Genomic DNA, 106,224 nt, shown 5'->3' with positions numbered 1-106,224 from the left:
GCCCCTGGCCCTGGCCGGCGGTGACCCGGTAGGTAACCGCGACGTCGCGGGTCGGCACCATGACCGGGCGCTCCTGCGCCGCGGCGGGAAGCGCCGCGAGCAGCAGCAGCGCGGGAAGGCTGCGCCGCATCAATCCTCGTTCGTCCGCCGCGCCAGCACCTCGCGCTTGCCGACATGGTTGGCGGGGCCGACCACGCCTTCCTTCTCCATCTGCTCGATCAGCTTGGCGGCGCGGTTGTAGCCGATGTTGAGGTGGCGCTGGATGAAGGAGGTGCTGGCCTTGCCCTCCCGGCTCACCAGGTCCACCGCCTGGTCGAACAGCCCCTTCTCGCCGTCCGAGGCGCCGGCGATGCCGGACATGGACAGCCCGTCGCCCTCGCCCGGCTCGTCCTCGGTCTCGGTGACCTCCTCGATATAGGCGGGCTCGCCCTGCTCGCGCAGGAAGGCGACGACCTGCTCGACCTCGGCATCGGAGACGAAGGGGCCGTGCACGCGCGCCACGCGGCCGCCGCCGGCCATGTGCAGCATGTCGCCCTGGCCGAGCAGCTTGCTCGGCGCCCATTTCGCCGAGGATGGTGCGGCTATCGATCTTCGACGTCACCTGGAAGGAGATGCGGGTCGGGAAATTGGCCTTGATGGTGCCGGTGATGACATCCACCGACGGGCGCTGCGTCGCCATGATCACATGGATGCCGGCGGCGCGGGCCATCTGCGCGAGGCGCTGCACCGCGGCCTCGATCTCCTTGCCGGCGACGATCATCAGGTCGGCCATCTCGTCGATGACGACGACGATCATCGGCAGCGGCGCGGAGGGCGAGCGGCTGCTCCTCGAAGACCGGCTTGCCGGTTTCCGGGTCGAAGCCGGTCTGCACCTTGCGGGTCAGCACCTCGCCCTTCCGGCGGCTCTCCTGCACCTTCTCGTTGTAGCCGCCGATATTGCGGACGCCGAGCTGCGACATGGCGCGGTAGCGCTTCTCCATCTCGCGCACCGTCCACTTCAGCGCGCCGATCGCCTTCGGCGGCTCGGTCACCACCGGCGCCAGCAGGTGCGGGATGCGGTCATAGACCGACAGCTCCAGCATCTTCGGGTCGATCATGATGAAGCGGCATTCCTCCGGCCCGAAGCGGTAGAGCAGCGAGAGGATCATGGTGTTGATGGCGACCGACTTGCCCGAGCCGGTGGTGCCGGCGATCAGCAGATGCGGCATGCGGGCGAGGTCGGCGATCACCGGGTTGCCGCCGATGTCCTTCCCCAGCGCCAGCGGCAGCTTGCCGGGATGCCGGGTCCAGTCCTCGGAGCCCATCATCTCGCCGAAATAGACCGTCTCCCGCTTGGCGTTCGGCAGTTCGATGCCGATGACGTTGCGGCCGGGGACGGTGGCGATGCGGACCGCGGTGACGTGCATGTTGCGGGCGATGTCGTCGGCGAGGCCGATGACGCGGGCCGACTTGGTGCCCGGCGCCGGCTCGAGCTCGTAGAGCGTCACCACCGGGCCGGGGTTGATCGCGGCGATCCGGCCGCGCACGCCGTAATCGTCCAGCACCTGCTCGAGCAGCCGGGCATTGGCCTGCAGGGCTTCCTCGGACGGGCCGGTGCCGCGGCGGGGCGGGGCTTCCTGCAGCAGCGCCAGCGGCGGCAGCCGCCAGGGATCCTCGCCGAGCGGCAGGATCTCCTGCCGCAGCGGCTTGCCGGGCTTGGCCGGCGGGGCGGGCTGGGCGATGCGCGGCTTCTGGCCCGGCTTCTCCGGCTCCGGCGCCGCGGGGCCGGGCCGCTCGGCGGCCGGTCGCGCCGGCGCCACGCTCGGCTCGGCGCGGGGCGGCCGGCGCGGCCGCTCGGCCGCGGCATCGGCGGCGCGCAGCACGGCGGAGAGGTCGGCGCCCGGCACCACCGGGCGGTTGCGGCGGAAGCGGAACAGGCTGCGGAGCGGGGCGACGAGCCGGCCGAGCAGCCCGGCGGTGCCGCGCATCCCGGCGCCGCCGACGCGGGCCACGCCGACCGTGCCCTGCCGCACGCCGCGGCCGAGGCGCAGCCATTCGGTGGGCGAGAGGGCTAGCGCAGCGATGCCGAGCAGCAGCGCGGCCAGCACCAGCCCGACGGTGGCGAGCAGGCCGCCGAAGGGGCCGAGCACGGCCTCGGCGGTGTCGTGCAGGGCGCGGGCGGTGATGACGCCGCCGGCGCCGCCGGGCCCGGCGGCGCTCGGCAGGCCGGCGGGCAGCGGCGCCAGGGTCAGCGCCGCGCCGGCCACCGGCAGGGCAGCCAGCAGCGCCGCGACGCGGGCGGGGAACAGGCCGAGGCCGCGATGCGTCGCCATCCGCCAGGCCCAGGCGAGCAGCGCCACGCCCGGCAGCGCGCCGGCCCAGCCGAAGCCCTGCAGCAGCAGGTCGGCCAGCATGGCGCCGGCCGGGCCGACGAGGTTGGCGGCCCGCCGGGTGGTGGCGGTGGAGAGCGAGGGGTCGGCCGGGTCGTAGCTGGCCAGCGCGACCAGCAAGGCGAGCCCGGCCAGGCCGCAGGCGAGGCCGAGGAATTCGAAGAGCCGGCGGCGGATCGCCGCCTTCACCGCCGGGGAGGCGAAGCGGCGAACCCCGGCGAGCGGGGCGGAAGTGACTGAGGCGCGGGTCGCGGGCATGGGCGCGGCGGATGTCCGGCTGGGATGAGGCGCCAAGACTAGCCCGCAACGCGCTGAAAAAGCCAGGAGTCCGTCACGCCGCAGCCGCAACGGCCGCGGCGGCTCCCGGACAAGGAAAAGGCGCCGGCCCTGCGGCCGGCGCCCGGTCCTGCCGCCGGTCCGGCGGATCAGAAGATCTTGCTGAGGGTGAAGAGCACGCGGCCCTCGCAGATCCGCTGGCCGCCATCGGCGCGGCCGGCGACGGGGACGCATTCCTTCTTGTCGATGTTGGTGCCGTACCAGGCCAGCGTGCCGGTGAAGCCGGCATAGATCTCGCGCGAGACGCCGACCGAGTACCAGAGGTAGTCGGGCGTGCCGAAGCGCGGGTTGTTCTGGATCCACTGGTAGCCGAGGCGGCCCGAGCCGGTGACCTCGAAGGGCAGGGTGATGTCGACGCCGCCCTCCACGTAGTTGCCGGCGCCCGAGCGGCCGAAGAAGTTCGGCGAGTAGTTGTAGGCGGCCAGCAGCTTCACGATGTCGATCGTGTAGTTCGCCTTGATGGCGACCTCCTGGTACTCGTTCAGCTGGGTGCCGATCGCCTTGTCCTGGCCCGGATAGGTATAGGCGATGTAGCCGACGTCGAAGTTGATGTCGGCCAGGGTGAAGCGGTAGCCGGCCAGCAGGTCGAGTTCCTGCCGCGTGTCGTTCCAGGGGCCGCCGACGAATTTGGCGTTCGAGATGAAGGCGCCGACATAGACGCCGCTCTCATGCTGGACGTCGAGCGTGCCCTGGAAGGCCCAGTTGTTGCGGGTCTGGCTGATGCCGCGGAAGAGGTAGTCGTTCGAGACCGCCGGCGTGGTGGTGACGGTCAGGCCGAGGGATTCGATCGTCTGCTGCGCGGCGGCCGGCAGGACCGGCAGGAGCAGGGCGGCGGCGGCGAAGGCGGCGCCGCGGAGGAGGGCAGCGGGCCGCGCCAGCAGCCCGGAGAGGTCGGTCATCAACAAAAATCCCCTGCGGATAGAAACGAACCTTCGGTGGATAACCATCTGGTTCTGGATTGGTCAAAAAGGGGAGGAAGCGCCTGGCTTCCTCCCCTTCATCTGCCGGCTCAGGCCAGCCTTTCGCCGTGCTGGGTGACGTCGAGACCCTCGCGCTCCTCTTCCTCCGGCACGCGGAGGCCGACGATCACGTCGGTGATCTTCAGCAGGATGAAGGTGCCGATCGCGGTGTAGGCAAAGACCGCCGCGGTGGCTTCCACCTGGATGATGAACTGGTCGAAGGAGCCCGAATAGCCGTCCGGCACCGAGGCGGTGGCCGACAGCGCGCCATAGGCGAAGACGCCCGTGAGCAGCGAGCCGACGATGCCGCAGACGCCGTGCACGCCGAAGGCGTCCAGGCTGTCGTCATAGCCGCAGAGATGCTTGAGCGCGGTGGCGCCCCAGAAGCCCGCGAGGCCGGCGACGACGCCGATGATCAGGCCCGGCACCGGCAGGACGAAGCCGCTGGCCGGGGTGATGGCGACCAGGCCGGCGACCGCGCCGGAGATGGCGCCGAGGACGCTCGGCTTACCCTTCGTCGCCCATTCGGCGAACATCCAGGCCAGCGCCGCGGCACCCGCGGCCACCTGCGTTGCCAGCATGGCCATGCCGGCCCGCGCGCCGGCGCCGACCGCCGAGCCGGCGTTGAAGCCGAACCAGCCCACCCAGAGCAGCCCCGCGCCGATCACGGCCAGCGCCAGATTGTAGGGCGACATGTTGTCGTTGCCGTAGCCGACCCGCTTGCCGAGCACGAGGGCGCAGACCAGGCCGGCGACGCCGGCATTGACGTGGACCACCGTGCCGCCGGCGAAGTCGAGCGCACCGAGGGCGAAGATCCAGCCATTCGGATGCCACACCCAGTGTGCCACCGGGCTGTAGATCAGCACGGTCCAGAGGATGGTGAAGATCACCAGCGCGCTGAACTTCATCCGGTCGGCGAAGGCGCCGGTGATCAGCGCCGGGGTGATGATCGCGAAGGTCATCTGGAACATCAGGAAGACGGTCTCGGGGATGGTCGTCGCCACCGCCGCGTCGCCGCTGCCAAGCGTGAAGGGCTTGTCCCAGCTCTCGGCCAGGTTGGTCAGGAACAGCTTGGACAGGTCGCCGACATAGGCGTTGCCCTCGCCGAAGGCCAGGCTGTAGCCAATCACGGCCCAGGCCACCGTGACGATCGCGGTGATGGCGAAGCTCTGCATCATCGTGGCGAGCACGTTCTTCTTGCGGACCATGCCAGCGTAGAAGAGTGCAAGGCCCGGGATGGTCATCATCAGCACCAGTGCGGTGGAGGTGAGCATCCAGGCGGTGTCGCCGGTATCGATCTTCGGACCTTCGTCCTGCGCCATGGCGGGCATGGCGGCGAGCAGCGCCACGGCGGCTCCGGCCAGCGCGCGTGCGGGCATCCTCATCGTGTAATCCCCTGTTCGGTCTGATTCTGCGGCAGGCGCTTACAGCGCCGACACGTCGGTCTCACCGGTGCGGATGCGCAGCGCGCGCTCCACATCCAGCACGAAGATCTTGCCGTCGCCGATCTTGTCCGTGCGGGCCGCCTTGGCGACCGCCTCGACCACGGCATCGACCAGCTCGTCGGGAACGACAACCTCGATCTTGATCTTGGGCAGGAAGCTCACCTGGTACTCTGCGCCCCGGTAGATCTCCGTCTGCCCCTTCTGGCGACCAAAGCCTTTCACCTCGGTCACCGTGAGCCCTTGCACGCCGAGCGGAGTGAGCGCGTCGCGCACTTCGTCCAGCTTGAAGGGCTTGATGAATGCCATGACCAGCTTCATCTGCCCGCAGTCCTCCTGAAAATCCGGCAGGACAGGCCTTTCAAATCCCGTGCCACCCCCGCACCGGCCGCCCCGCGGCACCGGCGGGAGGGTGCATCGCGCGTAACGGGGCCGTGATACTGCGCCACCTGCCGCCGACCGGCCCGCGGGAAGGCCTTTTCGCGGCCCGTCTTCCGCAACTGCCTTGGTTCGCAATGGGTTGGCCTGCCGACAGCGATGACGAAATGCCCAAGGCTTGGGCAGGGGCAGGGCAGGAGTCGGGCGGTGACCCTGGGGCGGCCCCCCATGCTGCCCCCGGGCCTTGACCCTTGGACGAGAGGAATGTGAGGAAGCCGAGATGACCGACCCATCCGCCGTCACCGTCTGCATCCTCGGCGCCGGCCCGGTAGGCGCGACGCTCGCCGCCACCCTCGCCGCCGCCGGCCTGCCCACCGCGGTGGTCGACGCCCAGCCCCTGCCGCCCATGGAGCTGCAGGATTTCGACGGCCGGGCCTATGCCATCGCCCTCACCTCGAAGCGCCTGCTGGAGGCCGCGGGCATCTGGGACCGCCTGCCGGAAGCCCCCTGCCCGATCCACGGCATCCGCGTCGCCGACGGCCGCCCGGGCGAGCCGGCCTCCCCCTCGCCCTGCAATTCGACGCGGCCTCGGTCTCCGACGAGCCCTTCGGCTTCATGGTGGAGGCGCGCAACCTGCGGGTCGCGCTGAATGCCCGGCTGCCGGGGATGGCCAACCTGCAGGTCTTCGCCCCGGCCACCGCGACGGTCGAGCGCCGGGCGGCGGGGGCGACGGTGCGGCTCTCGACCGGCGAGGTGCTGGAGGCGCGGCTGGTCGTCGCCGCCGAGGGCCGCAACAGCCCGCTGCGGCGCCAGGCCGGCATCCGCACCACGGTGCTGGACTACCACCAGATCGGCATGGTCGGCGCGTTCGCGCATGAGAAGCCGCACCGCAACATCGCGCTCGAGCAATTCCTGCCGAACGGGCCCTTCGCGCAGCTGCCGCTGGGCGGGCCGGGCGGCTTCGGCACGGCGGACTACCCGCACGCCTCGGCCTTCGTCTGGGCCGACCGGACGGCGATCGCCAAGCGGATGCTGGCGCTAAACGATGCCGCCTTCGGGCGGGAGCTGGCCCGCCGGCTGGGCGACCATCTCGGCGCCATCCGGCCGATCGGCCGGCGCTGGTCCTATCCGCTGAGCGCGCTGCAGGTGGAGCGCTGGACCGACACGCGCCTGGCGCTGATCGGCGATGCCGCGCATGGCGTGCACCCGATCGCCGGGCAGGGCCTCAACCTCGGCTTCCGCGACGTCGCGGCCCTGGCCGAGGAGGTGATCGCCGCGGTGCATGCCGGCGCGGATCCCGGCGCGCCCGCGGTGCTGGCGCGCTACCAGGCCCGGCGGCGGCCGGACACCATGCTGATGCTGTCGGGCATGCATGCGCTGGAGCGGCTGTTCGGCAACGACATCCCGCCGGTCCGCTGGGCGCGGCGGCTGGGCATCGCCGCGGTGGACCGGATCCCGGCGATGAAGCGGGCCTTCGCCCGGCAGGCGATGGGCCTCGGACCGGGGGTGACCGGACTGCTGGCGGGGCAGAAGCTGCTGACGACAGCATCGCGGTAGCCCGGCACCGTCAAGCGACGGGCGCCAGGCCCACGGGACGGCAAGGTGGGGTTCGGGGAGGGATTGCCTTTCCCCGCCAGGCGTCCGGCAACCGTGCCGGCCGGACATCCGGCTACCGCAGCCCGCGCCCACCCGACCGGCCGCCGCCAGGGAAGTTGGGGTCGCTGCCGGTGTAGTAGTCGCGGTTGATCCCGCCCGGCCCGGCGCCGGACTGGCTCAGCGTCGGCCGGCCGGTGCTGGCATCGGTGCCGATCGGGGTGGAGCCGACGCTGCGGCTCGGCGGCTGGTCGCCGCAGGCGGCCAGCAGCAACAGCGCGATCATCGCAGGACGGAACATGCGCACCTCCGGCCCTCGAACCGCCGGGGCGACGCAGGGTTGCGTTTACGTCTTCCGTTTCGGCGGGTCGCGCACCAGCCCCTTGGCGGCAAGCGCCCGTTCGTACTCCGCCCAGCGATCCGCGTATTCCCGGCCGAGCTGGTGCAGATAGTCCCAGGAATAGATCCCGCTGTCATGCAGGTCGTCGAAGGCGATGCGGATGGCGTAGTGGCCGACCGGCTCGACCCGCAGGATCCCGACCTCCCGCCGCCCGGCGACCAGCACCTTCTGCCCCGGCCCGTGCCCCTGCACCTCGGCCGAGGGACCTCTCGACCCGCAGGTACTCGGCCGGCAGGGCGAAGCTGGTGCCGTCGTCGAAGGCGATGTCGAGCCGCTTCTCGGCCCGCTTCAGGCGGATCTCGGTCGGTGTCGGCATCAGCCGTCGAGCGACCGCGCCTCGTCCGGCAGCATGATCGGGATGCCGTCGCGGATCGGGTAGGCCAGGCGGGCCTGGTCGCTGACCAGCTCGCCGCGGGCGCGGTCGTAACGCAGCGGGCCCTTGGTCACCGGGCAGACCAGGATCTCCAGCAGGGCGGGATCGACCTCGCCGCCGGGCGGCGGGGTGGTGGCTTGGGTTTCGCTCATAACCATACCCTTTAGCTCGGCCTGCGGTCCGGCGACATATCCCCGGATCCGGGTGCGGGATGCGCGCCGATCCGCAGCAGGGCGACCAGCATCTCCGCCCGCTCCTCCGGCGTCGCCGCCACCAGCAGGGCCTGTTTCTCGCGCACATCGAAGGGGCAGACCATGGCCAGGGTCAGCACCAGCATCTCCTCCGAGGTCTGCTCGATCGCCTCCCAATTCGCCTCGATCCCGCGCGCCTGGAAGAAGGGCCTGAGCGCGCCGAGCAGCGTCGCGCGGTCCACCCCGACCGGCTTCTCCGCCAGGTCCAGGTCGGCCTCGAAGCCGGCATAGTCGGCCCGCACCCGGCGGTAGCCGCGCCGCATCGCCAGCTCCTCGGCCACCCGGAAGCGGATCACCCCGGTCAGGGTGATCAGCAGCCGGCCATCCTCCGTCTCGGCGAAGGAGGAGAGCCGGCCGAGGCAGCCGATACGGTAGAGGCCGGGGCCGGTCTCCCCGCGCGGCACCCCGGGCTCCGGCTGGATCATGCCGAACATCCGTCCCGCCGCCAGGCTGTCCTGGGTCATCGCCAGGTAGCGGGGCTCGAAGATGTTCAGCGGCAGGCGGCCACCGGGCAGCAGCAGCGCGCCGGACAGCGGGAAGACCGCGATCTCGGGCGGCAGCTGCTCGAAGCTGGGATGGAAGGCGGCCACCGTACGGGCGCTACCGGAACAGCAGCGAGGACAGCTTGCGCCGCCCCGCCAGGGTCGCCGGATCGTCGAAGCCCCAGGCCTCGAAGAATTTCAGCAGCTGCTTGCGCGCCGCCTCCTCGTTCCAGGCGCGGTCGCGCTTGATGGCGTCCAGCAGCGCCTCGACCGCGCCGGCGCGGTCCTCGTTGGCGTTGAGCGCGACGGCGAGGTCGATGCGCGCCGCATGGTCGTTCGGATCGGCCGCCAGGCGCTGCTCGAACTCGGCCAGCTTGGCGCGCGCCGCGCGGCCCTCGGCGGCGAGCTCGAGCGCGCTGCGGACCGAGGCGATCTCGGCATGGCCGGCGACCTTGGGCGGCACGCTGGCCAGCACCTGCAGCGCCTGCTCTTCCTCGCCCAGCGCCATCAGCGCGCGGGCGATGCCGGCGAAGGCCTCGGCATTCTCGGGCTCCTGCTGCACCAGCTCGCCGAAGATCTGCAGGGCGCCCTGGTGGTCGCCCTCCTCCGCCGCCAGCTTGGCCTCGGCCAGCAGGTCGGCGGTCGGCATCTGGCCGCCGGCCAGCTTCAGCAGGCCCTCGATGAATTTCTTCACCTCGCCCTCGGGCAGCGCGCCCTGGAAGAGGTCGGCGATCTGGCCCTGCCAGAAGGCGGCGACCGTCGGCACGGACTGCAAGGGCAGGCCGAGCTGGGTGAGCTGCTGGACCAGGGCGCGGTTCTTGTCGATGTCGATCTTGACCAGCTTCACCCGGCCGCCGGCGGCGCGGACCACCTTCTCGAGCGTCGGCGTCAGGGTCTTGCAGGGGCCGCACCAGGTCGCCCAGAAATCGACCAGGACGGGGGTCTGGCGGCTGGCCTCCACCACGTCCTGCATGAAGCTCTTCTGGTCGCCGTCCTTGATGGGATCGGCGCCGCCAGCCGCGGAGCCGGGTGCCGGGCTCTGGCGGTTCGGGTCGAAGATGACGTCCATGGCGGCTGTTCCTCGGTCTTGTGGTCTTAGATGCCCCTGCGGGACGGAAGGGCAATGGGGATCGGCCATCCGGCTCCCCTACGCGTGGCGAAGCGCCGGACGGAATGTCTGCCGCGGATTGCGTCCGGGCGTGAACGCGGCACCGCCGCAGCCCGGCGTCATCGAGGCAGGTCCGGGCATCCGTGCGCAGGCGCTCTCCCGCCCTCTGCTCTACCCCGGCGGCGGCGGTATTTCCAGCCGCGGCACTTCCAGCATTTCGGGCCGGTGGCCGAGGCTTTCCAGGAAGCGCAGCAGCCCGGCCGGGCGGATCGCCGTGGTCATGCTGTTGACCAGCGGATGGAAGTGAACCCAGGCATGGTCCCGCAGCAGGCCGGCGTCGAGCAGGATCCGCACCGCGCCGGGCGGCGCATGCACCATGCCGAAGGGCGTGACCGAGCCGGGCAGCACGCCGAGCAGGGCCTGCAGCTCGGCAGCCGGCGCCATCTCCACCCGCCCGGCGCCGGCGATGCGTGCCAAGGCATTGATCGAGACCTGCCGGTCTTCCTGCAGCACCACCAGAAGATGCGGCCCCGTGCCCTGCCTTGCCGGGCGCAGGAACAGGTTCTTGCTGTGCCCTCCCTGGCCACCCTCGGGCAAGCTGCCCCGCAGCGCCTGGCTTTCCGCCACGGTGAAGACCGGCGGATGCGTCGTGGTCCGCGCCTCGATGCCGAGCGCGCCGAGGCGGGCGAGAAGGGATTCCGGGGTTTCGGCCATGCCGCGATCCTGCCCTGACGGCCTCCTCTCTCGCCGCATGCCGGGCGCCGCGCAAGCCGCCGGTCCCGGTCCCGGTCCCCGCCACGCGCGGCGGCGCTGTGTCCCGCCACACAGCCGGCCCTGGGCGCGGCGCCTAGGCTCCGCCCGCCCGGCCCCGCCGCCGGGCGGCAGCAGGAGACGGCGATGCTCGACGCTCTGGGACCCTTCGGTACCCCGGTCTGGCGGATCACCGAGAGCCTCGTGAACAAGGCCCCTGAAGGCCTGTTCCGCCCGGCCGAGGCGGCCCGCAGCACGCGGGTGCTGATCTACAACCACAGCCGCTGGCCGCTGCATCTGCTCGGCGCCAGCTTCGAGAGCGGCGGCTTCGCCGCGTGCGCCCACCCGCCGGCGCTGATCGAGCCGAAGAGCGTCGGCGGCTATCGGGTCGAAGGCGCGGGCCCCGCCAGCGGCGTCACCGGGGCGGTGGTGCAGTACGGCTTCCGGCCGACCGACCAGTATCCCTGCCTCTGGCTGGTCACTTCCAACCCCTTCGGCGGCTGCAACAGCTGGAACGGCCAGGGCTATGACGGGCTCGCCGTGCGCTTCTCCGGCTCGGTCGGCCCGGCCAACCAGGTGGACTTCGACGTCTGGGACGCCGCCGTGGCCTGAGGTGTCCCCGGAAGAATTGAGGCAGGCGGCGCCGGCATGGGCCGCCGACCGCCTCGACGGAGGGCAGGGCCCGGCCTACACCGCGGTGCAACCGCGCCGGCCGCCTGGCCCGAGCCCGGACGAACCCCGCCACCCCGGACGCGCCGCATGGGGCAAGCACTGCCCGCCGCCGCGCCTTGCCGGGAGCCCTCCTGCCGGAGACCAGCCCATGCGCCGCCGCGCCCTCCTCGGCCTTGCCGCCGCCTCGCTTCCCGCCCCCGCATTTACCCATGCGGCCCTGGCGCAACCCGCCGGGCTGCCGGCCCAGCCGATCCGCATCGTGGTGCCCTTCGCCGCCGGCGGGCCGACCGACATCCCGGCCCGGCTGCTGGCCGAGGAGCTCGGCAAGGTGCTGCCGCAGCGCCCGGTGGTCGACAACCGCACCGGTGCCGGCGTGGTGGTCGGCACCGATGCGGTGGCCAAGTCGGCCAAGGATGGCGCGACGCTGCTCTACACCACCGTCGCCCATTCGGCGCTGCGGGCGATGTTCGCGCGGCTGCCCTTCGACCCGCTGGCCGACCTGCAGCCGGTCGCCCTGGTCGGCGTCATCCCCATGGTGCTGATGGCGAACAAGGACCTCGGCGCGAACAGCCTGGCCGAGCTGATCGCGCTCTACCGCGCCAGCCCCGGCAAGTACGACTACGGCAGCGCCGGCAACGGCTCCGCCCTGCACCTCGCGGCCGAGCTCTTCCTGCGCGAGGCCGGCAATCTGCGTGTCACCCACGTGCCCTATCGCGGCTCCGCGGCGGCGATGCCGGACCTGCTGAACGGCACCACCAGCATGATGCTCGACGTCGCCAACAACACCCTGCCCTATGTCCAGCGCGGCGAGGTGAAGGGGCTGGCGGTCAGTTCCGCCCGGCGCATCCCGCAGCTGCCCGAGGTGCCGACCTTCGCCGAGGCCGGCCTGCCGGGCTACGAGGCCTATACCTGGCACATGGTCATGGCCCCGCGCGGCACGCCGGAGGCGGTGGTGGCGGCGCTGAACCAGACCATCAACGGCGTGCTGGCGAAGCCCGATGTGCAGCAGCGGCTCGCCGACCTCGCCCTGCAGGTCCGCACCGACAGCACGCCGGCCAGCGCGGAGGCATGGCTGCGGGCCGAGACGGCGAAGTGGGAGCCGATCATCCGCGGCGCAGGCATCAAGCCGGACTGACCTCCCGGATGCCTGATCGCCGGTCCGGTTGAACCGGCAGCGGGCAGGGCCACCTGCGCGGCATGGCCCCGACGCCGCCCCTAGCGCCGCCTGCCGCCGTGGAGCATGACCGCGGGGCCTACGCCGCGGATGCCGCGGTGCACGCGCTGGGGCTGACGGCGGCGGCGCTGGCCTGCCTCGGACTGCTGCTGGCGGCGCCGGAGCCCGCGGGGCGGCGGCTCGGCGTGGCGCTCGGGCTCTATGCCGGCGGGCTGCTCGCCATGCTGGGCTGTTCGGCCGCCTACAACCTGGCGGGCGCGGGGCGCTGGAAGCGCCGGCTGCAGCGGCTGGACCATGCCGCCATCTTCCTGATGATCGCCGGCACCTACACCCCGATCACGCTGCTGGGGATCGGCGGCGGCTGGGGCTGGGGGCTGTTCGGCGTGGTCTGGGCCGGGGCGCTCTGCGGCGCGGCGCTGAAGCTATTGGCGCCGGCGCGGATCGAGCGGGCGGCCATCGTGCTCTACCTCCTGCTCGGCTGGACCGGCCTGGTGGCGACCGAGCCGCTGCTGCGGGCGCTTGACTGGCCGGACCTCGTGCTGCTGCTGCTGGGCGGGCTGTTCTACAGCCTCGGCGTGCGGCTGCACCTGGCTGAGTGGCTGCGCTTCCACACCGCGCTCTGGCATGGCTGCGTGCTGGCCGGCGCGGCCTGCCACTACGCCGTGGTGCTGCGGATCACCGCCGCCGCGGGCTGATGCCCACGGCCGGCCGCATCGATCGGATCATTGGAAACTGCGGTTGATTGGCCATGCCACGCATACCAACTTCAGGTACACGGCCCTCCTGGCCCGCCCAGCTTGTCGATCCGAGCAGCCAAGCCTTGGCGTCCAGCGCGGCAGGCTCGCCCAACGGCTTCGGCACCAGTCCTGGCACATGCGCGTGAGGACGGCCATCTGCCCCGAAGCGGCCGCTGCACGCCATGTTGTCGTCCGAATTCGGGGCTTCTTGGTGCGACGAAACGCAGCGCTGCGGAACGCCAGCGCAGACGGCAGGTTTTCGCGGCCTAGGAGAATATCGAACCATGAGAATCGCGCAGATCGCGCCACTGACCAGAATCCGTGCCGCCGCAGCTCTATGGTGGCACCGAGCGCGTCGTCTCCTTCCTGACCGAGGAACTGGTCGCGCAGGGACATGACGTCACGCTGTTCGCCAGCGGCGATTCCGTCACCCGCGCGACGCTTGCGCCGATGTGCCCGCGCGCGCTGCGGCTCGACAAGACCGTCGGCGACCCGATGGCGCCGGTCTTCATGATGCTCGAGACGGTGCTGCGCCGCGCCGATGAATTCGATGTGCTGCACTTCCACCTCGACTACATGCCCTTCTCGCTGTTCAGCCGGCAGTCGGTCCCGCATGTGACGACGCTGCACGGCCGGCTCGACCTGCCGGAGATCTGGCCGCACTACCGCACCCATACCGACGTGCCGCTGATCTCGATCTCCGACAGCCAGCGCCGGCCGATGGCCTGGGCGAACTGGGCGGCGACCATCCATCACGGCCTGCCGGAGAACCTGCTGCGGCCCGATCCTTCCGCGCAGCCCGGCTACCTCGCCTTCATCGGCCGCATCTCGCCCGAGAAGCGCGTCGACCGCGCGATCGAGATCGCCGGCCGCGCCGGCATGAAGCTGAGGATCGCCGCCAAGGTGGACCGCGCCGACCAGGACTATTTCGACGCGAAGATCCGCCCGCTGCTGGCCCAGCCGCATGTCGAGTTCATCGGCGAGATCGCGGATTCCGAGAAGGGCGCCTTCCTCGCCGGCGCGCAGGGCCTGCTCTTCCCGATCGACTGGCCGGAGCCCTTCGGCCTGGTGATGATCGAGGCCATGGCCTGCGGCGTGCCGGTCATCGCCTTCGACCACGGCTCTGTGCGGGAGGTGCTGGAGGACGGGCTGACCGGCTTCATCGTCCGCGACATGGATGCCGCGGTGCGCGCGGTCGGCCGGCTGCCGGAACTCTCCCGCCCCGCGGTGCGCCAGCGCTTCGAGCAGCGCTTCACCGCCCGCCGCATGGCGGAGGACCATGTCGCGCTCTACGAGCGGCTGGTCCGCGCCAAGCTGCCGCCGATGCGGGCGATCGCCGCGGAGTAGGCAAGGACGGGGAGACGGTACTCTCCCCGCCCCCCTCATCTGATGCCGTGCGTCGGCATCCGCGGCGCGACGGCAGCCGGACCCAAAAGAAGGCCGGGCGGAGGCCGGGGACGGAACATCCCTCCCCGGCCTTGCTCAGGCCAGCAGCACCGCGCTGATCTCGCCCCGCCGCGCGGGCACGCTCATCGCCACCGAGTCCCCTGCCGCGCGGCCGAGCTGCACGTCGACCCGCGCGCCGTTCAGCGACAACCCGCGCAGCAGCACGCGGTCGAGCCCCGCCGGCAGCACCGGCCGGTCGAGCCGCACCAGCTTCGCCGCCGGATCGAAGGACAGGCCGAGGCAGGCGCCGAGCAGCCCGATCGGCGCCGCTGCGGCCCAGGCCTGCGGCGCGCAGGCCACCGGATAGGCGGTCGGCCCCTGCCCGCCACGGCGCGGGAAGCCGCAGAACAGCTCCGGCAGCCGCCGCAGGTCGAGCTTGCTGGCCGCGGCCGTCAGCCCCTCCAGCAGCTTCGCCGCGGCCCCGCGGTGGCCGTAGCGGGCCAGGCCAAGCCCCACCAGCGCCGTGTCGTGCGGCCAGACCGAGCCGTTGTGGTAGCTCATCGGGTTGTAGCGGGCTTCCGTCGTCGCCAGGGTGCGGATGCCCCAGCCCGAATGGAAGCTGCCATCCATCAGCTGGCGCGCGACCGAGGCGGCGCGCTCGGGCGAGGCCAGCCCGCCCAGCAGCACATGCCCGGCATTCGAGGCGCGCACCTGGCAGGGCCGCTTCTCCCCGTCCAGCGCCAGCGCGTAGGTCCCGAGCTCGTCGCACCAGAACGTCGCCTCGAAGCGCTGCCGCAGCGCCTCGGCCTTCGCCTCCATCGCCGCGGCGCGGTCTTCCCCAGCCCAAGGGCGCGGCCGATGCGGGCGGCGGCGCGCCAGGCGGCGAAAACATAGGCCTGCACCTCGCAGAGTGCGATCGGCCCCTTGGCCAGCGTGCCATCGGCATGGGAGATCGAGATCCCAGCTGTCCTTCCAGCCCTGGTTCGCCAGCCCGGTTTCCTGCATCCGGCCGTATTCGACGAAGCCATCGCCGTCGCGGTCGCCATGGTGCTCGATCCAGCCGAGCGCCGCCTCGATATGCGGCCAGAGCGGGCGCAGCGTCTCGGTCTCCCCGGTGCGGTCCAGCCAGGCGCCGGCCAGCGCGACGAAGAGCGGCGTCGAATCGATGCTGCCATAGTAGCGCCGGAACGGGACCTCCCCCAGCTCGGCCATCTCGCCGTAGCGCACCTCGTGCAGGATCTTGCCGGGCTCGGCATCCGCCGCCGGATCGAAGCCGGTCGCCTGCATGGTCGCCAAGTGCCGCAGCACGCCGAGCGCCAAGGCGGGGTCGAGCCAGAGCGTCAGCCAGGCAGTGATGAGCAGATCCCGACCGAAGACGGTACTGAACCAGGGCACCCCGGCATAGGGGAAGGGGCCTTCCGGCGTCTGCGTGCTCAGCATGGTCAAGTCGGCGCGCGACCGGCCGATCATCTCGTCGAAGCCGCTGTCCGCCGTCCGCACCGAAGCGGAGCGCGCCTGCACCGCGCGCCGTGCGCGGCTGTCCTCCCACAGCGCGCGCAGGAAGGCGGCATCGGCCGGCTCGCGCGGCGCCTGGTCCGGGTTGCAGCGGGTCTCGACCAGCAAGGTGCAGCGCTGCCCGGGCACCAGCGCCAGGTCGAAGACCGCCTGCTGCGGCGTCAGCCGGTCCGGCGCCGGCTCGAAGCGCAGTTGCGTCTCCCGCCGCCGCTCGTCCAGCCCGGTATAGGCCAGGGTGATCCCGGCCGCCTCCGCCACCGGCGGGTGCAGCGTGCCGCGGCGGGCGCGGACCTCGCCGCGCACCTCGAAGAGGTCGGCGAAGTCGGCGGCGACCTGCAGCCCGACCTCGACCCGCAGCGGCTGCTCGCCATGGTTCCGCACCGTCAGCCGCTCGTAGCAGACCCCGTTGCGGAGGAAGGTGGAGCGGCGGAGATGCACCAGGTCCTTCTCGATCGCGCCGCGGCCGGGCCGGGCCGGCAGGTCCGGATTGGTCAGGTCGCAGGTCAGCATGGCGCCGTCGTCGGAGACGGCCGAGCTGAGCAGCAGCGGCTTGCGGCCAGACAGGGTCAGTTCCAGCCGCGACAGGTGGCGCGTGTCGCGGTGATAGAGCCCTTCCGGCCCGCCCGGGACGGCATGGGCATCGCCGCTATGGTTCAGCACCGCGAAGGTGTCGTCGCCCTTCAGCACCCGCGGCCGCATCTCCTGCAGCGAGATGCCGGCGGTGATGGAATGCGCATCCGCGCCGTCATCGGTCAGCGCGGCATCGGCCTGGGGGTGGGACATGGCGATTTCCTCGGGCCCGGTTGTGGGAGAGGAGGGCACAGCCAGGAGCGTCGGCCGCAACCCGCGACGATGCATGATGACGCATGCGTGACCCGCGTCAGGCCACTGCGAAGCCGAGCGCGGCGAGGCGGGTCCGGGTTCCGGGCGCCTGCAGCGCCGCGAGGAAGGCCTGCACGGCGGGCCGGGCGGCCCGCGCCTCGGGCAGGAAGAAGTCGTAATGCTCGTCGGCGAGCGGCAGGAAGCCGAGGCCGTACGACTCCGCCACCGTGGCGATGGCGACGCCCCAATCGGCCCGGCCCTGGGCTACCGCGGCGGCGACCGCGTTGTGCGACTTCGGCTGGTTGGCGTAGCCCGGAGGCCGCGTCCTGCCGAGCATGCCGTCCAGCAGGATGCGGGTGCCGCTGCCGGCGTTGCGGTTGACCAGCAGGCAGCCGGGATCGGCGGCGGCGCGGCGAATGGCCTCCGGGCCGGGCAGCCCCTCGAAGCGCGGATCGCCGCGGCGGTGCACCACGCCCTGCAGGCGGCGCCAGCCCGGCACCAGGCGCAGGTCGGGGACCAGGAAGGGGGCATTGTAGCTGCCGGTTGCGGGGTCCAGCAGATGCGCCCCGGCCAGGTCGCATTCGCCCCGCCTGGCCGCCGCCAGCCCGCCAAGGCTGCCGACCGCGAGCGTTCGCCCGCCGATGCCCTGTGCGGCCAGCACCTCCAGCACCGCATCCAGGCCGAGGCAGTGGCTGCCGATGATCGTCAGATCGGGCGGCCGGGCGGTGCCGATGCGGCGGACGCGCACCGGCGCCCCGGCCTCGGCGCCCTGATCGAGCGCCGGGATGGCGAAGAAGCCATCGGCCTGGGAGAAGGCGGTGACGCTGCCCGAGCCCTTGCCGAGCGGGAAGGCGCGCAAGCCGTTCTCCGCCTCGGCGAGGAGACCATGACGTATTCGGTGCGGCCCAGCTCGCTCGGCGTGCGGACCGCGAGCGTCGCGGCGACCTCCGCCTCCTGCCGCGGCGGAAGGCCGGCCAGCGCCCGGATGACCAGGACGACGAATTCCTGGAAGGTGAAGACCGCGCTGGTTGGAAAGCCCGGCAGGATCACCACGGGCGTGCGGCCGACCGCGGCGAGGCAAAGCGGCTTGCCCGGCTTCAGCGCTACGCCGTGCACCAGCACTCCCGGCGCGCCGAGCCGCGCCAGGATGCGGTGCGAGACATCGCCGGCGCCCTTGCTGGTGCCGCCCGACATCACGACGAGGTCGGCAACCTCCAGCGCCCGCCGCACCGCGGCTTCCAGCACGGCTTCGTCGTCGCGGAAGATGCCCATCGGCAGCGGCTCGCCGCCATGTTCCACGACGGCGGCGGCCAGGATGGCGGCATTGCTGTCGGTGATCCCGGCGGGCGGCAGCGGCACGCCGGGCGGCACCAGTTCGTCGCCGGTCGAGAGCACCGCGACGCGCGGCCGGCGCACCACCGGGACCTCCGCCAAGCCGGCGGCGGCCAGCATGCCGATCTCCCGGCTGGTCACCAGGGTGCCGGCGCGCAGCAGCGCCTCGCCGCGGGCGATGTCGCTGCCGGCGAAAGCGATGCCCTGGCCAGGCGCCGCGGCGCGGGACAGCAGCATGACCGGACCTTCGGGGCCTTCCTCCAGCGCCGTCTGCTCGATCATGACAACCGCATCGGCGCCGCGCGGCACGACGCCACCGGTGGCGATGGCGGTGGCGCTGCCGGGGGCAACCTCGATCGCCGGGGCGACGCCGCAGGCCAGCACCTCGGCGTTCAGGCGGAAGCGGCGCGGCGCGGCCTCCGAGGCCCCGGCGCTGTCGGCGGCGCGCAGGGCGAAGCCATCCACGGATGACCGGTCGAAGGGCGGCGCATCGGCCAGCGCGGCGACGCCGGTCGCCACCACCCGGCCGAGCGCGGCGGCGAGCGGCACCGTCTCGGCCGGCAGCGGCCGCAGGTCGAGCGCGGCCTGGAAGCGCCGCATCGCCTCCTCGGCGGGGACGATGTCGAGGAACTGCTCCTGCCGGGCGGCGCGGCGGATGCGGTCGAGGAGGTCGGCGGGATCAGGCATGCAGCCTCATAGCGGCTGAAGCTCCACCGCGTTGCCCGCCTCACTAGCCCTCGACGCCGGGCAGGACGAGGAGCAAGGCATCGGCCGCGGCCAGCAGCCCGGCCGGCAGGGCGCCGATCGCCAGCGGCTCGGCCAGACCGGGCTCGGGCAGGCGAACCGGCACGATCTCCAGCAGCCCGACGGCGGAGGCGACCTTCCGCGCCAGTCGGGCACGGATCGGCGGGGGCGGCGGCGCCGCGGCCAGGTGCCGCAGGGCGGGGCGGCCGAGCAGCACCCAGGCGGCCAGCGCCTCCTCCGCCCGGGCCGACAGCAAGAGGGCCGGGATGCCGCCGATCCGCCCGAGCCCGGCCGCCATGCCCGGCCGGGCGCCGATCCCATGCAGCAGCAGCGCGCCTCCCCGAGCGCCTCGGGGCCGCCGGCCAGCAGGATCAGCGCCGGGTCCTCCTCGGCGAGTTCCGCCCCCTCGGCCGCCACCAGCGCGGCGAAGAGCGGGCGGAGTGCCGCCTCGCCCGCCCAGCCGATGCGCGGCAGCCGCACCGCGACCTCCGCGATCCCGCAGGCGGCCAGCGCCGGCAGGTCGCGCGGCGCCAGCCGCTCCCCGGCGCGGCGCAGGGTGGTGCCGGCGGCGACCTCCTCGCCCGGCAGCCGCACCCCTGGCCCGGCGCCACCGGCTCGAGCACCTGGGCGAAGGGACCGTCCAGCGCCAGGGCGAAGGGCGGCAGCACGGCGTCGCTGCCGGGGGCAGCAGGTCGCCGGGCGCGACCCGGGCCGGCGCCGCCGCCAGCAGCACCGGCGCATAGGGACCGGCGCCGAGCGTCTCCGCCGCCGCCACCGCCCAGCCCGGCTGCAGCGCCACCGGCGCAGCCGGCACCGGGCCGGGCGCGGTGAGGTCGGCCGCCAGCACGCGCCCGAGCGCCGCCGCCACCGGCACCAGGCCGGGCGCGACCGGCCCCGGCAGCAGCGCCACCAGCCTCGCCAGAACCTCGCCAGGCGCGGTCAGCCGCAGCGGCAGGCCCATTCCGTGCTCCACGCGATCCACTCCCTTCCCTTGGCAGGCGCCATGGGGTGCACTCGCCGCTCCCGCCCCCATCTCCTACCCATATGACCCAGGCCCATATCAACCGCATCGCCACCGCCCTGCCGCGGCACGAGGTGCATGACGCCTTCCGGATCTTCGCCGGGCGGCAGATCACCGACCCCCGCACCCAGGGCGCCTTCGCCCGCCTGGCGGAGCGATCCCAGATCGCCAGCCGCTATTCGGTGCTGCAGCCGCGCGCGGATTGCCGCGGCACCACCGATGATTTCTACCGGCTGGAACGCTTCCCCAGCACCGGCGCCCGCATGGCCCGCTACGAGGCCGAGGCGCCGGCCCTGGCCGAGGCCGCCGGCCTGGCGCTGGGCCTCGAGGAGGAGGGGCCGGGCATCACCCATATCGTCCTTGCCACCTGCACCGGCTTCGCCGCGCCCGGGCTCGACCACTGGATCATCGACCGCTTCCGCCTGCCCGGCAGCGTCGAGCGCAGCGTGGTCGGCTTCATGGGCTGCCAGGCGGCGATCAATGCGCTGAAGCTGGCCCACCACATGGTGCGAAGCGACGCGCGCGCACGCGTGCTGGTGCTGAACCTCGAGCTGTGCAGCCTGCACCTGCAGCCCTCGACCGAGATCGAGCAGCTGCTCTGCTTCCTGCTCTTCGCCGATGGCTGCAGCGCCGCGCTGGTGACGGCGGATCCGCAGGGGCTGGCGCTGGAGGGCTTCCATGCCGCGCTGCTGCCGGAGGCGGCCGACCAGATCACCTGGCGGATCGGCGATGGCGGCTTCGACATGACGCTCTCGGGCTTCGTGCCGCTGACCCTGGCGCGCGCCCTGCCGGACCAGTCGGCGGCGATCCTGGCCGGGGCCGATGTTGCCGACTTCGACCTCTGGGCGGTGCACCCGGGCGGGCGCAGCGTGCTGGATGCGGTGATGCACGGCATGGGGCTGCCGGAGGATGCCTTGGATGTCAGCCGCGGCGTGCTGCGGGAGCATGGCAACATGTCCTCGGCCACCGTCATGTTCGTCCTGGCGCGCATGATGGCGGATGCGCAGCGGGGCCAGCGCGGCTGCGCCCTCGCCTTCGGCCCCGGGCTGTCGGCCGAGACCATGCGGTTCCGGGTTGCCTGAGATGCTCGCTGCCCGCAGCACCGAGGACGAGTGGATGGACGACGCGGCGGCCGGCGAGCCGGAATTCGCCGCCGCGCTGGAGGAAGCTCGGCCGCATCAACCGGCTGACCTTCGCCTTCCAGCCCGTGCTCTCCTGGCTCGACCGGCTGGTCGAACGCACCGGGGCGACGGAGCTCTCCATCCTCGATGTCGGCTGCGGCGGCGGGCAGATGCTGACGGCGATCGAGGCCTGGGCGGGCAAGCGCGGCGTGGCGGTGACGCTGGCCGGGCTCGACCACAGCCCCTGGGCGGCGCGCTATGCCGAGGCCCAGGGGTGAACGCGCGGATGATCACCGCCGACCTCTTCGAGCTCGACCCGAATGAGCATTTCGACGTCGTGCTCTGCAACCTCTTCACCCATCACCTGCGCGACCCTGACCTCGTGCGCTTCCTGCACTGGCTGGAAGCGCGGGCCACGCGCGGCTGGCTGATCTCCGACCTGCATCGCCACTGGCTGCCATGGGTCGTGGTCTGGGCCGGCTTCCGGCTGATGCGCTTCAGCCCGATGGTGATCCATGACAGCACCGTCTCGATCGCGCGAAGTTTCGTGCGCGCCGACTGGGAGCGCGTGCTGGCCGAGGCGGAGGTGCAGGCGGAGTTGCGCTGGGTGTTCCCCTTCCGCTGGAATGTCGGGGTGATCCGCGGGTGATCGCCGTCATCGGCGCCGGCCCGGCCGGCTGTGCCGCGGCGATCATGCTGGCCCGCGCCGGCCGGCCGGTGCTGCTGCTGGAACGCCAGGCGGCGGCGCGGGAGAGCGTCTGCGGCGAAGTCCTCGGCGCCGATGCCGCGGCGGCGCTGGCGCAACTGGGGCTGCAGCCGGCGGCGCTGGGCGGCGTGCCGCTGGCCCGCGCCCGGGTCGGCTGGGGGCGGCGGGAGGCCGGCTTCGCCCTGCCCTTCGCCGCCTGGGGCCTGCCGCGGCAGAGGCTGGACGGCGCACTGCGCGAAGCCGCGGTGGCGGCCGGCGCCACGCTGCGCGCCGGCACCGCGGTGCAGGGCGCCGAGCCCAGGCCGGGAGGCTGGCGCCTGCGCCTCCCGGGCGAAGTGATTGCAGCGCGGCAGGTCGTGCTCGCCACAGGCAAGCACGCCTTCCGCGGCTTTCCTCGCGCGGGAGCGCCGCCCGGCGCGCTCGGGCTGAAGCTGCACTTGGCGGGGGTCGATGCGGAGGATGCCGTGACGCTGCTGCCCTTTGCCGGCGGCTATGCCGGGCTGCAGCCGCTGCCGGGCGGCGGCGCCGATCTCTGTGCCGCACTGCATGGCGCGGCCGGCGCCGCAGCGCGGGACGCCAACGCCTTCGTCGCGCAGGTCGCCGAGGGCTCGGCGCTCGGCGCGCGGCTATTGGCGGGCGCGTGGCCGGGGTGGGACCGGCCGCTGGCAGTGGCCGGCGTGCCCTATGGCTTCCGCGCGGCGGCGGGCGGCCCGCCCGGCCTGTTCCGCATCGGCGACCAAGCGGCGGTGATCCCGAGCTTCACCGGGGAAGGCATCGCGCTGGCCTTGCATTCCGGCGTGGCAGCAGCGACCGCGATCCTTGCCGGCGAGCCCGCCGCCGCCTTCCAGGCGCGCTGGCGCCGCCGCAGCACTTGGCCGATGCGCTGGGCCGGGCTCGGCGCCTGGGTGCTGCGGCAGGCGCCGGGCGCCTTCACCGGAGCCGCCGCGATCGCGCCCGCGGCCCGGCTGCTGGCGCGCGGCACCCGCGTCAGTCGATGCTGAGGCCGAGCCGGGCCACCATCGCCTTCTCGTATTCCACCCGCTGCCTGGCGAAGGCCAGGTAATCGGCCGGGCCGAGATACTCCTTCGGCATGTCCCAGCGCTTGATGATCGCCTGGCTCGCCTCGTCCTCATAGGCCTTGCGGAAAGCGCGGTGCAGCGTGTCCACCAGTTCCGGGTCCATCCCCTTCGGCCCGGTGATCCCGTAGGGCGAGGTGACGACCATGTCGTAGCCGAGGTCGCGCAAGGTCGGCACGTCCGGGAAGGCCGCCAGCCGGTCCCGCGTCCAGACCGACAGCAGCCGCAGCTCGCCGCCCTCGACGTTCGGCCGCCAGGAGGAGCTGTCCGCCACCACGTCGATCTGCTTCCCCAGCAGCGCGGTGACGCCTTCCTGGCTGCCGCGGTAGGGGATGTGGGTCATCTCGACCTTCTCCCGCGCGCAGATCTCCTCCATCGCCAGGTGGTTGGTGGTGGCGATGCCGCTGGTCGAATAGGTCAGCTTGCCCGGCGATTTCCGCGCCGCCTCGATCAGGTCGCGAAGGTCCTGTATGGGCTGTCGGCCCGCACCGCGGTGCCGAAGAGGAAGCCGCTGACCTGCATGACGTAGCTGAAGTCGGCGATCGGGTCCCAGGTCTTCTGCTTCGTCAGGAAGGGGTGGCGCAGGATCGAGAGGTGGTGGTGCGCCAGGGTATAGCCGTCCGGCTGGGCCTGGTTGACCAGGAACAGCGCCGCCTGGGTGCCGCGGGCGCCGGGCTTGTTCTCGATCAGCACGGGCTGGCCGAGATCCTTGTTGACGATCTCGAACATCTGCCGGTGCAGCGCATCCAGGCTGCCGCCCGGCGGCCAGGGAATCAGGAAGCGGATGGGACGGTTGGGGAAGCGGCCCTGCGCCAGGGCGGGCGCGGCAAGCAGGCTGGCCGCGACGCCGAGCGCGCCGCGGCGGGTGATGGTGGTCATTCCTCGTCGTTCTCCCGGGTGGTCTTGCAGGGGGCGGCAGGCCGCTTCGGACCGTTGCCCGAGGCGGCGCTCCGGCCAGCCGGCCGTATCAATCGATCCGCAGGTTCAGCTTCTGCGCCATCGCCTGTTCGTATTCCGCCCGGCGGGCGATGAACTGCCGGTAGTCATCGGTACCGTAGTATTCCAGCGGCATGTCGAACTGCCCACGCACCGCGACATTCGCCGGGTCCATCAGCGCCGCCCTGAAGGCATCGTGCAGCCGCCGCACCACGCCAGCGTCCATCCCCTTCGGGCCGGAGATCCCATAGGGCGAGGTGACGACCATGTCGTAGCCCAGCTCCTTCAGCGTCGGCGCATCGGGGAAGCGCGGCGAGCGCTCCGCGGTCCAGACGCAGATCAGCCGCAGCTGCCCGCCTTCCACCAGCGGCGCCCAGGAGGACGCGTCGGCGACGCACATCACCTCGCCGGAGGCGACGGCGACCCGCGGATTCATTGGCGGCGCGGTAGGGGACATGCACCAGCTCGACCTTCTCGCGCGCCGCCAGCTCCTCCATCGCCAGGTGGTTGGTGGTGGCGATGCCGGAGGTCGCGTAGGTCAGCCGCCCCGGCTTGGCGCGCGCATAGGCGACGAAGTCGGCCCAGGAGGTGATCGGTCCGTCCGCCTTCACCGCAATGCCGAACATCCAGCCGCAGAGCCCGATGATATGGGTGAAGTCGGCCGTCACGTCCCAGGGCGGCGTGCGGACGATATAGGGGCGGCGCACGATCGACATGTGCATCTGCGCCAGGGTGTAACCGTCGGGCTTCGCCTGCGTCGTCAGGAACTGCGCGCCCAGAGTGCCGGAGGCGCCTGGCCGATCTCCACCAGCACCGGCTGGCCGAGCGTCTTCGCCGAAAGCTCCGCCAGCGAGCGGAGCTGCGCATCGGCCGAGCCGCCGGGCGGCCAGGGCACGATCAGCCGGATCGGCCGGTCGGGGAATTTGCCCTGGGCAAGGGCGGGCGCGGCGAGCGCCCCGCCGGCGAGGGCGAGCACGGCACGGCGACTGGTCCCGGCGGACGGCATGGATATTTCCTCCCCTTGGTTGCCGCCAATCTGGCCGTGAGCGCGGCGCAGGAAAAGGGGCCGCCCCGCAGTGGCATGGTCTTCCATCCGACAGGATCGTGCTTTCCGTCTGGCGCGGTACCCGGCCTAGTCTTCCGACCTCCCGAGGAGGTTATCCCGCATGCGCCGGACCGGTTTCCTGTTGCTGTCGGCCCTGCTGGCCGCCCCTGCCCTTGCCCAGCCGGCCGATACGCCGCTGCCGCGGGCGCTGTTCGACACCATGTCCGCCAGCCTGCCGCGCCCTTTCCCGGGCTACCGGATCAACCATGCCAAAGGCGCGCTCTACGAAGGCAGCTTCACCCCGGCGGCCGGCGCCGCCGCGCTGACCACCGCGCCGCACCTGCAATCCACGCCCTCCACCCTGCTGCTGCGCTATTCCGATGCCGGCGGCGTGCCGGACGTGGCCGATACCGCGCCCTCCTCGGCGGTGCGCGGGCTGGCCTTCACATTTCGCCTGCCGGACGGGACGGAAACCGACCTGATGTGCATCAACGTGCCTGTCTTCGTCACCAGGACGCCGCAGGACTTCCTGGGCCTGCTGCGGGCCGGCGCGGCGACCAAGCCGGGCATGCCGCAGCCGACGCCGATCGCCCAGTTCCTCGAGTCGCATCCCGAGACCAAGTACTTCGTCACCCTGCCGAAGCCGGTGCCGGACAGCTTCGCCACCGAACGCTTCTTCGCCCTGCACGCCTACAAGGTGACCAATGCGGCGGGCGAGGCGCGTTTCATCCGCTTCCCGCGTGGTGCCGGAGGCCGGCGCCGCCTATCGCAAGGCAGACACCACCGCCGGCCTGCCGCCCAACGTGCTGTTCGACGAGATTGCAGACCCGCGTCGCCATGGGCCCGGTGCGCTACCGGCTGATGGCGCAGGTCGCCGCGGCTGGCGACCCGACCGACGACCCGACCAAGGCCTGGCCGGAGGACCGGCCGCAGGTCGAGCTCGGCACCATCAGCGTGACCCGGCTGGTGCCGGACAGCGCGACGGCGGAGCGCAAGGTGGGCTTCCTGCCGAACCGCAAGCTGCCGGGCCTGGCGGTCTCGGACGATCCCTTCCTCGGGACCCGGGCGGATGTCTACGGCATCGCCTTCCCCGCGCGGCAGCAATGACCCCGCGGCCCTGATCCGGCCAGGGGGCGGCCCCATCCCGCCCCCGTGACGGCGCCGGCAGGGCTCCGCGCCACCCGGCCAGGCCCCCCGCGTTGCAGCGGCGGGAGGACCCGCCATGGACGCGCGCGCCAGCTTCGATGAGCCTGCCGACGAGGCCGCCGACCGGCGCCGCCGGATCCTCGCCATCATCGGCGGGTCCTCGGGCAACCTGGTCGAGTGGTACGATTTCTACGTCTATTCCTTCACCTCGCTCTACTTCGCCGCCGCCTTCTTCCCCTCCGGTGACCGCACCAGCCAGCTGCTGGCCGCGGCCGGGGTCTTCGCCGCGGGCTTCCTGGTGCGGCCGGTCGGCGGCTGGGTCTTCGGCCGGCTGGCGGACCGCCGCGGCCGGCGCTTCTCCATGATGGCCTCCGTCCTGCTGATGTGCTTCGGCAGCCTGATGATCGCGGCCCTGCCGACCCATGCCAGCATCGGCGTGCTCGCCCCCGTCCTGCTGACCGTGGCGCGGCTGGCCCAAGGCCTCTCGGTTGGCGGCGAGTACGGCACCAGCGCCACCTACATGAGCGAGGTCGCGGTGGCCGGCCGGCGCGGCTTCTATGCCAGCTTCCAGTACGTCACCCTGATCGGCGGCCAGCTGCTGGCGGTGCTGGTGATCGTGCTGCTGGAGGCGCTGCTGACGAATGAGCAGATGCGCGCCTGGGGCTGGCGCGTCCCCTTCGTCATCGGCGCCGCCGCCGCCGTGGTCGCGCTGTTCCTCCGCCGCGCGCTGCATGAGACGCAGAGTGCCGACAAGGCCGCGCGGAAGGAGGCCGGCTCGCTCGGCGCCCTGCTGCGCGACCATCCGAAGCCCCTGCTGCTGGTGCTCGGCCTGACCGCGGGGGGCAGCCTGTCCTTCTACGTCTTCACCACCTTCATGCAGAAATACCTGGTCAACACCGCCGGCCTGCCGACGCGGACGGTCAGCGCCACAATGGCGGTGGTGCTGTTCTGCTACATGGCGATGCAGCCGGTCTTCGGCGCGCTGTCGGACCGGGTGGGGCGGCGGGTGATGCTGCTGGCCTTCGGCGCGCTCGGCGCGCTGATGACGGTGCCCTTGCTGACGCTGCTCGGCCATGCCGGCTCGCCGGTCACCGCCGGGCTGCTGGTGCTCGCCGCCCTGGCCGTCATCTCCTGCTACACCTCGATCAGCGGGCTGGTGAAGGCGGAGCTCTTCCCCGGCGAGGTGCGGGCGCTCGGCGTCGGCCTGCCCTATGCGGTGGCGAATGCGCTGTTCGGCGGCACGGCGGAGTATGTCGGGCTCTGGTTCAAGTCGGCGGGGCTGGAATCCGGCTTCTTCTGGTATGTCACCGGCTTCTTCGTGCTGGCCTTCCTCACCGCCTGGGCGATGCCGGAGACGCGGAGCGGGAGCCATCTGGCCCGCGAATACGGCATGGCGGGGCGCCGGGCCGGCCGCGGGGTTGCGTGACGCCCCGGTTGGCGGCACTTTCCGCGCCAATTCCGCCTGATTTCATCGCCGCAAGGACCGGGACCCATCATGCCTGAGAGCTTCGACGTCATCGTCATCGGCGCCGGTCCCGGCGGCTATGTCTGCGCCATCCGGGCCGCGCAGCTCGGGCTGAAGGTCGCCTGCGTCGAGAAGCGGGCGACGCTCGGCGGCACCTGCCTCAATGTCGGCTGCATCCCCTCGAAGGCCCTGCTGCAGTCCAGCGAGCATTTCGAGGAAGCGCGGCACAAGCTGGCCGACCATGGCGTGCTGCTGGACGGCGTGAAGCTCGACCTCGCCAAGATGCAGGCCCGCAAGGGCGAGGTCGTCTCGGCGAACGTCAAGGGCGTCGAGTTCCTGTTCAAGAAGAACAAGGTCACCTGGCTGAAGGGCGCGGGCCGGATCGTCGCGCCGGGCAAGGTGGACGTCGCCGGCGAGACCTACGAGACGAAGAACATCGTCATCGCCACGGGGTCCGAGAGCACGCCGCTGCGGGGCGTCGAGGTCGACGAGAAGCAGGTCATGACCAGCACCGGCGCGCTGGAGCTGGAGAAGGTCCCCGGCCATCTCGTCGTCATCGGCGGCGGCGTCATCGGGCTCGAGCTCGGCTCCGTCTGGCGCCGCCTCGGCGCCGAGGTGACGGTGATCGAGTTCCTCGACCGCCTGGTCCCCGGCATGGACAACGAGGTGGCGAAGCAGCTCGAGCGCACGCTGACCAAGCAGGGGCTGAAGTTCAAGCTGAAGTCGAAGGTGACCGGCGCGGTGAAGTCGGCCGAGGGCGTGACACTCACGGTCGAGCCCGCCGCCGGCGGCGCGGCCGAGGAGGTCAAGGCCGATGTGGTCCTGCTCGCCATCGGCCGCCGCCCGCATACCGAGGGCCTCGGCCTGGCGGAAGCGGGCGTCGAGATGGACGAGCGCGGCCGGGTGAAGACCGACGCCCACTTCGCCACCAACGTCCGGGGCATTTGGGCGATCGGCGACGTCATCGCCGGCGCCATGCTGGCGCACAAGGCCGAGGACGAGGGCGTGGCGCTGGCCGAGATCCTCGCCGGGCAGAAGGGCCACGTGAACTACGCCGCGATCCCCGGGGTGATCTACACCTGGCCCGAGGTCGCCTCGGTCGGCGCGACGGAGGAGGAGCTGAAGGCTGCCGGCATCGCCTACAAGCCGCCAATGGCCGGGCGCGGGCCATGGGCGACCTCGACGGCTTCGTGAAGATCCTGGCCGACGCCAAGACCGACCGGGTGCTGGGCGCGCACATGCTCGGCCCCGATGTTGGCACGCTGATCGCCGAGATTTCCCTGGCGATCGAGTTCGGCGCCTCCTCGGAGGACGTGGCACGGACCTGCCATGCCCACCCGACACTGAACGAGGTGGTCAAGGAGGCCGCTCTCGCCGTGGACGGCCGCGCGCTGCACATCTGGACTCCGCCGCGCAACGGCAAGGGGCGCGCCAGCGGCGCCGATGATCAAGTACATCGGCAGCAAGCGCCTCCTCATCGCCCGGATCCTCGAGGCGGTGGGCGCCGCCGCCCCGGCGGGCGCGACGGTGCTGGACCTCTTCTCCGGCACCGCCCGGGTCGGCACGGCGCTCAAGGCCGCCGGCTACCGCACCATCGCCAACGACCACAATGCCTATGCCCATGCCATCGCCACCTGCTACGTGCAGGCCGACGCGGAGCGCTGGGCCGAGCCGGCGCGGCGCATCCTGGCCGACCTGCAGCGCCTGCCGCCCCGCGCCGGCTGGTTCACCGCCACCTATTGCGAGCAGGCCCGCTACCTGCACCCCGACAACGGCGCCCGGGTCGAGGCGATCCGCGAGGCGATCGCCGCGCTCGGCGCCGAGCCGGAGCTGGAAGCGGTCCTGCTGACCGCCCTGCTGGAAGCCGCCGACCGGGTGGACAGCACCGCCGGGTTGCAGATGGCCTATATGAAGGCCTGGGCGCCGCGCGCCTTGCAGCCGCTGCAGCTCCGCCTGCCCGCCCTGCTGCCGCGGCCGGCGGCCGGCGCCTGTCAGGCGCTCTGCGGCGAGGCCGAGGCGGTGGCCGCCACGGCCGAATGCGACCTCGCCTACCTGGACCCGCCCTACAACCAGCATTCCTACCTGCGGAACTACCATGTCTGGGAGACGCTGGTGCGCTGGGACCAGCCGGAGACCTATGGCGTGGCGCAGAAGCGCACGGATTGCCGCACCCGCCTGTCGGACTTCAACAGCCGCCGCCGCATCGGCCCGGCGCTGGCGCGCACGGTCGCGGCGCTGCGCTGCCCGGCAGTCATCGTCTCCTTCAACGACGAGGGCTACCTGGCCCGGGCCGAGCTGGAGGCGATGCTCGGCGCAGGCCGCCACCTGCAGGTGATCGAGATCCCGCACGAGCGCTATGTCGGCGCCAAGATCGGCATCCACAACCCGCAGGGCGCCAAGGTCGGCCAGGTCGGCCGGCTCCGGAACGTCGAATACCTTTTCGTCGCCACCGAGCGGCGGCTCACCCGGCCGGCGCCGCGGGCCGCCTGATGCCCGGTCCGGCCTCGCTCACCCGGAGAATTCGCCGGCTTCGGCCTGCTCGGGCTCGGCCTGCTCGGCCTGGTGCTGCCGATCCTGCAGGGATCCTTTTCCTCGCCCTCGGCCTCTTCGTGCTGCGCGACCAGTACGACTGGGCGCGGGAGGGCATGGCGAAGCTGCGCGCCCGCTGGCCGCGCCAGGTCGAGGGGGTGGAGGCGCTGGAAGGCCGGCTGGTCGGCTGGTCCCGCCGCCAGGCCGAACGCGTGAAGCGTTTGCTGCCCTGAGGCCGGATCGTCTCCGCCCGTCGAGGCAGGCTCCCGTTGCGGCTGGCCGGTTGGCGGATAGGCAAGCAGCAGCAGAACCCCGCTGGCCCGCCGCCGTTGCTCCTGCCTGACCGGCCGCCCCTTCGGGTGGCTGCAACGGGAGAACGCTTCATGCATCGCAGACTGACCCTCCTCGCAGGCGCCGCCATCCTCGCCGCCGGCCCCGCCGCCTTCGCCCAGACCCAGCAGCAGCGTGCCCAGGCCGTCCAGGGCCAGACCGGGCAGGGCCAGACCGGCGCCGCCAGCACCGCGCCCGCCGCGACCACCAGCCGCGCCGAAGTGGTGACGGGCCAGGAATTCATGCGGCTCGCCTCCATGAGCGACCGCTTCGAGGTGGCGAGCAGCCGGCTCGCCGGCGAGAAGTCGCAGAATGCCAAGGTCAAGCAGTTCGCCGAGCACATGGTGCGCGACCACACCAAGACGACGCAGGAGCTGCAGCAGCTGATCCAGCAGGTTCCCGGCAGCGGCGCAGGCGCCGCCACGCCACTGCCGAACGGCCGCGAGATCCCAGGGCACCGCGCAGAGCGGCCAGGTCACCAATGCCCAGGGCGGGCCGCAGCACGAAGGGTTGGACCAGCAGCACACCGCGCTGCTGCAGCAGTTGCAGGGCGCCAGCGGCGCCGAGCTCGACCGGATCTATGTCAGCCAGCAGATCGCGGCACACCAGCAGGCGGTGGACCTGTTCGGCAATTATGGCCGGTCGGGCGACAACCCGCTGCTGAAGCAATGGGCTGCGAAGACCCTGCCCGACCTGCAGGAACACCTGAAGCTGGCCCAGGCGCTGCAGCAGGGCACCCAGGGCTAAGGCCCCTTCAGGATGCCCGGCGGATGATCCCGCCGGGCATCCGCTTGGCAACCTGCGGCGCGGGCGCGAGACTCGGCGCATGGTCGGATCGGGACCCGCGGGATGACCCCTCCCGCGGCGCCGCCTTCCCCGGGTGCCCGCCGCGTCGCGCTGATCCTCGGCGTGGCGCAGACGCTCGCCTGGTCCGTCACCTATTACCTGCCCGCAGTGGTGGCGCCGGTTGTGGTGGCCGATCTCGGCGCCGACCCGACGCTGGTCTATGGCGCCTTCTCGCTGGCGCTGCTGATCTCCGGCCTTGCCGCGCCCCGGGTCGGCCGGGCGATCGAGCGGCGCGGCGGCAGGCCGGTGCTGCTGGCCTCGGCCGCGCTGCTGGCGCTTGGGCTGCTGTTGCTCGGCCTGCTGCCCGGGCTCTGGGGCTGGGCGCTCGGCTGGATCGTGCTTGGCCTCGGCATGGCGATGGGGCTGTACGAGGCGGCCTTCGCCACGCTCGGCGTGCTCTATGGCCGGGCGGCGCGGCGGCCGATCACCCTGGTGACCCTGGTTGCCGGCTTCGCCAGCACGGTCGGCTGGCCGATGAGCGCGGCGCTGGTCCCATTGCTCGGCTGGCGCGGCACCTGCCTGGCCTATTCGGCGATGTTGCTGCTGGTGGTCCTGCCGCTCTACCTGCTGCTGCCGCGGGCCGCCGCCCCGGCCGAGACCGCGCCCGGTGCGGCGCCCGAGCCGGCGGAGGCGTCCCTGCCCGCGGACTGGGTGCGGCGCAGCTTCCTGCTGCTGGCCGTCTTCTTCACCCTCCGGGCGATCATCAGCGCGACCCTTTCGGTGCACCTGATCGCTGTGCTGGGCGGCCTCGGGCTTTCGGTGTCGGCGGCGGTCGCCGCCGCGGCGCTGATGGGGCCGGCCCAGGTCGGCGGCCGGCTGCTGGAATTCACCTTGGGCAAGGCAGCGCACCCGCTGACGGCGGCGCGGCTCGGCGGGGCGCTGCTGCCGCTCGGCGCGTTGCTGCTGGTCCTGGCCGGGCCGGTGGCGGCGGTGCCCTTCGTGCTGCTCTACGGCGCCAGCAACGGGATCATGACCATCAGCCGCGGCGCGCTGCCCTTGGCGCTGTTCGGGCCGCGCGGCTACCCTGTGCTGATGGGAAAGCTGGCCCTGCCAATCCTGCTGGCCCAGGCCGCGGCACCAATGCTGACCGCGCCGCTGGTGGCCGGGCTGCCGGCGGTGACGATCCTCGGCTTGGCGGGGCTGCTGGCGCTGGCCGCCCTCGGCTGCCTGCTGCCGCTCCGCCGGGCGCCTTGACCCAGCCTAATGCCGGCGTTCCTGCCGGATGCGGGCAAGGGCAATGCAGGCGCCGGCGCTGGCCACCAGCAGGGTCGAGGCACCGGCCCATGCCAAAGTGAGATAGGCGACACGGCGCAGCGCCTCGGCCGTGACAAGGTCGAGCCACAGGATGGTCGACACCACGACCAGACCCAGGACCCAGTGCTGCACCGCCTGCTGCCGCATGATCTCCGCTCCTCCCGACCGGCTTGCACCAGCCCTAACGCCATATCTTTGACATGATCGTATACTGCACACAGTCGTGATACAAGCGTTGGAGTCACCGCGCATCCGTGTCTTGACCCGCACCCGGGGTCGTGCCGAAAGCCGCCCGAAACGCCGCGCCGAAGGCGGGGCGCTGGCGTAGCCAACCGCTGCCGCCGCCCGCGCCGGGCTTGTTCCTTGGGCCAGCAAGGCTGCCGCTTCCGCCAACCGCAGCATCTGCCGCCAGCGGCCGAAGCTCATCCCGGTCTCGCGCCGGAACAGCCGCGTCAGGGTGCGGGCGCTGGCGCCGCATTCGGCGGCCCATTGCTCCATTCCCGCATTCCGCGCCGGGTCGGCCCGCAGCGCCGCCGCCAGGCGCAGCAGGCGCGGGTCGCGTGGCGCCGGGACGCCAAGCGGCAAGGTCGGCGCGCGGGCGATCTCGTCCAGGATCAGCGCCGCCAGATGCCCGCCGCGGCCCGCCTCGTCCCATTCCAGCGGCTCGGAACAGGCGGCCAGGAGCAGCTCCCGCAGCAGCGGCGAGACCGCCAGCACGGTGACGCCGGCCGGGCCCGCTCTCGCCGCATCGGCGCGCAGGAACAGCGCCCGCATCGCCACCGGCCCCTGCATGGCGGTGACATGCGGGACCGCGGCCGGCAGCCAGAGCGCGCGGCCCGGCGGCACCACGAAGCCAGCGGCATCGGTGGTGATCCGCATGATGCCGCGGGTGGCATAGAGAAGCTGGACCCGTTCGTGCGAATGCCGCGGCACCGCCTCCCCGTCCGCATAGTCGCGGGTGAAGCCGACCAGTGGCCGGTCCACCGCATCCTGCGGCAGGCGGCGGGTCGGGGCGGGCGGGAAATGGCCGGCTTGAGACATGGATTGGCCGAACGTCGCGGGACGGCCAGGATAGGATTGGTCGCACGACCCAGGAAAGACCAGGAAGCGCCCGATGCAGGACCCCGGTAAGCGGCAGATCATCTTCATCAATGCCGCCCATACCCTGAACCACTATGGGCTGCTGATCCTCGCCACCGCGGTGCTCGGCATCGTGCAGCAGGCGCCGGAGGCCTTCGGCCGCGATTACGGGCCGATCCTCGCGCTCGGGACGGCGATGTTCGTGCTCTACGGCCTCGGCGCCCTGCCGATGGGCTGGCTGGCCGAGCGGGTCGGCCGCAAGGCGCTGATGTGCGCCTTCTTCCTCGGCGTCGGCGTCTCGATGCTGGTGGCCGGCTTCGCCAGCGCGCCGCTGCCGCTCGGCATCGCCCTGGCCGCCATGGGCGCCTTTTCCGCCATCTACCATCCGATCGGCACGGCCATGCTGGTCGAGGCGGCGGGGACCAGGGTCGGCCGCGCGGTCGGCATCAACGGCGTCTTCGGCAATCTCGGCGTGGCCCTCGCCCCGGTGGTCACCGCGCTGCTGGCGGCGCGGCTCGGCTGGCACTTCGCCTTCCTGGTGCCGGGGACGATCGCGCTGGTCCTCGGCCTGCTCTACCTGCGCCGAGCCGGCCTTCGACACCGCCAAGGCGGCCGGGCCGCAGAAGCCCTTCCCGGTCATCCCGCCGGCCATCGTCCGCCGCGCGGTCGCCGTGCTGCTGACCATCGCCGCGGTCTCCGGCCTGATCTTCAACGCCTTCACCCTGCTGCTGCCGAAGCTGATGGAGGAGCGCCTCGCCACCTCACCGGACCTGCTGCCGGTGGTGGGGCTGCTGGCCTTCCTGGCGACGCTCTGCGGCGGGCTCACGCAGTTCACCGTCGGCAACCTGATCGATCGGCGGACCCTGAAGGCGATCTTCCTGCCGCTGGCTTTGGTGCTGGTGCCGGCCATGGTGCTGCTGGCCTATGCCGATGGCTGGGTGGTGCTGCCGCTTTCGGCGCTGATCGCGGCGTCCGTCTTCGGCCAGGTGACGGTGAACGAGACGATGACCGCGCGCTACGTGGCGCCGGCGCTGCGCACTAAGCTCTATTCCATCCGCTTCACCATCGGCTTCCTCGGCGCCGCCGCAGCCTCCCCGCTGATCGGCCTCCTGCACGAGGCGACGGGCAGCCTGACCGCGCCGATGCTGGTGCTGGCCGCCTTCGGCGTTCTGACCTTCTGCTGCGCCCTGGTCTTCCCGAACCGGCCGGAGGAGCTGCAGCCGGAGTTGTGGGCCAAGGCGGCCGCGGCGCCCGCCGGGGTGCCGGCGGCGGCGGAATAGACGCCAAGCGGGCGCTTCAGGGCGCCCGCAGCAGCGTCAGCCCGTCGATGTCGCTGCCGTCATGCGCCCAGTCGAGCGGCTGCTGGCACACCACCTCCAGCCCCTCCTTCGCCGCGTAGTGGCGCATGAGCTGGAGCGACATGGTGTTCCGCCAGTGCGGATGCCGGCGGAAGTCGCCGCCGGCCAGCGACATGTCGTTCGAGTGGTGCAGGAAGGCATGCCCGCCCGGCAGCAGGGCCCGCCGCGCCTCGGCCAGGTAGGCCCGCACCACGTCGCTGTCGAAATGCACCATGGCGTCGAAGCAGAACAGGAAACTCAGCGCGGCATCCGGTACCGGCAGGCTGCAGCCGTCATTGGCCTGGTAGGCGATGCGCGGGTCGTCGCCGAAGCGGGCGCGGCAGAGCGCGACGTTGGAGGCATGGATGTCGACGATGTGCAGCCGTCCCACCATGGGCAGCAGCTTCGCCGCGTTCCGCCCGCGCCCGGCGGCCAGGTCCATGGTGACCGACAGGTCGATCCCCGTCGCCTCGATCTGCAGGAAGGGCAGGATGATGGTCGCCCATTGCAGGTCGGCGGCCGGCTCGGCCTCGGCGAAATAGGGCGCCTCGATCCAGTCGCGCCCGACATCCTGGGCGGCCTCGAGCGTGCCGGGCGGCAGCGGGGTCTGGGTCATCGGCGCGGTCCCCGAAGGTCGTGGCGTTCCATAGGTCGGCCCGGCACGCCGGCAAAGGCCCGATTGCCGGCGCCCCGCCATTGACCCGGGCACGCGGGCGCGGTTTGCATGGCGCATGACCCTGCTCTCCGGCCCCCTGCTGTCCGGGCATGCCCGCCTCGCCGGCATCCTGGGCTGGCCCGTCGGCCATTCCCGCTCCCCGCCTACACGGGCTCTGGCTGCGCCGCCATGGCATCGACGGCGCCTATGTGCCGCTGCCGGTGCGGCCCGCGGCCTTCGCGTCCGCCGTGCGGGCACTCGCCGATCTCGGCTTCCGCGGCGCCAACGTCACCATCCCGCACAAGGAGGCCGCCTTCGCCGTCTGCACCTCGGTCGACGCCACCGCGCATCGCGCCGGGGCGGTGAACACGCTGGTCTTCCGCGACGGCGCGATCGAAGGGTCGAACACCGATGGCTGGGGCTTCCTGGCCAATTGCCGGGAGGCTGCGCCGGGCTGGACGCCGGATGCCGGGCGGGTGGTGATCCTCGGCGCCGGCGGCTCGGCCCGCTCGATCGCCGCGGCGCTGCTGGATGCCGGCTGCCCGGGCATCACCCTGGTCAACCGCACGCCCGCCCGGGCCGAGAGCGCTGGCGCGGGCGCTGGGCGGGCCGGTCTCGGTCGCCGATGCGCCGCCGCTGGCGGGCGCCGCGATGCTGGTGAACACGACCTCGCTGGGGATGCAGGGCCAGCCCGCCCTGGCGCTGGACCTGGCGCCGCTGCCGGCCTCGGCCGTGGTGGCCGACATCGTCTATGTCCCGCGCGAGACGCCGCTGCTCGCCGCCGCCCGGGCGCGCGGCCTGGCAGCGGTGGACGGGCTCGGCATGCTGCTGCATCAGGCGCGGCCGGGCTTCGAGGCCTGGTTCGGCGTGACGCCGGCGGTGGACGAGGAGCTGCGCACGGTGGTCGGCGGGGACATCCCGGCGCGATGAAGGTGATCGGCCTGACCGGCGGGATCGGCATGGGCAAGTCGACCGCCGCCAATACCTTCAAGCGCCTGCGCGTCCCGGTCTTCGATGCCGATGCCGCCGTGCATGCGATGCAGGGAAGCGGCGGCCGCGCCGTCGCGCCGATCGGCGCCGCCTTCCCCGGGACGGTGGAATCCGGCCGCGTCGACCGGGAGGCGCTGCGCCGGGCGGTGCTCGGCAAGCCGGAGGCAATGCGGCGGCTGGAGCGCATCGTCCACCCGCTGGTCCGCGATGCCGAGCACCGCTTCATGGCCGCCGCCCGCCGGCGGGCGGAGCGGCTGGTGGTGCTCGACATCCCCCTGCTGTTCGAGACCAAGGGCGAGAGCCGCTGCGACCTGGTGGTGGTGGTCACCGCCCCCGCCGCGGTGCAGCGCTGGCGGGTGCTGCGCCGTCCCGGCATGACCGAGGACCGGCTGCGCTACATCCTGTCCCGCCAGATGCCGGACCGGGAGAAGCGCCGCCGGGCCGACCTGCTGGTGCAGACCGGCCAGTCGCGCCACGCCGCGCAACGCGCCATACGCAAGCTGGTCAGGGAGTTGCGGGCATGAGGCAGCTGGTGCTGGACACCGAGACCACCGGCCTCGACCCCGCCACGGGCGACCGCGTCATCGAGATCGCGGCGATCGAGATTGTCAACCTGATCCCGACCGGCGAGACCTACCACGTCCTGCTCGACCCCGAGCGCGACGTGCCGCCCGAGAGCACCAAGGTGCACGGCTTCACGCTGGAGATGCTGCAGGGCAAGCCGAAATTCGCCGCGGTCGTGGATGAGTTCCTCGGCTTCCTCGGCGGCGACCAGATCGTCGCGCACAACGCGCCCTTCGATTTCGGCTTCCTGGATGCGGAGCTGGTCAAGGCTGGCCGGGCGACGCTCGACCGCACGCGCATGGTGGACAGCCTGGCGCTGGCGAAGAAGCGCTTCCCGGGCATGCCGAACAGCCTGGACGCGCTCTGCCGCCGGCTCGGCGTCGACAATTCGATGCGCACCAGCCACAACGCGCTGCTCGACGTGAAGCTGCTGGCCCAGGTCTACCTGGAGCTGATGGGCGGCAAGCAGCCCGGCCTGGTGCTGGCGGCGCAGGTGGCGGCGCCGAAGGTGACGCTCGGCGGGCTGAGCCGGGAACGTACGCCGCGGCCGATCCAGCCCAGCCCGGCGGAGCTCGAGGCGCATGCCGCCTTCCTGAAGAAGCTGAAGGACCCGCTCTGGCTGAAGCCGCCCTTCGCGGAGGCGGAACAGGGCGGAACCTGACGCCTGGCGCCGGTTTGGTCCGGTTGGACCCGAACCGGGAGCAACCCGCGGATGCGCAGCCTGAACAACGCCGTCGTCGTCATCACCGGCGCCTCCTCTGGCATCGGCAAGGCGACCGCCCTCGCCTTTGCCCGGCGAGGCGCCCGCCTCGTCCTCGGCGCCCGCCGGGCCGAGCCGCTGGAGGCGACGGCGCATGAATGCCGCCAGCTCGGCGCCGCGGCCCTGGCGGTGCCGACCGACGTCACCGACGAGGTCGCGGTGCAGGCCCTGGCCCAGGCCGCGATCGATGCGCATGGTGTCGTCGATGTCTGGTTCAACAATGTCGGCACCGGCGTCTTCGGGCCCTATTGGGAAGCCCCGGTCGAGCTGCAGCGGAAGGTGATCGAGGCCAACCTGATCGGCACGCTGCACGGAGCCTCGGCCGTGCTGCCGCATTTCCTGAAGCAGCGGCGCGGCGTGCTGGTGAACATGTGCTCGATGGGCGGCTGGTCGCCGACGCCCTTCGCCGCCTCCTACGCCGCCAGCAAGTACGGCATCCGCGGCTTCACCGCGAGCCTGCGGCAGGAAGCTGACGGGGCATCCCGACATCCATGTCTCCGCGGTCTTCCCGGCACTGGTGGACACGCCGGGCCTGGCGCATGCCGCCAATGTCTCGGGCCGGCGGATCGACCCGCCCGGCCCCTTCCTGACGCCGGAGGCGGTGGCCGAGGTGGTGGTCGGTCTGGCGCGGAAGCCGCGCCGCGAAGTGGCGGTGGGCTGGCCGGCGACGGCGGCGCGCGTCGCCTATGGCCTGGCGCCCGGCCTGACCGAGCGCGGCATCGGCGCCGCCATGCGGGCCGCGCTGCGCCGTGCCCGGCCGGATGCGCGGAGCGAGGGCGCGGTGGCCCGGCCGGTTCCCACCGGCACCGGGACGCGCAGCGGCAAGCCGGTCTGGCACGTGCGGGGGCCGAGCGCCGGCAGCCTGGCGCTCGGCGGGCTCGGCCTGCTGCTCGGCGCGGAATTGCTCGCCGGGGTCCTGACGCGGCGGGGATAGAACGGTAGCCTCTCTCCGGCAGACAAGAACGGAGGAAACGCATGGGCCAGGTCCAGGGCAAGGTCGCGCTCGTCACCGGGGCGGCCGCCGGCATCGGCGCCGCCATCGCCACCACGCTGGGGCGGGAGGGGGCGACGGTGGTCGTCACCGACCTCGACGACCGTCGCGGCGAGGCGACCGCCGAGGCGATCCGCGCCGCCGGCGGTCAGGCGCTGTACCTGCATCAGGACGTGACCGACGAGGGCCGCTGGGCCGAGGTCGTCGGCGAGGTGGACAAGCAGTACGGCCGGCTCGACGTGCTGGTGGCCAATGCCGGCATCGCCATCATGGCCCCGCTGCTGGAGATGTCGCTGGCCGACTGGCGGAAGCAGACCGCGGTGAACATCGACGGCGTCTTCCTGACGGTGAAGCACGGCATCCCGCTGATGCGGAAATCCGGCCAGGGCGGGTCGATCGTCATGATCTCCTCGGTCGCCGGGCTGCGCGGCTCGGCGGGGCTGGCGGGCTATTCGGCGACCAAGGGGGCGGTGCGGCTGCTTGCCAAGTCGGTCGCGCTGGAATGCGCCGGGGCACGCGACGACATCCGCTGCAACAGCGTCCATCCCGGCATCATCGACACCGAGATCTGGGACAAGATGCCGGCCGGCGCCAGCGACGTGCGCCGCAACGCGCCGATCGACGCGCGCGCGATCGCCGAGGGCAGCGTGCCGACCGGCAAGCTCGGCACGGCGCAGGACATCGCCAACGGCGTGCTCTACCTCGCCTCCGACGCCTCGCGCTACGTGACCGGCTCGGAACTGGTGATCGACAGCGGGCTGATGGCCGGGCGGATCGGGAACCTCGCGGCACGCTGAACCGCGGCGCTCAGCTCTCCCGCTCACGCTCCGCCATCATGGCGCGGCAGGCGGGCCTGGCCTGGCAGGCCGCCAGCCAGGCCTTGACCCTCGGCGCCGCCTCGAACAGCTCGGGTGCCGCGGCGGCATAGCGGATCACCTCCGCCAGGTTCAGGTCGGCGACGGTGAAGCGGCCGCCGACCAGGAAGCCGCTTCCCGCCAGCGCCGCGTCCAGCACCGCGAAGGGCGCCCGCAAGGCGGCGATGGCCGCATCCGCCCGGGCCGGGTCGCAGGGACCCTGCGGGTTGCCGGTGCGGTGGTAGAGCACCTCGAGCGTATGCGGCTCGGCCTCGGTCATCGCCCAGAACGACCACATGGTCATCAGCCCGTCCTCGGCCGCGTCGGCCGGGGCGAGCGGCCCGCCATGGCGCTTCGCCAGATAGAGGTTGATCGCCAGCGATTCGTGCAGGACCAGCCCGTCCTCCTCGATCGCCGGGATATGGCCGTTGGGATTCAACGCGAGGAAGGCGGGTGACCGCGTGTTCAGCGGCGCGTCGGCGGCGGCGGGATCGGGCAGCCGGTAGGCCTGGATCACCGGCACCTGCCGGTATTCGAGGCCGAGCTCCTTTGCCAGCCAGATGGTGCGCGAGGCGCGCGAGCGATGGACGCCGTAGATGGTCAGCATGGGGTGCTTCCTCGGTTCGCCGTCACCCTGGCACCATCCGCCGCAGCCCGCCCAGCCCCGCGGCCAGGGCATCCTGCAGCAGCCAGGCGTCGCCGCCCCAGGCGATCAGGCGGAAGCCGTCGTCGAGGGCTTGCTGCGCCTCGGCCGCGCCCGCGACCAGCCGGCCGAGCCCCTTGCGGTGCTTCCGCGCCGCATCACAGATCCGCCGTGTCGCCTCGCGGAACGCCGGATGGTCGAACCGGCCGGGGATGCCGAGCGAGGCGGACAGGTCGAAATGCCCGAGCCAGAGCGCGTCGACGCCATCGAGCGCGGCGATTGCCTCGGCCTGCTCGACGCCCTCCGCCGTCTCGATCATCAGGATCAGCACGGTGCGGTCGTTGGCAGCCGCCAGCGCCTCGGCCGGGGTGCTGCTGCGGTACTTGTCGTGCGCGATGCGCAGCGCGACGCCGCGCCGGCCGAGCGGCGGGTATTTCAGCGCGGCGACGGCGGCCCGCGCGACCTCGATGTTGCCGACCAGCGGCAGCATGACGCCCTCCGCCCCGACATCGGCGATGCGGGCGATGTCGTGTGCCTCGCGCGAGGGGATGCGCACCAGTGTCGGGATGCCGCCGGCCTCGAGGAAGCGCAGGCCGGCCTTCACCGTCTCCTCCGAGAAGCCGCTGTGTTCCATGTCGAGGAAGGCGAAGTCGCAGCCGGCGCCGGCCAGGATATGGCCGATGCCGGGGGTGACGAATTCCACCAGGAAGGTGCCCGCCGTCAGATCCCCCGAACGGACCATGTTTTTCAGTGATTTGACCATCTTATCCTCCCTTTGCAGCGTGGAACCCGAAGCGGGGGCGGGCATTTGCCCGCATTCTCTCACCATGCCTTACTGACGGGGAAGTCCACGGGGAAGACAACGACCGATGCCGGAAGCGCCGACGCCGACACGCCTGCAGCCGCCAGCCGATCCGCGCGTCGACTATTCGGTCCCTATCGGCGACACGGTGAAGACCACCACCTGCTACATGTGCGCCTGCCGCTGCGGCATCCGGGTGCACCTGAAGGATGGCCGGATACGCTACATCGAGGGCAATCCCGACCACCCCGTGAACAAGGGCGTCATCTGCGGCAAGGGCAGCGCCGGGATCATGACGCAATACGCCCCGGCACGGCTGAGCAGCCCGCTGCTCCGGGTCGGCGAGCGTGGCTCCGGCGAGTTCAAGGAAATCTCCTGGCCCGAGGCGATGGAGATCGCCACCGGCTGGCTGCGGAACATCCGGGAGACGGATCCGCGCAAGCTCGCCTTCTTCACCGGCCGCGACCAGTCGCAAAGCCTGACCGGCTTCTGGGCGGCGCAGTTCGGCACGCCGAATTTCGCCGCGCATGGCGGCTTCTGCTCGGTCAACATGGCGGCCGGCGGGCTCTATTCCATCGGCGGCTCGTTCTGGGAATTCGGCGAGCCCGACTGGGACCGCGCGAAATACGTGCTGATGTTCGGCGTGGCCGAGGACCACGACAGTAACCCGATCAAGCTCGGTGTCTCCAGGATCAAGGAACGCGGGGCGAAATTCGTCTCGGTCAACCCGGTGCGCACTGGCTATTCCGCGGTGGCCGACGAATGGGTCGGCATTCGCCCCGGCACCGACGGGCTGTTTGCGTTGGCGTTGGCGCATGAGCTGCTGCGGACCGACAAGGTCGATCTGGACTTCCTCGGCCGCTACACCAATGCCGCCTGGCTGGTGGTGCGCAACCCGGGCGGGGCGGATGACGGCCTGTTCGCCCGCGACGAGAACGGCGCGCCGCTGGCCTGGGACCGCGCGCGCGGCGCGACGGATGCCAAGTCGGCCGGCCTGTCGCCCGTGATGGTCGGCGACTACACCCTGCCGGATGGCCGGCAGGCCCGGCCGGTCTTCCACCTGCTGGCCGAGCGCTACCTGGCACCGGAATACGCGCCGGAGGCGGTCGCCGAGCGCTGCGGCATCACCGCCGCGACCATCCGCCGCATCGCCGCCGAGATCGCCGAGGTCGCCTTCGAGCAGCCGCTGGTGCTGGACCAGCCCTGGACCGATGTCTGGGGCAACCACCATCCCCAGACCATCGGCCGCCCGGTCGCCTTCCATGCCATGCGCGGCATCTCCGCCCATAGCAACGGCTTCCATTCCTGCCGCGCGCTGCACCTGCTGCAGATGCTGCTGGGCGCGGTCGATACCCCGGGCTCCTGGCGCTACAAGTCGCCCTTCCCGCGCCCGATCCCGCCCGGCCCGCCGCCGGCCGGCAAGGGCGCCAAGCCGAACACGCCGCTGGTCGGCAACCTGCTGTCCTTCCCGCAGGGACCGGACGACCTGCTGGTCGACGATGCCGGCAATCCGCTGCGCATCGACAAGGCCTTCTCCTGGGAAGCGCCGATGGCGCTGCACGGGATGATGCACACCGTCATCGGCAATGCGGGCGCCGGCGATCCATACCCGATCGACACGCTGTTCATGTTCATGGCCAACATGGCCTGGAACAGCGCGATGAACCCGGGCGAGGTGATCCGCATCCTGACGGAGAAGCGGGCTAACGGCGAGCATGTCATCCCGCATGTCATCTACTCCGACGCCTACTACTCCGAGACGGTGCCCTATGCCGACCTGATCCTGCCGGACACCACCTATCTCGAGCGCTGGGACTGCATCTCGGTGCTCGACCGTCCCATCGGCAGCGCGCATGGCGCCGGCGATTCGATCCGCCAGCCCGTCATCACGCCCGACCGCGACGTGCGGCCGTTCCAGGAGGTGCTGATCGAGCTCGGCGCGCGGCTCGGCCTGCCGGCCTTCGTGAAGGAGGATGGCAGCCCGAAGTTCAAGGACTATCCGGACTACATCGTGAACCACCAGCGCGCGCCGGGCGTCGGCCCCCTGGCCGGCTTCCGCGGCGCGGATGGCAGCAAGAAGGGCGTCGGCGAGCCGAACCCCGACCAGCTGCAGCGCTACATCGACAATGGCTGCTTCTGGCGCGACCACCTGCCGCCCGAGCAGCACTGGTACAAGCACGCCAATCAGGCCTATCTCGACAACAGCAAGGCCATGGGGTTCATCCCCAAGGCCGAGCAGATCGTCATGCAGATCTGGTCGGAGCCGCTGCAGAAATTCCGCCTGGCCGCCGAGGGCCACGGCGAGCGGCAGCCGCCGGACCGCCTCCGCGAGCGCATCCGCACCTATTGCGACCCGCTGCCCATCTGGTACGCGCCGCTGGAACAGCAGGGCGCCGACCTCGCGCGCTTCGACCTCTCGGCCGTCACCCAACGACCGATGGCGATGTACCATGCCTGGGGCTCGATGAATGCCTGGCTGCGGCAGATCCATGGCTCCAACAAGCTCTACATGGCACGCAGCAAGGCCGAGGCGCTCGGGCTGGTGCATGACGACTGGGTTTGGGTCGAGAGCCGCAGCGGAAAGCTGAAGTGCCAGCTCTCGGTGATGGAGGGCGTGAACCCCGACACGGTCTGGACCTGGAACGCCATCGGCAAGCGCGGCGGCGCCTGGGACCTGGCGAAGGACAGCCCGGAAGTCCTGCGCGGCTTCCTGCTCAACCACGTCATCAGCGAATGGCTGCCGGCGCAGGAAGGATTCCGCTCCGCCAATGCCGACCCGGTGACCGGCCAGGCCGCCTGGTACGACCTGCGGGTCCGCGTGACCAAGGCCGACAGCCCCGGCGTGACGGAACCGCTGCTGACCCCGCTGCACGAACGGCCGCATGCGCCGAAGCGTGTCGACATCCTGCGCTACAGCACGAAGACCAAAGCATGACCTGCCTTCCGGACCGGCAGCCGGGCGCCAAGGCGCTCGGCCTCGTCATCGACCTCGACACCTGCGTCGGCTGCCAGGGCTGCGCCACCAGTTGCAAGGAATGGAACGCCTCTGGCCATTCCGCGCCGCTGCCGGACTACAAGCCCTATTCCGCCGGGGCCGAGGGCGTCTGGTTCAACCGCGTCCATAGCTACGAGGCCGGCGAGGGCGCGGATGGCCGCACCGTCCACTTCCCCCGCTCCTGCCTGCATTGCGAGACGCCGGCCTGCGTCACCGTCTGCCCGACCGGCGCCAGCTACAAGCGCGGCGAGGACGGCATCGTCCTGATCGACCACGACATCTGCATCGGCTGCGGGCTCTGCGCCTGGGCCTGCCCCTATGGCGCGCGGGAGATGGACGAGGACCAGGGGGTGATGAAGAAATGCACCCTCTGCGTCGATCGCATCTACAACGAGACCATCCCCGAGGCGCAGCGCCAGCCGGCCTGCGTGCTGGCTTGCCCGACCAAGGCGCGGCATTTCGGCGACCTTGCCGACCCCGACAGCAAGGTCAGCAAGCTGGTCGCCGAACGCGGCGGCCAGCCGCTGATGCCGAAGCTCGGCTACGGCCCGGTGAACAGCTACCTGCCGCCGCGCCGCCGCGCCGATGTCCAGCCCATCGAGGACGCGCCGACGCCGATGGACATCAAGAACCCCGTGCTGCGCTGGATGGACCGCGTCCTCTCCCGATGAATCCCGCTCCCTCGATCGTCTTCTTCACCACGGCCTCGGGCGCCGGCTATGGCTTGCTCTTCTGGCTCGGCCTGCTGCGGCCAGTCGGTCTGGTGCCGCAGGTGCCGGCCTTCGCGCTGCTCTGCCTGGCGCTCGCGCTGCTGTTGATCACCGCGGGGCTGGCTTCCTCCCTGCTGCATCTCGGCAACCCGCAGCGCGCCTGGCGGGCCTTCAGCCAGTGGCGGTCGTCCTGGCTGTCGCGGGAAGGTGTCGCCGCGGTCGTCACCTATGTCCCCGCGCTGCTGCTCGGCTATGCGCTGCTGACCGGCCGGGACGGGCTTGCCACCATCGCCGGGTTGCTCGCGGCGTTCGGCGCCGTTGTGACGGTCTGGTGCACCGGGATGATCTACGCCTCGCTCAAGCCCATCCCGCAATGGCACCATCCGCTGGTCGCACCGGGCTACCTGCTGCTCGCGGCCTATACCGGCATGGCGCTGCTGGCCGCCGTCTCGGCCATCGGCGGCGTGGTGGCCGGCCCGGCCAGCTTTATCGTCACCCTCGGCCTGGCGGGGCTCGTGCTGAAGATCGCCTATTGGCGCATGGTCGATGGCGGCATGGGCCGCTCGACCGCCGAAAGCGCCACCAGCCTCGGCTTCATCGGCCGCGTCCGCCCACTCGACCCGCCGCATACCGAGACCAACTACCTGCTGCGGGAGATGGGCTTCCGCATCGCCCGCAAGCATGCGGCGAAGCTGCGAAACCTCACCCTTCTGCTCGGCTTCGGCGGGCCGATCCTGCTGGCGCTGCTGGCGACGCAGCTCGGCTTCGGCGGGCTGCTGCTGCCGCTGGCGGCGCTGCTTGCGCTGGGCGGGATGCTGCTGGAGCGCTGGCTGATGTTCGCCGAGGCCCGGCATACCGTGACGCTCTACTACCGCGGCACGTAACCACGCTTGCTCCCTGGCCCGTGGCTTGCAAGGCTCGCTGCGGGAGACGGGAAGGATAAGCGGATGCGGAAACAGATATTCGGGCTGGCGCTCGCGGCAGCGCTCGCCTCGCCGGCGAAGGCGGCCGACATCACCATCGCGGTGGGAGGCGCCTTCACCTCGATGGACCCGCACTTCTTCGACCTCTCACCCAACCACGCGCTGACCTGGCACGTGTTCGACCGGCTGGTGCATCCGGATTCCGACCAGCGCCCCTCCCCCGGCCTGGCGACCAGCTGGAAGCCGATCGACGACCTGACCTGGGAGTTCAAGCTGCGGGAAGGCGTCACCTTCCACGACGGCACGCCCTTCACCGCCGACGACGTGGTGTTCACCTTCGCCCGCGCGCCCAACGTGCCGAACAGCCCGACCTCGATGGGCCAGTACATCCGCCCGGTGACGCGGCTGGAGGTGGTGGACGCCCACACCATCCGCCTGCACACCGCGGAAGCCGGTGCCGCTGATCCCGCAGATGATGAGCAGCTTCGCCGTGATCGGCCGCAGGCAGGGCGAGGGCATGAGCACGGCCGACTACAACAGCGGCCGCGCCGCGATCGGCACCGGTCCCTACAAACTGGCTTCCTTCACCCTCGGCGACCGCGCGGTCTTCACGAAGAATCCCGCCTGGTGGGGCCCGGCGCAGCCCTGGGACAAGGTGACCTACCGGCTGATCACCAATGACAGCGCGCGCGTCGCGGCGCTGCAATCGGGCGATGTCGACGCGATCGACGCGGTGCCTACGCGCGACGTGGCGCGGCTGCAGAAGGATGCGCGGCTGAGCGTCGCCTCGCGCCCCGGGCTCCGGCTGATCTACCTCTATGTCGATGCCAATCGGCCGCAGACGCCGCATGTCACCGACAAGGCCGGCAACCCGCTGTCGGTGAACCCGCTCCGCGATGTGCGGGTGCGCCAGGCGCTGAGCATGGCGATCAACCGCGAGGGCATCCGCCGGCAGATCATGGAGGGCTTCTCGCTGCCTACCGGCCAGGCGCAGCCGGAAGGCGCGATGGGCTACGATCCCTCGATCAAGGTGCCGGCCTATGACGCCGAAGGGGCGAAGAAGCTGCTGGCCGAGGCCGGCTACCCCGACGGCTTCGCCATCACCCTGCACGGGCCGAACGACCGCTACGTCAACGACGACGCCATCGCCCAGGCCCTGGCGCAGATGTGGACCCGCATTGGCGTGAAGACCGCGGTGCAGACCAGCCCGGCCAGCGTCTTCTTCACCGCCGGCGGGGTGCGCGACGAACACTCGATCGCGCTCACGGGCTGGAGCACCTCGACCGGCGAGCCCGACACGCACCTGTCGCTGATGCTCTCGACTCCCGACCCGGCGCGCGGCCGCGGCGCGCGGCTGCGGCCTTCCCACTACAGCAACCCCGACCTCGACCGGCTGGTCGACCGGGCGCTGACCACCATCGACCAGGAAGCGCGGGAGAAGCTGTATTTCGAGGCGATCCGCATCGGCTTCCAGCAGGAACTTGCGGTCATCCCGATCCACCATCAGGTGAACATCTGGGCGATGCGCAAGGGCATCACCTACCGGCCGACGCTGTCGGAGCAGACCCGGGCGGTGGAGTTCTCGCTGGCGAAGTAGCAAGAGACCGGGGAGGGAAAAGGCATTCCCTCCCCGGGCCTCAGCCCGGTCCGATCCCCGTCTCCTCCCGCCGCCGCTTCTCCACCTCCTCGCCATAGCGGCGCAGCAGATGCGCCTCGGTCAGCAGGCCGAGGACACGCTTGGCCGGCCCGTCCACCACCGCCAGGGCCTCGGCCTCCGCCGCCTCGAAGATCGCCATGGCGTCGCGCACGTTGGTGCGCGGCAGCAGCACCCGGTCCTGGTGGCGGGCAAGCTCCGCCAGCGTCGCCGTCTCCGGCGGCGCCGCATGCGCCTCGGCCACCGCGACGATGCCGGCATAGCGCCCATCCGCGTCCAGCAGCACCACCTGCGTCGCGGCGCCAAGCGGCACTGCGGCACGGAAGGCGGCAAGCTCCATCGCCGCCGGCACGCTGCGCGGGTCGCGCCGCATCAGCCGCCCCGCGGTCAGATCGTTGATCCAGCCGATGTCGTGCGCGCCGCGGATGGACTCGCCGCGCAGGTGGAAGCGCCAGGTGGCGAAGGAATAGCCGAAGAGCCGCCGCACGATCAGCCCGGCGACGGCGACCGCGGCGAGCACCAGCCCGGCCACCGCCAGGCTGCCTGTGGTCTCGAGCGCCAGGAAGGTCATCGCCAGCGGCGCGCCGATGACCGCGGCGCCGAAGGCGCTCATCCCCACCAGCGCCATCACCAGCGGATCCGGCCCCGGCGGCGCCGCGATCGCCACCAGCGCCGCGAAGAACTTGCCGCCCAGCGCGCCGATGAGCAGCGAGGCGAAGAACAGCCCGCCGCGGAAGCCGCTGGCGACCGAGACGATGGAGGCGAGCGCCTTCACCACGATCAGCAGCAGTACCAGCCGCGCCGGCGTCTCCGTGATGAAGGCGAGATGCAGCGCGCCATGCCCGGCCGAGAGCGCGACGGTTGAGACGGTGGCCAGGCCGCCGACGCAGAGCCCGCCCAGCATCAGCCGCAATGCAGTCGAGGGAATGGCGCGGGACAGCACCGCCTCCGTCGAGGCAACGCCCCGCATCAGCAGGATCGCCGCCAGGCCGCAAAGCGCGCCGAGCAGCAGCGCGAGTGGATAGAGCGCGTTGTCGACCACGCTCGGCGCCACCGATTCCACCGCATAGGTCCCGGCTTCCAGCACCCGCGCCACCAGCGTGGCGGAGACGGCCGAGGCAATCACCGGAAAGAGCGCGCCGATGCTGTAGGTGCCGATCACCAGCTCGAAAGCATAGAAGGCGCCGGTCAGCGGCGCGTCGAAGGCGGCGCCGATGGCGCCCGCGGTGCCGGCGCCGACCAGCACGCGCAGGTCGCCCCGCCGCAGCGCGAAGGCGGTGCCGAGGCGGGAGGCAATGCCGCCCCCGGCCTGAGCATAGCCGGCCTCCAGCCCGACCGAGGCACCGACGCCGTTCGACAGGATGGTCTGCACCCCGACCACCGCCGCGTCGGTTAGCGACAGCCGGCCGCCATGCAGCGCATTGGCCTCGATCGGGTCGACCGGCGGCTTCGGCCGCCAGCGCTTCAGCGCGAGGTTCAGCGCATAGAGCGCCAGCCCGCCGAGCATCGGCACCAGCAGCAGCCGCCAGCTCGGCACGAAGGTCGCGGCGGAGAGCCGGGATTGCGGGCCGATGCCGAACAGCAGCATGTGCAGCCCGCGCGCCGACGCTCCCATGCCCCAGGCCAGCAGCCCGACCGCGCCGCCGATCAGCGTGGCGAGCGCGACGATCGCCACCTCGCTGCCGCGGATCCAGCTGCGCAGGGCGACGCCCCGGCGGGCGCGACGCCGCAGCAGGACCAGGTTACGGCGGGTGAGGACGGGCACGCGCCTATTCGGCGCGGATGTTGTTCGCCTTCACCACCACGCCCCAACGGGCATGGTCGCGGCGCATGATCTCGCCCAGTTGCTCGGCCGTGCCGCCGCCCGGCTCGTCGCCGCGGCTGGTGATGTTGCGGCGGATCGCCTCGTCCTGGCTGGCCTTGTTCACCGCGGCATTGGCGCGCTGGATGATGTCCTTCGGCGTGCCCTTCGGCGCGAACATGCCGATCCAGGCCAGCACGACGAAATCCCGGATGCCCTGCTCCGCCGCGGTGGGAATGTCGGGGAAGGCGGGGATCCGCTCGGCGGTCGTCACCATCAACCCATTGATCTGCTTCGCCTGGACGAAGGGCGCCACGACGCTGGCGCCATCCGCCATGATCTGGAACCGGCCGGCGATGAAATCCTGCATCGCCGGGCCGCTGCCGCGATAGGGCACATGGGTCATCTCCGGTTCGCCGATGCGGCTGCGGAACAGCTCCATCGCCACATGGGACAGGCTGCCGGCGCTGGCCGAGCCGTAATCGACATCGCCCTTCTTCGATTTTGCCCAGGCGGCGAATTCGCGACGTTCTTCGCCGGGACCGAGGGATGCGTGCAGAAGATCAGCCCGCTCTGCAGCATCATGGCGATCGGCTCCAGCTCGAGCGGGTTGAAGGTCATCGACGGCATGGTATGCGGGTTGATAACCAGCGGATTGGCATTGCCGACCAGCAGCGTATAGCCGTCCGGCCGGGCGCGCATCACCGTCTCGGTCCCGAGATTGCCGCCGGCGCCGCCGCGGTTGTCGATGACGACGGGCTGGCCGAGAGCCTGCTGCAGGCCGTTCTGCAGCACCCGGGCGGCGAAATCGGTCTGCCCGCCGGGCGGGAAGCCAACGACCAGCGTGACCGGCCGGTTCGGCCATGGCGCCTGGGCCAGCGCGGGCGACGCAAGGGCTCCGGAGCCCAGGGCGAGCGTCGCGCGGCGGGTGACGGTCTTGGTCATGGTCAGGCCTCCCGGATGGGCCGCCAGCGCAAGCAGGGGCGGCAGGGCGCCGATAGCCGATCCGCGCGTCGCAACCCAGTGCCAAGCGCGCGCGGTCCCGCATCTGGCCGCGGCGACGCGTCCCGGGCAGGATGGCGGCAACACCATTCCCCGGGAGGACGACCGTGACCCTGACCCGCCGCGCCGCGCTGGCCGCGCCCGCCCTGCTGCTCACCCCGGGCGGGGCGCAGGCCGGTTTCCCCAACCGGCCGGTGCAGAATCGTCGTCCCCTATACGCCGGGCGGCGTCTCCGACATCACCGCGCGGCTGATGGCGGAGCCGCTGGCGGCAGCTTGGGGCCAGGCGGTGCCGGTCGAGAACCGCGCCGGCGCCGATGGCGTCATCGGCTCCGAGGTCATCGCCCGTGCGGCGCCGGACGGCCATACGCTGGGGCTGGTCTCGGTCGGGCATCCGGTGAACCCGGCCTATTACAAGCTGCCCTACGACACGATGCGGGACTTCTCCTTCGTCACCCAGACCACCTCGACGCCGCTGGTGCTCTGCGCCGGCAAGGGCTTCGGGCCGGGCAGCGTGGCCGAGTTGATCGCCTACGCGAAGAAGAACCCGGGCGTCACCTTCGCCGGCACCGGCGGCGTGGTGCGGCTGGCGCCCGTGCTGTTCGGCCAGCAGACCGGGACGGAGCTCGCCTACATCCCCTATCGCGGCAGCACCCAGGCGCATCCGGACCTGATGGCCGGCCGGGTCGACATCATGTTCGACACCGTCCCGGCGGCGCTGCCGCATATCCAGTCCGGCGCATTCAAGGCGCTGGCGACCACGGGGGCGAAGCGCGCGCCGCAACTGCCCGACGTGCCGACGGTGGGGAGACCCTGGCGGGGTTCGAGGCCTCCACCTGGGGCATGGTGATCGCCCCGGCGGGCCTGCCCGAGGCGGTGCTGACGAAGCTCAACGCCGATTGCGTCGCCGCGCTACAGCGGCCCGAGGTGATCGAGAAGCACCGCGTGCTGGGGGCGGAGGTGGTGACCTCGACCCCCGCCGCGATCCGCGCCTTCACCGAGAGCGAGATGAAGAAATGGGGTGAAGCGGCGCGCAAGGCGGGGATCGTGCCGCAATAGGGCGGCCGCCCCCGGCAGGCGGATGGGGCGCGCCCGGCCGGTTGGCCGGGCAGGCCGCCTCAGGCCTTCGTCACCTCGCCGCCGGCCTCGACCCAGTCCTTGAAGCCGCCGAGGTTGCGGACATCCTTGTAGCCGAAGCTCCTGCAGCAGCTTGCCGGCCAACGCGGCGCGCCCACCGGAGGCGCAGTAGGTGATGACGACGGGCTTCTGAAAGGCCGGGTTGCGGTCCGGACTTTCCGGGTCGGCGCGGGATTCCAGCAGGCCGCGCGGGATCGGCAGGGCGCCCGGCACGGTGCCGCTCGCGGCGAGTTCCGGCGGCTCCCGCAGGTCGATGAAGACCGCCTCGCCCTTGGCGTGCAGCGCCTTTGCCTCGGCCGGCGAGATGCGCGGCACGGCGGCATTGGCGGCGGCAACCAGTTCCTTCACGGTGGTCGGCATCGGTCTTCCTCCCTTGGTGTGGACGGCGAAGCCTGGCCGAAGGCATCCGCCAGGACGAGGCCGAGCAGCGCCGCCGCCCCCACGCCCAGCATCGCGAAGGTCAGGCCCATGCCGGCGATGCGGAAGCGGAAGACCTCCGGCTCCCGGCTGATGCCCCGGGCATGCAGCACGCGGCCGGCCAGGAAGACGCTGCCCAGCGCATGAACGCCCCAGGCCGGCAGCCCCATCCCTTCCAGCAGGCCGAGCAGGATCAGCCCGAGGGGGCGTATTCGGCGCAGTTGCCATGCGCCCGCACCGCCCCGCTCCACCAACCGGTGCGGCGCGCCGAGCGCCACCCGGTAGACCCGCCGCGCCTGGATGACCCGCAGCGAGAGCAGGATGAACAGCGCGGCCAGCAGGGCGGCATAGAGCGAGGTGGCGGGCAGAGGCATGTCCGGGTGCTCCGAGGCGGTGCGAAGCCCTATATCGCATCCGATGGAACCCCTTGCCCTCTACCTGCACTGGCCCTTCTGCGCCGCCAAATGCCCCTATTGCGACTTCAACAGCCATGTGCGGGACGGCATCGACCAGGCCCGTTGGCGCGAGGCGCTGCGGCGGGAGCTGGCGCGGGAGGCGGGACGCGCGGGCCGGCGCCCGCTCACCAGCATCTTCTTCGGCGGCGGCACGCTCAGCCTGATGGCACCGGAGACCGCCGCGGCGCTGATCGAGGATGCGCGGCGGCTGTTCGACGCCCCCAAGGACCTCGAGATCACGCTCGAGGCCAATCCGACCAGCGTCGAGGCGGCCAAGCTGGCGGCGTTCCGGCAGGCCGGCGTCAACCGCCTCTCGCTCGGCGTGCAGTCGCTGGATGCCGAGGCGCTGCGCTTCCTCGGCCGGAAGCATGACGTCGGGCAGGCCATCGCCGCGCTGGAGGCCGCGCGCAGCTTGTTCCCGCGCCTCTCCTTCGACCTGATCTATGCCAGGCCGGGCCAGGCCGAGGCCTCTGGCGGGCCGAGGTGCGGCAGGCCCTGGCGCTCGCCGCCGACCACCTCTCGCTCTACCAGCTGACCATCGAGCCCGGCACGCGCTTCGCCACCGAGCACGCCCGCGGCGCCTTCGCCCTGCCCGACGACGACGCGGCGGCGCGGCTCTACTGGGCGACGGTGGAGGAGGCGGCGCGCTACGGCCTCGCCCCTACGAGGTCTCGAACTACGCCCTGCCCGGCGCAGAGAGCCGGCACAACCTGGTCTACTGGCGCTATGGCGACTATCTCGGCATCGGCCCGGGCGCGCATCAGCGGCTGATGCTGGACGGCCGGTTGCTCGCCGCCCGCCGCCACCGCGCGCCGGAGGAATGGCTGGCCCGGGTGGAACGCGACAACCATGCGGTGACCGAGGAAGAAGCGCTGAGCCCGCGCGACCGCGCGAGGAGGCGCTGCTGATGGGCCTGCGCCTGGCCGAGGGCGTGGACCCGGCGCGGCTCGTGATGCGGAGCGGGCTGACGCTGGGCGAAGCGGTCGACCCGGCGATGCTCGCGGCCTGCCTGGACGAGGGCTACCTGGAATGGGGCGAAACCGGCCGGCTGGTGGCGACCGAGGAGGGCCGCATGCGGCTGGACGCGATGCTGCCGGTGCTGCTGCGGTAACGCGGCTGGCGCTTGCGCTGCAAGCTGAAGCCTGCTGCGCTGGGGCCAAGCGGGGGCAAGCCCGCGCGGGAGGACACCGGATGGCCACCACAGCGGGCCGCCGCGCCATCGTGATAGGCGGCTCCGTCGGCGGGCTCTTCGCCGCTAACCTGCTGCATCGCCGCGGCTGGGACGTGCGGGTCTATGACCGCGTTCCCGGCAGCCTGGAATCCCGCGGCACCGGCATCGCCCATCACCCGGAAACCGAGGCGATCCTGGCCCGCGCCGGGGTGCGGGACGAGCATGCGCCGGGCGTGCGGGTGGAGGGCCGCGTCGCGGTCGGGCCGGACGGCACCATCCTCGCCCACGAGCACTACCCGCAATACGTCACCGCCTGGGGCCGCGTCTTCAACCCGCTGCGCCTCGCCTTCCCGGCCGAGCGGATGCACACGGGGATGGAGCTGCGCGGCCTGGTGCAGGATGCGGACAGCGTCACCGCGCATTTCGCCGATGGCAGCCGCGCGACGGCCGAGCTGCTGGTCGGCGCCGACGGCTTCCGCTCCGCCGTCCGCACCGCGGTGGCGCCGGATGTCGTGCCGATCTACTGCGGCTATGTCGGCTGGCGCGGGCTGGTGGAGGAGGCCAGCTTCTCGCCCGCCTTCGCCCCGGTCTTCGCCCAGTTCACCTTCCTCTTCCCCGGGCATGGCGAGTTCATCGGCTACCCGATCCCCGGGCTGAACGACAGCGCCGAGCCGGGCCGGCGGCGCTACAATTTCCTCTGGTACTACCCGCTCGATGCCGGCGCGCCGCTCGACGACCTGCTGACCGACGCGACCGGCACCCGGCACGCCTATTCCATCCCGCCCGGCCTCCTGCGGCCCGAGCACCGCGCCGCGGTCAAGGCCGATGCCGTGGCCCGGCTGCCTGAGCCCTATGCCGAGGCGGTGCGCCGCGCCGAGGGCTTCCTGGTGCAGCCGATCTACGAGCTGGAATCGCCCGCCATGGGCTTCGGCCGCGTCGCGCTGCTGGGCGATGCCGCCTTCACCGCGCGGCCGCATGTCGGCGTCGGCGTGCTGAAGGCAGCCGAGGATGCCGAGGCCCTGGCCGAGGCGCTGGACGAAGCTCCCGTGCCGGCGGCGCTGGCCGCCTATGGCGCGCGCCGGCTGCCGCATTGCCGCGCCGCCGTCGCGGTCAGCCGGCATCTCGGCGCCTTCATCGAGCGGCGGCTGCCGCGGCCGGAAGCCGACCCGGCGCTCGGGCTCGCGCTGCCGCGGCTGCTCGAGCTGAGCGGCCGGCCGGTCGCCCGCGGCGCTTACGGGAATGCGGATTGACCGCGGGGCACGGCCGCCGGCATCGTTGCGGCAAGCCGGCCCTTTGGGACCGAGGGAGGAGCGAGAGGACATGGCCGATCTCGACCGCATGAGCGTGACCGCGGAGGCGATCGCGCAGATGGCGAAGACGCCGGATCCGCGGATGCGCGAGGTCATGGCCGCCGCCATCCGCCACCTGCACGACTTCGCCCGGGAAGTGGACCTGAAGCCGGACGAATGGCTGGCCGGCATCGCCTTCCTGACCGCCGTAGGCCAGGCCTGCACGCCCTACCGGCAGGAGTTCATCCTGCTGTCCGACGTGCTCGGGCTCTCGCGCCTGGTGAACGTGATGCACGACGCCGAAGGCCGCGAGGCGGCGGGGACCGAGACCAGCCTGTCTCGGCCCCTTCTTCCGCGAGAAGGCGCCGGGATTCGCACCGGGCGAAAGCATCGCCGTGCATTCCACCGATGGCGAGAAGCTGGTGCTGTTCGGCACGGTGACCGATGCCGAGGGCAAGCCGGTGCCGGAGGCCGAGATCGACATCTGGCAGACCGACGCGCATGGCCAGTACGACTTGCAGGCCAATGACCCCGAGGTGATGGACCTGCGCGGCCGCTACCGGACCGATGCCGCCGGGCGCTACCACATGCGGACGGTCAAGCCGATCGGCTATTCCATCCCGATGGATGGGCCGGTCGAGGAAGTTCGTCCGCCAGCAGGACCGCCACGGCATGCGGCCGGCCCATATCCACGTGCTGGTCCAGGCGCCCGGCTACCGGGAACTGGTCACCGCGCTCTATCTCGGTGACGACCCGAACATCGACAGCGACACCGTCTTCGGCGTTTCCGACTCGCTGGTGGTGACGCCGGCGATGGAACTGCCGGGCGCGCCGCGCGCCGACCTGCCGGCGGTGCGCTACGACTTCCGGCTGTCGCGGCTGGCGGCGGGGAAACCGGGGGACGCGTCGGCGCCGATCCATCGCAGATGATGCCAGCGGCCCAGTAGCGGCGCCGAGCTTCCAGGGAGGACAACAAGAATGACCGAGATCACCCGACGCGGCCTTGGCCGCGTCGCCGCTGCCGGTGCGCTGACCACCGCGGCCGGCGCCTTCCCCGCCTTCGCGCAAGGGTCGAACCCGATCCGCATCGGCTTTTCGATGTCGCTCTCGGGCGGCCTCGCGGCGAATGGCCGCTCGGCGCTGTTGGCGCAGAAGATCTGGGCGGAGGACGTGAACGCCAAGGGAGGCATTCTCGGCCGCCAGGTGCAGCTGGTGTCCTACGACGACCAGAGTAACCCGGCCAACGTCCCCTCGCTCTATACGAAGCTGATCGACGTCGACAAGGTCGACATGGTCACCTCGCCCTATGCCACGGCAATGATCGCGCCCTCCATGCCGGTCGTGATGCAACGCGGCATGTGCTACGTCTCGCTCTTTGGCGCCGGCGTCAACGAGAAGCTGAAATACGACCGCTACTTCTCGATGAACGTCACCGGGGACGACATCAAGGGCACCTATGCCCGCGGCTTCCTCGAATGCACCAAGATGCTGCCGACGCCGCCGAAGACGATCTCGATCCTGGCTGTCGACAACGACTTCGCCCAACGCGCCGCGGAAAGCGTGCGGACGCTGAAGCAAGGAATACGGGCTGCGGATCGTCTACGACCGGTCCTACCCGCCGAGCACGGTGGACTTCACGCCGACCATCCGGGCCATCCAGGCGCAACGGCCGGACGTGATCTTCTTCGCCTCCTACCCGCCCGACAGCAACGGCATCCTGCGCGCGGTCAGCGAGCTGCGCGTCACCGCCGCGCTGTTCGGCGGCGGCATGGTCGGCACGCAGATCGCGGCCGTCCAGGCGCAGCTTGGCCCCATCCTGAACAACCTGGTGACCTGGGACGTCTACTCGCCCGAGCCCACCATGCGCTTCCCGGGCGTGGTCGAGTTCCAGGAGAAGTACCGCGCCCGCGCGCCGCAGGAACAGACCGATGTGCTCGGCAACTACCTGCAGCCCTATGCCTATGCGCAGATGCAGGTGGTGGAACAGGCGCTCAACCGCGTCGGCAAGGTCGATCAGGCGGCGCTGACCGCCGACATGCGCGCGAACAAGTTCAGCACCATCGTCGGCGACATCGAGTTCAGCCCGCTTGGCGAGTGGAAGAAGGAGCGCAACCTCTTCGTGCAGTTCCAGAACATCACCGATGGCGACCTCGAGAAATACAAGAAGCCCGGCACCAAGGTGATCCTCTACCCGCCGGAGCTGGAAATCCGGCACGCTGCATACGCCCTACGGTACGCCGGCGTAAGCTCGGCATGGATCCCGATCTCTCGCTGCTGCTGAACGGCATCGTCAGCGGCTTGCTGCTCGGCGGCCTCTACGCCGCCGCGGCATCCGGCCTCGCGGTTTCCTTCGGCATGCTGGACATCGTCAACATCGCGCATCCGGCGCTGATGGTGGCAGGCGGCTTCTTCGTCGTGCTGATCGGCACGGCGCTCGAGCTGGACCCGCTGCTGGTCGCGGTGCTGCAGGCGCCCCTGTTCTACGTGCTGGGGATCGGGCTCTACACCGCCTACAACCACTTCTTCGAACGAAGGGGAGACGAGGCGCTGCAGGGTCTCGCCTTCTTCTTCGGCGTGATGTTCATCATCGAGGTCGGGCTGGTGATGCTGTTCGGGCCGGAGCAGCGCTTCCTCGACCCCGATTATGCCTTCGTCACCTGGCGGCTCGGCGAGATCGACGTGCCCCTGCGCATGCTGATCCCGGCGCTGCTGGCCATGGCGGCGATCGGCGCGCTCTACCTCTTCCTGCAGCGTAGCTTCACCGGCCTTGCCATCGCCGCCGTCGCCCAGGACCCGGAGGCGCTGCGGCTGATGGCGGTGGACCCGGTGCGGATCAAGCGCATGGCTTTCGGCATCTCCGTCGCGCTCGCCAGCGTCGCCGGCGGCGCGCTGGTGGTGGTGCAGCCGATCGACCCCTCCACCCACCACGTCTTCATCGGCCGGGTCTTCGCCATCTGCATCATGGGTGGCATGGCCAGCCTGCCCGGCTGCATCCTGGCCGCCCTGCTGTTCGGCGTGGTGGAGAACCTGACCGCGACGTTCTACGGCCCGTCCTGGGCGCCGGCCGTCGCCTTCGGCTGGCTGCTGCTGGTGCTCGCCGTCCGGCCGCAGGGCCTGTTCGGGAGGGCGGCATGAGCGCCTCCGCCCTGCCCGCTCCCGCCCTGCCCGCCGAGCGGCGGCACATCTCCTACTGGATCGGCGCCGCGGCAGGTCGGCGTCGCGCTGATCGTCGTGCTTCGGCTGATCGGCAATGAATATGGCTGGTATGCCGGCTATTTCGTGCTGCAATACGTCGTCCTCGCCGCCGCCTGGAATATCCTCGGCGGCTATGCGGGACTACGTGAACTTCGGCGCGGCCGGCTTCATGGCGACGGGGTCCTATACCGCCGTGGTGCTGAACGAGGCTTTCGGCTTCGGCGTGCTGCCGGGCATCGCCGGCGCGGCGCTGGTCGCGGGCCTGCTCGGCCTCGGCACCGGCTACCTGACCTTGCGGCTGCGCGGGGTCTACTTCTCCATCGCCACGCTCTGCCTGTCCGTGGTGCTGCAGACCTTGGTGGTGAACTGGGACTATGTCGGCGGCTCGCGCGGCGCATACATCATACGGCCCATGCATGTGGCGCCCTTCGCCAGCTATGGCGAATACATCTTCGTCGTCATGCTGGCGCTGGCGGTGATCGCCGTCGGCATCGGCCGCAGCGTCGAGCTTTCCCGTCTGGGGCGGGGCCTACAGGCCATCCGAGACAATGAACGGGCGGCGGAGGCGGTCGGCGTGCCGACGCTGCGGCTCAAGCTCATCGCCACCACCCTCTCGGGCGCGCTGATGGGCGTGGCCGGGGCGCCGCTGCCCTTCTATGCCGGCTACATCAACCCGGAAGGCGCCTTCAACCTGGCTTATGCGGTGAACTCCATCGCCATGCCGCTGATCGGTGGCGCCGGCACCTGGCTCGGCCCAGTCATCGGCGCGGTGCTGCTGGCGACGCTGCAGCAGGCGGCGACGGTGACGATCTCCTCCGCCCTCAACCTCTGGATCGTCGGCTGGATGCTGGTGCTCTTCGTTGCCCTCGCCCCGCGCGGCATCCTCGGCTGGTTCCGCAAGCGATGAGCACCCGTGAGATCCTGCTGAAGGCCGATGCAGTAGGGAAGCGCTTCGGCGGCTTCACCGCGCTGCAGGGCATCGACCTCGAAGCTGCGCGCGGGAGAGCGGCTGGGGCTGATCGGCCCCAACGGCTCCGGCAAGTCCACCTTCGTCAACTGCATCAGCGGCGACTTCGCCGCGCATGACGGGCAGGTGACGCTGGCCGGCCGGGCGCTGAACGGGCTGAAGCCGCATCGCCGCGCCCGACTCGGCCTCGCCCGCACCTTTCAGTTGCCGCAGCCCTTCACCAGCCTCTCGGTGCTGGAGAATGTCCGGGTGCCGCTCCTGTTCTCCGGGGAGGCGGCGGAGGCCTCGCGCCGCGCCCTCGAATGCCTGGAACAGGTCGAGCTCGCTGCCAAGGCGGACAAGCTGCCGCGCGAGCTGACCCAGGTCGAGCAACGCCGGCTGGAGCTCGCCCGCGCCATCGCGCTGCGGCCGCAGCTGCTGATCGCGGACGAAGCCATGGCAGGCCTCAGCCACGCCGAGGTCGACCAGATCATCGCCCTGCTGCTGCGGCTGAACGCCGCCGGCACGGCGGTGATCATGATCGAGCACATCATGCGCGCGGTGACCGCCTTCGCCGAGCGCCTGATCGTCTTCGTCGCCGGCCGCAAGATCGCCGACGGGCCGCCACAGGCGGTGCTGGCGCTGCGCGAGGTGGAGGACGCCTATCTTGGCAAGCAGTAGCGCGCTCGAGATCCACGGCATCGATGCCGGCTACGGCGCCGTGCGGGTGCTGGAGAACGTGACGCTGACCGTCCCCGCCGGGGAAACGGTGGTGCTGCTTGGCACCAACGGCAATGGCAAGACGACGCTGATGCGCAGCATCATGGGCCAGGTGCGGCCGAGCGCCGGCACTGTGCGCGCGGTGCTGGACGGCACCCCCACCGACCTCGTCGGCCTCTCGCCGGAACAGGTGGTGGAGCTCGGCATCGTGCTGGTGCCGGAGGGGCGGCGGCTGCTTCCGCGCCTCACCGTCGAGCAGGATCTCCGGCTCGGCGCCTATCGGCCGGTGGCGCGGGCGAAGCTGGCGGAGAACCTGGCGCTCTGCTTCGAGATGTTCCCGCGCCTGGCGGAACGCCGCACCCAGCTGGTCGGCAGCATGAGCGGCGGCGAGCAGCAGATGGTGGCGCTCGGCCGCGCGGTGATGTCGGCGCCGCGCATCCTGCTGGTGGACGAGCCCTCGGTCGGGCTCGCGCCCATCCTCGTCTCCCGCACCATGGAGATGATCGCCGAGATGAAGGCGCGGCTCGGGCTGACCGTGCTGATGGCGGAGCAGAATTTCCACCAGGCGGTCCGCATCGCCGACCGCGGCTATGTCATCGTCCACGGGAAGATGGTGTTCGAGGGCGGCTCGGCCGCCGAGCTGCAGGACAACAGAGCTGGTGAGGAAGGTCTATCTCGGACTCTGAAGTCGAAGAGAGATTGGGCAGGAAAAAGCATTTCCTCCCCAAACCCCTCATTTGCTTTTTGTGAGGTCTGACACCCGCCGCGCGGCGGGTACCGGACTCACGAAAATGGATGAGGGGTCCGGGGAGAATACCTTCTCCCCAGCCTTCCTTTGTGTCAGCCCGCGCGCAGAGCGTCGAGCGTGTGCCGCGCGATCATCCCCTCCTCGTCGGTCCGCCGCACCAGCACGCGTACCGCGGCGCCGGGGGCCGAGATCTCCAGCGCATTCGCCGCGTTGCGCAGCGGATCCAGCGTGATGCCGAGGAAGTCCAGCCCGGCGCATATCCGCGCCCGCACGCGATGCGCGTTCTCGCCGATGCCGGCGGTGAAGACCAGCGCGTCGATGCCGCCGATCGAGGCCGCCATGGCGGCGATCTCCCGCCGCACGCGGAAGGCGAAATGCTCCAGCGCGCGCTCGGCCTGCTCGGTCCCCGCCGCCTCGATCTGCCGCACGTCCTGCGACACGCCGGACATGCCCTTCAGCCCGCTGCCATTGTAGAGCAGCCTCGTCACCTCGGCCGTTGTCATGCCCAGCGTATCGATCATGTGCAGCACCACGCCGGGGTCGATCTGGCCGCTGCGGGTGCCCATCGGGATGCCGTCCAGCGCGGTGAACCCCATGGTGCTGGCGCGGCTGCGTCCGCCCTCGATGGCGCAGAGCGAGGCGCCGTTGCCGAGATGCGCCACCACCAGCCGCCCGGCGCCGAGCTTCGGGTCCTCTTCTGTGATGCGCCGGCTGATGTATTCGTAGGACAGGCCATGGAAGCCGTAGCGGCGGATGCCTTGGTCGTAGAAGTGCGGCGGCAAGGCGAAGGTCTGCGCCGCCCAGCCCTGGGTACGGTGGAAGGCGGTGTCGAAGCAGGCGACCTGCGGGACGCCGGGGAAATGCTCGGCCGCGGCACGGATGCCGACCAGGTTGTGCGGCTGGTGCAGCGGCGCCAGCGGCACCAGCCGCTCCAGCGCCGCGATGGTCGCCTCGTCGATCCGCATCGGTACAGCGAAATCCACCCCGCCATGCACCACGCGATGGCCGATCGCCAGCACCGCCTCGCCATGCAGTGCCTGGTCCAGCCCGCGGACGATGACGCCCAGCGCCGCGGCATGGTTCGCCGGGGCGTCGCCGCCATCCCAGCGGTGGTCCGCCAGCGTCTCCCCGGCGGCATTCCTGGCCATCATGTGCGGCGCGTTGCCGATGCCTTCCATTTGGCCGCTGAAGCGGGGTTCCGGCCCGGCAGGCGTCGCGGTGAAGCCGGCGGATTTCAACGAGGAGGAGCCGGCATTCAGCACCAGGACGAGGCCCGTATCATGCGACATTGTGCAGCCTGCCATCGACGTAGATCGTGTCGCCCGTCATCCGCGACGCGGCCGGGCTGACCAGGAAGGCGACCACCCGGCCGACCTCGGCGATGTCCACCCGCCACTGCGCCGGGGTGCGGGCCTGTGCCGTCGCAGGAAGGACCAGCGGGGTACACGCACGGCTTGGCCGAAACCTTCGGCCGAGCACTCGATGACCCGGCCCTGCAGGTCCTCGCGCGGGGCGAGGGCGGTGGAATGGATGCCGAAATCCAGCCGCCCTCATTTCGCGGCTAATGCGGTCGAAGACCGCCTCCAGCGCGCCGGGTGCCTCCACATCCAGCGGCCGCAGGGGCGGCTCCGCCATGGCATTGGCCCAGGTGGCAGCCAGTTTCGCGCCGTAGGCACGCAGCATGGCGGCGCAGCCGAAAGCGATCAGAATTCGGTTGGCGATGCCGGCCACCAGGCCGCGCTCGCGGCACAGCGTATCGGCGATGCGGTCTTCCGGGTTCCGGAGGCTTGGAGAGCGGTGCGGCCATGGCAAGGTCCCTCGGGCGGCTTGGCATGCCATGCGTTGCTGCGGCGCACAACCTGATCGCGCCGGCACGGAAGGCCGCATTGCCCGAACCGCCTGGCCCGCGGGAGCAGGGCCATGACCTGATCCAGGCGCTCCGGGGCGGTCTCCTCGCGCCGGCCGGGAGGCTGGCGTAAATCCCGACGAAAATCCGCGGGACCGGGCCGCTACCCCTCCGTCGCCAGCAGCGCGCGAAGGCGGTCGCGCACCGCATCGGGCGCCGTCTCCTCGACCGCCTGCCGCAGCAGCCGCGGCTGCCGCCGCGTCGCATGCAGCTGGTCGAGCAGGGAGAGCACGACCGGCATCGCCTCCTCGTCGAGGTCGAGCGCGCGCAGCTCGACGATCAGCCGGATGCGGGCCACGTCCACCTCCTGGAACACCCAGCCGCCGGGCGTGCCCTCGGGACGCAGCCAGCGCAGCGCGACCCAGCGGTGGATTTCCGCCTCGGCCAGGCCGAGGCTGCGGGACAGCGCCTGGATGTCGGTCATGCGCCCTCCTCCATGCCGCGGCGGGGGTCGACGGGTTCGGCTGGCGTCCAGTCGCGTAGGAAGGCCTCCAGCGCCGCATCGGCGCCCGCAAGGCTGACCCGCAGCGTGACATAGAGGTCGCCGGCCGGGCGGCCGGCATGCGCCGCGACGCCGCGGCCACGCAGCCGCAACCTGGTGCCGGTGTCGGACCGCGGCGGGACGGCCATGTTCACTGCCCCGGTCGGCGTCGGCACGGTGACGCGGGCGCCGAGCACCGCTTCCTTCAAGGTGACAGGCAGTTCGACATGGATGTCGTTGCCCTCGCGGGTGAAGAGGCGGTGCGGCCGGAGCTCGACCTCGATCAGCGCGTCGCCGGCGGGACCGCCGTTCAGCCCGGGCCCGCCCTGGCCCTTGAGGCGCAGCGTCTGCCCCGTCTCGATCCCCGGCGGGATGCGGACGTCGAGCGTCCTGCCATCCGGCAGGGTCAGGGTGCGGGTGGCGCCGGTGACGCCGTCGAGGAAATCGACCGCCAGCGCGTAGCGCGCATCGGCGCCGCGCAGCCGCACCCTCGCCACCGCCGCGGCGGAACAGGTCGCTGAAGATGTCGCCGAAGGGTCCTCATCCTCCGGGCCAGGGCGGTAGCGGCCGCCGGCGGCGGCATCGGCGTAGCGCTGGTAGCGCGGCGGCTCGGGTGCCACCGGGTCGCCGGCGGCGTCGATCTCGCCGCGGTCGAGATCGGCCGCGTGTCTCGGGATCGGAGAGCAGGTCATGCGCGGCGCTGATCGCCTTGAAGCGGTCCTCCGCGCCCTTGTTGCCAGGGTTGAGGTCGGGGTGATGCTGCTTGGCCAGCTTGCGGTAGGCGGCGCGGATCTGCTCCGCCGTGGCATCGCGCGAGAGGCCGAGGGTGGCATAGGGATCGGGGGGCATCGCCATCCATGGGTTCAGCGGGCCGAGGCACCAGGGCGGCATAGCATAGACGCGTATGGGGCCGGGAGGGTCAGCACGGGTCGCGGCGCAGGGCGCGGCTGCCTGGCAGCCGAGCAAGAAGGCGTAGTCTCCGGCGGGATGCGAACCGTTCCGCCGCAGGCGGACCAGTGCAGGTCCGTGGGTTCGCCACGCGGCGGCGGAAGGGAATGTCCCCGGCGGGATTCGAACCCACGGCCCCCAGATTAGAGATCTGGTGCTCTATCCGGCTGAGCTACGGAGACATGCAGCGTCCTTACCACGCCCGCCGCCCCGCTTGAAGCACCCGTCCCATCCGGCCGCGCAAGCAACCCCGCCCGTCCAGGCCCGTTGCCCTGCCTCATCCCACAGGAGGCGACACCCCCATGGCCAGTTCAGCCCAGGACATCTATCTCACCGGCCTGCGCAACGCCCATGCCCTGGAAGCTCAGGCCGACCAGCTGCTCTCCCGCCAAGTCGAGCGGATCGAGAACTACCCGGCGATGAAGCAGCGCCTGCAGCAGCATATCGAGGAGACCCGCCGCCAGTCGCAGCGGCTGGAGCAGATCCTCCAGGCGCATGGAACCAGCGAGAGCACGCTGAAGGACCTCGCCACCGGCTTCATGGGCAATATGGCCGCGCTCTGCCCATGCGCCGATGCAGGACGAGATCCTGAAGAACACCTTCGCCAATTATGCCTTCGAGCATTTCGAGATCGCCTCCTACCGGGCGCTGATCGAGATGGCCGGCGCGGCGGGCGACCAGAAGGCGATCCCGCTGCTGCAGGAGAGCCTGAAGGAGGAGATTGCCATGGCTGAATGGGCCGGGCAGAACCTGCCCGACGTGGTCAACACCTATATCCGGCTCGAGACCCAAGGCCAGAAGTCGGGCATCTGACACCTATTCAGCAGGAGGGGCGCAGCCTCCTGGCCGAGCGCGGCCTTCAGCCCTTGCGCCGGAACCGCTCCACCGCGCCCACCAGCGCGGTGCGCACCCCAGGCTCAAGCGCCGAATGCCCGGCATCCGGCACCACGGTCAGCCGGGCGCGCGGCCAGGCCGCCACCAGGTCGAAGGCGGTCTCGGCCGGGCAAACCATGTCGTAGCGGCCCTGCACCACCTCCGCCGGGATATGGGCGATGCGATGCATATGGGTGAGCAACCCACCTTCCGGCAAGAACAGGTCGTGCGCGAAATAATGCGCCTCGATCCGCGCCAAGCCGAGTGCGGTGCGGTCCTGGGCAAAGCTCGCTACCGTGTCCGGGCTTGGCAGCAGGGTGGAACACGACCCTTCGTACTGGCTCCAGGCCCGCGCCGCCGGCAGATGCACCAGCGGGTCGGGGTCACACAGCCGCCGCAGGTAGGATCCCAGGATGTCGGCCCGCTCCGCCGGCGGCAGGTGCTCGACGAAGGCGGCCCAGGCATCCGGGAAAACTCGGCGCAGCCCGGTCAGGAACCACTCTACCTCGGCGGCGCGGCCGAGAAAGACGCCGCGCAGCACGCAGCCCATCACCCGGTCCGGATAGGCCTGCGCATAGGCCAAGGCGAGGGTCGAGCCCCAGGATCCGCCGAACAGCAGCCAGCGCTCGATGCCAAGCGAGCGGCGCAACGCCTCGATGTCCTCGACCAGATGCGGGGTGGAGTTCTCGCGCAGCTCGCCCAGCGGCCGGGACCGTCCGGCGCCGCGCTGGTCGAAGATCACCACCCGCCAATGGCCGGGATCGAAGAAGCGGCGGTGCACCGCCCCGGCCCCGGCGCCGGGGCCGCCATGCAGGAACAGCGCGGGCTGGCCGCGGGGATTGCCCACCTGTTCCCAATACATGACGTGGCCGCCCGACAGGGGCAGCAGTCCGGTTTCGTAGGGAGCGATGTCGGGGAAAAGGTCGCCGCGCGGCATGGCCGCACTATCCCCACAGGGCGGCTCGGGAGCAACACCAGGAACGCCGGAAAGACGCGCAGGAAGGATGCGATGCGGGAAAGGCGGCCGCCGGGCGCGTGCCCCCTTCGCCTTTTGCCCCGGCATGCCTACCTTCCTGGCGATGCCGGTCCCCTCTTCCGCCCCCTCCCGACCGCCCGCGGCCGAAGCGCTGCCGCGCTGCGCCGTCTGCGGCACCGGCAGCCGCCAGCCGCCCTTCCGGCCGGACCCGCCCGAGCAGGCCCCAGACCTCGACCTGCGGCCGGGGAGCCGGTGCGCTCCACCATGGCGCGCTGGCTGCAGCAATGCCCGTCTTGCGGCTATGCCGCGCCGAACATCACCAAGGCGCACCCGGCCGCGGCACAGGCGGTCGCCGCCGCGCCCTTCCGCGCCCTGCTGGCCGAAAGCGGCTACCCGCCGCTGGCCCGCCGTTTCCTCGCCTGGGCCCATGTGCTGGAAGAAACCGGGGCGCTGCACGCCGCCGCCGAGGCGACGCTGCACGCCGCCTGGGTGGCCGACGACCTCGGCAAGGACGACCTGGCGCGGATGTGGCGGCTGGATGCGGTGGCGCTCTGGCGCGGCGGCCCGCCCCTGGATTCCGAGCAGACGGTGCGGATCATCGACTCGCTGCGCCGGGCCGAGGCCTGGGAGGATGCCGCAGCGACCGGCGCGGCGCTGGGCCTCGCCGACCCGCCGGACGCGGTGGCGCAGGTAGTCGGGCTCGAGATGCGGCTGATCGCGGCGCGCGATGCCGGGCGGCATACGGTCGCCACCGCACTGCCGCCGCCGGCACGGCGGCCGCATGTCTCGCACCAAGCCGCCCCGCCCCGCACCGCGGCGCGGGGCGGCGGCTTCGTGGCGAAGCTGCGCCGCTGGCTGCGCAGGGGCTGAGCCCGCGGGGCGGGAGACTTGGGTTGAGCCCTGGTTCGATCGAGCTTGATGTTATATTATAACTCTATGCTCCGTCGCCGTATCCTGCTCGCCCTGCCCGCGCTCATCCCCGGGCCGCTCCGGGCCCAGCCGCGCCCCACCCTGGTCGCCGCCTTCTCCATCCTCGGCGACATGACCCGGCAGCTTGGCCGGGGCGGATGCGCCGATCCGGGTCCTGGCCGGGCCGGAAGCCGACCCGCATCTGTTCCAGCCTCGCCCGTCGGAGGCCGAGACGATCCGCGGCGCCGGCCTCGTGATCCGTAACGGGCTGGGCTTCGAGCCCTGGCTGGACCGGCTGCTGCGCGCGACCCGCCATGCCGGGCCGGTGGTGACCGCGACCGAGGGGATCGTGCCGCTGCCCGGCGCCCCGGCCATGACCGCGCCGCCAGCGCGCCGGACCCGCATGCCTGGCAGGATGTCCGGCTCGCCCAGTCCTATGCCCGGACGATCGCCCAGGGCCTCGCCGCCGCCGAGCCGGGGCGGACCGCGGCGATCCGTGCGGCAGGCGGCCTGGATCGCCCGGCTGGCGGCGCTGGATGACTGGGTGCGGGACCGCATCGCCACGGTCCCGGCGGAGCGCCGGGTGATGGTCACCAGCCATGCGGCCTTCGGCTACTTCGCGCGGGCCTATGGGGTGCGCGTGCTGGCGGCGCAGGGCATCGCGGCCGAGGGCCGAGGCCTCCGCCTCCCAGGTCGCGGCGCTGATCCGGCAGATCCGCGCGGAGCGCATCACCGCCGTCTTCATCGAGGGCCAGCGCAGCCGGGCGGTGCTGGAACGGCTGGCCGCCGATGCCGGCGTCGCGCCCCGCGGTCGGCTTTACGCCGACACGCTCTCCCCGCCGGACGGGCCGGCGCCGGATTACGAGGCGATGGTGCGGCACAATCTGGGGCTGATCGTCCCGGCGATGCTGGGCTGAGCCGGCGGGATCGCCGTGATGTGCGCGGCCGCCCGAACAGGCTGCGCCATGCTCGCCTGAACCGGGACTGTGCCAGGATCCCGGATCAGGGAGACCGCCCATGCTCGGCCTGATGCAGCGCCATCCGCTCCTGCTCTCCTCCATCATCATCCATGCCGCGCGCCACCACGGCAGCGCCGAGGTGGTCTCGGTGATGGGCAACGGCGCCATCCACCGCACCGACTATGCCCGCACCGAGCGCCGGGCACGCCGCCTTGCCCGGGTGCTGGAGCGGCTGGAGGCGCGGCCGGGCGACCGCATCGCCACCCTTGCCTGGAACGACTACCGGCACCTGGAACTCTACTACGCCGTCTCCGGCATGGGCGCGGTCTGCCACACCGTGAACCCGCGCCTGGCGCCGGACGACCTCGCCTTCATCATGAACGACGCGGCGGATACGCTGCTCTTCGCCGATCCCGGCTTCGCGCCGCTGGTCGCCGCGCTGGCGCCGCAGGTGCCGTCGCTGCGCGCGGTGGTGCTGCTCGGCGACCAGGCGGCGCTGCCGGCGCTGCCGCTGCCCGCCGGCGTCGCGCTGCACGCCTATGAGGCGCTGATGGACGCGGCCGAGGAGGACTATGCCTGGCCCGTCTTCGACGAGGAGACCGCCAGCGCACTCTGCTACACCTCGGGCACCACGGGGCGGCCGAAGGGCGTCCTCTACAGCCACCGCTCCGCCATGCTGCACGCCTATGCGTCCAATACCGCGGATGCCTTCGGCTTCCGCGCCACCGACTCAGGTGCTGGTCGGCGCCGGCATGTTCCACGCGACCGGCTGGGCCATGCGCCCTATTGCGCGCCGATGGCGGGCGCGGCGCTGGTCCTGCCGGGGCGGCATCTCGACGGCGCCGCGCTGCTGCGGCTGCTGAACGCCGAGCGGGTCACCTTCGCCTCCGCCGTGCCGACCATCTGGCTCGGCGTGCTGCAGGAGCTGGAGCGGAGCGGCGGCCGGCTCGAGACGCTGCGGCGCGTCGGCAGCGGCGGCTCCGCCGTGCCGCGGGTGATGTTCGAGGAGCTCGGCCGGCACGGCGTGACGGTGCAGCAGGCCTGGGGCATGACCGAGACCAGCCCGCTGGTGACCATCAGCGCGCCCCTGCCCGCCCATGCCGCCCTGCCGGCGGAGGCCGCCATGCGGGTGCGGCTGAAGCAGGGCCGCGTGGTCTGCGGCGCCGATATCCGCATCACCGATGCCGATGGCGCCGAGCTGCCCTGGGACGGCGTGGCCTTCGGCGACCTGCAGGCACGGGGCCACTGGGTCGCCCGGGAATACCTGAACCGCGGCGCCGAGGGTGCCGCCGACGCCGCGGGCTGGTTCAAGACCGGCGACGTCGCCACCATCGACCAGGAAGGCTTCGCCGAGATGGTCGACCGCTCGAAGGACGTCATCAAGTCGGGTGGCGAGTGGATCAGCTCGATCACGCTGGAGAACATCGCCGTTTCCCACCCCGACGTCATGGAAGCCGCGGTGATCGCGGCGCGGCACCCGAAATGGATGGAACGGCCGCTGCTGCTGGTGGTGCCGAAGCCCGGGCGGCAGGTCACGCCGGAGGCGGTCACCGCCCTCTATGCCGGCCAGGTGGCCAGCTGGTGGGCGCCGGATGCGGTGCTGGTGTTGGACGAGCTGCCGCATGCCGCGACGGGCAAGCTGAACAAGCTGGCGCTGCGGCAGCAATACCAGGACCACCTGCTGCGGAAGGATCAGGCGCCAGCCCGGTGACAGCGCCGGCGATCCGGGCATGGCGCCCGGACCGGGATCGGAACCCGCGCGCCCGGCCGGGGTTCGCCTCCGGCAACACGGGCAGGAGACATGGACCCCGCCATCGCCGCGCTGCTCGCGCCCGACATCCCGCCCGACTGGCTCGACCCGCCCGACCTCGCCACCGCCCGCGCTGCGCAGGTGGCGCTGGCCACGCGGGTGGTGCGGCAGGACGCGCATGGGCCGGTCCGGCTGCTGGGCGGGGTCGACATCAGCAACAACCGATTCGATCCTGAGGGCCGGATCTACGCCGCCGTCGTCGTGCTGGAATGGCCAGGGCTGCGGGTGGTCGAGACGGCCGGGGCCGAGGCCCGCGCCAGCATGCCCTACATCCCCGGCTTCCTCGGATTCCGCGAGGTCCCGGCGCTGCTCGCCGCCTGGGCGAAGCTGGCGGTGAAGCCGGACGTGGTGCTGGTGGACGGGCATGGCATCGCCCATCCGCGGGGCTTCGGCATCGCCGCGCATCTCGGCGTGGTGCTGGACGTGCCGAGCATCGGCGTCGCCAAGTCGCCGCTGGTCGGCCGGCCGGAGGCCGAGTTGGGCGAGGCGCCGGGCGCCACCCAGCCGCTGGTCTGGAAGGACCAAAGGCTCGGCACCGTGCTGCGCAGCAAGCGACGGTCGAACCCGCTCTGGATCTCCACCGGCAACCGGGTCTCGCTCGAGAGCGCGCTGGACTGGGTGCGGCGCTGCGACACCGGATACCGGCTGCCGGAGCCGACCCGGCAGGCGCATCTGGCGGCAAACGCGATCCGGCGCGCGGGGATGGCGGTGCCCCCAGCATCGGGGTAAGCCCGCCCCATGCATCGTCTCTGGCTGTTTCTCGGCGCCCTTGCCGGCCTCGGCGCCGTCGCCCTCTCGGCCTGGGCGGCGCATGGCGCGCCGGCGCGGCTCGATGCGCGGGCGCTCGCGGTGCTCGCCAACGGCATCACCATGCAGGGCTGGCACGCGCTGGCCCTGGTCGGCACCGCGCTCTGGGCGGACCGGCAGGGCGGCTGGCTGCCGAACCTGGCCGGCGCCGGCTTCGCCCTCGGCCTGCTGCTCTTCTGCACCGGGGTCTATGGCAGCGCGATCGGCGGCGTCTCGCTCGGGCCGGTGGCGCCGATCGGCGGCACGCTGCTGATGGCCGGCTGGGCCATGCTGGCCGCCTCGGCGCTGCGCCGATGACGCAGGATCCCATTGGCGCCGCCTACCTCGCGGCCGAGGGCTTCGAGCCGGACCTGGCGGAGGAGCTGCGCCGCGCCGGCCGCACCATCGCCGCCTGGCATGGCCGCCTGGCCCTGAGCCCGGAGCCGCCGGCCCCGATGGTCTGGGCACTCGAGGTCTGGACCGACCCGCGCGAGCTGCCCGCGCCCTCGGTCAAGGCGACCGCCGATGCGCTGCGCGGCATCCAGCGCAACTGGGCGCTCTATGCCGCCGCGCACCACCGCCGCGCCGCGCTGATCGAGGCCCGCCTGCCGCCGGTGAAGGCCCGGCCGCTGAGCTTCCCGGAGCCGGCCCCGGCCGGCCATCTCGGCGCCTGGACCCTGCTGGCACCCGACCGGCTGCTGGCCAGCCCGACCAAGACCAGCCCCTTCGTCAGCGGGGAGGTGCGCTTCGTCGAGGACCGCGAAGGCCCGCCCAGCCGCGCCTACCTGAAGCTGTGGGAGGCGCTGACCCGGGCCGGGCGCTGGCCGCTTCCGGGCGAGACCTGCCTCGACCTCGGCGCCTCGCCGGGCGGCTGGACCTGGGCGATCGCCAGGCTCGGCGCGCAGGTGACCGCGGTGGACAAGGCGCCGCTCGATCCGGCGGTGGCGGCAATGCCGGGCGTTTCGATGCGGCAGGAGAGCGCCTTCGGGCTCGACCCGCGCGACATGCCGCCGGTGGATTGGCTGTTCAGCGACATCATCTGCTACCCGGCCCGGCTGATGGCCCTGGTGCGGCGCTGGATGGATGCCGGCCGGGCACGCCACTACTGCTGCACCATCAAGTTCCAGGGCGAGACGGACCATGCGACTTGCGCCGAGTTCGCCGCCATCCCCGGCGCCATGGTCTTCCATGGTGCGCACAACAAGCATGAGGCGATGTTCGTGCGGCTCGGCGCCTAAAGCATGTAACGGTGATCCCGCGCGGAGCTCGGTGCGGCGCCGAGGCCATCGCCGCGCCATTGCAACTGCCGGCGTGACGCATCCTGCGGTCGCCGCGCGCCGTCCCTCGCTGCCCGCAGCGCCGGCGCGCCCTCCCGCTGTCTGATCTACCCGCCCGCCAGCAGCCCGGCCTCCCGCATCAGGCGGCCGATCACCGCCTTGTCGCGGGCGAACAGCGCCCGCGCCTCGGCGGGCGTGGCCGCGACGGGGTCGCTGCCGGTCGTCTCCAGCCGCGCGCGGGTGGCCGGATCGGTGGTCGCGTGGCGGAAGGCGGCGGCCAGACGCTGCTGCACCGCCTCCGGCGTGCCGGCCGGAGCGAAGACCAGGATCCAGGTCGAGAGATCGTAGCCCGGCAGCAGCTCGGCGATCGCCGGCACCCCCGGCAGGTTGGGCCGGCGCGTGGTGCCGGTGACGCCGATGGGCCTCGCCTTCCCGCTTTCCAGCACCGGGCGCAAGCTGCTCTCGCTGATGAAGACCGCGTCGATCCGCCCGGCCGCCAGGTCGCGCGCCGCATCGGCGCCGCCGCGATAGGGGACGTGCTCCAGCTTCACCCCGGCCATGGCCTGCATCAGCTCGCCCATCAGGTGGCCGACATGGGCAACGCCGGGGGTGCCGAAGGTGACCGTGCCGGGCCGCCGCGCCGCCTCGGCCAGGAAGCCGCGCAGGTCCTGCGCCGGGAAGTCCGCCCGCATGCCGAGCACATAGGGCGCCGCGGTGAGCTGGGTGACCGGCACCAGCATCTCGTAGTCGAGCGGCAGGGAGCGGTTGACCAGCGGCGAGGTGATGGTGGTGGCGCCTTCCAGTACCAGCGTGTAGCCGTCCGGCGGCGACTGCGCCGCGGCAGCGGCGCCGAGCGCGCCCGAAGCGCCGGTCTTGTTCTCGATGATCAGGGACTGGCCCAGCGACTCCGCCACCCGGGGCTGGACGATGCGGGCGACGGTATCGGCGATGCCGCCGGCGCTGTAGGGGACGATCAGCCGGACCGGACGGTTGGGGAAGCCATCCTGCGCCCGCGCGACGGCAGGCATGGCGAGGACCGCGAGCATGGTCCGGCGCGTGATGCTCATGGCGATCCTCCCGCGGGGTTTCCGCCATGGTGGCACCGCGGCGTGGGGCGTGGCTACCCGCCGCGGATCGCCATCAGCACGCGCTCCGGCGTCGCCGGCGCGTCCAGCCGGTCGGTGCCGATCGCATCCTTCAGCGCATTCCAGACCGCGGTCGCCAGCATCAGCGGCGGCTCGCCGACCGCCTTCGAGCGGAAGATCGTCTCCGACCGCGCCGGCGCATCCGCCAGCAGCCGCGTGTGCAGCACCGGCGGCACGTCGCGGCTGCCGGGGATCTTGTAGGTGGCGGGGCCGAGGGTGCGTAAGCGCCCCTCCCCGTCCCACCACAGCTCCTCGCAGGTCAGCCAGCCCATGCCCTGGACGAAGGCGCCCTCCACCTGGCCAATATCGACGGCGGGGTTCAGGCTGCGGCCGCAATCCTGCACCAGGTGGGCCGAGAGGCAGCGATGCTCGCCGGTCAGCGTATCGACCGCGACCTCCGCCACCGCGGCGCCGTAGGAGAAGTAGAAGAAGGGCTTCCCCTCATGGTCGCCCGGTCCCAGTGGATGTCGGGCGTCTTGTAGAAGCCGGTGGCGGAGAGCGAGACGCGCCTCATGGTGGCGAGCTTCGCCAGCGCGCCAGAATTCCATGGCACGGTTGCCGCCGCCGGTGACGCGGCCCTCGGCGAATTCCACCTCGCCCGGCGCCACGCCCCACTCCTCCGCCGCGACCTCCGCCATGCGGGTCCGGATCGCGCTCGCCGCGGCATGCGCCGCCCAGCCGTTCAGGTCGCTGCCGGTGCTGGCCGCGGTCGGCGAGGTGTTCGGCACCTCCGCCGTGCTCGTGGCGGTGATGCCGATCCGGTCGACATCGACGCCGAAGACGCTGGCGACCACCTGGGCGATCTTGATGAAGAGGCCCTGGCCCATCTCGGTGCCGCCATGGTTCAGCCGGATCGAGCCATCGGCGTAGACATGCACCAGTGCGCCGGCCTGGTTCATGTGCATCTGGCCGAAGGAGATGCCGAAGGCCAGCACCATGCTGCCGAGACCGCGGCGGAGATACGGGTGCTGCGCGTTGAAGGCGGCGATCTCGGCCCGCTTCGCCTCCCAGCCGCCGTCCTGCCTCGCCTCGGCCCAGACGCGGCGGATCAGGTCGCCTTCCAGCGCCTGGCCATAAGGCGTCTCGGCACCGTTCTCGCCGCCGGCGAAGTTGCGCGCGCGCACCTCCTCGGGCGGCAGACCGAGCGACTTCGCCACCCGGTGCACCACGTCCTCCATCAGCAGCAGGCCCTGCGGCCCTCCGAAGCCGCGGAAGGCGGTGTTGCTGACGGTATTGGTCTTGCAGGCCAGTGCGCGGACCGACAGCGACGGCACGTCGCAGCAGCCCAGCGCATGGGTGACGGCGCGGAAGATGACGCCGCCGGTCATGTCGAGGCTGTGGCCTGCATCGGCCGCCATGATCGCGTCGAGCGCCAGGATGCGGCCGGTGGCATCGAAGCCCGCGGTCCAGCGATAGAGGAAGGATGCCGCTTGCCGGTCGCGGCGATATCCGCCTTGCGCGACAGCCGCAGCTTCACCGGCCGGCCAAGCCGCCGCGCGCCGAGCGCCGCGGCGGCGGCGACCCAGCTTGCGTTGCTCTCCTTGCCGCCGAAGCCGCCGCCCATGCGGCGGGTCGTCACCATCACCCGATTGTAGTCGCAGCCCAGCACGCGGGCGACGACGTGCTGCACCTCGGTCGGGTGCTGGGTGGAGGAATGCACGAGCATGTCGCCATCCTCGCCCGGCACCGCCATGGCGATCTGGCCCTCAAGGTAGAAATGCTCCTGCCCGCCGGCGCGGAATTCGCCGGACAGGCGCAACGGCGCCTCAGCCAGGGCGGCACAGGGGTCGCCGCGGGTGATCGCCTGCGGCGGCATCACCCAGGCCTCGCGGGCGATGGCCTCCTCGATGCTGAGCACCGGCGGCAGGGAAGCGATTCGCGGCTGCAGCGCGGCGGCGCCGGCGATCGCCGCGTCGCGCGTCTCGCCGATCACCACCGCCAGGGGCTGGCCGGCGGATTCGACCAGGCCCTCGGCCAGCATCGCCTCACCGGACCCGGCCGCGGCGATGTCGTTCAGCCCCGGCACGTCGCCCGGCAGCAGCACCGCGACCACGCCGGCCTTGGCATGGGCCGGCGCGGGGTCGATCGGCGAGAGCCGGCCATGCGCGACGGGCGACAGGCCGGCGCCGCATGCAGCAGCCCCGGCGGCTCCGGGATGTCGTCGAGGAAGCGGGCCTCCCCGGTCGCGTGCTTCAGCGCGCTGTCATGCCGCAACGAGGCGCCCATGCCGCGGGCAGTGGAGATCTGGTTCACAGCGCGTGCACCTCCGCCGGAAGGTCGGGCCGCGCGACCCGCCAATACAGCCGCCGCAGCAGCCCCTGCGCCGCTGCCAGCCGATAGGCCGTGCTGCCGCGCCAATCGGAGAGCGGCGCGAAATCCTTGGCCAACTCGTCCGCCGCATCGGCAAAGCAGGCCGGCGCCAGCAGCGCGCGCCGGTCAGCATCGCCTCGGCATGCCGGGCGCGCGCCGCCGCTGGCCCCATGCCGCCGAAGGCCAGCCGCGCCTTGGCGATGCGCCCGCCATCGACCCGCACCAGGAAGGCGGCGCTGGCAGCGGAGATGTCCTGGTCGTGCCGCTTCGAAACTTTCTCGCAACACAGCACTGCGCCTGCAACCGGGCGGGGAACATGAATGGAGACGATGACCTCGTCCGGCGCCAGCGTGGTCTTGCGATAGCCGAGCAGGAAATCCTCGACCGTGGTGCAGCGCTCGCCACGGACCGAGGCGATGCGCAGCGAGGCGCCGAGGGCAAGCAGCGGCGGCAGGGCGTCGCCGATCGGCGAGGCGGTGCCGAGATTGCCGCCGACCGTGCCCAGCGCGCGGATCTGCCGCGAGCCGAGCCGGGTGATCATCGCGGCAAGCGGCGCCAACCCACCCTCCAGCAGCGGCAGCAGCCGCGCGTAGGGCACGGCGGCGCCGACCGTGATGCCCGCGGCATCGGCGGCGATGGCCTGAAGCTCCGGCACGCCGAGCAGGCCGATCACCGCCGCCGGGCGCTGCCGGTGCTCGCTGACCAGCAGGCCGAGATCGGTGCCTCCGGCGAGCAGCATGGCCCCGGGGTGCACGGCGCGAAGCCCCAGCAATTCGGTGAGGCTGGACGGGCGGTGGAAGACCTGCCCCTCCGCCTGGAAGGTTGCGCCGGCGGCCTCCGGCAGCGCGGGCGATGCAGAGCCGTCGTCCTCCAGCCGGGAAAACGCCTCGATAATCGGTCGGTAGCCGGTGCAGCGGCAGAGATTGCCCGCCAGCGCCTCGTGCACCGCACCACCCTCCCGCGCATGCGCCCAGGCCGACATGGTGATGCCGGGCGTGCAGAAGCCGCATTGCGTGGCATCGCCCTCGGCCAGCAGCTGCTGCACCGGATGCGGCCCGCCCTCGAGGCCACGCAGCCCCTCCACCGTGCGCACCGCCATGCCGTGCAGTTGCCCGAGCATCGCCAGGCAGGCATTGATCGGCGCGCGGTGGCCGTCGTCGGCTGTTCCAGCACCACAGTGCAGGCGCCGCAATCGCCCTCGGCGCAGCCTTCCTTGGTGCCGGTCAGGCCGGCCGGACCGCGCAGCCAGTCCAGCAGCGTCATGGTAGGCGAAGTGCAGGCTGGCAACGTCACCGGCGTGCCGTTCAGCACGAGCATGATGCGATCGGTCATGGCGGGGAGACTAGCAAGCGCCGCGCCAGCGGGGATGAACCCTGCGCGTGGCGCACAACGTGCGCGGGTGGCCGGTGCTAGCGCCGATCCGCCGCCTCGTTCGCATGGCCGCGGCCGAACCGGCGTTCCAGCCGCCGCTGCACCAAGTCCCAGAGTGTGGTCAGCACCAAGTAGTAGAGTGCCGCGACCAGGAAGAGCTCCAGCACCATGAAGCGTTCCTGGATCAGAACCTGGGTTCGCCGCAGCAGCTCATCCACGCTGATCACGCTTGCGACCGAGGTGGTCTTCAGCAGCCCGTTCACGCTATTGCCGAGCGGCGGGATGACGACGCGCAGCGCTTGCGGCCAGGTCACCAGGCGGAAGACCTGCCTGCGATGCAGGCCAAGCGCCAGGGCCGCCTCCCGTTGCCCCTTCGGCACGGACTGGATGCCGGCGCGGAGGATCTCCGAGAGGTAGGCGGCCTCGTTCAAGGAGATGCCGATCAGCGCCGCCTCCCAGACCGAGAAGCGGATGCCGAAGAGCGGCAGGCCGGTATAGATCACCAGCAGTTGCACCAGCAGCGGCGTGCCGCGGAAGATCCAGCAATAGAAGACCGCGACGCCGCGCAGCACGGCACTGCCCGAAAGCCGCAGCACCGCGATGCCGAGGCCGAGCACCAGCCCACAGAGCAGCGACCCCGCTGTCAGCGCGACCGAGATCAGCGCCCCTTGCAGCAGATAGACATTGAAGAGGTAGTCGAGGAAGCCGTCCCAACGCCAGATGGTCATCGCTGCCGCTTAGCTTGGGCCCACCACGTCGAAGGGTCCAGTCGAAGGCCTTGACGCCATACCTGTCGAGCAGGGCGCCCAGGCTGCCATCCGCCTTCATCTCGCCCAGCACCACCGCCACCGCCTGGGCCAGCACCTTGCTGCGGAAACCGAAATTGATCGGCGTGCCGAATAGCCCGCTCAGCGCTCGGGTGAAGTCGCCACGCTCGTCGTATTCCTTGGCCGTGCTGTCGATGGAGACGGCGGCGTTGAGCTGGCCGACACGCAGCGACTGGAAGGAGACGGCGAAATTATCGAAGGGCCGGATGGTGATGGGCTTCAGCCCTTCTCCTCCAGCGTCTTGGCGATGTCCTGGGTGCGGCGGAACTCGAAGCCGCCCTGTTCGACGCCGACGGTCAGACCCGCCAGGTCCTCAAGCTTCATGATATTGCGCGGGTTGCCGCGCGGCACGCTGATGCTGATCGCCTGTTCCTCGTAGCGCACGAGGTACATCAGCTTGGCGCGTTCCTCGGTGTAGAACATGCCGGTATTGATCATGTCCCAGCGCCGTGCCGCGAGGCCGGGGATCATCGCCGCAGAATCTCGACCCGCACATGCTCGGGCGTGAGGCAGAGGCGGCGGGCGATCTCGGTGCCGAGGTCGACCCGCATGCCGACCAGCTGGCCCTGCGCGTTGACATATTGCATCGGCGGCAGGGTCGGGTTGGTCGAGAGTGTCAGGGTGTGGGGCTTGACCAGCTCGCTGTCCGGCACGCGCGGCGCGCAGGTCTGGGCGAAGGCAGGGATGGCGACGGCCGCGAGCGCGGCGCCAAACAGCAGGCGGCGAAGCATGGTCCGGTCGGTCCCCCTCTATTCCGCCGCGGCGCAGGCGGCCTGCATCGCCCCCATATCCTGCAAGACCCGCGCCAGGGCCGGCAGGTCGGCCTCCGGCAGCGGCAGGCGGGGCGGCCGCGGCGCGCCCATCTCCATCCCCATCAGCCGGAAGGCCGCCTTGGTGCCGGAGACGTAGCGCGGCCCGCCGACCCAGGGCAGCAGCGGCGCCAGGCGGCGATAGAGCGGCAGCGCCTTGGCCCGGTCCGCCTCGAAGGCCGCGGCGGCAAACATGTCGCGCGACAGGCGCGGCACCACGTTGCTGCAGACCGCGACCCAGCCGATCGCGCCTAGCCAGGCACTCTCGTAGCCCAGCACGCCGGCGAAGACCTCCATCCGGTCGCCGCAGAGGGCGACGATGTCGCGCACGCGGGTCACCTCCAGCGTGCTCTCCTTGACGTATTTGCAGTTCGGGATGGTCGAGAGCCGCGCCAGCGTCGCGGGCAGCAGGTCCACATTCGCCGTCGCCGGGTTGTTGTAGACCATGATGGGAATGCCGATGGCGTCGGCCACGGTTTTGTAGTGGTGGTAGAGCTCGTCCTCGGTCGGCACGCTGTAGAAGGGCGGGATGATCATCACGCCGTCGGCGCCGAGCGACTCGGCCTCCCGGCTCAGCGCCACCACCTCCCGCGTATCCTCGGCGCCGGTGCCGATCAGCACGGGCACGCGACCGGCGGCCGCGCGGACGACGCATTCGGTGATCGCGGTCCGCTCCTCCCGGCTCACGCTCAGGAACTCGCCGGTGGAGCCGAGCGGGATCAGCCCGTCGATGCCCTCCGCGATCTGGAACTCCACCAGCCGCGCCAACGCCGCCAGGTCCACCGCCGCGCCATCCGCGCTGAAGGGGGTGATCAGGACGGTATAGGTGCCGCGGAAGGGCTTTTGCACGGTCATGGGCCCGTTCATGCTGAAGGCGATGAGCGAAACCGCTTCCCCATTCCCTGCCGCGCGGCAAGGGCATGCGCCTCTGCCATCCCGACATCGAACGGGCAACGGCCCCCGTCTGCCTCAGCTTCGATGGCGCGGCGGTGGAGGCGCTGCCGGGCGAGACGCTCGCCGCGGCACTCGCGGCCGCCGGGATCCTGGCCTTCCGCCGGACGGAGAAAGGCGCGCCGCGCGGCCTGTTCTGCGGCATGGGCGCCTGCTTCGACTGCCTCGTCACGGTGGACGGCAAGGCGAACCAGCGCGCCTGCCTGGTGAAGGCGCAGGAGGGGATGGTGGTGGAAAGCGCGCCGCCCGCCACCCCGGCGCCCCTCGCCCCCGCCCCCGCCCCGGCGGCGATCGACAATCGCGCCTGCGATCTGCTGGTGGTCGGCGCCGGCCCGGCCGGCCTGGCCGCGGCCGAGGCCGCCGCCGCGGCCGGTGCCCACGTGGTGGTGCTGGACGAGCGCGGCGAGGCCGGCGGGCAATACCTGAAACCGCTCGCCCCCAGCCATGCGCATGCGGCGCCCGACCGGCAGTTCCGCCAGGGCGCGGCATTGCGCGCCGCGGCGCAGATGGCCGGCGCCGAGATCCTGACCGGCGCCACCGCATGGGGTGCCTTTTCCCCCGCGGAGATCGGCGCCCTGGTCGGCGACGCCGCCGTCGCCTTTCACCCGCGCCGCCTGATCCTCGCCGCCGGCGCGCATGAACGCCCGGTGCCGATCCCCGGCTGGACCCTGCCCGGGGTGATGACCACCGGGGCGATGCAGACCCTGGCGCGGGCCAACCGCGTCGCGCCAGGGGAAAGCGTGGTGATCGCCGGCAACGGGCCGCTGAACCTGCAACTCGCCTGCAGATTGCTCGACGGCGGCGTCGCGGTCGCCGCGGTGGCCGAAGCTGCGCCGCAACCGGGCCTGGCGCAGTGGCGGCAGGCGGCGACGCTGCTTCGGGCGGGGGTGGACCTCGCCTGGGACGGGCTCTCCTACCTGCGCCAACTGCGGGCGGCCGGCGTGCCGGTCCTCTGGGGCAGCATGCCGCTGGCCTGCGAGGGCGAGGGACGCTTCGCCGCCCTGGTCCTGGCGACGCCCGCGGGCGAGCGGCGGATCGAGGCGGATGCCTGCGCCCTAAACCTCGGCTTCCAGCCGGAGACCGGTCTCGCCCGCGCGCTCGGCGCCGCGCACCGCTTCATCGATGACGGGCTGGGGCGGCTGGAGACGGTGACGGAGGAGGACGGCCGCACCTCCCTCCCCGCGGTCTTCGCGATCGGCGACGGCGCGGCAATCGGCGGCGCCCGCGTCGCGCTTGCCCGCGGCCGGCTGGCCGGGCTGGCGGCGGCGCGCGACCTCGGCCTCGCGGCGCCGGACGACGCGGCAGCGCGGGCGGCGCTGCGCCGGGCGCTCGACTTCCAGGCGGCGCTCTGGCGCATTTTCGCGGCCCCCAATTCGACATCGGCGCCGTCGCCGATGCCACCATCCTATGCCGCTGCGAGGAGGTGACGGCAGGCACGCTGCGCCGGGCCCAGGCGGAGGGCGCGGCCTCGCTCGGCGCGCTGAAGAAGGCGACGCGGGCCGGCATGGGGCGCTGCCAGGGGCGGATGTGCGGCGCGACCCTGGCCCGGCTCTGCGGCGCCAACGACGAGCTCGGCTTCGCCGCGCCGCGCGCCCCGGTGAAGCCGGTGCCCGCCGCGGCGCTGATGCTGGAGCTGCCGGAGGCCGAGGCGGTCGGCCCGGTCTTTCCGCTGCCCGGCTACAATGCCCGCAACGCGCGCCCCGCCGCCGCCCCGCCGGCCGACTGCGATATCCTGGTCATCGGCGGCGGCGCGCTCGGCCTCTCGACCGCGCTCTACCTGGCGCGGGAGGGCGCGGACGTGCTGGTGGCGGAGCGCGGCGAGGCCGGCATGGCCGCCAGCACCGCCAATGCCGGCAGCCTGCATGTCCAGCTCCTCACCTATGATTTCGACGGCGAGAGCGACCGCGGCCCGGCGATCGACCGGCTGCCGCTCGGCCCGCGGAGCATCGCGCTCTGGCGGGAGATCGCCGCGGAAGCCGACAGATCCCTCGGCATCCGCACCGAGGGCGGGCTGATGTTGGTGGAGACCGAGGCAGAGTTTGACTGGGCCCGCGCCAAGGTGGCGGTCGAGCGCGCCAAGGGGCTCGAGAGCCACCTGCTCGGCGCCAACGAGCTGCGCTCGCTCGCGCCCTATCTCGGGCCGCATTTCATCGGCGCCTGCTTCTCCCCGGCCGAGGGGCAGATCGACCCGCTGCGCGGCACCCATGCGCTGCGCCGCCTGGCGGAATGCGCCGGGGCCCGCCTGCGGCAGGGGGTGGAAGTCCAGGCCATCGCGCGGGAAGGTGCCGGCTTCCGGGTGCAGACCGCCGGCGGGCCGATCCGCGCCGGGCGTGTCGTCAACTGCGCCGGCGCGCATGCCGCGCGGATCGGCCGGATGCTGGGGCTCGACCTGCCAGTCACCGGCACCGTCCAGCAGGTGATCGCCACCGAGGCGGCGGCGCCCGCCATGCGGCACCTGGTGGCACATGCCGGGCGGCACCTCTCGCTCAAGCAGGGCGATGGCGGCCATGTGCTGGTCGGCGGCGGCTGGCCGGGGATGCTGGATGCCGAGGGCTCGCCGCGCAACCTGCGGCGCTCGATCGAGGGCAATCTCTGGGTCGCCGGCCGGGTGCTGCCGGGGATCGGCGGGCTGCATGCGCTGCGCGCCTGGACCGGGCTGGCGGTGGAGGTGGACCGGGCCCCGCTGCTGGGGGAGACGCCGGGTATTCCGGGCCTCTTCCATGCGGTCACCAGCAACGGCTACACCCTGGCGCCGATCGCCGGACGGATGACAGCGGAGGCGGTGCTGGGAAGGGCGGCGGTGCCGCCGAATTCACGCTGGCAAGGTTCAGCTAACAAGAGAAGGTTGGGGAGAAGGTATTCTCCCCAAACCCCTCATCCATTTTTGTGGGTTTGGCACCCGTTACGCGGCAAATGCCAAGCCCACAAAAAGGAAGGGAGGGGTTCGGGGAGGGAATACTTTTCCTCCCTGACCTTCTGCCAAGGCAAACTGGAGTAGGACGCAAGCGATGCAACTTGGCATGGTCGGCCTGGGCCGGATGGGCGGCAACATCGTGCGGCGGCTGTTGCGGGCGGGGCACCATTGCGTCGCCTATGACCGCGACCCGGCGCCTGGCGCGGCCCTGGCGGCCGAGGGCGCGACCGCGGTGGCGGACCTGTCGGCCATGGTAGCGGCGCTCGACGCCCCGCGCGCCATCTGGGTCATGCTGCCGGCCGGCGAGGCGACGGAACAGGCGCTGGTGACCCTCGCCGGCCTGCTCTCGCCTGGCGACGTGCTGATCGATGGCGGCAACAGCTTCTGGAAGGACGGCGTCCGCCGCGGCGCGATGCTGCGGGCCAAGGGGCTGCATTTCCTTGATATTGGCACCTCCGGCGGGGTCTGGGGCCTGGCCCGCGGCTACAGCCTGATGATCGGCGGGGAGGATGCGGTGGTCCGGCGGCTCGACCCGATCTTCGCCGCCCTGGTGCCCGGCGAGGCCGCCGCGCCGCCGACCCCGGGCTTCGCCGGCGACCCGCGCGCGGCGCAGGGCTATGTCCATGCCGGGGCCAATGGCGCCGGGCACTTCACCAAGATGGTCCATAACGGCATCGAGTACGGGATGATGCAGGCCTTCGCCGAGGGCCTCGACATCCTCAAGCACGCCGACAGCGAGGCGCTGCCGGAGGACCATCGGCTCAGCCTCAACCTCGGCGACGTGACCGAGGCCTGGCGGCGGGGCAGCGTCGTCGCCTCCTGGCTGCTCGACCTGACCGCCCAGGCCCTGGCCCAGGACCCGGAGCTCGAGAGCTTCTCCGGCCATGTCTCCGACAGCGGGGAAGGCCGCTGGACGGTGCAGGCAGCGGTGGAGACCGCGGTCTCGGCCCCGGTGCTCTCGGCCGCGCTCTATGCCCGCTTCGCCAGCCGGGACGAGGAACGCTTCTCCGGCAAGGTGCTCTCGGCCCAGCGCAAGGGCTTCGGCGGGCACCTGGAGCCGCCGAAGGCCGCCGGCTGATGGCCAAGCCCCTCGTCCTCGTCATGGGCGTGTCCGGCGCCGGCAAGAGCACCGTCGGCACGCTTCTGGCGGCGCGGCTCGGCGCCCCCTTCGCTGATGCGGATGCCTTCCACCCCCGGCGAACATTGCCAAGATGTCCCGCGGCGAGCCGCTGGTGGACGAGGACCGCTGGCCCTGGCTGGACGCGATCGGCGCCTGGCTGGATGCGCGGGCGGCGTCCGGCGAGGGCGGCGTGGTCACCTGCTCGGCGCTGAAGCGGATCTACCGCGACCGGCTGCTGGCCGGGCGGCCGGGGGTGCATCTGCTGCACCTGTCCGGCGATGCGGCGCTGATCGGCGCGCGCCAGGCGGCGCGGCCGGACCACTTCATGCCGGCCAGCCTGATGGCCAGCCAATTCGCCACGCTGGAGGTGCCGGGCGAGGCGGAGGGGTGATCACCCTGTCGGTCGAGCCACCGCCCGAGGCGATCGTGGACGCCGCGCTGCTGGCGATGGGCGCGGCCGGCTGACCGCGGCGGGGCATCTCCCGCCCCGGATGCGGCTGGGCTAGACAGGCCCGACCGCCGCGCAGCCGGCGCCCTGACCCGTCCCGGAGGAACGCCGAACCATGTCCCTGTCCGCCGCCGATCGCGCCACGCTGGAGACGATCTCCACCGCGACCATCACCACCCTCCTGCTCAAGAAGGGCCTACGCAACATCTGGATGCGCGGGCCGCAGCCCTTCACCCCGACCGCCAAGGGCAAGCGGATGGTCGGCCCGGCCTTCACCCTCCGCTTCGTCCCGGCGCGCGAGGACCTGGCGACGCCGGAGAGCTGGTCCTCCCCCGCTCCACCCGCGCGGCGATCGAGGACATGCCGGAGGGCGTCATCGCCGTCGCCGATGCCATGGGCTGCACCGATGCCGGCATCTTCGGCGACATCCTCTGCGCCCGGCTGATGAAGCGCGGCGTCACCGCGCTGGTGACGGATGGCTGCGTCCGCGACGTCGCCGGCGTGGTCGGCACCGGCATGCCGGTCTGGTGCCGCGGCGGCGCCGCCCCGCCATCCGTCGCCGGCCTGACCTTCACCGGCTGGCAGGAGCCGATCGGCTGCGGCGGCGTCGCGGTCTTCCCGGACGACATCATCGTGGTCGACGACGACGGCGCCGTGGTGATCCCGAAGGCCTTCCTGCAGGAGGTGCTGGACGGCGGGCAGGAGCAGGAGCGGCTGGAAGCCTGGATCGTCGGCAAGGTGGAGCAGGGCGAGAAGCTGCCCGGCCTCTATCCGCCGAACGCCGAGAACAAGGCGCGCTACGAGGCCGAGAAGAAGAAGTAGGCCTCGGCCAAGCTTGACGGCCGGCGGCGGCGCCCGGACCCTCGCCTCCAACGATATGGAGGACCCCGAGGCATGGCGCCGCCGCCCCCGCGCCCGCGCGCTTCCTCTTCTGGACGGAGGAGAAGCTCCGGCTCGCCGATACCGACATGAACGGCCACATCAACAACGGCGCCATCGGCACCTTCTGCGAGGCCGGCCGCGCCGAGATCATGCAGGCCGTCGCCGGCCCGCCGGAGACGCGCGCGGTCGGCATGGCGGTCGCCCGCGTCGAAATCGACTACCTCCGGGAGATCCACTACCCCGGCCGGGTGCGCATCGGCACCTGCGTGGCGCGGGTCGGCCGCAGCAGCATCACGGTGGAACAGGCGCTGTTCCAGGGCGAGACCTGCTTCGCCACTTCCCGCGGCGTCATGGTGATGCTGGACCGCGAGACACGGCGGCCTGCGGAGATGCCGGAAGCGCTGCGCGCGGGTTTCGCGGCGCTGGCACCGGCGGGAGAAGCGTCCTGATGCGCCGCCGCCCGCTGCTCGCCGCACTCGGCATCGGTCTCGTGGCCCCGGCCCTGGCGCAGGAGGCCTGGCCCGCCCGCCCGGTCCGCATCATCGTCCCCTTCCCGCCCGGCGGTACGGTCGACATCCTCGGCCGGCTCACCGCGTCCTGGCTGCAGGAAGCGACGGGCCAGTCCTTCATTGTCGAGAACCGCTCCGGCGCCGGCGGCAACATCGGCGCGACGGCGGTCGCCCGGGCCCAGCCGGATGGCTATGCGCTGCTGATGGGATCGCCCGGAACCCAGGCAATCAACGCGCATCTCTATCCGAGATCCCGGCTATGACGGCATCGCCGACTTCGCGCCGATCTCCCTGGTGGCGGAACTGCCGAACCTGCTGGCGGCGCATCCTTCGCTGGGGGTGCGCGACGTGCCCGGGCTGATCGCGTTGTCGAAGACCCAGCGCTTGGCCTATGGCGAGACCAGCATCGGCGGCAGCACCCACCTGACCGCCGAGCTCTTCCGCCTGCAGGCGGGGATCGAGGGAGAGCACGTCACCTATCGTGGCAGCGCGCCGATGCTGGGCGACCTGCTGCCGGGGCGGATCGCCTGGGGCGTCGACAACCTGCCCTCCATCCTGCCGCATATCCGCGCGGGGTCGCTCACCGCAATCGGCGTCTCCTCCCGCACGCGGTGGTCCGGCGCGCCGGAGATCCCGGCGATCGCCGAAAGCCTGCCGGGCTACGAGGTCACCGCCTGGTTCGGCCTGCTGGCGCCGAGGGGCACGCCGGAGCCGGTCGTCGGCGCCTGCAACGCGGCGCTGGTGCGGATGCTCGGTACCCCGGCGGCGGCCAGGCGGCTGGCGGAGCTGGGCGCGACGCCGATCCCCGGCACGCCGGAGGTCTATCGCGCGCATATCCTGGCCGAGCACGTAAAATGGGGCGGGGTGATCCGGCAGGCAGGGATCAAGCTGGAATAGCTGCCCGTTTCGCGGGCAGGGCTGGGCGCGGCGCAGGCAGTGCGACGCATTATCCTGGCGGGGTGGTCGGATGTTAGGCTGGCAGCCCCTGGCACGGCCGTTGCCAAGTGGTTCCGGCTCGCCTGCCGGGAGGAACCGCCGTGCCACGCCTCTTCGCCGATCCGCTCGATGCTTCCGCACGCCTCGGCGCCTGCGCCTGCGGCCAGGACCATGCTGGCCTGGCCTGCGCGGCGGCGGCGCCCGCCGATGGCACGGGGGCCTATGGCGAAGCGGCGGAGCAGGCGGTCTTCCGCGCCGTCTTCCCGGACGACGCGACCCGCCGCGGCCTGCTGGTACGCTTCGGCAGCGCCGCGGTCGCCGGTGCGCTCGGCGCCTTCTTCCCGCTCGGCCACGCGCGCGAGGCCCTGGCCCAGGCGACCGGCACGCCGGAGAAAAAGGACCTGAAGATCGGCTTCATCCCGATCACCTGCGCCACGCCGATCATCATGGCGCATCCGATGGGCTTTTATCAGCGCCACGGGCTGAACGTGGAAGTCATCCGCACCGCCGGCTGGGCCGTCATCCGCGACAAGTCCATCGCCCGCGAATACGACGCCGCCCACATGCTCTCGCCGATGCCGCTGGCCATGTCGCTCGGCGTCGGCGTCGCCGCGCCGATTCCCTGGGCGGTGGCGGCGATCGAAAATACCAACGGCCAGGCCATCACCCTTGCGACCAAGCACAAGGACCGGCGAGACCCGAAGCAATGGAAGGGCTTCCGCTTCGCCGTGCCCTTCGACTTCTCGATGCACAACTACCTGCTGCGCCACTACCTGGCGGAGCACGGCATCGACCCGGACAAGGATGTGCAGATCCGCTCCGTCCCGCCGCCGGAGATGGTCGCCAACCTGCGCGCCGACAATATCGACGGCTTCCTCGGCCCCGACCCCTTCAACCAGCGCGCAGTCTTCGACGGCGTCGGCTTCATCCATCTCCTGACGAAGGAGCTCTGGGACGGCCACCCCTGCTGCGCCTTCGCCGTGCCGCGCAGCATGATCACCGAAACGCCGAACACCTTCGGCGCCCTGCTGCGCGCCATCGTCGAGGCGACGGCGCATGCCGCCAAGCCGGAGAACCGCAAGGAGGTGGCGGCCGCGATCAGCGCGCAGAACTACCTGAACCAGCCGGAGACGGTGGTGGCGCAGGTGTTGACCGGCACCTTCGCGGACGGGCTCGGCGCGGTGCAGCGGGTACCCAACCGCATCGGCTTCGACCCTTTCCCCTGGCAGTCCATGGCGGTCTGGATCCTGACCCAGATGCGCCGCTGGGGGCAGGTGAAGGCCGAGCTCGACTATGCCCAGGTGGCCAGCCAGGTCTTCCTCACCCTCGATGCCGGCAGGGCGATGCGGGAGATGGGGCTTGCGGTGCCGCCGAGCGCGACGCGGACCGAGACCATCATGGGCCGGAGCTTCGACCCGGCGAACCCGGCCGGCTGGGCCGACCGCGCGATCCGCGGCGCCTGACATCATGGCACGCGCGGTACCCGCCTGGCGGTCGGCCCTGCTCTCCTGCGTCCTGCTGGCGCTGTTCCTTGGCGGCTGGGAGCTCGCCTCGGGCAGCGGCGCCGGCGGCGGCCCTGCGGTCGATCCCGAATATGCCGCGCTACTCGGCCAGGCGGCGGCGAGCGGCGGGCAGACGCCCTTCCCGAAACCCTCCGAGATCGGCCTCCGGCTCTGGGAACTGCTGCGCGACCCTTTCTACGTGCGGGGAACCAACGACCAGGGCATCGGCGTGCAGATCGCGTATTCGCTGCTGCGGGTCGCCGCGGGCTTCGGCCTGGCGACGCTGGTCGCCATCCCGCTCGGCTTCCTCATCGGCATGTCGCCGCTGCTCTCGGCCGCGCTGAACCCCTTCATCCAGGTGCTGCGGCCGGTGTCGCCGCTGGCCTGGATGCCGCTGGCGCTCTTCACCATCAAGGACAGCGCGATTTCGGCCATCTTCGTCATCTTCATCTGCTCGCTCTGGCCGATGCTGCTGAACACGGCCTTCGGAGTCGGTGACGTGCGGCGGGAATGGCTGAACGTGGCGCGGACGCTGGAAGCCGGCACCTGGAAGACCGCCTTCCGCGTGATCCTGCCGGCCGCCGCGCCGACCATCCTGACGGGGATGCGCATCTCGATCGGCATCGCCTGGCTGGTGATCGTGGCGGCGGAGATGCTGGTCGGCGGCACCGGCATCGGCTACTGGGTCTGGAACCAGTGGAACAACCTGTCGCTGGCCGACATCGTCATCGCCATCCTGCTGATTGGCGTAGTCGGCCTGCTGCTGGACCGCGCGCTCGGCGCGGCGGCGCGCATGGTGGCTTGGCAGGAATGATGCACCCCTACGTCTCGGTCGAGGGCGTGACTTGCGCCTATCCCGGCCATGTCGTCTTCCGCGATCTCTGGTTCGGGGTGAACCGCGGCGAATTCGTCTGCCTCGTCGGGCATTCCGGCTGCGGCAAGACCACCGTGCTGAACATCCTCGCCGGGCTCGACGCGCCGAATGCCGGCGCCGTCATCGTGGATGGCCAGGCGATCGACGGGCCTTCGCTCGATCGCGCGGTGATCTTCCAGGGCCATGCGCTGATGCCCTGGATGACGGCCGAGGCGAACGTTGCCTTCGCGCTGTCCTGCCGGCACCGCGACTGGGGCCGCGCCCGGCTGCGCGAGGCGGCGCGCGAGGCGCTTGCGAAGGTGGGACTTGCCGAGGCCGCGCAGCGCAAGCCATCCATGCTCTCGGGCGGCATGAAGCAGCGTGTCGGCATCGCCCGGGCGCTGGCGCTGCAGCCGAAGATGCTGCTGATGGACGAACCCTTCAGCGCGCTGGATGCGCTGACCCGCGGCGCCCTGCAGGACGAGGTGGCGCGGCTGGTGGCCGAGGCAAGGCAAACCGCCTTCATGATTACCCACGACGTGGACGAGGCCATTCTACTGGCCGACCGCATCCTGCTGATGACCAATGGCCCCGACGCGCGCTGCGCCGAGGTGGTGCTGAACACCCTGCCGAAGCCGCGCAATCGCGCCAGCCTGCACAGGCTGCCGGGCTACCACGCGCTGCGCGATCACATCCTGGAATTCCTGCTGACCCGCAGCCGGACTCTGGCCGGCACGCGGCCCGCGGACTGGAATCCGAAGGCGCCACCGGAAGTGCGGCCGGCGCTGCTGACGCGAGAGGAGATGCCTGCATGAACGACGCCAAGACCGAGCTCGGCCACAAGATCCTGAAGATCAAGAAGCAAAAGGGCCTGAAATGGGCCGACATCGCCGCCCGCATCACCATGAGCCCGGTCTGGACCTGCGCGCTCTGCATGGGGCAGATGAGCGCGGAGCCGCAGCATGCGCGCGGCATCGCCGAGATCCTCGGCCTCGACGAGGAGGAGGAGGCGACGCTCTGCGAGATCCCCTATCGCGGCGCCCAGCCGATGCCGCCAACCGACCCGCTGATCTACCGCTTCTACGAGCTGGTGCTGGTCTACGGCACGTCCTGGAAGGAGATGATCCAGGAGGAATTCGGCGACGGCATCATGTCCGCCATCGACTACGACATGTTGCTGGAGCGGCTGCCCGATCAGAAGGGCGACCGGGTGAAGATCACGATGACCGGAAAATTCCTCAGCTATAAGCGGTACTGATACAATGGGGCGGCGCGTGGCGCGCCGCCCTGCCGCGATCAGAGCAGCGCCAGCGCCAGGCCGGCCATCGCGGTGGCGCCGCCCGCGAGCTGCGCCGCGCGGCGGGCCCGGGGCGCGGCCGTATTGCCAAGCGCCAAACCGGCGCCATGCAGCACCGCGGTGCCGCCGACCGCGCCCAGCAGCGCCATGCCGCCGAGCTTCGCCCCATGGGCGGCGCCGTGCAGCAGGCCGAAGGCCCCAACCAGCGCCATGCCGAGGCCCAGCGGGAGCCGCACTGCGAGCGCCGCCAGGGCGCCGAGCACGATGACGGAGGCGAGAATGCCGGCCTCGATGCCGGGGAAGGCCAGGCCCGCGAATCCGAGCGCGCCGCCGAGCGCCATGGCGCCAAGGAAGGACCCCGGCAGCGCGAACCGCGCCGCGCCGCCGGACAGCCCGGCCCAGAGCCCGACCATCACCATGGCCAGCAGGTGGTCCGCCCCGCTGAACGGGTGCAGGAAGCCCGCCATAAACCCGTGATGCAGCCCGTCGCCGACATGGGCCAGGGCCGGCGCCGGCAGCAGAAGCGCCGCGGCGAGGAGTGCGAGCGCGTTCATGCCGCGATGCCGCCCTGCTGCAGAATGAAGTCCGCTATGTCCGCCACGCCCTTGTTCTCCTTCAGGTTGGTAAAGATGAAGGGCCGCTGCCCGCGCATCCGTCGCGCGTCGCGATCCATCACCGAAAGATCGGCGCCTACCAGCGGCGCGAGGTCGATCTTGTTGATCACCAGCATGTCGCTGCGGGTGATGCCCGGCCCACCCTTGCGGGGAATCTTGTCGCCGGCGCTAACATCGATGACGTAGATCGTCAGATCGGCCAGCTCCGGGCTGAAGGTGGCCGCCAGATTGTCCCCGCCGCTCTCGATGAACAACACCTCCAGCGTCGGGAAGGCCAGCACCATGTCGTGCACGGCAGCGAGGTTGATCGAGGCATCCTCGCGGATCGCGGTATGCGGGCAGCCGCCGGTCTCGACGCCGGCGATGCGCGCGGGGTCCAGCGCCCCGGCGCGCGTCAGGAATTCAGCATCTTCCTTGGTGTAGATATCGTTGGTGATGACCGCAATGTCGTGCGTGTCCCGCAGGTGCCGGCAGAGCCTTTCGGTCAGCGCAGTCTTGCCGGAGCCGACGGGGCCGCCGATGCCGACGCGGAATGGCGCGTTCCTCATGATCTGAAAAGCCTCGTGTACTGGGTTTCGTGCCGCATCGAGAGCAGGTCGAGCATCGGCGCGGCGGTGCCGAGCGTGTCGAGATCGGCGGCGAGCGCCGCATCCGCCGCAGCCTCCACCACCGGGTGCAGCGCGGCGGTGGCAACCTGGCCATCCGTCTGGCCGAGCGGCACCAGCCGCACCCCGGCCGAGACCAGGTTGGCGGCGAAGGCGGTGAGCCAGCCCGCGAGTGCCGGGCGCAGCGGGATGCCATGAAAGCCGGAGGCCGCGCCGAAGGCCACCGGATGCGCCAGCGCCCGCGGATGCCGCGCGGCGAAGGCGGCGAAGCCCGCCTCCGGCCAAGCGGATTGAGTCACGCCGGTGAAGGCGGTGCCCTGCGCCATGCTCTCGAGCGCCGTCTCCGCCGTGCCGCGCCAAGCGGCGGCGAGGATTGCCACCTCGTCAAGCGCCACGTCGTCACCGGCGTCCGCGGCGCGCCAGGCACCGGCCAGCAGCGCGCCGTCGACCCGGCCGGCGCCGGCACGCAGCACCGTGGCGATGTAGTCGACCAGGGCCGCGCGGGTGGTGACGCTGCCGTCCTCCACCGCCGTCTCCAGGCCGTGGCTATAGGTATAGGCGCCGACCGGATACGCCGGCGACAGCCAGGTCAGCAGCCGGTAGAGCCCGCCGGCCTCAGTGATGGTGATGCTGGCCGTTGCCATGGTCATGACCGTGATGGTGATGGCCGGGCTGGCGATTCTGCTCGCCATAGGCGCCGCCTTCCGGGTTGAAGGGCGCATCCACCTTCCGCACCTCCGCCCCGAGGCCCTGCAGCATGGCGACGATGACATGGTCGTCGCGGATCAGCAGCCGCTCGGCCTGGATCTCGGTCGGCAGGTGCCGGTTGCCAAGATGCCAGGCGAGCCGCATCAGCAGCGCGGGGGTCGGCGCGCACACCTCGACCAGCGGCTCGGGCGCCGCGCGCACCAGGATAACGCCGCCCTGCTCCAGCAGCAGCCCGTCACCGTCACGCAGTGGCACCGCCTCCTCAAGGTCGAGCAGGAAGGCGAAGCCGCTCTCGGCGACGTAGCGTCGCCGCCTACGGAAACGGTCGTCGAAGTCGAGCGTGACGGTGTGCTTCGCGGTGCGCTCCACCCAGCCGCCCTTCGGCAGCACCTGGGTCGCGCGGGGCAGGATCTCGCTCATCAGAACAGGAAGTACCTCTGGGCCATGGGCAATACCTTGGCGGGTTCGCAGACCAGCAGCTCGCCATCGGCGCGGACCTCGTAGGTCTCGGGGTCCACCTCGATCCGCGGCAGGGCGTCGTTCAGCACCATGTCGCGCTTGCCGATGCCGCCGCGGCAGTTCTCCACCGCCAGCAGTGTCTTCTGCAGGCCGAGCCGGTCGCCGATGCCGTGGCCGAGCGCTGCCTTGGAGACGAAGGTTACGCTGCTGGCCTGCAGGGCGCGGCCGTAATTGGCGAACATCGGCCGGTAGTGAACCGGCTGCGGCGTCGGGATGGAGGCATTGGGATCGCCCATCGGCGCCATGGCGATCGAGCCGCATTTCAGCACCATGTCCGGCTTCACGCCGAAGAAGGCCGGCGACCACAGCACCAGGTCGGCCAGCTTGCCGACCTCGACGCTACCGACATGGGCGCTGATGCCTTGGCTGATTGCCGGGTTGATCGTGTACTTGGCGATATAGCGACGGGCGCGGAGGTTGTCGTTCTCCCCACCTCGCCCGGCAGCCGGCCGCGTTGCCGCTTCATCTTGTGTGCGGTCTGCCAGGTCCGGATGACGACCTCGCCGACACGGCCCATGGCCTGGCTGTCGGAGGACATCATGCTGATGGCGCCGATGTCGTGCAGGATGTCCTCGGCGGCGATGGTCTCCTTGCGGATGCGGCTCTCGGCGAAGGCCACGTCCTCCGGAATGCGGGGGTCGAGGTGGTGGCAGACCATCAGCATGTCGAGATGCTCGTCCACGGTGTTCACCGTGTAAGGCATGGTCGGGTTGGTGGAGGAGGGCAGGAAATCCGGCTCGCCCACCACGCGCAGGATGTCCGGCGCATGGCCGCCGCCCGCACCTTCCGTATGGAAGGCCTGGATGGTGCGGCCGGCAATCGCGGCGATGGTGCTCTCGACGAAGCCGCTCTCGTTCAGCGTGTCGGTATGGATCGCCACCTGCACGTCGAGCGCATCGGCGACGCTCAGGCAGGTATCGATCGCCTTCGGCGTAGTGCCCCAGTCTTCGTGCAGCTTCAGCCCGCAGGCGCCGGCCAGCACCACCTCCTCGATCCCCGCCGGCCGGGCTACGTTGCCCTTGCCGAGGAAGCCGAGATTGACCGGCAGGCCTTCCGCCGCCAGCAGCATGCGCGCCATGTGCCAGGGCCCGGGCGTCACGGTGGTGGCCAGCGTGCCATGCGCCGGGCCGGTACCGCCGCCAAACATCGTCGTCACGCCGGCGGCCAGCGCCTCGTCCACCTGCTGCGGGCAGATGAAGTGGATATGCACGTCGAGCCCGCCGGCGGTCAGGATGCGTCCCTCCCCGGCGATGACCTCGGTCCCCGGGCCGATGACGATGGTAACGCCCGGCTGGGTATCCGGATTGCCTGCCTTGCCGATGCCGGCGATGCGGCCGTCCCGCAGGCCGACATCGGCCTTCACGATACCCCAGTGGTCGAGGATCAGCGCATTGGTGATGACGGTATCGACCGCGCCTGCGGCGCGCGTGACCTGCGACTGGCCCATGCCGTCGCGGATGACCTTGCCGCCGCCGAACTTCACCTCCTCCCCATAGGTGGTGAAGTCCCGCTCGACCTCGATGATCAGGTCGGTATCGGCGAGACGCACGCGGTCGCCGGTGGTCGGACCATACATGCCGGCATAGGCGGCGCGGGAAATCCGTGCGGGCATCAGACCTGACCTTCCGTCTCGCCGCGGAAGCCGTGCACGATCCGCGCGCCGGCATAGGAGATGAGCCGCACCTTGCGGGTCTGCCCCGGCTCGAACCGCACGGCGGTGCCGGCGGCGATATCGAGCCGGCGGCCACGCGCCGCGGCGCGGTCGAAGGCCAGCGCCGGGTTGGTCTCGGCGAAGTGGTAGTGGCTGCCGACCTGGATCGGCCGGTCGCCGGTATTGCCAACCTCGATCTCGACGCTGTCGGCGCCAGCGTTCAGCTCGATCTCACCGGCCGCCGGGAACACCTCGCCCGGGATCATCGGATCGGCTCGTGCACGGTCACGAGCTTGGTGCCGTCGGGGAAAGTCGCCTCCACCTGGATCTCGTGCACCATCTCCGGGATGCCCTCCATCACCTGGTCCCGCGTCAGCACCGTGGCACCATCGCGCATCAGCGCCGCCACACTGCGGCCGTCGCGCGCGCCTTCCACCACGTAGTCGGTGATCAGGGCGACGGCCTCCGGGTAGTTCAGCTTCACGCCGCGTTCCAGCCGCCGCCGCGCCACCTGCGCGGCCATGGCGATCAGCAGCTTGTCCTTTTCGCGGGGTGTCAGGTTCATGGCAGTCCCAGCCTTCGTCGGCCAATCATGCGGCGCGTCATGTCAGGTCGTCCAGAGCCGCGGCAGCCGTGCCGGCAAGCCGAGTTGCGCGGCGCGCAGCGTGACGATGGCCTCCCCCACCGCCTCCCGGACCGCCGCGGCCCGGCCCATCCAGCGCGCCAGCAGCAGGCCGGGGCGGGGGATGGTGGCGGCGCCCGGCGCGCGTTCAGGCAGGCTGCGCAGCAGGTCGCGCCCTGCCGTGGCATCGCCGCCGGCCAGCAGCAGCGTCCCCAGTGCTTCGGCACCGGCGAAGCCGAATGGGTTCAGCAGCGGCGCGGCCAGGTCACCTTCGAGCGCCAGCGCATCGGCCCAGAGCAAACCCTGCGCCCCATGCAGCCGCCAGCGGTCGCGGATCAGGCCTCGGCTCATCGTTTCGCCCCGCGCGGCGCGGCCGAAGACCAGCGTCTCGGCTGCCAGCAGCAGCGCATCGGGGCCGAGTTCCGCCCGCATGCCGCGCAGGAAACGGGCGCCGTCGAACAGGATAGTCTCCTGCGGGATCCATTCCAGCACTGCGCCCGGCTCGAGCACGATGCGGGTTTCCACCCGCGTCTCCGGCCCCAGGCTGCGATAAACCTTCTCCGCGGCGGCGGTGGACAATGTCGCCTGAGCACCCGCCTCCAGCCGCACCGACTGCCGCAGCGCATCGCCCCCGCCAAGCCGCCGGCGCAGTTCAGCAGGGCGGCGGTCGGCGGCTCGCCCGGCTCCGGGGTCGGAAACAGGATACGCAGCGGCGATTGCTGGTAGAGGTCGCGCAGCACGGTCCCGCGTTCGGCCCGTCCGAAGACGAGGTTGAAGGCGCCGTCGGCACGTTGGTGACGGCTCGGGAAGGGCGGCGTGTCGCGCGGCATCGCCCCAACCATGGCATGCGGCGCAATCCGGCGGAACCACCCTGCCGGATGGCGCATCTGCGTGCAGACTGCCGCGGAAATGCTCAGCCACGTCGCGCCGGGGCGCTCAAGATGCCAATCCAGGCCATGGCATGCCGGTTGCCTAGTGCCGTGACCGAACGGGAGACGCGCTTGCAGATCCGCCCAGCACCACCGGCCGCGACCGAGGCCGCCTCGCTGCACGGCCACACGCTCGACGTGCTGGATCTCAGCGTGCGCTATGGCACCTTCACCGCGCTCGACGACGTGGATCTCTCCGTGCGGGCGGGGGAAGTGTTGGCACTGCTCGGCCCGTCCGGCTGCGGCAAGACCACGCTGCTGCGGACAATCGCGGGCTTCGTCCGGCAGACCACTGGGCGGGTGCTGATTGACGGCGCGGGAATCGACGACCTGCCGCCCAACCGCCGCCGTGTCGGCATCGTCTTCCAGAACTACGCGCTGTTCCCGCACATGTCGGTCGCGGAGAACGTCGCCTATGGCCTGAAGGCGCGCCGCGAAGTTGCGCCGCGCATCGCCGCGCGGGTGGCGGAGCTGCTGGAGATGGTGCAGCTCGGCCCGATGCGGGACCGGCGGCCGGCGCAGCTTTCGGGCGGGCAGCAGCAGCGCGTGGCGCTGGCCCGGGCGCTGGCGATCGAGCCCTCGATCCTGCTGCTCGATGAGCCCTTCGCCGCGCTCGACCGCTCGCTCCGGCTCGACATGCAGATCGAGATCAAGCGGCTGCAGCGGCAATCAGGTCTCACCGCCATCCTCGTCACCCACGACCAGGACGAGGCGATGAGCGTCGCCGACCGCATCGCCGTCATGCGGCGCGGCAGGATCGAGCAGCTCGGCGCCCCGGTCGAGGTCTACGACCGGCCGGCCACGCTGTTCGTCGCCGGCTTCATCGGCACCACCAACCGACTGCCCTGCACGATCGACGGCACCGCCACGTTGCGACTGGCGGACGGGACGTCGCTGCCCGTGGCGGCCGGGGCGCTGCCGCGCGGGCCGGCGCTGCTGACCGTTCGGCCCGAACAGCTCGAGCTGCGCGACGAAGCCGGCCCGGGCTGCTTTCCGGTCGAGCTCGGCCTCGCTTTGCCGCTCGGTGGCCAGACGGTGCGGGAGGCACGGCTGGCCGACGGCACCCGATCCGCCTCACCGAACCGCGGCTCGGCGCGATCCGCGACCTCGGCGCACGGGCGTTCTGCGGCCTCGCCCCAGGTGCCCGCCCGGCGCTGTTTCCCCGCCCGACCCCCGAGGAGGAATAACGATGTCCCTGCACCTCAGCCGCCGCGCCTGCTGGCCGGCACCGCGGCCTTGGCCGCCCCGCTCGTGGCGCGCGCGCAGAAGCCCGGCAGCGTTACCGCCGCCATCTATCCCGGCGCCTGGGAAGAAGCCTTCCGCGACCTGGTCGCGCCGGCGCTGATGAAGTCGCACAGGATCGAGCTGGAGATGCAGGCGCTGTTCGCGGTGGACCAGGTGGCGAAGTCGCCGCCAGCCGCGGCGCCCCGCCCTTCGACTGCTTCGTGCTCGACCCCGGCCCGCGCGCCACCGCGCTGGAGCGCGGGATGTTCGAGAAGTTCGATGCCTCGAAGCTGACAAGCCGCGCCGCCATCCCGGCGGCGCTGGTGGACGAATGGGGCGTCGGCTGCAACGCGCAGGTGGTGGGCATCGCCTACAACCCGAAGAAGCTGCCGAAGCCGAAGGGCTATGCCGACCTGTTCAAGGAGCCCTGGGTGTCGCGGCTCGGCCTGACCGGCTTCGGCACCACCTTCGGCACCGTCAGCCTGATCGAGATCGCCAAGATCTTCGGCGGCAGCGAGACCAATATCGACCCGGCGCTCGCCGAGCTGAAGAAGGTGCTGCCCAAGGTCGCCGCGGTCAGCAGCCCGGCGGCGCTGCCCGGCCTGTTCCAGCAGGGCCAGTGCGACGTCACCTATACCAATACCCAGACGGTGACGACGCTGAAGGACCGCGGCGTCGACATCGAATTCGCGGTGCCGGAGACGGGGGCGACGACCTTCCTCACCACCCTGCACATCGCCAAGGGCTGCGAGAACCTGGACGCGGCCTACAAGTACATCGACACCGTGGTGAGCAAGGGGGTGCAGGACGCGCTGCAGAAGCCGCCCTACAACTTCATCCCGGTGAACAAGGAGGTGGCGCTCGGCAAGGACCTGCCGATGCGGAGCCTCGACGAGATGTCCAAATTCGTCACGCATGACTGGTCGAAGATCAACCCGTTGCGCGGTCAGTGGATCGACCGCTTCAACCGCGAGATGGCGAAGTGAGCAGCGCGGCGGCCCTGCCGGCGCCGCGCGCCCGCGGGGCCGCCGCGCCGGCGCTTTCGCCCTGGGGCCTCGCCGCCCCGCTCGGCCTCGCCTATGCCGCCTTCTTCCGCCGCGCCGCTCTTCATGCTCTTCGCCGTCTCCTTCTACGCGGACGAGCAGATGACCCGCTTCGGGCTCGACCAGTGGCGGCGCTTCCTGTTCGACGGCTTCCACTGGAAGGTCATCGCCGACACGCTGCTGCTGGGGCTGAAGGCGGTCGGCGCCACGGTGCTGCTCGGCTTCCCGCTGGCGCTGGTCTATCGCGCGGCCTCGCCGCGCTGGCAGCGGGTGCTGCTGTTTGTCGTGATCATGCCGCTGCTGACCAGCGTCGTCGTCCGCACCTTCGCCTGGATCGTCATCCTTGGCCGCGAGGGAGTGGTGAACCAGTTGGTGCTCGGGCTCGGCCTCGCGTCCGAGCCGCTGCGGCTGCTGCAGACCGAGCTCGGCCTCGTCATCTCGCTGACCCAGATCGAGATGCCCTTGCTGCTGCTGCCGCTGCTCTCGGTCATGTCGCGGATCGACCCGAACCTGATGGATGCCTCCGCCTCGCTCGGCGCCTCCCCCTGGCGGACGCTGTTCCGGGTGATCCTGCCGCTGGCCGCGCCCGGCCTCGCCGCCGGCTGCCTGCTGGTCTTCGCCTCGGCCACCACCGCCTTCATCAGCCAGTCGGTGATCGGTGGCGGGCGGCTGGTCTACCTGCCCTCGATGATCTGGCAGCAGGCGATGATCGCGGCGCATTGGCCCTTCGCCGCGACGGCGGCCATCGCCCTGCTGGTCTCGGTCTCTGCCGTCGTCGCCGTCATTGCCTACTGCCGGAAGGGTCGCGGGGGCGGGTGCATGGCTAGGCGGCGCAGCGCGAGCGAGCTGTCCTACGGCCTGGTCATCGGCAGCCTGGCGGCGATCGCCCTGGTGGTGCTGGTCGGGCCGATCCTCATTGTGCTGGCGACCAGCTTCACGGACAGCCGCTCCATCCGCTTCCCGCCGCAGGGCTTCTCCTTCCGCTGGTACGAGCTGCTGCTAGACGAGGTGCGGTCGCGGCAGATTCACCGTGCCGTCGGCAATACCCTGCATGTCGCGGTCGTCGCCGCGGGACTTGCCACGCTCGGGGGCACCGCGGCGGCGCTCGGCATCTCCCGCGTCGCGGGGAAGGCGGGACGGCTGGCGGATGCGCTCTTCATGTCGCCGCTGGTGCTGCCCGGCCTCGCCTTCGGCCTGGCGGCGCTGATGTACTTTACCCTGCTGGGCTTCCGCCCCTCGCTCGAGCTCATCATCGCCGGCCACCTGGTGGTGGTGACGCCCTTCGTGCTGCGGACGGTCGGCGCCTCGCTCTCGCAGCTCGACCCGGCGCTGCTCGATGCCTCGCGCAGCCTCGGTGCCGGGCCGGTCCATACCTTCCGCCGGGTCACCCTGCCGCTGATCGCCCCGGGGATCGCCGCCGGGGCCTTCCTCGCCTTCATGGCCTCGGTGGACAATGTGCCGGTCTCCCTCTTCCTCTCCTCGGCGCGGACGGACATGCTGCCGATCCGGATGTGGGGCATGATGGAGAGCACGCTCGACGTCCGGGTGGCCGCCGTCTCCGGCACGCTCATTCTGGTGGCCTTCCTGCTCATGCTGGTGATGGAGCGTCTCACCGGCCTCACGCGCCGCATGCGGGGATGACATGTACCTGAAAGCCGAACCGCTGACCTCCGCCGCCTTCCTGCCCTATGGCGAGGTCATCGAATGCCCGGCCCTGCCCGGCCGCACCTATTTCGAGGACGCGCTGGCGAACCTGCGGCCCAGGGCGCGCGGCAGCATCTCCCTCACAGTCAAGCCGCCGCTGACGGCGCTGCCGCTGCGCTCGACCACGATGGAGCGGCACAGGTCCTCCTCGCAGTCCTTCGTGCCGCAGGAATCCGGCCGCTGGCTGGCGATCGTCGCGCCGCATGCCGCGGGTGGGGGACCGGACATGGCGCGGGCCCGGGCCTTCCTCTGCCGTCCCGACCAGGGCGTGACCTACGGCGCCGATGTCTGGCACCATCCCTTCACCGTGCTGGACCGGGAGGCGCGCTTCGTCATTTTCATGTGGCGCGACGGCACGCGGGGGGACGAGGAGTTCGTCGAGGTCCCCAGAATTCAGCGTGGAGGTTCCCGATGCCGTATGAGGTGAAGCGGGACTTCCGCGGCTACGGTGCCAACCCGCCCGACCCGCGCTGGCCGGGCGGCGCGCGCCTCGCGGTCAACTTCGTCATCAACTACGAGGAAGGCTCGGAGCCATCCTTTGCTTTGGGGGATGGCGTCACCGAGACCGGGCTGACCGAATCGCACGGGCTGAACCAGCTGAAGTCCGGCCGCGACCTGGCCGCCGAGGGGATGTTCGAATACGGCTCCCGCGTTGGCTTCTGGCGGCTGCACCGGCTCTTCCAGGAGCGCGGCCTGCCGCTCACCATCTTCGGCTGCGCCCTGGCACTGGAAGCCAACCCGGAAGCCGCCGCGGCGATCCGCGCCGCCGGCTACGACATCTGCTCGCATGGCTGGCGCTGGGTGAAGCATTTCGAACTGTCCGAGGCGGAGGAGCGCGAGCACATCGCCCGCGCCGTTGCCAGCATCGAGCGCACCATCGGCCGCAAGCCGGAAGGCTGGTACTGCCGCTACGGGCCCAGCGAGAACACCCGCCGCCTGGTCATGGAACACGGCGGCTTCCTTTACGACAGCGACTATTACGGGGACGAGCTGCCCTTCTGGCTGACGGTGGACGGCAAGCCGCAGCTCGTCGTGCCCTATTCGCTGGTGAACAACGACGGCAAGTATGCGGGCTGGATGGGCACCGCCGACCAGTGGTTCTCCTTCATCCGCGACGCCTTCGACATGCTGTATGCCGAGGGCGCGACGCAGCCGAAGATGATGTCGGTCGGGCTGCACATGCGCCTCATCGGCCACCCCGCCCGCGCCGCCGGGCTGCAGCGGCTGCTGGACTACATGATGCAGCGGAAGGATGTCTGGATCACCCGCCGCGTCGACATCGCTAGGCACTGGGTGGCGACGCATCCCTATCCCGGTAAGGGATTGAACGAGTAGCGCCATGGCTTGCCCCGGGCGCCCGCAGGCCGCATCGTTGCGTCATTGAGCCGAGGCCGCGTCATGCCAGGAGAAACCCTGCGGGTGGCCCTCGGGCCACAGCGCTACCGTGTCGAGCGGCCCTGGGGCGACCTGCCCGAAGGTGCGGGGCGCATCACCGACATTGCCTGCGACGCCGCCGGCCGGGTCTATGTCCAGTTCCGCACGGATCCTTCGATGGATCCGCCCTTCCCCGGCATCGTCGTGCTCTCGCCGGACGGCACTCGCCTCGCCGCCTGGGGTGAATCGGTGGCGGACGGGCACATGGCCAATGTCCACCCGGACGGGCGGGTCTTCGTCGTCGACCGCGACGCGCACGAGGTGACGATCTTCACCTCGGACGGGCTACGGTTGGGCGCGCTCGGCCGGCGGCACGCACCGGGGAACCCTTCAACGCTCCCTGCGACATCGCCTTCGCGCCGGACGGCACGATCTACGTCGCCGATGGCTATGGCAATCTCGCTGGTGCACCGCTTCGGCGCGCGGGGCGAATACCTGGATGCCTTTGGCGGCCCCGGCCGCCGCGGCGGCGAGTTCAGCACCCCGCATTCGGTCTGGGTGCTGCCGGACGGCCGCGTGCTGGTGGCGGACCGCGAGAACAACCGGGTGCAGGTTTTCACGGCGGAGGGCAGGCATCTTCGCGACATCCTCGACCTGCACAAGCCGATGGACGTGCATGGCGGGCCGGAGGGTAGCTTCTACGTGACCGATCAGGTGCCGCGGCTGTCCTGGTTCGACGGCAACGGCAGGCTGCTCGGCCGCTGCCGCCCGGTGCTGAACGGCGCGCATGGCATGTGGCGTGATGTGCGGAGCGGCGTGATCTACCTGGCGGAGCAGGTGCCGAGCCGGGTCACGCGGCTGGTGCCAGTGGAGTAAGGCAGGCCCCGGGGGAGAACGATTCTCCCCAAGCCCTCCTCGTCGATTTTTGGGAGTCTGACACCCTCCGCGTGACGAGTGCAGACACTCAAAAGGGAAAGGCTGGGTTTGGGGAGGGGATACCTGTTCCCTCCCCAACCTTCCTAAGCCGCGAGCGCGCTCCGCCCCGGCACCGCGCCGCCGCGCAGCGCGCCGGCCCGCACGTCGCCCCATTGCCCCGCATGCCCGGCCGGCAGCGCCCTGCTCAGCGGGCTGGCCAGCCAGATGCGCAGCAGGTTGCGCCGGCCGCCCGCGCCATCCGCATAGGCCGTGCGGCCGTGATAGGTGACGTGCTGGTTCATCAGCTGGATCTGGCCCGGTGCGAAGGGCATCTCGATGCACAGCTCCTCGGCCACCGCCGCCAGCATGTCCATCGCCGCCACCTGCTGCGCGGTCAGCGGCGGCACGCCAGGCTGGCCTTGCGCGAGTTCCACATAGGTGCGGCTGTACTGGCTGGTGAAGTCGCCGCCCGGGCCACGGGCGAAGACCGGCATGGGGAAGGGGCGCGCGGCCATCCCCTCGCCCTCCTCGTCGGCCGGGCGGGCGCGCCAGAAATCCTCGTAGAGCACCGCCAGCAGCTCGGGGCAGCGCGCGGCCATCGCATCCTGGATCGCCACGGTCGAGACGATGCGGGAGACGCCGCCTTCGATCCCGTTCGAGGCGCAGAGCAGGCTCAGCAGGTCGCATTTGTCGGTATGCCAGCGCAGCGGCCCGGTGGACCGGCTGCGCGCCCGCGCGGTGCCGGCGGAGACGGCGGCGCCGGTGCCGGTCTCATCCTTCACCTCGGCCAGGATCTCGCCGGTGGTGTTCTGCGGCAGCGGCGTGCCGATATGGCACATCAGCCCCCAGAAGACCCGCTTGAGGTCGGCCGCCGAATAGCGCGCCGGGTCGAGCCCGGTGAGCCGCACCAGGCCGCGCCCCTCTTCCAGCTCCCGCGCCACTGCGGCGAGGAAGCTCGCGGTCTCGGGCACCGGGAAGTGCCGCGCATCGAAGCGCGGCGGGACACGGTCGCCGAGCCCGGCCAGCGCCGCGTCGATCTCGGCGGCCGCCGATTCCGGCAGCGCCATGATCCAGGACGGGTCGCGGGCGAGGTCGGCGCCAGTCCAGGCGGCGCGGCCGCCGATGGGAGAGAGGGTTTGGGTCATGCTGCGGGCCTCCTGCGCGGGAGGCTACCGCCATCGCCGCGACCTGTCCCGCCTCCGCCGCGGATGCTCCTGGTGGCCGCAGCAACCAGCCGGCTGCGGCGTTTTCCCGGCACGGGGCAAACTGACGCTCCCGCGGGAGGCATGCGCGCATGGTCATCAGCATTGGAACCACCGGCGCCGAGACGCTGCAGGGTGGCGCCGGCGCCGATATCGTCCTTGGCCTCGGCGGCGACGACCTGCTGCTCGGCCGGGACGGGAACGACGTCATCATCGCCGGCAAGGGCAATGACACCATCGCCGGCGACAACTACCCCATCCAGCCCTTCGACCCGGCCAACGAGCCGGGCTTCGGCCCCGGGCCGGCCGCCCAGGGCGGCACGCCGGGCAACAACCTGATCTGGGCCGGCAGCGGCGACGACAATATCTATGCCGGCTTCGGCGCCGACACCGTCCGTGGCGGCCCGGGCAATGACACGATCCGCGGATACGGCACTTTCGGCGGCAGTCCCTCCGGCAGCGGCGTCGTCAACGCGGCCGACGGGCCCGACCGGCTCTTTGGCGGCGCGGGCGACGACGTGATCTATGGTGCGGGCGGCAATGACCGGCTGAGCGGCGGCGAAGGCGCCGATACCCTCGTCGGCGGCGTCGGCGCGGATAGGCTGGTCGGCGGCCACGGGCCGGACGTGTTCCTGTTCGGCCGGTCGGTCGAGCCTTTCAGCTTCACCCTCAGCCTCGATACCGGCATCGGGCCGGGCAGGCGCGACATCGTGCTCGACTTCCATCAGGGTGAGGATCGGCTCGATCTGTCGCACTACTGGAATTTCGCTGGGCTGCCGGGAGCGGTCACGCCGGTCTTCATCGGCACCGAGCCGTTCCAGGCGATCTTCGCGCCGCAGATCCGCTACGAGATCGAGGGTGACCGCACCATCGTCCAGTTCACCGCCCCCTTGGGGAGCCCGGCGCCCGATGCCTCGCCCGAGGTTCCGGCCGGCCCTTCGGGCGAGATCGAGCTCGTGGGCATCCATTGCCTCGCCGCGACGGATTTCATCCTGACCATCGCCTGAGCGGGCCTTCCCGACCTCTGGGCCAGGCCCTAAACGAGGCGGGTGCCTGACCCCACCCGCCTCTTCCTCATCCGCCACGCACTGGTCGAGCCTTCGGCCCGCGCGACCTTCTACGGCAGCATGGATGTCGCCCTCTGCGACCTCGCGCTGCGGGACGAGGCGGCGCTGTACCGCTGGCTGGCCTTCCGCCTGCCGCGGCCGGCCGCCTGGATCTGCACCAATCTGGCCCGCACCCGGGCGACGGCCGAAGCCATCTTCGCCGCCGGCTACCCGGACCAGCCTCTGGCCACCGAGCCCGACCTGGCCGAGCAGTTCCTCGGCGAATGGCAGGGCATCCCGCATGAGGCGCTGGTCGAGCGGCTACGGCACCCGCCGCATCCCTTCTGGCCGCACGCCGCCGAGGAACAGCCGCCCGGCGGCGAGAGCTTTGCCCAGGTCCAGGTCCGGGTCGGCGCGGCGCTGGAGCAGATCGCCGATCGCCATGCCGGGCAGGATGTCGTCATCGTCGCGCATGGCGGCTCGATCCGGGCGGCGCTGGCCCATGCGCTGGGGCTGACCGGCCACCAGGCACTGGCTTTTCCATTCGCAATCTCGGCCTGACGCGGCTGGAAAAGATCGGCTCGGACTGGCGGATCTGGTCGGTGAACGAGGAACCCTGGAGCCCGCCCGACTGGGAGTGATGCCGCGGGATTGATCGCGGGCGCCGCGGCTGGCACCGAAAAGCGCAACGAATGCCGGAAGCGCGGGCATTCCGCCCTTGGACAGCCATGATCTAACCCAGTAATCTCACGGCAATCCAGGGTTTGGCAGGGGGCTTCATGCGGCATCTCATGACGCGGCGACCTTTCGCGGGTCGGATTGCGGCGCTGGGCCTCGCTTTGGCGACCCTTGCCGGTTGTTCCGGCACGCCAGGTGTGGGGGAGGAACAGGCGCTCGTCGATCGCGCCACCCTCTCGGTCCAGGAGATCCTGGGCGAGGGCAATGACAAGCTGAACGCCCAGGCCCTGCTGCGCCGGGCCCGCGCCGCCATGGTCTGCCCACGCATCTTCCGCGCCGGCTTCTTCTTCGGCGGGGAAGGCGGAGGCTGCGTGCTGCTCGGCCGCGATGCCGCGGGCTCCTGGTCCTCGCCGGCCTTCTATACGCTGGGCTCCGGCAGCTTCGGCCTGCAGGCCGGCATCCAGGACCTGCAGATCCTGATGCTGATCATGAACGACCGCGCGCTGAACGCCATGCTCGACAGCCAGATGAAGCTCGGCGCCGATGCCTCGTTGGCGGTCGCCACGCTCGGCGGTTCGGTCTCCGGCGCCACCACCGCCGCGGTCGGCGGCGACATCGTCGCCTTCGCCCGTGCGCGCGGCCTCTTCGCCGGGCTGACGCTTGAAGGCTCGCTGCTCTCGGCCCGCAGCGAGTGGAACCGCAACTATTACCGGCAGGAAGTCGGGCCGCGCGAGATCGTTGTGGCGATGCGGGCGCATAATCCGGGCGCCGACCCGCTACGCGCGGCGCTGATGCGCTTCGGCGCGGGCGGCGGCGCGGCCGCGGCGGTAGCCCCGCCCCCGGCCAGCGGCAATCCGGCCGGCTTCACCCCGGGCAATGCGCTCGGCAGCGGCCCGGTGCAGCAATCCACCCTGCCGCCGCTCCGCTGATGCGCGGCCTGCTCGCCGGCTTGGCGCTGCTGCTGGCGGCGGTGCTGCCGGCGCGGGCCGACGACCGCGGAGATGCGCAGTCCCTCGTCGACAACAGCACGCTGGCAGTGCAGGAGATGTTCACCACCGGCGAGGCTGCAGCGGTGGCCGACATGCAGCGCATGCTGCGCCGCGCCCGGGCCGTGTTGGTCTGCCCGCGCATCTTCCGCGCCGGCTTCATCCTGGGCGGCGAGGGCGGCGGCTGCGTCTTGGTGGCGCGCGACGCCGCCAACTCCTGGTCCTCCCCGGCCTTCTACGGCCTCGCCTCCGGCAGCCTCGGTCTGCAATCTGGTGTGCAGGACATGCAGGTGCTGATGCTGGTGATGTCGGATGCCGGCCTCACCGCGCTGCTGGACAGCCAGTTCAAGCTCGGCGCCGATGCTTCGGTCGCCGTCGCCACCATGGGCGCGGGTCTCGAGGGCTCGACCACCGCGGCGGGCGGCGCCGATATCCTCACCTTCGCCCGGGCGCGTGGGCTCTTCGCCGGTCTGGCGCTGGAAGGCTCCGTGCTGACCAACCGCAGCGCCTGGAACCGCGCCTATTACGGCCAGGAGGCCTCGCCGCGGCAGGTCGTCGTGGCGATGCAGGTGCACAATCCCGGCGCCGACCCGCTGCGGGCGGCGCTGATGCGCTTCGGCGCGCGGCAGTAGCCAAGCCGCCGGGAGTTCCGCCGCCCCGCCATCGGGGCTAGGCTGGGGGCGTGGCATCCCAAGACCCCTTCTGGAAGACCAAGACGCTCGAGGCGATGAGCCGGGCCGAGTGGGAATCCCTCTGCGACGGCTGCGGCCGCTGCTGCCTGCACAAGCTGCGTGACGACGAGACGGACGAGTTGGCCTTCACCAATGTCGCCTGCCGGCTGCTGACCATCGAGACCAGCCGCTGTGCCGACTACGAGAACCGCCGCCAATGGGTGCCCGATTGCGTCAAGCTGACGCCGAAGCGGCTCAAGCGGATCGACTGGCTGCCGCCGACCTGCGGCTACCGCCTGGTCGCCGAGGGCAAGGACCTCGAATGGTGGCACCCGCTGGTCTCCGGCGATCCGGAGACGGTGCACCAGGCCGGAGTCTCGGTCCGCGGCAAGGCGATCCGCGAACGCGATGCCGGCGCATTCGAGGACCACATCGTCCGCTGGCCCGGCCAGCCGCCCCGCGGCAAGCGCGCCAGGCCGCCCGCACCCCCATCGACCGACAAGCCCGAAGGACCCGAGGACCCATGAAGAACGCGCTCTTCGGCGGCGTGAACGCCGCCGTCCTGACCGCCATGAAGCCCGACCTCTCGCCCGATCCGGCGCGCATGGCGGGGCATGCCAAGTGGCTGCTGGCCAATGGCTGCAACGGGCTCGGCGTGCTCGGCACCACCGGGGAGGCCAACAGCTTCGGCCTGCATGAGCGCAAGGCGATCCTTGAGGGGCTGATCGCGCATGGCGTCCCCGCCGCCACCATGATGCCGGGGACCGGCTGCGCCAGCCTGGCCGATACGGTGGAGCT

Annotated in this window: 112 protein-coding genes, 1 tRNA gene and 20 pseudogenes (2 of these 133 only partly in view); 80 read left to right on the top strand and 53 right to left on the bottom strand. The window is 71.6% G+C overall.

Features of this window, described 5'->3' with window-relative positions; genetic code table 11:
- From ACQ86J_RS23830 to ACQ86J_RS23810, 5 genes and pseudogenes are all read right to left on the bottom strand, one after another.
- Positions 1–130: the 5' portion of a DUF4412 domain-containing protein gene (locus tag ACQ86J_RS23830; protein WP_431267483.1), read on the bottom strand. It extends 470 nt beyond the left edge of the window; only the first 130 of its 600 coding nucleotides appear in the window; the start codon lies at positions 128–130; its stop codon lies beyond the left edge, outside the window.
- Positions 130–2,627 (bottom strand): annotated as a pseudogene (locus tag ACQ86J_RS23825) (DNA translocase FtsK 4TM domain-containing protein). The gene ACQ86J_RS23830 and the pseudogene ACQ86J_RS23825 overlap by 1 nt, the downstream one beginning before the upstream one ends.
- A 167-nt stretch (positions 2,628–2,794) precedes the next feature.
- Positions 2,795–3,604 (bottom strand): TorF family putative porin, encoded by an 810-nt coding sequence (locus ACQ86J_RS23820; protein WP_431267482.1) that lies wholly within the window; start codon positions 3,602–3,604, stop codon positions 2,795–2,797.
- Positions 3,605–3,714: 110 nt separating this feature from the next.
- Entirely contained in the window at positions 3,715–5,049 is a 1,335-nt protein-coding gene (locus ACQ86J_RS23815; RefSeq protein ID WP_431267481.1) for an ammonium transporter, read from the bottom strand.
- 39 nt (positions 5,050–5,088) lie between these two features.
- Positions 5,089–5,427, bottom strand: coding sequence for a P-II family nitrogen regulator (locus tag ACQ86J_RS23810; protein WP_431267480.1), 339 nt, complete (start codon positions 5,425–5,427; stop codon positions 5,089–5,091).
- Positions 5,428–5,764: 337 nt separating this feature from the next.
- On the opposite strand from ACQ86J_RS23810, the gene ACQ86J_RS23805 reads away from it, so the two are divergent.
- Positions 5,765–6,133 (top strand): FAD-dependent monooxygenase, encoded by a 369-nt coding sequence (locus tag ACQ86J_RS23805; RefSeq protein WP_431267479.1) that lies wholly within the window; start codon positions 5,765–5,767, stop codon positions 6,131–6,133.
- Positions 6,100–7,041: an FAD-dependent monooxygenase gene (locus ACQ86J_RS23800; RefSeq protein ID WP_431267478.1), complete on the top strand. Its 942-nt coding sequence runs from the start codon at positions 6,100–6,102 to the stop codon at positions 7,039–7,041. The genes ACQ86J_RS23805 and ACQ86J_RS23800 overlap by 34 nt, the downstream gene beginning before the upstream one ends.
- A 112-nt stretch (positions 7,042–7,153) precedes the next feature.
- Here ACQ86J_RS23800 and ACQ86J_RS23795 read toward each other — a convergent pair whose 3' ends face one another.
- The 6 genes from ACQ86J_RS23795 to ACQ86J_RS23770 all read right to left on the bottom strand — a co-directional run bounded on the left by ACQ86J_RS23795 (position 7,154) and on the right by ACQ86J_RS23770 (position 10,405).
- On the bottom strand, positions 7,154–7,378 hold the full coding sequence (locus tag ACQ86J_RS23795) for a hypothetical protein (RefSeq protein WP_431267477.1): 225 nt from the start codon (positions 7,376–7,378) through the stop codon (positions 7,154–7,156).
- A 45-nt stretch (positions 7,379–7,423) separates the two neighbouring features.
- Complete coding sequence (locus ACQ86J_RS23790) at positions 7,424–7,669, bottom strand: gamma-butyrobetaine hydroxylase-like domain-containing protein (RefSeq protein ID WP_431267476.1); 246 nt, start codon at positions 7,667–7,669, stop codon at positions 7,424–7,426.
- Between the two features lie 123 nt (positions 7,670–7,792).
- Entirely contained in the window at positions 7,793–8,002 is a 210-nt protein-coding gene (locus tag ACQ86J_RS23785; protein ID WP_431267475.1) for a Trm112 family protein, read from the bottom strand.
- A gap of 11 nt (positions 8,003–8,013) precedes the next feature.
- Positions 8,014–8,691, bottom strand: coding sequence for an LON peptidase substrate-binding domain-containing protein (locus ACQ86J_RS23780; protein WP_431267474.1), 678 nt, complete (start codon positions 8,689–8,691; stop codon positions 8,014–8,016).
- Between the two features lie 10 nt (positions 8,692–8,701).
- On the bottom strand, positions 8,702–9,652 hold the full coding sequence (locus tag ACQ86J_RS23775; RefSeq protein ID WP_431267473.1) for a tetratricopeptide repeat protein: 951 nt from the start codon (positions 9,650–9,652) through the stop codon (positions 8,702–8,704).
- A gap of 210 nt (positions 9,653–9,862) precedes the next feature.
- Positions 9,863–10,405 carry a prolyl-tRNA synthetase associated domain-containing protein gene (locus tag ACQ86J_RS23770; protein ID WP_431267472.1) on the bottom strand — a complete coding sequence of 181 codons (543 nt, stop codon included), beginning with the start codon at positions 10,403–10,405 and terminating at the stop codon, positions 9,863–9,865.
- A gap of 183 nt (positions 10,406–10,588) precedes the next feature.
- Here ACQ86J_RS23770 and ACQ86J_RS23765 point away from each other — a divergent pair, with 183 nt between their 5' ends.
- The 4 genes and pseudogenes from ACQ86J_RS23765 to ACQ86J_RS23750 all read left to right on the top strand — a co-directional run bounded on the left by ACQ86J_RS23765 (position 10,589) and on the right by ACQ86J_RS23750 (position 14,371).
- Positions 10,589–11,053, top strand: a complete 465-nt coding sequence (locus ACQ86J_RS23765) for a hypothetical protein (protein ID WP_431267471.1) — start codon at positions 10,589–10,591, stop codon at positions 11,051–11,053.
- Positions 11,054–11,261: 208 nt separating this feature from the next.
- Positions 11,262–12,248 (top strand): Bug family tripartite tricarboxylate transporter substrate binding protein, encoded by a 987-nt coding sequence (locus ACQ86J_RS23760; RefSeq protein ID WP_431267470.1) that lies wholly within the window; start codon positions 11,262–11,264, stop codon positions 12,246–12,248.
- Between the two features lie 62 nt (positions 12,249–12,310).
- Positions 12,311–12,982 carry a PAQR family membrane homeostasis protein TrhA gene (gene trhA / locus ACQ86J_RS23755; protein ID WP_431267469.1) on the top strand — a complete coding sequence of 224 codons (672 nt, stop codon included), beginning with the start codon at positions 12,311–12,313 and terminating at the stop codon, positions 12,980–12,982.
- 326 nt (positions 12,983–13,308) lie between these two features.
- A pseudogene (locus tag ACQ86J_RS23750) lies at positions 13,309–14,371 on the top strand (glycosyltransferase family 4 protein).
- Between the two features lie 135 nt (positions 14,372–14,506).
- Here ACQ86J_RS23750 and ACQ86J_RS23745 read toward each other — a convergent pair.
- From ACQ86J_RS23745 to ACQ86J_RS23730, 4 genes and pseudogenes are all read right to left on the bottom strand, one after another.
- Complete coding sequence (locus ACQ86J_RS23745; protein ID WP_431267468.1) at positions 14,507–16,708, bottom strand: amylo-alpha-1,6-glucosidase; 2,202 nt, start codon at positions 16,706–16,708, stop codon at positions 14,507–14,509.
- 97 nt (positions 16,709–16,805) lie between these two features.
- Positions 16,806–17,606, bottom strand: a complete 801-nt coding sequence (locus tag ACQ86J_RS23740) for a substrate-binding domain-containing protein (protein ID WP_431267467.1) — start codon at positions 17,604–17,606, stop codon at positions 16,806–16,808.
- Positions 17,607–17,791: 185 nt separating this feature from the next.
- A pseudogene (locus ACQ86J_RS23735) lies at positions 17,792–18,679 on the bottom strand (molybdopterin-binding protein); the annotation flags it as partial.
- 130 nt (positions 18,680–18,809) lie between these two features.
- On the bottom strand, positions 18,810–19,796 hold the full coding sequence (locus ACQ86J_RS23730) for a hypothetical protein (protein ID WP_431267466.1): 987 nt from the start codon (positions 19,794–19,796) through the stop codon (positions 18,810–18,812).
- A gap of 71 nt (positions 19,797–19,867) precedes the next feature.
- Between ACQ86J_RS23730 and ACQ86J_RS23725 the strand changes: the two genes are divergently transcribed.
- The 4 genes from ACQ86J_RS23725 to ACQ86J_RS23710 all read left to right on the top strand — a co-directional run bounded on the left by ACQ86J_RS23725 (position 19,868) and on the right by ACQ86J_RS23710 (position 22,672).
- Complete coding sequence (locus ACQ86J_RS23725) at positions 19,868–20,926, top strand: type III polyketide synthase (RefSeq protein WP_431267465.1); 1,059 nt, start codon at positions 19,868–19,870, stop codon at positions 20,924–20,926.
- A gap of 125 nt (positions 20,927–21,051) precedes the next feature.
- On the top strand, positions 21,052–21,243 hold the full coding sequence (locus ACQ86J_RS23720) for a hypothetical protein (protein WP_431267464.1): 192 nt from the start codon (positions 21,052–21,054) through the stop codon (positions 21,241–21,243).
- A complete protein-coding gene (locus tag ACQ86J_RS23715; protein ID WP_431267463.1) occupies positions 21,240–21,614 on the top strand; it encodes a hypothetical protein in 375 nt (124 codons plus the stop codon). Before ACQ86J_RS23720 ends, ACQ86J_RS23715 begins: the two co-directional genes overlap by 4 nt.
- Positions 21,611–22,672 (top strand): NAD(P)/FAD-dependent oxidoreductase, encoded by a 1,062-nt coding sequence (locus tag ACQ86J_RS23710; protein ID WP_431267462.1) that lies wholly within the window; start codon positions 21,611–21,613, stop codon positions 22,670–22,672. Before ACQ86J_RS23715 ends, ACQ86J_RS23710 begins: the two co-directional genes overlap by 4 nt.
- Here the strand turns inward: ACQ86J_RS23710 and ACQ86J_RS23705 are convergent.
- The 4 genes and pseudogenes from ACQ86J_RS23705 to ACQ86J_RS23690 all read right to left on the bottom strand — a co-directional run bounded on the left by ACQ86J_RS23705 (position 22,659) and on the right by ACQ86J_RS23690 (position 24,689).
- Positions 22,659–23,476: pseudogene (locus tag ACQ86J_RS23705) on the bottom strand (tripartite tricarboxylate transporter substrate binding protein). The gene ACQ86J_RS23710 and the pseudogene ACQ86J_RS23705 overlap by 14 nt on opposite strands.
- A gap of 238 nt (positions 23,477–23,714) precedes the next feature.
- Entirely contained in the window at positions 23,715–24,119 is a 405-nt protein-coding gene (locus ACQ86J_RS23700; RefSeq protein ID WP_431267461.1) for a tripartite tricarboxylate transporter substrate-binding protein, read from the bottom strand.
- Between the two features lie 52 nt (positions 24,120–24,171).
- Positions 24,172–24,447, bottom strand: a pseudogene (locus ACQ86J_RS23695) (tripartite tricarboxylate transporter substrate-binding protein); the annotation flags it as partial.
- Entirely contained in the window at positions 24,444–24,689 is a 246-nt protein-coding gene (locus tag ACQ86J_RS23690; RefSeq protein WP_431267460.1) for a hypothetical protein, read from the bottom strand. The pseudogene ACQ86J_RS23695 and the gene ACQ86J_RS23690, both read right to left, overlap by 4 nt.
- A gap of 160 nt (positions 24,690–24,849) precedes the next feature.
- Between ACQ86J_RS23690 and ACQ86J_RS23685 the strand changes: the two genes are divergently transcribed.
- The 9 genes and pseudogenes from ACQ86J_RS23685 to ACQ86J_RS23645 all read left to right on the top strand — a co-directional run bounded on the left by ACQ86J_RS23685 (position 24,850) and on the right by ACQ86J_RS23645 (position 32,238).
- Entirely contained in the window at positions 24,850–25,590 is a 741-nt protein-coding gene (locus tag ACQ86J_RS23685) for a catalase (RefSeq protein ID WP_431267459.1), read from the top strand.
- The gene (locus ACQ86J_RS23680; RefSeq protein WP_431267458.1) at positions 25,575–25,835 is read left to right on the top strand and encodes a catalase; all 261 of its coding nucleotides are present in this window, start codon (positions 25,575–25,577) and stop codon (positions 25,833–25,835) included. The genes ACQ86J_RS23685 and ACQ86J_RS23680 overlap by 16 nt, the downstream gene beginning before the upstream one ends.
- A 115-nt stretch (positions 25,836–25,950) precedes the next feature.
- Positions 25,951–27,300 carry an MFS family transporter gene (locus tag ACQ86J_RS23675; protein WP_431267457.1) on the top strand — a complete coding sequence of 450 codons (1,350 nt, stop codon included), beginning with the start codon at positions 25,951–25,953 and terminating at the stop codon, positions 27,298–27,300.
- 69 nt (positions 27,301–27,369) lie between these two features.
- Positions 27,370–28,739, top strand: a pseudogene (gene lpdA / locus ACQ86J_RS23670) (dihydrolipoyl dehydrogenase); the annotation flags it as partial.
- A gap of 43 nt (positions 28,740–28,782) precedes the next feature.
- Positions 28,783–29,829, top strand: coding sequence for a DNA adenine methylase (locus ACQ86J_RS23665; protein ID WP_431267456.1), 1,047 nt, complete (start codon positions 28,783–28,785; stop codon positions 29,827–29,829).
- Entirely contained in the window at positions 29,829–30,101 is a 273-nt protein-coding gene (locus ACQ86J_RS23660) for a hypothetical protein (protein ID WP_431272739.1), read from the top strand. Before ACQ86J_RS23665 ends, ACQ86J_RS23660 begins: the two co-directional genes overlap by 1 nt.
- Before the next feature lie 150 nt (positions 30,102–30,251).
- A pseudogene (locus tag ACQ86J_RS23655) lies at positions 30,252–30,533 on the top strand (DUF4142 domain-containing protein); the annotation flags it as partial.
- A 175-nt stretch (positions 30,534–30,708) separates the two neighbouring features.
- The gene (locus ACQ86J_RS23650) at positions 30,709–30,945 is read left to right on the top strand and encodes a DUF4142 domain-containing protein (RefSeq protein WP_431267455.1); all 237 of its coding nucleotides are present in this window, start codon (positions 30,709–30,711) and stop codon (positions 30,943–30,945) included.
- Positions 30,946–31,047: 102 nt separating this feature from the next.
- The gene (locus ACQ86J_RS23645; protein WP_431267454.1) at positions 31,048–32,238 is read left to right on the top strand and encodes an MFS transporter; all 1,191 of its coding nucleotides are present in this window, start codon (positions 31,048–31,050) and stop codon (positions 32,236–32,238) included.
- 6 nt (positions 32,239–32,244) lie between these two features.
- Here the strand turns inward: ACQ86J_RS23645 and ACQ86J_RS23640 are convergent, their stop codons facing one another.
- Entirely contained in the window at positions 32,245–33,339 is a 1,095-nt protein-coding gene (locus ACQ86J_RS23640; protein WP_431267453.1) for a helix-turn-helix domain-containing protein, read from the bottom strand.
- A 73-nt stretch (positions 33,340–33,412) separates the two neighbouring features.
- On the opposite strand from ACQ86J_RS23640, the pseudogene ACQ86J_RS23635 reads away from it, so the two are divergent.
- Positions 33,413–33,922 (top strand): annotated as a pseudogene (locus ACQ86J_RS23635) (MFS transporter); the annotation flags it as partial.
- Between the two features lie 127 nt (positions 33,923–34,049).
- Positions 34,050–34,658: an MFS transporter gene (locus tag ACQ86J_RS23630; protein WP_431267452.1), complete on the top strand. Its 609-nt coding sequence runs from the start codon at positions 34,050–34,052 to the stop codon at positions 34,656–34,658.
- Positions 34,659–34,674: 16 nt separating this feature from the next.
- On the opposite strand, the gene ACQ86J_RS23625 is transcribed toward ACQ86J_RS23630, so the two are convergent.
- Positions 34,675–35,331: a class I SAM-dependent methyltransferase gene (locus ACQ86J_RS23625; protein ID WP_431267451.1), complete on the bottom strand. Its 657-nt coding sequence runs from the start codon at positions 35,329–35,331 to the stop codon at positions 34,675–34,677.
- Between the two features lie 115 nt (positions 35,332–35,446).
- On the opposite strand from ACQ86J_RS23625, the pseudogene ACQ86J_RS23620 reads away from it, so the two are divergent.
- From ACQ86J_RS23620 to ACQ86J_RS23600, 5 genes and pseudogenes are all read left to right on the top strand, one after another.
- Positions 35,447–36,300: pseudogene (locus tag ACQ86J_RS23620) on the top strand (shikimate dehydrogenase).
- Positions 36,297–36,884: a dephospho-CoA kinase gene (coaE, locus tag ACQ86J_RS23615; protein WP_431267450.1), complete on the top strand. Its 588-nt coding sequence runs from the start codon at positions 36,297–36,299 to the stop codon at positions 36,882–36,884. Before ACQ86J_RS23620 ends, coaE begins: the two are co-directional and overlap by 4 nt.
- Complete coding sequence (gene dnaQ, locus ACQ86J_RS23610) at positions 36,881–37,585, top strand: DNA polymerase III subunit epsilon (protein ID WP_431267449.1); 705 nt, start codon at positions 36,881–36,883, stop codon at positions 37,583–37,585. Before coaE ends, dnaQ begins: the two co-directional genes overlap by 4 nt.
- Before the next feature lie 51 nt (positions 37,586–37,636).
- The gene (locus ACQ86J_RS23605; RefSeq protein WP_431267448.1) at positions 37,637–38,626 is read left to right on the top strand and encodes an SDR family NAD(P)-dependent oxidoreductase; all 990 of its coding nucleotides are present in this window, start codon (positions 37,637–37,639) and stop codon (positions 38,624–38,626) included.
- A 33-nt stretch (positions 38,627–38,659) separates the two neighbouring features.
- Complete coding sequence (locus tag ACQ86J_RS23600; RefSeq protein ID WP_431267447.1) at positions 38,660–39,472, top strand: SDR family NAD(P)-dependent oxidoreductase; 813 nt, start codon at positions 38,660–38,662, stop codon at positions 39,470–39,472.
- A gap of 10 nt (positions 39,473–39,482) precedes the next feature.
- On the opposite strand, the gene ACQ86J_RS23595 is transcribed toward ACQ86J_RS23600, so the two are convergent.
- Both ACQ86J_RS23595 and ACQ86J_RS23590 read right to left on the bottom strand, forming a co-directional pair.
- Positions 39,483–40,136, bottom strand: a complete 654-nt coding sequence (locus ACQ86J_RS23595) for a glutathione S-transferase family protein (protein ID WP_431267446.1) — start codon at positions 40,134–40,136, stop codon at positions 39,483–39,485.
- 22 nt (positions 40,137–40,158) lie between these two features.
- Positions 40,159–40,935: an HpcH/HpaI aldolase family protein gene (locus ACQ86J_RS23590; RefSeq protein WP_431267445.1), complete on the bottom strand. Its 777-nt coding sequence runs from the start codon at positions 40,933–40,935 to the stop codon at positions 40,159–40,161.
- A gap of 106 nt (positions 40,936–41,041) precedes the next feature.
- Between ACQ86J_RS23590 and ACQ86J_RS23585 the strand changes: the two genes are divergently transcribed.
- From ACQ86J_RS23585 to ACQ86J_RS23565, 5 genes and pseudogenes are all read left to right on the top strand, one after another.
- On the top strand, positions 41,042–43,909 hold the full coding sequence (locus tag ACQ86J_RS23585) for a molybdopterin-dependent oxidoreductase (protein WP_431267444.1): 2,868 nt from the start codon (positions 41,042–41,044) through the stop codon (positions 43,907–43,909).
- Positions 43,906–44,640, top strand: a complete 735-nt coding sequence (locus ACQ86J_RS23580; RefSeq protein WP_431267443.1) for a 4Fe-4S dicluster domain-containing protein — start codon at positions 43,906–43,908, stop codon at positions 44,638–44,640. Before ACQ86J_RS23585 ends, ACQ86J_RS23580 begins: the two co-directional genes overlap by 4 nt.
- Complete coding sequence (locus ACQ86J_RS23575; RefSeq protein ID WP_431267442.1) at positions 44,637–45,563, top strand: dimethyl sulfoxide reductase anchor subunit family protein; 927 nt, start codon at positions 44,637–44,639, stop codon at positions 45,561–45,563. Before ACQ86J_RS23580 ends, ACQ86J_RS23575 begins: the two co-directional genes overlap by 4 nt.
- 63 nt (positions 45,564–45,626) lie before the next feature.
- Positions 45,627–45,995, top strand: a pseudogene (locus ACQ86J_RS23570) (ABC transporter substrate-binding protein); the annotation flags it as partial.
- A 124-nt stretch (positions 45,996–46,119) separates the two neighbouring features.
- Entirely contained in the window at positions 46,120–47,199 is a 1,080-nt protein-coding gene (locus ACQ86J_RS23565; protein ID WP_431267441.1) for an ABC transporter substrate-binding protein, read from the top strand.
- A gap of 40 nt (positions 47,200–47,239) precedes the next feature.
- Here ACQ86J_RS23565 and ACQ86J_RS23560 read toward each other — a convergent pair whose 3' ends face one another.
- A complete protein-coding gene (locus tag ACQ86J_RS23560) occupies positions 47,240–49,021 on the bottom strand; it encodes a chloride channel protein (RefSeq protein WP_431267440.1) in 1,782 nt (593 codons plus the stop codon).
- 4 nt (positions 49,022–49,025) lie between these two features.
- Positions 49,026–50,002 (bottom strand): annotated as a pseudogene (locus ACQ86J_RS23555) (Bug family tripartite tricarboxylate transporter substrate binding protein).
- Between the two features lie 309 nt (positions 50,003–50,311).
- Here ACQ86J_RS23555 and ACQ86J_RS23550 point away from each other — a divergent pair.
- Complete coding sequence (locus ACQ86J_RS23550; protein WP_431267439.1) at positions 50,312–50,908, top strand: tripartite tricarboxylate transporter substrate-binding protein; 597 nt, start codon at positions 50,312–50,314, stop codon at positions 50,906–50,908.
- A gap of 62 nt (positions 50,909–50,970) precedes the next feature.
- Here ACQ86J_RS23550 and ACQ86J_RS23545 read toward each other — a convergent pair whose 3' ends face one another.
- The gene (locus ACQ86J_RS23545; protein ID WP_431267438.1) at positions 50,971–51,555 is read right to left on the bottom strand and encodes a rhodanese-like domain-containing protein; all 585 of its coding nucleotides are present in this window, start codon (positions 51,553–51,555) and stop codon (positions 50,971–50,973) included.
- Positions 51,540–51,986 carry an MAPEG family protein gene (locus ACQ86J_RS23540; protein ID WP_431267437.1) on the bottom strand — a complete coding sequence of 149 codons (447 nt, stop codon included), beginning with the start codon at positions 51,984–51,986 and terminating at the stop codon, positions 51,540–51,542. The genes ACQ86J_RS23545 and ACQ86J_RS23540 overlap by 16 nt, the downstream gene beginning before the upstream one ends.
- Positions 51,987–52,029: 43 nt before the next feature.
- On the opposite strand from ACQ86J_RS23540, the pseudogene hemW reads away from it, so the two are divergent.
- The 13 genes and pseudogenes from hemW (at position 52,030) to ACQ86J_RS23475 (ending at position 60,145) form a co-directional block, all read left to right on the top strand.
- Positions 52,030–53,178, top strand: a pseudogene (gene hemW / locus ACQ86J_RS23535) (radical SAM family heme chaperone HemW).
- An 80-nt stretch (positions 53,179–53,258) separates the two neighbouring features.
- Positions 53,259–54,488: an FAD-dependent monooxygenase gene (locus tag ACQ86J_RS23530; protein ID WP_431267436.1), complete on the top strand. Its 1,230-nt coding sequence runs from the start codon at positions 53,259–53,261 to the stop codon at positions 54,486–54,488.
- 70 nt (positions 54,489–54,558) lie between these two features.
- On the top strand, positions 54,559–55,056 hold the full coding sequence (locus ACQ86J_RS23525) for a dioxygenase (protein ID WP_431267435.1): 498 nt from the start codon (positions 54,559–54,561) through the stop codon (positions 55,054–55,056).
- A complete protein-coding gene (locus ACQ86J_RS23520) occupies positions 54,950–55,276 on the top strand; it encodes a hypothetical protein (RefSeq protein WP_431267434.1) in 327 nt (108 codons plus the stop codon). The genes ACQ86J_RS23525 and ACQ86J_RS23520 overlap by 107 nt, the downstream gene beginning before the upstream one ends.
- On the top strand, positions 55,200–55,457 hold the full coding sequence (locus ACQ86J_RS23515; protein WP_431267433.1) for a hypothetical protein: 258 nt from the start codon (positions 55,200–55,202) through the stop codon (positions 55,455–55,457). The genes ACQ86J_RS23520 and ACQ86J_RS23515 overlap by 77 nt, the downstream gene beginning before the upstream one ends.
- 48 nt (positions 55,458–55,505) lie before the next feature.
- A pseudogene (locus ACQ86J_RS23510) lies at positions 55,506–56,033 on the top strand (ABC transporter substrate-binding protein); the annotation flags it as partial.
- Positions 56,034–56,154: 121 nt separating this feature from the next.
- On the top strand, positions 56,155–56,808 hold the full coding sequence (locus tag ACQ86J_RS23505) for an ABC transporter substrate-binding protein (RefSeq protein WP_431272509.1): 654 nt from the start codon (positions 56,155–56,157) through the stop codon (positions 56,806–56,808).
- Positions 56,781–57,662, top strand: coding sequence for a branched-chain amino acid ABC transporter permease (locus ACQ86J_RS23500; protein WP_431272508.1), 882 nt, complete (start codon positions 56,781–56,783; stop codon positions 57,660–57,662). Before ACQ86J_RS23505 ends, ACQ86J_RS23500 begins: the two co-directional genes overlap by 28 nt.
- A complete protein-coding gene (locus tag ACQ86J_RS23495) occupies positions 57,659–57,781 on the top strand; it encodes a hypothetical protein (protein ID WP_431267432.1) in 123 nt (40 codons plus the stop codon). The genes ACQ86J_RS23500 and ACQ86J_RS23495 overlap by 4 nt, the downstream gene beginning before the upstream one ends.
- A gap of 74 nt (positions 57,782–57,855) precedes the next feature.
- Positions 57,856–58,629: a branched-chain amino acid ABC transporter permease gene (locus ACQ86J_RS23490; protein WP_431267431.1), complete on the top strand. Its 774-nt coding sequence runs from the start codon at positions 57,856–57,858 to the stop codon at positions 58,627–58,629.
- A complete protein-coding gene (locus ACQ86J_RS23485; RefSeq protein ID WP_431267430.1) occupies positions 58,626–58,808 on the top strand; it encodes a hypothetical protein in 183 nt (60 codons plus the stop codon). Before ACQ86J_RS23490 ends, ACQ86J_RS23485 begins: the two co-directional genes overlap by 4 nt.
- A complete protein-coding gene (locus tag ACQ86J_RS23480) occupies positions 58,732–59,349 on the top strand; it encodes an ABC transporter ATP-binding protein (protein ID WP_431272507.1) in 618 nt (205 codons plus the stop codon). Before ACQ86J_RS23485 ends, ACQ86J_RS23480 begins: the two co-directional genes overlap by 77 nt.
- Positions 59,336–60,145, top strand: a complete 810-nt coding sequence (locus ACQ86J_RS23475) for an ABC transporter ATP-binding protein (RefSeq protein ID WP_431267429.1) — start codon at positions 59,336–59,338, stop codon at positions 60,143–60,145. Before ACQ86J_RS23480 ends, ACQ86J_RS23475 begins: the two co-directional genes overlap by 14 nt.
- A gap of 83 nt (positions 60,146–60,228) precedes the next feature.
- Here the strand turns inward: ACQ86J_RS23475 and ACQ86J_RS23470 are convergent, their stop codons facing one another.
- The 6 genes from ACQ86J_RS23470 to ACQ86J_RS23445 all read right to left on the bottom strand — a co-directional run bounded on the left by ACQ86J_RS23470 (position 60,229) and on the right by ACQ86J_RS23445 (position 63,653).
- Positions 60,229–61,425, bottom strand: coding sequence for an acetate/propionate family kinase (locus tag ACQ86J_RS23470; protein ID WP_431267428.1), 1,197 nt, complete (start codon positions 61,423–61,425; stop codon positions 60,229–60,231).
- Positions 61,415–61,948: an SDR family oxidoreductase gene (locus ACQ86J_RS23465; RefSeq protein WP_431267427.1), complete on the bottom strand. Its 534-nt coding sequence runs from the start codon at positions 61,946–61,948 to the stop codon at positions 61,415–61,417. The genes ACQ86J_RS23470 and ACQ86J_RS23465 overlap by 11 nt, the downstream gene beginning before the upstream one ends.
- Positions 61,949–62,145: 197 nt before the next feature.
- Positions 62,146–62,466: a chaperone modulator CbpM gene (locus ACQ86J_RS23460; protein WP_431267426.1), complete on the bottom strand. Its 321-nt coding sequence runs from the start codon at positions 62,464–62,466 to the stop codon at positions 62,146–62,148.
- The gene (locus tag ACQ86J_RS23455) at positions 62,463–63,143 is read right to left on the bottom strand and encodes a J domain-containing protein (RefSeq protein ID WP_431267425.1); all 681 of its coding nucleotides are present in this window, start codon (positions 63,141–63,143) and stop codon (positions 62,463–62,465) included. Before ACQ86J_RS23455 ends, ACQ86J_RS23460 begins: the two co-directional genes overlap by 4 nt.
- Complete coding sequence (locus tag ACQ86J_RS23450; RefSeq protein ID WP_431267424.1) at positions 63,064–63,378, bottom strand: J domain-containing protein; 315 nt, start codon at positions 63,376–63,378, stop codon at positions 63,064–63,066. Before ACQ86J_RS23450 ends, ACQ86J_RS23455 begins: the two co-directional genes overlap by 80 nt.
- A 201-nt stretch (positions 63,379–63,579) precedes the next feature.
- Positions 63,580–63,653: transfer RNA gene (locus tag ACQ86J_RS23445), tRNA-Arg, on the bottom strand.
- A 120-nt stretch (positions 63,654–63,773) separates the two neighbouring features.
- Between ACQ86J_RS23445 and ACQ86J_RS23440 the strand changes: the two are divergent.
- Together ACQ86J_RS23440 and ACQ86J_RS23435 are read left to right on the top strand one after the other, a co-directional pair.
- Positions 63,774–63,971, top strand: a pseudogene (locus ACQ86J_RS23440) (DUF892 family protein); the annotation flags it as partial.
- 73 nt (positions 63,972–64,044) lie between these two features.
- Positions 64,045–64,284, top strand: coding sequence for a DUF892 family protein (locus ACQ86J_RS23435; protein WP_431267423.1), 240 nt, complete (start codon positions 64,045–64,047; stop codon positions 64,282–64,284).
- Between the two features lie 46 nt (positions 64,285–64,330).
- On the opposite strand, the gene pip is transcribed toward ACQ86J_RS23435, so the two are convergent.
- Positions 64,331–65,281 (bottom strand): prolyl aminopeptidase, encoded by a 951-nt coding sequence (pip, locus tag ACQ86J_RS23430; protein ID WP_431267422.1) that lies wholly within the window; start codon positions 65,279–65,281, stop codon positions 64,331–64,333.
- A gap of 291 nt (positions 65,282–65,572) precedes the next feature.
- Here pip and ACQ86J_RS23425 point away from each other — a divergent pair, with 291 nt between their 5' ends.
- From ACQ86J_RS23425 to ACQ86J_RS23395, 7 genes and pseudogenes are all read left to right on the top strand, one after another.
- The gene (locus ACQ86J_RS23425; RefSeq protein ID WP_431267421.1) at positions 65,573–66,190 is read left to right on the top strand and encodes a hypothetical protein; all 618 of its coding nucleotides are present in this window, start codon (positions 65,573–65,575) and stop codon (positions 66,188–66,190) included.
- Between the two features lie 184 nt (positions 66,191–66,374).
- Positions 66,375–66,839 (top strand): annotated as a pseudogene (locus ACQ86J_RS23420) (metal ABC transporter solute-binding protein, Zn/Mn family); the annotation flags it as partial.
- A 19-nt stretch (positions 66,840–66,858) separates the two neighbouring features.
- Positions 66,859–67,146 carry a metal ABC transporter solute-binding protein, Zn/Mn family gene (locus ACQ86J_RS23415; RefSeq protein WP_431267420.1) on the top strand — a complete coding sequence of 96 codons (288 nt, stop codon included), beginning with the start codon at positions 66,859–66,861 and terminating at the stop codon, positions 67,144–67,146.
- A gap of 100 nt (positions 67,147–67,246) precedes the next feature.
- Complete coding sequence (locus ACQ86J_RS23410; RefSeq protein WP_431267419.1) at positions 67,247–68,899, top strand: long-chain-fatty-acid--CoA ligase; 1,653 nt, start codon at positions 67,247–67,249, stop codon at positions 68,897–68,899.
- A 90-nt stretch (positions 68,900–68,989) separates the two neighbouring features.
- Entirely contained in the window at positions 68,990–69,727 is a 738-nt protein-coding gene (nfi, locus tag ACQ86J_RS23405) for a deoxyribonuclease V (protein WP_431267418.1), read from the top strand.
- A gap of 9 nt (positions 69,728–69,736) precedes the next feature.
- Positions 69,737–70,102 carry a DUF423 domain-containing protein gene (locus ACQ86J_RS23400; RefSeq protein ID WP_431267417.1) on the top strand — a complete coding sequence of 122 codons (366 nt, stop codon included), beginning with the start codon at positions 69,737–69,739 and terminating at the stop codon, positions 70,100–70,102.
- The gene (locus ACQ86J_RS23395) at positions 70,099–71,022 is read left to right on the top strand and encodes an SAM-dependent methyltransferase (protein WP_431267416.1); all 924 of its coding nucleotides are present in this window, start codon (positions 70,099–70,101) and stop codon (positions 71,020–71,022) included. Before ACQ86J_RS23400 ends, ACQ86J_RS23395 begins: the two co-directional genes overlap by 4 nt.
- 146 nt (positions 71,023–71,168) lie before the next feature.
- Here the strand turns inward: ACQ86J_RS23395 and ACQ86J_RS23390 are convergent, their stop codons facing one another.
- The 8 genes and pseudogenes from ACQ86J_RS23390 to dapA all read right to left on the bottom strand — a co-directional run bounded on the left by ACQ86J_RS23390 (position 71,169) and on the right by dapA (position 78,390).
- Complete coding sequence (locus ACQ86J_RS23390; protein WP_431267415.1) at positions 71,169–72,128, bottom strand: Bug family tripartite tricarboxylate transporter substrate binding protein; 960 nt, start codon at positions 72,126–72,128, stop codon at positions 71,169–71,171.
- 56 nt (positions 72,129–72,184) lie between these two features.
- Positions 72,185–74,338, bottom strand: a pseudogene (locus tag ACQ86J_RS23385) (molybdopterin cofactor-binding domain-containing protein); the annotation flags it as partial.
- Between the two features lie 117 nt (positions 74,339–74,455).
- A complete protein-coding gene (locus tag ACQ86J_RS23380) occupies positions 74,456–74,803 on the bottom strand; it encodes a hypothetical protein (protein WP_431272506.1) in 348 nt (115 codons plus the stop codon).
- Positions 74,692–75,615: pseudogene (locus ACQ86J_RS23375) on the bottom strand (FAD binding domain-containing protein); the annotation flags it as partial. The pseudogene ACQ86J_RS23375 and the gene ACQ86J_RS23380, both read right to left, overlap by 112 nt.
- 310 nt (positions 75,616–75,925) lie before the next feature.
- Entirely contained in the window at positions 75,926–76,615 is a 690-nt protein-coding gene (locus ACQ86J_RS23370; protein ID WP_431267414.1) for an amino acid ABC transporter permease, read from the bottom strand.
- Positions 76,616–76,933: 318 nt separating this feature from the next.
- Positions 76,934–77,185, bottom strand: a complete 252-nt coding sequence (locus ACQ86J_RS23365; RefSeq protein ID WP_431267413.1) for a transporter substrate-binding domain-containing protein — start codon at positions 77,183–77,185, stop codon at positions 76,934–76,936.
- Positions 77,182–77,445: a transporter substrate-binding domain-containing protein gene (locus ACQ86J_RS23360; RefSeq protein ID WP_431267412.1), complete on the bottom strand. Its 264-nt coding sequence runs from the start codon at positions 77,443–77,445 to the stop codon at positions 77,182–77,184. The genes ACQ86J_RS23365 and ACQ86J_RS23360 overlap by 4 nt, the downstream gene beginning before the upstream one ends.
- Before the next feature lie 18 nt (positions 77,446–77,463).
- Positions 77,464–78,390, bottom strand: a complete 927-nt coding sequence (dapA, locus tag ACQ86J_RS23355) for a 4-hydroxy-tetrahydrodipicolinate synthase (protein ID WP_431267411.1) — start codon at positions 78,388–78,390, stop codon at positions 77,464–77,466.
- Positions 78,391–78,443: 53 nt separating this feature from the next.
- On the opposite strand from dapA, the gene ACQ86J_RS23350 reads away from it, so the two are divergent.
- The 14 genes and pseudogenes from ACQ86J_RS23350 (at position 78,444) to cynS (ending at position 88,896) form a co-directional block, all read left to right on the top strand.
- Positions 78,444–79,901, top strand: coding sequence for a 2Fe-2S iron-sulfur cluster-binding protein (locus tag ACQ86J_RS23350; protein ID WP_431267410.1), 1,458 nt, complete (start codon positions 78,444–78,446; stop codon positions 79,899–79,901).
- Complete coding sequence (locus tag ACQ86J_RS23345; RefSeq protein ID WP_431267409.1) at positions 79,898–81,472, top strand: FAD-dependent oxidoreductase; 1,575 nt, start codon at positions 79,898–79,900, stop codon at positions 81,470–81,472. The genes ACQ86J_RS23350 and ACQ86J_RS23345 overlap by 4 nt, the downstream gene beginning before the upstream one ends.
- Positions 81,473–81,482: 10 nt before the next feature.
- Positions 81,483–82,466, top strand: a complete 984-nt coding sequence (gnd, locus tag ACQ86J_RS23340; protein ID WP_431267408.1) for a phosphogluconate dehydrogenase (NAD(+)-dependent, decarboxylating) — start codon at positions 81,483–81,485, stop codon at positions 82,464–82,466.
- Positions 82,466–82,549 (top strand): annotated as a pseudogene (locus tag ACQ86J_RS23335) (hypothetical protein); the annotation flags it as partial. The gene gnd and the pseudogene ACQ86J_RS23335, both read left to right, overlap by 1 nt.
- A gap of 50 nt (positions 82,550–82,599) precedes the next feature.
- Entirely contained in the window at positions 82,600–82,899 is a 300-nt protein-coding gene (locus tag ACQ86J_RS23330) for a gluconokinase (protein WP_431267407.1), read from the top strand.
- A 172-nt stretch (positions 82,900–83,071) separates the two neighbouring features.
- Positions 83,072–83,401 carry a hypothetical protein gene (locus ACQ86J_RS23325; RefSeq protein WP_431267406.1) on the top strand — a complete coding sequence of 110 codons (330 nt, stop codon included), beginning with the start codon at positions 83,072–83,074 and terminating at the stop codon, positions 83,399–83,401.
- Complete coding sequence (locus tag ACQ86J_RS23320; protein ID WP_431267405.1) at positions 83,317–83,778, top strand: hypothetical protein; 462 nt, start codon at positions 83,317–83,319, stop codon at positions 83,776–83,778. The genes ACQ86J_RS23325 and ACQ86J_RS23320 overlap by 85 nt, the downstream gene beginning before the upstream one ends.
- Positions 83,779–83,924: 146 nt before the next feature.
- On the top strand, positions 83,925–84,287 hold the full coding sequence (locus ACQ86J_RS23315; RefSeq protein WP_431267404.1) for an acyl-CoA thioesterase: 363 nt from the start codon (positions 83,925–83,927) through the stop codon (positions 84,285–84,287).
- Positions 84,287–84,610 carry a Bug family tripartite tricarboxylate transporter substrate binding protein gene (locus tag ACQ86J_RS23310; RefSeq protein WP_431267403.1) on the top strand — a complete coding sequence of 108 codons (324 nt, stop codon included), beginning with the start codon at positions 84,287–84,289 and terminating at the stop codon, positions 84,608–84,610. The genes ACQ86J_RS23315 and ACQ86J_RS23310 overlap by 1 nt, the downstream gene beginning before the upstream one ends.
- Before the next feature lie 31 nt (positions 84,611–84,641).
- Positions 84,642–85,244 (top strand): Bug family tripartite tricarboxylate transporter substrate binding protein, encoded by a 603-nt coding sequence (locus ACQ86J_RS23305; RefSeq protein ID WP_431267402.1) that lies wholly within the window; start codon positions 84,642–84,644, stop codon positions 85,242–85,244.
- Between the two features lie 140 nt (positions 85,245–85,384).
- Complete coding sequence (locus ACQ86J_RS23300; RefSeq protein WP_431267401.1) at positions 85,385–86,746, top strand: CmpA/NrtA family ABC transporter substrate-binding protein; 1,362 nt, start codon at positions 85,385–85,387, stop codon at positions 86,744–86,746.
- Positions 86,747–86,750: 4 nt separating this feature from the next.
- The gene (gene ntrB, locus ACQ86J_RS23295) at positions 86,751–87,599 is read left to right on the top strand and encodes a nitrate ABC transporter permease (protein ID WP_431267400.1); all 849 of its coding nucleotides are present in this window, start codon (positions 86,751–86,753) and stop codon (positions 87,597–87,599) included.
- Positions 87,596–88,453, top strand: coding sequence for an ABC transporter ATP-binding protein (locus tag ACQ86J_RS23290; protein ID WP_431267399.1), 858 nt, complete (start codon positions 87,596–87,598; stop codon positions 88,451–88,453). The genes ntrB and ACQ86J_RS23290 overlap by 4 nt, the downstream gene beginning before the upstream one ends.
- Positions 88,450–88,896, top strand: a complete 447-nt coding sequence (gene cynS / locus ACQ86J_RS23285; RefSeq protein ID WP_431267398.1) for a cyanase — start codon at positions 88,450–88,452, stop codon at positions 88,894–88,896. Before ACQ86J_RS23290 ends, cynS begins: the two co-directional genes overlap by 4 nt.
- Positions 88,897–88,934: 38 nt before the next feature.
- Here cynS and ACQ86J_RS23280 read toward each other — a convergent pair whose 3' ends face one another.
- The 10 genes and pseudogenes from ACQ86J_RS23280 to ACQ86J_RS23235 all read right to left on the bottom strand — a co-directional run bounded on the left by ACQ86J_RS23280 (position 88,935) and on the right by ACQ86J_RS23235 (position 94,263).
- A complete protein-coding gene (locus ACQ86J_RS23280) occupies positions 88,935–89,489 on the bottom strand; it encodes a HupE/UreJ family protein (RefSeq protein WP_431267397.1) in 555 nt (184 codons plus the stop codon).
- The gene (gene ureG, locus ACQ86J_RS23275) at positions 89,486–90,097 is read right to left on the bottom strand and encodes an urease accessory protein UreG (RefSeq protein WP_431267396.1); all 612 of its coding nucleotides are present in this window, start codon (positions 90,095–90,097) and stop codon (positions 89,486–89,488) included. Before ureG ends, ACQ86J_RS23280 begins: the two co-directional genes overlap by 4 nt.
- Entirely contained in the window at positions 90,094–90,846 is a 753-nt protein-coding gene (locus ACQ86J_RS23270) for an urease accessory protein UreF (protein ID WP_431267395.1), read from the bottom strand. The genes ureG and ACQ86J_RS23270 overlap by 4 nt, the downstream gene beginning before the upstream one ends.
- Complete coding sequence (locus tag ACQ86J_RS23265; RefSeq protein ID WP_431267394.1) at positions 90,770–91,282, bottom strand: urease accessory protein UreE; 513 nt, start codon at positions 91,280–91,282, stop codon at positions 90,770–90,772. The genes ACQ86J_RS23270 and ACQ86J_RS23265 overlap by 77 nt, the downstream gene beginning before the upstream one ends.
- Positions 91,282–91,692: a hypothetical protein gene (locus ACQ86J_RS23260; RefSeq protein ID WP_431272738.1), complete on the bottom strand. Its 411-nt coding sequence runs from the start codon at positions 91,690–91,692 to the stop codon at positions 91,282–91,284. The genes ACQ86J_RS23265 and ACQ86J_RS23260 overlap by 1 nt, the downstream gene beginning before the upstream one ends.
- Positions 91,693–91,695: 3 nt before the next feature.
- Positions 91,696–91,866: pseudogene (locus ACQ86J_RS23255) on the bottom strand (amidohydrolase family protein); the annotation flags it as partial.
- A 2-nt stretch (positions 91,867–91,868) separates the two neighbouring features.
- Positions 91,869–92,957: pseudogene (locus ACQ86J_RS23250) on the bottom strand (urease subunit alpha); the annotation flags it as partial.
- Positions 92,958–92,992: 35 nt separating this feature from the next.
- Entirely contained in the window at positions 92,993–93,298 is a 306-nt protein-coding gene (locus ACQ86J_RS23245; RefSeq protein WP_431267393.1) for an urease subunit beta, read from the bottom strand.
- On the bottom strand, positions 93,295–93,597 hold the full coding sequence (locus ACQ86J_RS23240) for an urease subunit gamma (protein WP_431267392.1): 303 nt from the start codon (positions 93,595–93,597) through the stop codon (positions 93,295–93,297). The genes ACQ86J_RS23245 and ACQ86J_RS23240 overlap by 4 nt, the downstream gene beginning before the upstream one ends.
- 42 nt (positions 93,598–93,639) lie before the next feature.
- The gene (locus tag ACQ86J_RS23235; protein ID WP_431267391.1) at positions 93,640–94,263 is read right to left on the bottom strand and encodes an urease accessory protein UreD; all 624 of its coding nucleotides are present in this window, start codon (positions 94,261–94,263) and stop codon (positions 93,640–93,642) included.
- Positions 94,264–94,655: 392 nt separating this feature from the next.
- Here ACQ86J_RS23235 and ACQ86J_RS23230 point away from each other — a divergent pair, with 392 nt between their 5' ends.
- From ACQ86J_RS23230 to ACQ86J_RS23205, 6 genes are all read left to right on the top strand, one after another.
- Entirely contained in the window at positions 94,656–96,101 is a 1,446-nt protein-coding gene (locus ACQ86J_RS23230) for an ATP-binding cassette domain-containing protein (protein WP_431267390.1), read from the top strand.
- The gene (locus ACQ86J_RS23225; protein ID WP_431267389.1) at positions 96,029–96,793 is read left to right on the top strand and encodes an extracellular solute-binding protein; all 765 of its coding nucleotides are present in this window, start codon (positions 96,029–96,031) and stop codon (positions 96,791–96,793) included. Before ACQ86J_RS23230 ends, ACQ86J_RS23225 begins: the two co-directional genes overlap by 73 nt.
- 93 nt (positions 96,794–96,886) lie before the next feature.
- Positions 96,887–98,491: an ABC transporter permease subunit gene (locus ACQ86J_RS23220; protein ID WP_431267388.1), complete on the top strand. Its 1,605-nt coding sequence runs from the start codon at positions 96,887–96,889 to the stop codon at positions 98,489–98,491.
- Position 98,492: 1 nt separating this feature from the next.
- Positions 98,493–98,981 (top strand): ureidoglycolate lyase, encoded by a 489-nt coding sequence (locus ACQ86J_RS23215; RefSeq protein WP_431267387.1) that lies wholly within the window; start codon positions 98,493–98,495, stop codon positions 98,979–98,981.
- A complete protein-coding gene (locus tag ACQ86J_RS23210) occupies positions 98,966–99,889 on the top strand; it encodes an allantoinase PuuE (RefSeq protein WP_431267386.1) in 924 nt (307 codons plus the stop codon). Before ACQ86J_RS23215 ends, ACQ86J_RS23210 begins: the two co-directional genes overlap by 16 nt.
- An 84-nt stretch (positions 99,890–99,973) precedes the next feature.
- Positions 99,974–100,804 (top strand): peptidase, encoded by an 831-nt coding sequence (locus tag ACQ86J_RS23205; RefSeq protein WP_431267385.1) that lies wholly within the window; start codon positions 99,974–99,976, stop codon positions 100,802–100,804.
- Positions 100,805–100,947: 143 nt separating this feature from the next.
- On the opposite strand, the gene ACQ86J_RS23200 is transcribed toward ACQ86J_RS23205, so the two are convergent.
- A complete protein-coding gene (locus ACQ86J_RS23200; RefSeq protein WP_431267384.1) occupies positions 100,948–101,988 on the bottom strand; it encodes a TauD/TfdA family dioxygenase in 1,041 nt (346 codons plus the stop codon).
- A 149-nt stretch (positions 101,989–102,137) separates the two neighbouring features.
- Here ACQ86J_RS23200 and ACQ86J_RS23195 point away from each other — a divergent pair, with 149 nt between their 5' ends.
- From ACQ86J_RS23195 to ACQ86J_RS23170, 6 genes are all read left to right on the top strand, one after another.
- Positions 102,138–103,052 carry a calcium-binding protein gene (locus tag ACQ86J_RS23195; protein ID WP_431267383.1) on the top strand — a complete coding sequence of 305 codons (915 nt, stop codon included), beginning with the start codon at positions 102,138–102,140 and terminating at the stop codon, positions 103,050–103,052.
- A gap of 42 nt (positions 103,053–103,094) precedes the next feature.
- The gene (locus ACQ86J_RS23190; RefSeq protein ID WP_431267382.1) at positions 103,095–103,652 is read left to right on the top strand and encodes a histidine phosphatase family protein; all 558 of its coding nucleotides are present in this window, start codon (positions 103,095–103,097) and stop codon (positions 103,650–103,652) included.
- 278 nt (positions 103,653–103,930) lie between these two features.
- Complete coding sequence (locus tag ACQ86J_RS23185) at positions 103,931–104,698, top strand: lipid-binding SYLF domain-containing protein (protein WP_431267381.1); 768 nt, start codon at positions 103,931–103,933, stop codon at positions 104,696–104,698.
- Positions 104,698–105,387, top strand: a complete 690-nt coding sequence (locus tag ACQ86J_RS23180) for a lipid-binding SYLF domain-containing protein (RefSeq protein ID WP_431267380.1) — start codon at positions 104,698–104,700, stop codon at positions 105,385–105,387. Before ACQ86J_RS23185 ends, ACQ86J_RS23180 begins: the two co-directional genes overlap by 1 nt.
- A gap of 50 nt (positions 105,388–105,437) precedes the next feature.
- Positions 105,438–105,953 (top strand): YcgN family cysteine cluster protein, encoded by a 516-nt coding sequence (locus ACQ86J_RS23175; protein WP_431267379.1) that lies wholly within the window; start codon positions 105,438–105,440, stop codon positions 105,951–105,953.
- Positions 105,950–106,224, top strand: the 5' portion of a protein-coding gene (locus ACQ86J_RS23170) for a dihydrodipicolinate synthase family protein (protein ID WP_431267378.1). Its footprint extends 664 nt past the window's final position; the window shows 275 of its 939 coding nt (coding positions 1–275); it begins with the start codon at positions 105,950–105,952; its stop codon lies beyond the right edge, outside the window. The genes ACQ86J_RS23175 and ACQ86J_RS23170 overlap by 4 nt, the downstream gene beginning before the upstream one ends.

The organism is Dankookia sp. P2, assembly GCF_050632255.1.
Lineage (GTDB): Bacteria > Pseudomonadota > Alphaproteobacteria > Acetobacterales > Acetobacteraceae > Paracraurococcus.
This window is presented reverse-complemented; position numbering and strand designations above follow the sequence as displayed.

What these genes read in the sequence shown, in the direction of transcription:
- ACQ86J_RS23820 (WP_431267482.1), bottom strand. Translation starts at nt 3,604, where the DNA reads ATGACCGACCTCTCCGGGCTGCTGGCGCGGCCCGCTGCCCTCCTCCGC.
- ACQ86J_RS23815 (WP_431267481.1), bottom strand. Translation starts at nt 5,049, where the DNA reads ATGAGGATGCCCGCACGCGCGCTGGCCGGAGCCGCCGTGGCGCTGCTC.
- ACQ86J_RS23810 (WP_431267480.1), bottom strand. Translation starts at nt 5,427, where the DNA reads ATGAAGCTGGTCATGGCATTCATCAAGCCCTTCAAGCTGGACGAAGTG.
- ACQ86J_RS23805 (WP_431267479.1), top strand. Translation starts at nt 5,765, where the DNA reads ATGACCGACCCATCCGCCGTCACCGTCTGCATCCTCGGCGCCGGCCCG.
- ACQ86J_RS23800 (WP_431267478.1), top strand. Translation starts at nt 6,100, where the DNA reads ATGGTGGAGGCGCGCAACCTGCGGGTCGCGCTGAATGCCCGGCTGCCG.
- ACQ86J_RS23795 (WP_431267477.1), bottom strand. Translation starts at nt 7,378, where the DNA reads ATGTTCCGTCCTGCGATGATCGCGCTGTTGCTGCTGGCCGCCTGCGGC.
- ACQ86J_RS23785 (WP_431267475.1), bottom strand. Translation starts at nt 8,002, where the DNA reads ATGAGCGAAACCCAAGCCACCACCCCGCCGCCCGGCGGCGAGGTCGAT.
- ACQ86J_RS23775 (WP_431267473.1), bottom strand. Translation starts at nt 9,652, where the DNA reads ATGGACGTCATCTTCGACCCGAACCGCCAGAGCCCGGCACCCGGCTCC.
- ACQ86J_RS23770 (WP_431267472.1), bottom strand. Translation starts at nt 10,405, where the DNA reads ATGGCCGAAACCCCGGAATCCCTTCTCGCCCGCCTCGGCGCGCTCGGC.
- ACQ86J_RS23765 (WP_431267471.1), top strand. Translation starts at nt 10,589, where the DNA reads ATGCTCGACGCTCTGGGACCCTTCGGTACCCCGGTCTGGCGGATCACC.
- ACQ86J_RS23760 (WP_431267470.1), top strand. Translation starts at nt 11,262, where the DNA reads ATGCGCCGCCGCGCCCTCCTCGGCCTTGCCGCCGCCTCGCTTCCCGCC.
- trhA (WP_431267469.1), top strand. Translation starts at nt 12,311, where the DNA reads ATGGCCCCGACGCCGCCCCTAGCGCCGCCTGCCGCCGTGGAGCATGAC.
- ACQ86J_RS23745 (WP_431267468.1), bottom strand. Translation starts at nt 16,708, where the DNA reads ATGTCCCACCCCCAGGCCGATGCCGCGCTGACCGATGACGGCGCGGAT.
- ACQ86J_RS23725 (WP_431267465.1), top strand. Translation starts at nt 19,868, where the DNA reads ATGACCCAGGCCCATATCAACCGCATCGCCACCGCCCTGCCGCGGCAC.
- ACQ86J_RS23700 (WP_431267461.1), bottom strand. Translation starts at nt 24,119, where the DNA reads ATGAATCCGCGGGTCGCCGTCGCCTCCGGCGAGGTGATGTGCGTCGCC.
- ACQ86J_RS23690 (WP_431267460.1), bottom strand. Translation starts at nt 24,689, where the DNA reads ATGCCGTCCGCCGGGACCAGTCGCCGTGCCGTGCTCGCCCTCGCCGGC.
- ACQ86J_RS23685 (WP_431267459.1), top strand. Translation starts at nt 24,850, where the DNA reads ATGCGCCGGACCGGTTTCCTGTTGCTGTCGGCCCTGCTGGCCGCCCCT.
- ACQ86J_RS23675 (WP_431267457.1), top strand. Translation starts at nt 25,951, where the DNA reads ATGGACGCGCGCGCCAGCTTCGATGAGCCTGCCGACGAGGCCGCCGAC.
- ACQ86J_RS23665 (WP_431267456.1), top strand. Translation starts at nt 28,783, where the DNA reads ATGATCAAGTACATCGGCAGCAAGCGCCTCCTCATCGCCCGGATCCTC.
- ACQ86J_RS23660 (WP_431272739.1), top strand. Translation starts at nt 29,829, where the DNA reads ATGCCCGGTCCGGCCTCGCTCACCCGGAGAATTCGCCGGCTTCGGCCT.
- ACQ86J_RS23645 (WP_431267454.1), top strand. Translation starts at nt 31,048, where the DNA reads ATGACCCCTCCCGCGGCGCCGCCTTCCCCGGGTGCCCGCCGCGTCGCG.
- ACQ86J_RS23640 (WP_431267453.1), bottom strand. Translation starts at nt 33,339, where the DNA reads ATGTCTCAAGCCGGCCATTTCCCGCCCGCCCCGACCCGCCGCCTGCCG.
- ACQ86J_RS23625 (WP_431267451.1), bottom strand. Translation starts at nt 35,331, where the DNA reads ATGACCCAGACCCCGCTGCCGCCCGGCACGCTCGAGGCCGCCCAGGAT.
- coaE (WP_431267450.1), top strand. Translation starts at nt 36,297, where the DNA reads ATGAAGGTGATCGGCCTGACCGGCGGGATCGGCATGGGCAAGTCGACC.
- dnaQ (WP_431267449.1), top strand. Translation starts at nt 36,881, where the DNA reads ATGAGGCAGCTGGTGCTGGACACCGAGACCACCGGCCTCGACCCCGCC.
- ACQ86J_RS23605 (WP_431267448.1), top strand. Translation starts at nt 37,637, where the DNA reads ATGCGCAGCCTGAACAACGCCGTCGTCGTCATCACCGGCGCCTCCTCT.
- ACQ86J_RS23600 (WP_431267447.1), top strand. Translation starts at nt 38,660, where the DNA reads ATGGGCCAGGTCCAGGGCAAGGTCGCGCTCGTCACCGGGGCGGCCGCC.
- ACQ86J_RS23595 (WP_431267446.1), bottom strand. Translation starts at nt 40,136, where the DNA reads ATGCTGACCATCTACGGCGTCCATCGCTCGCGCGCCTCGCGCACCATC.
- ACQ86J_RS23590 (WP_431267445.1), bottom strand. Translation starts at nt 40,935, where the DNA reads ATGGTCAAATCACTGAAAAACATGGTCCGTTCGGGGGATCTGACGGCG.
- ACQ86J_RS23585 (WP_431267444.1), top strand. Translation starts at nt 41,042, where the DNA reads ATGCCGGAAGCGCCGACGCCGACACGCCTGCAGCCGCCAGCCGATCCG.
- ACQ86J_RS23580 (WP_431267443.1), top strand. Translation starts at nt 43,906, where the DNA reads ATGACCTGCCTTCCGGACCGGCAGCCGGGCGCCAAGGCGCTCGGCCTC.
- ACQ86J_RS23575 (WP_431267442.1), top strand. Translation starts at nt 44,637, where the DNA reads ATGAATCCCGCTCCCTCGATCGTCTTCTTCACCACGGCCTCGGGCGCC.
- ACQ86J_RS23565 (WP_431267441.1), top strand. Translation starts at nt 46,120, where the DNA reads ATGAGCACGGCCGACTACAACAGCGGCCGCGCCGCGATCGGCACCGGT.
- ACQ86J_RS23550 (WP_431267439.1), top strand. Translation starts at nt 50,312, where the DNA reads ATGGCGGAGCCGCTGGCGGCAGCTTGGGGCCAGGCGGTGCCGGTCGAG.
- ACQ86J_RS23545 (WP_431267438.1), bottom strand. Translation starts at nt 51,555, where the DNA reads ATGCCGACCACCGTGAAGGAACTGGTTGCCGCCGCCAATGCCGCCGTG.
- ACQ86J_RS23540 (WP_431267437.1), bottom strand. Translation starts at nt 51,986, where the DNA reads ATGCCTCTGCCCGCCACCTCGCTCTATGCCGCCCTGCTGGCCGCGCTG.
- ACQ86J_RS23530 (WP_431267436.1), top strand. Translation starts at nt 53,259, where the DNA reads ATGGCCACCACAGCGGGCCGCCGCGCCATCGTGATAGGCGGCTCCGTC.
- ACQ86J_RS23525 (WP_431267435.1), top strand. Translation starts at nt 54,559, where the DNA reads ATGGCCGATCTCGACCGCATGAGCGTGACCGCGGAGGCGATCGCGCAG.
- ACQ86J_RS23515 (WP_431267433.1), top strand. Translation starts at nt 55,200, where the DNA reads ATGCGGCCGGCCCATATCCACGTGCTGGTCCAGGCGCCCGGCTACCGG.
- ACQ86J_RS23500 (WP_431272508.1), top strand. Translation starts at nt 56,781, where the DNA reads ATGGATCCCGATCTCTCGCTGCTGCTGAACGGCATCGTCAGCGGCTTG.
- ACQ86J_RS23495 (WP_431267432.1), top strand. Translation starts at nt 57,659, where the DNA reads ATGAGCGCCTCCGCCCTGCCCGCTCCCGCCCTGCCCGCCGAGCGGCGG.
- ACQ86J_RS23490 (WP_431267431.1), top strand. Translation starts at nt 57,856, where the DNA reads ATGCGGGACTACGTGAACTTCGGCGCGGCCGGCTTCATGGCGACGGGG.
- ACQ86J_RS23485 (WP_431267430.1), top strand. Translation starts at nt 58,626, where the DNA reads ATGAGCACCCGTGAGATCCTGCTGAAGGCCGATGCAGTAGGGAAGCGC.
- ACQ86J_RS23470 (WP_431267428.1), bottom strand. Translation starts at nt 61,425, where the DNA reads ATGTCGCATGATACGGGCCTCGTCCTGGTGCTGAATGCCGGCTCCTCC.
- ACQ86J_RS23460 (WP_431267426.1), bottom strand. Translation starts at nt 62,466, where the DNA reads ATGACCGACATCCAGGCGCTGTCCCGCAGCCTCGGCCTGGCCGAGGCG.
- ACQ86J_RS23450 (WP_431267424.1), bottom strand. Translation starts at nt 63,378, where the DNA reads ATGGCGATGCCCCCCGATCCCTATGCCACCCTCGGCCTCTCGCGCGAT.
- ACQ86J_RS23435 (WP_431267423.1), top strand. Translation starts at nt 64,045, where the DNA reads ATGCAGGACGAGATCCTGAAGAACACCTTCGCCAATTATGCCTTCGAG.
- pip (WP_431267422.1), bottom strand. Translation starts at nt 65,281, where the DNA reads ATGCCGCGCGGCGACCTTTTCCCCGACATCGCTCCCTACGAAACCGGA.
- ACQ86J_RS23415 (WP_431267420.1), top strand. Translation starts at nt 66,859, where the DNA reads ATGGGGTGCGCGTGCTGGCGGCGCAGGGCATCGCGGCCGAGGGCCGAG.
- ACQ86J_RS23410 (WP_431267419.1), top strand. Translation starts at nt 67,247, where the DNA reads ATGCTCGGCCTGATGCAGCGCCATCCGCTCCTGCTCTCCTCCATCATC.
- nfi (WP_431267418.1), top strand. Translation starts at nt 68,990, where the DNA reads ATGGACCCCGCCATCGCCGCGCTGCTCGCGCCCGACATCCCGCCCGAC.
- ACQ86J_RS23400 (WP_431267417.1), top strand. Translation starts at nt 69,737, where the DNA reads ATGCATCGTCTCTGGCTGTTTCTCGGCGCCCTTGCCGGCCTCGGCGCC.
- ACQ86J_RS23395 (WP_431267416.1), top strand. Translation starts at nt 70,099, where the DNA reads ATGACGCAGGATCCCATTGGCGCCGCCTACCTCGCGGCCGAGGGCTTC.
- ACQ86J_RS23390 (WP_431267415.1), bottom strand. Translation starts at nt 72,128, where the DNA reads ATGAGCATCACGCGCCGGACCATGCTCGCGGTCCTCGCCATGCCTGCC.
- ACQ86J_RS23370 (WP_431267414.1), bottom strand. Translation starts at nt 76,615, where the DNA reads ATGACCATCTGGCGTTGGGACGGCTTCCTCGACTACCTCTTCAATGTC.
- ACQ86J_RS23365 (WP_431267413.1), bottom strand. Translation starts at nt 77,185, where the DNA reads ATGATCCCCGGCCTCGCGGCACGGCGCTGGGACATGATCAATACCGGC.
- ACQ86J_RS23360 (WP_431267412.1), bottom strand. Translation starts at nt 77,445, where the DNA reads ATGCTTCGCCGCCTGCTGTTTGGCGCCGCGCTCGCGGCCGTCGCCATC.
- dapA (WP_431267411.1), bottom strand. Translation starts at nt 78,390, where the DNA reads ATGAACGGGCCCATGACCGTGCAAAAGCCCTTCCGCGGCACCTATACC.
- ACQ86J_RS23350 (WP_431267410.1), top strand. Translation starts at nt 78,444, where the DNA reads ATGCGCCTCTGCCATCCCGACATCGAACGGGCAACGGCCCCCGTCTGC.
- gnd (WP_431267408.1), top strand. Translation starts at nt 81,483, where the DNA reads ATGCAACTTGGCATGGTCGGCCTGGGCCGGATGGGCGGCAACATCGTG.
- ACQ86J_RS23330 (WP_431267407.1), top strand. Translation starts at nt 82,600, where the DNA reads ATGTCCCGCGGCGAGCCGCTGGTGGACGAGGACCGCTGGCCCTGGCTG.
- ACQ86J_RS23325 (WP_431267406.1), top strand. Translation starts at nt 83,072, where the DNA reads ATGTCCCTGTCCGCCGCCGATCGCGCCACGCTGGAGACGATCTCCACC.
- ACQ86J_RS23320 (WP_431267405.1), top strand. Translation starts at nt 83,317, where the DNA reads ATGCCGGAGGGCGTCATCGCCGTCGCCGATGCCATGGGCTGCACCGAT.
- ACQ86J_RS23315 (WP_431267404.1), top strand. Translation starts at nt 83,925, where the DNA reads ATGAACGGCCACATCAACAACGGCGCCATCGGCACCTTCTGCGAGGCC.
- ACQ86J_RS23310 (WP_431267403.1), top strand. Translation starts at nt 84,287, where the DNA reads ATGCGCCGCCGCCCGCTGCTCGCCGCACTCGGCATCGGTCTCGTGGCC.
- ntrB (WP_431267400.1), top strand. Translation starts at nt 86,751, where the DNA reads ATGGCACGCGCGGTACCCGCCTGGCGGTCGGCCCTGCTCTCCTGCGTC.
- ACQ86J_RS23290 (WP_431267399.1), top strand. Translation starts at nt 87,596, where the DNA reads ATGATGCACCCCTACGTCTCGGTCGAGGGCGTGACTTGCGCCTATCCC.
- cynS (WP_431267398.1), top strand. Translation starts at nt 88,450, where the DNA reads ATGAACGACGCCAAGACCGAGCTCGGCCACAAGATCCTGAAGATCAAG.
- ACQ86J_RS23280 (WP_431267397.1), bottom strand. Translation starts at nt 89,489, where the DNA reads ATGAACGCGCTCGCACTCCTCGCCGCGGCGCTTCTGCTGCCGGCGCCG.
- ureG (WP_431267396.1), bottom strand. Translation starts at nt 90,097, where the DNA reads ATGAGGAACGCGCCATTCCGCGTCGGCATCGGCGGCCCCGTCGGCTCC.
- ACQ86J_RS23270 (WP_431267395.1), bottom strand. Translation starts at nt 90,846, where the DNA reads ATGGCGAGCAGAATCGCCAGCCCGGCCATCACCATCACGGTCATGACC.
- ACQ86J_RS23265 (WP_431267394.1), bottom strand. Translation starts at nt 91,282, where the DNA reads ATGAGCGAGATCCTGCCCCGCGCGACCCAGGTGCTGCCGAAGGGCGGC.
- ACQ86J_RS23245 (WP_431267393.1), bottom strand. Translation starts at nt 93,298, where the DNA reads ATGATCCCGGGCGAGGTGTTCCCGGCGGCCGGTGAGATCGAGCTGAAC.
- ACQ86J_RS23240 (WP_431267392.1), bottom strand. Translation starts at nt 93,597, where the DNA reads ATGAACCTGACACCCCGCGAAAAGGACAAGCTGCTGATCGCCATGGCC.
- ACQ86J_RS23220 (WP_431267388.1), top strand. Translation starts at nt 96,887, where the DNA reads ATGCCGCCTTCTTCCGCCGCGCCGCTCTTCATGCTCTTCGCCGTCTCC.
- ACQ86J_RS23215 (WP_431267387.1), top strand. Translation starts at nt 98,493, where the DNA reads ATGTACCTGAAAGCCGAACCGCTGACCTCCGCCGCCTTCCTGCCCTAT.
- ACQ86J_RS23210 (WP_431267386.1), top strand. Translation starts at nt 98,966, where the DNA reads ATGCCGTATGAGGTGAAGCGGGACTTCCGCGGCTACGGTGCCAACCCG.
- ACQ86J_RS23200 (WP_431267384.1), bottom strand. Translation starts at nt 101,988, where the DNA reads ATGACCCAAACCCTCTCTCCCATCGGCGGCCGCGCCGCCTGGACTGGC.
- ACQ86J_RS23195 (WP_431267383.1), top strand. Translation starts at nt 102,138, where the DNA reads ATGGTCATCAGCATTGGAACCACCGGCGCCGAGACGCTGCAGGGTGGC.
- ACQ86J_RS23180 (WP_431267380.1), top strand. Translation starts at nt 104,698, where the DNA reads ATGCGCGGCCTGCTCGCCGGCTTGGCGCTGCTGCTGGCGGCGGTGCTG.